The 114003-nt window shown below is 65.5% G+C and carries 106 protein-coding genes, 1 tRNA gene, 1 other RNA gene and 4 pseudogenes; 61 read left to right on the top strand and 51 right to left on the bottom strand.

From position 1 onward, the window contains the following. Positions 1 to 34: 34 nt before the first annotated feature. The gene (locus IAQ70_RS11900) at positions 35 to 754 is read right to left on the bottom strand and encodes a CoA transferase subunit A (RefSeq protein ID WP_190989525.1); all 720 of its coding nucleotides are present in this window, start codon (positions 752 to 754) and stop codon (positions 35 to 37) included. Between the two features lie 196 nt (positions 755 to 950). Between IAQ70_RS11900 and IAQ70_RS11895 the strand changes: the two genes are divergently transcribed. The 5 genes from IAQ70_RS11895 to IAQ70_RS11875 all read left to right on the top strand — a co-directional run bounded on the left by IAQ70_RS11895 (position 951) and on the right by IAQ70_RS11875 (position 6157). Next, a complete protein-coding gene (locus tag IAQ70_RS11895; RefSeq protein ID WP_190989524.1) occupies positions 951 to 1739 on the top strand; it encodes an IclR family transcriptional regulator in 789 nt (262 codons plus the stop codon). Between the two features lie 96 nt (positions 1740 to 1835). Beyond that, positions 1836 to 3335, top strand: a complete 1500-nt coding sequence (locus IAQ70_RS11890) for a CoA-acylating methylmalonate-semialdehyde dehydrogenase (RefSeq protein WP_190989523.1) — start codon at positions 1836 to 1838, stop codon at positions 3333 to 3335. After that, complete coding sequence (locus IAQ70_RS11885) at positions 3335 to 4408, top strand: enoyl-CoA hydratase/isomerase family protein (RefSeq protein WP_190989522.1); 1074 nt, start codon at positions 3335 to 3337, stop codon at positions 4406 to 4408. Before IAQ70_RS11890 ends, IAQ70_RS11885 begins: the two co-directional genes overlap by 1 nt. After that, complete coding sequence (gene mmsB, locus IAQ70_RS11880) at positions 4401 to 5324, top strand: 3-hydroxyisobutyrate dehydrogenase (RefSeq protein WP_190989521.1); 924 nt, start codon at positions 4401 to 4403, stop codon at positions 5322 to 5324. The genes IAQ70_RS11885 and mmsB overlap by 8 nt, the downstream gene beginning before the upstream one ends. 53 nt (positions 5325 to 5377) lie before the next feature. After that, the gene (locus IAQ70_RS11875) at positions 5378 to 6157 is read left to right on the top strand and encodes an enoyl-CoA hydratase (protein ID WP_190989520.1); all 780 of its coding nucleotides are present in this window, start codon (positions 5378 to 5380) and stop codon (positions 6155 to 6157) included. A gap of 99 nt (positions 6158 to 6256) precedes the next feature. Here IAQ70_RS11875 and IAQ70_RS11870 read toward each other — a convergent pair whose 3' ends face one another. The 3 genes from IAQ70_RS11870 to IAQ70_RS11860 form a co-directional block, all read right to left on the bottom strand. Beyond that, complete coding sequence (locus IAQ70_RS11870) at positions 6257 to 6763, bottom strand: MarR family winged helix-turn-helix transcriptional regulator (protein WP_190989519.1); 507 nt, start codon at positions 6761 to 6763, stop codon at positions 6257 to 6259. Positions 6764 to 6864: 101 nt separating this feature from the next. Continuing rightward, complete coding sequence (gene nadE / locus IAQ70_RS11865) at positions 6865 to 7686, bottom strand: ammonia-dependent NAD(+) synthetase (RefSeq protein ID WP_190989518.1); 822 nt, start codon at positions 7684 to 7686, stop codon at positions 6865 to 6867. A 96-nt stretch (positions 7687 to 7782) separates the two neighbouring features. Next, positions 7783 to 8799, bottom strand: a complete 1017-nt coding sequence (locus IAQ70_RS11860) for a LacI family DNA-binding transcriptional regulator (RefSeq protein ID WP_190989646.1) — start codon at positions 8797 to 8799, stop codon at positions 7783 to 7785. A gap of 218 nt (positions 8800 to 9017) precedes the next feature. On the opposite strand from IAQ70_RS11860, the gene IAQ70_RS11855 reads away from it, so the two are divergent. The 19 genes and pseudogenes from IAQ70_RS11855 (at position 9018) to IAQ70_RS11770 (ending at position 32791) form a co-directional block, all read left to right on the top strand. Next, complete coding sequence (locus IAQ70_RS11855) at positions 9018 to 9878, top strand: sugar phosphate isomerase/epimerase family protein (RefSeq protein WP_317983644.1); 861 nt, start codon at positions 9018 to 9020, stop codon at positions 9876 to 9878. Next, positions 9875 to 10888: a Gfo/Idh/MocA family protein gene (locus tag IAQ70_RS11850; protein WP_190989517.1), complete on the top strand. Its 1014-nt coding sequence runs from the start codon at positions 9875 to 9877 to the stop codon at positions 10886 to 10888. Before IAQ70_RS11855 ends, IAQ70_RS11850 begins: the two co-directional genes overlap by 4 nt. Before the next feature lie 219 nt (positions 10889 to 11107). Next, positions 11108 to 12634 (top strand): ABC transporter substrate-binding protein, encoded by a 1527-nt coding sequence (locus IAQ70_RS11845; protein ID WP_190989516.1) that lies wholly within the window; start codon positions 11108 to 11110, stop codon positions 12632 to 12634. A 100-nt stretch (positions 12635 to 12734) separates the two neighbouring features. Then, positions 12735 to 13676 (top strand): ABC transporter permease, encoded by a 942-nt coding sequence (locus IAQ70_RS11840; protein ID WP_190989515.1) that lies wholly within the window; start codon positions 12735 to 12737, stop codon positions 13674 to 13676. Next, on the top strand, positions 13673 to 15562 hold the full coding sequence (locus tag IAQ70_RS11835) for a dipeptide/oligopeptide/nickel ABC transporter permease/ATP-binding protein (protein WP_190989514.1): 1890 nt from the start codon (positions 13673 to 13675) through the stop codon (positions 15560 to 15562). Before IAQ70_RS11840 ends, IAQ70_RS11835 begins: the two co-directional genes overlap by 4 nt. Continuing rightward, complete coding sequence (locus tag IAQ70_RS11830; RefSeq protein ID WP_190989513.1) at positions 15559 to 16464, top strand: ATP-binding cassette domain-containing protein; 906 nt, start codon at positions 15559 to 15561, stop codon at positions 16462 to 16464. Before IAQ70_RS11835 ends, IAQ70_RS11830 begins: the two co-directional genes overlap by 4 nt. 47 nt (positions 16465 to 16511) lie before the next feature. Next, entirely contained in the window at positions 16512 to 17381 is an 870-nt protein-coding gene (locus tag IAQ70_RS11825) for a sugar phosphate isomerase/epimerase family protein (protein ID WP_223859970.1), read from the top strand. Between the two features lie 55 nt (positions 17382 to 17436). Continuing rightward, positions 17437 to 18603 (top strand): Gfo/Idh/MocA family protein, encoded by a 1167-nt coding sequence (locus IAQ70_RS11820; RefSeq protein WP_190989512.1) that lies wholly within the window; start codon positions 17437 to 17439, stop codon positions 18601 to 18603. Between the two features lie 108 nt (positions 18604 to 18711). Continuing rightward, positions 18712 to 19770, top strand: coding sequence for a LacI family DNA-binding transcriptional regulator (locus tag IAQ70_RS11815; protein WP_190989511.1), 1059 nt, complete (start codon positions 18712 to 18714; stop codon positions 19768 to 19770). An 82-nt stretch (positions 19771 to 19852) separates the two neighbouring features. Then, positions 19853 to 21259, top strand: a complete 1407-nt coding sequence (uxaC, locus tag IAQ70_RS11810; RefSeq protein ID WP_190989510.1) for a glucuronate isomerase — start codon at positions 19853 to 19855, stop codon at positions 21257 to 21259. 107 nt (positions 21260 to 21366) lie between these two features. Further along, entirely contained in the window at positions 21367 to 22740 is a 1374-nt protein-coding gene (locus tag IAQ70_RS11805) for a mannitol dehydrogenase family protein (protein WP_190989643.1), read from the top strand. A gap of 292 nt (positions 22741 to 23032) precedes the next feature. Further along, positions 23033 to 24523 (top strand): glucuronide transporter, encoded by a 1491-nt coding sequence (gene uidB / locus IAQ70_RS11800; RefSeq protein ID WP_190989509.1) that lies wholly within the window; start codon positions 23033 to 23035, stop codon positions 24521 to 24523. A gap of 39 nt (positions 24524 to 24562) precedes the next feature. Beyond that, positions 24563 to 25792, top strand: a complete 1230-nt coding sequence (gene manD / locus IAQ70_RS11795; protein WP_108600586.1) for a D-mannonate dehydratase ManD — start codon at positions 24563 to 24565, stop codon at positions 25790 to 25792. A 56-nt stretch (positions 25793 to 25848) separates the two neighbouring features. After that, entirely contained in the window at positions 25849 to 28164 is a 2316-nt protein-coding gene (locus IAQ70_RS11790; RefSeq protein WP_190989642.1) for a gluconokinase, GntK/IdnK-type, read from the top strand. Positions 28165 to 28240: 76 nt separating this feature from the next. Continuing rightward, positions 28241 to 29452 (top strand): annotated as a pseudogene (locus tag IAQ70_RS11785) (FAD-dependent oxidoreductase); the annotation flags it as partial. Between the two features lie 75 nt (positions 29453 to 29527). Then, the gene (gene pyrE, locus IAQ70_RS22755) at positions 29528 to 30100 is read left to right on the top strand and encodes an orotate phosphoribosyltransferase (RefSeq protein ID WP_223859992.1); all 573 of its coding nucleotides are present in this window, start codon (positions 29528 to 29530) and stop codon (positions 30098 to 30100) included. A gap of 88 nt (positions 30101 to 30188) precedes the next feature. Then, complete coding sequence (locus tag IAQ70_RS11780) at positions 30189 to 30947, top strand: GAF and ANTAR domain-containing protein (protein WP_190989507.1); 759 nt, start codon at positions 30189 to 30191, stop codon at positions 30945 to 30947. A 95-nt stretch (positions 30948 to 31042) separates the two neighbouring features. Beyond that, positions 31043 to 31669, top strand: a complete 627-nt coding sequence (locus IAQ70_RS11775) for a hypothetical protein (protein ID WP_190989506.1) — start codon at positions 31043 to 31045, stop codon at positions 31667 to 31669. A 72-nt stretch (positions 31670 to 31741) separates the two neighbouring features. Beyond that, entirely contained in the window at positions 31742 to 32791 is a 1050-nt protein-coding gene (locus tag IAQ70_RS11770; RefSeq protein ID WP_190989505.1) for an alpha/beta fold hydrolase, read from the top strand. On the opposite strand, the gene IAQ70_RS11765 is transcribed toward IAQ70_RS11770, so the two are convergent. Next, the gene (locus IAQ70_RS11765; RefSeq protein ID WP_317983643.1) at positions 32788 to 33618 is read right to left on the bottom strand and encodes an HAD-IIA family hydrolase; all 831 of its coding nucleotides are present in this window, start codon (positions 33616 to 33618) and stop codon (positions 32788 to 32790) included. The genes IAQ70_RS11770 and IAQ70_RS11765 overlap by 4 nt on opposite strands. 52 nt (positions 33619 to 33670) lie before the next feature. On the opposite strand from IAQ70_RS11765, the gene IAQ70_RS11760 reads away from it, so the two are divergent. The 3 genes from IAQ70_RS11760 to IAQ70_RS11750 all read left to right on the top strand — a co-directional run bounded on the left by IAQ70_RS11760 (position 33671) and on the right by IAQ70_RS11750 (position 36031). Then, positions 33671 to 34369, top strand: coding sequence for a TrmH family RNA methyltransferase (locus IAQ70_RS11760; RefSeq protein WP_407682581.1), 699 nt, complete (start codon positions 33671 to 33673; stop codon positions 34367 to 34369). Positions 34370 to 34586: 217 nt separating this feature from the next. After that, complete coding sequence (gene fbaA / locus IAQ70_RS11755; protein WP_164202582.1) at positions 34587 to 35606, top strand: class II fructose-bisphosphate aldolase; 1020 nt, start codon at positions 34587 to 34589, stop codon at positions 35604 to 35606. Positions 35607 to 35608: 2 nt separating this feature from the next. Beyond that, positions 35609 to 36031 (top strand): DUF3151 domain-containing protein, encoded by a 423-nt coding sequence (locus IAQ70_RS11750; RefSeq protein ID WP_190989503.1) that lies wholly within the window; start codon positions 35609 to 35611, stop codon positions 36029 to 36031. Between the two features lie 191 nt (positions 36032 to 36222). On the opposite strand, the gene IAQ70_RS11745 is transcribed toward IAQ70_RS11750, so the two are convergent. Continuing rightward, positions 36223 to 36858 (bottom strand): uracil-DNA glycosylase family protein, encoded by a 636-nt coding sequence (locus tag IAQ70_RS11745; RefSeq protein WP_190989502.1) that lies wholly within the window; start codon positions 36856 to 36858, stop codon positions 36223 to 36225. 410 nt (positions 36859 to 37268) lie between these two features. On the opposite strand from IAQ70_RS11745, the gene IAQ70_RS11740 reads away from it, so the two are divergent. The 4 genes from IAQ70_RS11740 to IAQ70_RS11725 all read left to right on the top strand — a co-directional run bounded on the left by IAQ70_RS11740 (position 37269) and on the right by IAQ70_RS11725 (position 40901). Continuing rightward, positions 37269 to 38558, top strand: coding sequence for an adenylosuccinate synthase (locus IAQ70_RS11740; RefSeq protein ID WP_190989501.1), 1290 nt, complete (start codon positions 37269 to 37271; stop codon positions 38556 to 38558). Positions 38559 to 38915: 357 nt separating this feature from the next. Next, entirely contained in the window at positions 38916 to 39257 is a 342-nt protein-coding gene (locus IAQ70_RS11735) for a YegP family protein (protein ID WP_190989500.1), read from the top strand. 211 nt (positions 39258 to 39468) lie between these two features. Beyond that, on the top strand, positions 39469 to 40020 hold the full coding sequence (locus tag IAQ70_RS11730; RefSeq protein WP_190989499.1) for an RNA polymerase sigma factor: 552 nt from the start codon (positions 39469 to 39471) through the stop codon (positions 40018 to 40020). After that, positions 40017 to 40901 carry a hypothetical protein gene (locus IAQ70_RS11725; RefSeq protein ID WP_190989498.1) on the top strand — a complete coding sequence of 295 codons (885 nt, stop codon included), beginning with the start codon at positions 40017 to 40019 and terminating at the stop codon, positions 40899 to 40901. Before IAQ70_RS11730 ends, IAQ70_RS11725 begins: the two co-directional genes overlap by 4 nt. Positions 40902 to 40966: 65 nt before the next feature. Here the strand turns inward: IAQ70_RS11725 and IAQ70_RS11720 are convergent, their stop codons facing one another. The 7 genes from IAQ70_RS11720 to IAQ70_RS11690 form a co-directional block, all read right to left on the bottom strand. After that, positions 40967 to 41461: a CoA-binding protein gene (locus IAQ70_RS11720; protein WP_190989497.1), complete on the bottom strand. Its 495-nt coding sequence runs from the start codon at positions 41459 to 41461 to the stop codon at positions 40967 to 40969. Beyond that, complete coding sequence (locus tag IAQ70_RS11715) at positions 41458 to 42819, bottom strand: O-acetylhomoserine aminocarboxypropyltransferase/cysteine synthase family protein (protein ID WP_190989496.1); 1362 nt, start codon at positions 42817 to 42819, stop codon at positions 41458 to 41460. Before IAQ70_RS11715 ends, IAQ70_RS11720 begins: the two co-directional genes overlap by 4 nt. Next, positions 42819 to 44015 (bottom strand): dimethylsulfone monooxygenase SfnG, encoded by a 1197-nt coding sequence (gene sfnG, locus IAQ70_RS11710; RefSeq protein ID WP_190989495.1) that lies wholly within the window; start codon positions 44013 to 44015, stop codon positions 42819 to 42821. The genes IAQ70_RS11715 and sfnG overlap by 1 nt, the downstream gene beginning before the upstream one ends. Next, positions 44012 to 46018 carry an acetate--CoA ligase gene (acs, locus tag IAQ70_RS11705; RefSeq protein ID WP_407682580.1) on the bottom strand — a complete coding sequence of 669 codons (2007 nt, stop codon included), beginning with the start codon at positions 46016 to 46018 and terminating at the stop codon, positions 44012 to 44014. The genes sfnG and acs overlap by 4 nt, the downstream gene beginning before the upstream one ends. Beyond that, complete coding sequence (locus tag IAQ70_RS11700; protein WP_190989494.1) at positions 45994 to 46896, bottom strand: ABC transporter permease; 903 nt, start codon at positions 46894 to 46896, stop codon at positions 45994 to 45996. The genes acs and IAQ70_RS11700 overlap by 25 nt, the downstream gene beginning before the upstream one ends. Then, positions 46896 to 47945 (bottom strand): aliphatic sulfonate ABC transporter substrate-binding protein, encoded by a 1050-nt coding sequence (locus tag IAQ70_RS11695; protein ID WP_190989493.1) that lies wholly within the window; start codon positions 47943 to 47945, stop codon positions 46896 to 46898. Before IAQ70_RS11695 ends, IAQ70_RS11700 begins: the two co-directional genes overlap by 1 nt. A gap of 141 nt (positions 47946 to 48086) precedes the next feature. Beyond that, entirely contained in the window at positions 48087 to 48902 is an 816-nt protein-coding gene (locus tag IAQ70_RS11690) for an ABC transporter ATP-binding protein (RefSeq protein WP_190989492.1), read from the bottom strand. A gap of 320 nt (positions 48903 to 49222) precedes the next feature. Here IAQ70_RS11690 and IAQ70_RS11685 point away from each other — a divergent pair, with 320 nt between their 5' ends. Continuing rightward, positions 49223 to 49648, top strand: a complete 426-nt coding sequence (locus IAQ70_RS11685) for a CoA-binding protein (RefSeq protein WP_190989491.1) — start codon at positions 49223 to 49225, stop codon at positions 49646 to 49648. 57 nt (positions 49649 to 49705) lie between these two features. On the opposite strand, the gene IAQ70_RS11680 is transcribed toward IAQ70_RS11685, so the two are convergent. After that, entirely contained in the window at positions 49706 to 50731 is a 1026-nt protein-coding gene (locus IAQ70_RS11680) for an isopenicillin N synthase family dioxygenase (RefSeq protein ID WP_190989490.1), read from the bottom strand. A 31-nt stretch (positions 50732 to 50762) separates the two neighbouring features. Here IAQ70_RS11680 and IAQ70_RS11675 point away from each other — a divergent pair. From IAQ70_RS11675 to IAQ70_RS11645, 7 genes and pseudogenes are all read left to right on the top strand, one after another. Beyond that, a pseudogene (locus IAQ70_RS11675) lies at positions 50763 to 51011 on the top strand (acyl-CoA dehydrogenase family protein); the annotation flags it as partial. Positions 51012 to 51058: 47 nt separating this feature from the next. Then, positions 51059 to 51478, top strand: coding sequence for an MmcQ/YjbR family DNA-binding protein (locus tag IAQ70_RS11670; protein ID WP_190989489.1), 420 nt, complete (start codon positions 51059 to 51061; stop codon positions 51476 to 51478). Beyond that, positions 51471 to 52019 carry a DUF1990 family protein gene (locus IAQ70_RS11665; RefSeq protein WP_190989488.1) on the top strand — a complete coding sequence of 183 codons (549 nt, stop codon included), beginning with the start codon at positions 51471 to 51473 and terminating at the stop codon, positions 52017 to 52019. The genes IAQ70_RS11670 and IAQ70_RS11665 overlap by 8 nt, the downstream gene beginning before the upstream one ends. 14 nt (positions 52020 to 52033) lie before the next feature. Then, positions 52034 to 52660, top strand: a complete 627-nt coding sequence (locus IAQ70_RS11660; protein ID WP_190989487.1) for a hypothetical protein — start codon at positions 52034 to 52036, stop codon at positions 52658 to 52660. A gap of 32 nt (positions 52661 to 52692) precedes the next feature. After that, a complete protein-coding gene (locus IAQ70_RS11655) occupies positions 52693 to 53010 on the top strand; it encodes a putative quinol monooxygenase (RefSeq protein WP_190989486.1) in 318 nt (105 codons plus the stop codon). 76 nt (positions 53011 to 53086) lie between these two features. Next, on the top strand, positions 53087 to 53380 hold the full coding sequence (locus IAQ70_RS11650) for a DUF503 domain-containing protein (RefSeq protein WP_190989485.1): 294 nt from the start codon (positions 53087 to 53089) through the stop codon (positions 53378 to 53380). A gap of 274 nt (positions 53381 to 53654) precedes the next feature. After that, the gene (locus IAQ70_RS11645; protein ID WP_223859969.1) at positions 53655 to 54467 is read left to right on the top strand and encodes a hypothetical protein; all 813 of its coding nucleotides are present in this window, start codon (positions 53655 to 53657) and stop codon (positions 54465 to 54467) included. A 48-nt stretch (positions 54468 to 54515) separates the two neighbouring features. On the opposite strand, the gene purL is transcribed toward IAQ70_RS11645, so the two are convergent. From purL to purS, 3 genes are read right to left on the bottom strand one after another with little or no spacing between them, the layout of a single operon-like run. Next, positions 54516 to 56825, bottom strand: a complete 2310-nt coding sequence (purL, locus tag IAQ70_RS11640; RefSeq protein WP_190989484.1) for a phosphoribosylformylglycinamidine synthase subunit PurL — start codon at positions 56823 to 56825, stop codon at positions 54516 to 54518. Next, positions 56822 to 57595, bottom strand: coding sequence for a phosphoribosylformylglycinamidine synthase subunit PurQ (gene purQ / locus IAQ70_RS11635; RefSeq protein ID WP_190989483.1), 774 nt, complete (start codon positions 57593 to 57595; stop codon positions 56822 to 56824). The genes purL and purQ overlap by 4 nt, the downstream gene beginning before the upstream one ends. A 1-nt stretch (position 57596) precedes the next feature. Continuing rightward, positions 57597 to 57848 carry a phosphoribosylformylglycinamidine synthase subunit PurS gene (gene purS, locus IAQ70_RS11630; RefSeq protein ID WP_066287204.1) on the bottom strand — a complete coding sequence of 84 codons (252 nt, stop codon included), beginning with the start codon at positions 57846 to 57848 and terminating at the stop codon, positions 57597 to 57599. A 286-nt stretch (positions 57849 to 58134) separates the two neighbouring features. On the opposite strand from purS, the gene IAQ70_RS11625 reads away from it, so the two are divergent. Both IAQ70_RS11625 and IAQ70_RS11620 read left to right on the top strand, forming a co-directional pair. Continuing rightward, positions 58135 to 58320, top strand: coding sequence for a hypothetical protein (locus IAQ70_RS11625; RefSeq protein WP_190989482.1), 186 nt, complete (start codon positions 58135 to 58137; stop codon positions 58318 to 58320). 239 nt (positions 58321 to 58559) lie between these two features. Continuing rightward, on the top strand, positions 58560 to 61517 hold the full coding sequence (locus tag IAQ70_RS11620) for an exo-alpha-sialidase (RefSeq protein ID WP_223859968.1): 2958 nt from the start codon (positions 58560 to 58562) through the stop codon (positions 61515 to 61517). 179 nt (positions 61518 to 61696) lie between these two features. Here IAQ70_RS11620 and IAQ70_RS11615 read toward each other — a convergent pair whose 3' ends face one another. The 7 genes from IAQ70_RS11615 to IAQ70_RS11585 all read right to left on the bottom strand — a co-directional run bounded on the left by IAQ70_RS11615 (position 61697) and on the right by IAQ70_RS11585 (position 66263). Next, positions 61697 to 62161 carry a hypothetical protein gene (locus tag IAQ70_RS11615; protein WP_317983642.1) on the bottom strand — a complete coding sequence of 155 codons (465 nt, stop codon included), beginning with the start codon at positions 62159 to 62161 and terminating at the stop codon, positions 61697 to 61699. 129 nt (positions 62162 to 62290) lie between these two features. Next, positions 62291 to 62545, bottom strand: a complete 255-nt coding sequence (locus IAQ70_RS23325) for a YegP family protein (RefSeq protein WP_190989480.1) — start codon at positions 62543 to 62545, stop codon at positions 62291 to 62293. Positions 62546 to 62677: 132 nt separating this feature from the next. Next, positions 62678 to 62842: a hypothetical protein gene (locus tag IAQ70_RS11605; protein ID WP_190989479.1), complete on the bottom strand. Its 165-nt coding sequence runs from the start codon at positions 62840 to 62842 to the stop codon at positions 62678 to 62680. A 71-nt stretch (positions 62843 to 62913) separates the two neighbouring features. Next, on the bottom strand, positions 62914 to 63234 hold the full coding sequence (locus IAQ70_RS11600) for a DUF3040 domain-containing protein (RefSeq protein WP_190989478.1): 321 nt from the start codon (positions 63232 to 63234) through the stop codon (positions 62914 to 62916). A 184-nt stretch (positions 63235 to 63418) separates the two neighbouring features. Then, positions 63419 to 63808, bottom strand: a complete 390-nt coding sequence (locus IAQ70_RS11595; RefSeq protein WP_190989477.1) for a DUF488 domain-containing protein — start codon at positions 63806 to 63808, stop codon at positions 63419 to 63421. Between the two features lie 98 nt (positions 63809 to 63906). Beyond that, complete coding sequence (locus IAQ70_RS11590; protein WP_190989476.1) at positions 63907 to 65790, bottom strand: glycoside hydrolase family 15 protein; 1884 nt, start codon at positions 65788 to 65790, stop codon at positions 63907 to 63909. Beyond that, positions 65787 to 66263 (bottom strand): hypothetical protein, encoded by a 477-nt coding sequence (locus IAQ70_RS11585; protein WP_190989475.1) that lies wholly within the window; start codon positions 66261 to 66263, stop codon positions 65787 to 65789. Before IAQ70_RS11585 ends, IAQ70_RS11590 begins: the two co-directional genes overlap by 4 nt. Before the next feature lie 817 nt (positions 66264 to 67080). On the opposite strand from IAQ70_RS11585, the pseudogene IAQ70_RS23320 reads away from it, so the two are divergent. From IAQ70_RS23320 to IAQ70_RS11555, 6 genes and pseudogenes are all read left to right on the top strand, one after another. Next, positions 67081 to 67266, top strand: a pseudogene (locus tag IAQ70_RS23320) (helix-turn-helix domain-containing protein); the annotation flags it as partial. 81 nt (positions 67267 to 67347) lie between these two features. Then, positions 67348 to 67746: a helix-turn-helix domain-containing protein gene (locus IAQ70_RS22745; protein ID WP_223860008.1), complete on the top strand. Its 399-nt coding sequence runs from the start codon at positions 67348 to 67350 to the stop codon at positions 67744 to 67746. A gap of 113 nt (positions 67747 to 67859) precedes the next feature. Next, positions 67860 to 68165: pseudogene (locus IAQ70_RS11570) on the top strand (amylo-alpha-1,6-glucosidase); the annotation flags it as partial. 336 nt (positions 68166 to 68501) lie between these two features. After that, positions 68502 to 68915 carry a VOC family protein gene (locus IAQ70_RS11565; RefSeq protein WP_190989472.1) on the top strand — a complete coding sequence of 138 codons (414 nt, stop codon included), beginning with the start codon at positions 68502 to 68504 and terminating at the stop codon, positions 68913 to 68915. A 638-nt stretch (positions 68916 to 69553) separates the two neighbouring features. Continuing rightward, positions 69554 to 69820, top strand: coding sequence for a substrate-binding domain-containing protein (locus IAQ70_RS11560; RefSeq protein WP_190989471.1), 267 nt, complete (start codon positions 69554 to 69556; stop codon positions 69818 to 69820). A gap of 433 nt (positions 69821 to 70253) precedes the next feature. Then, positions 70254 to 73295 (top strand): S8 family serine peptidase, encoded by a 3042-nt coding sequence (locus IAQ70_RS11555; RefSeq protein ID WP_190989637.1) that lies wholly within the window; start codon positions 70254 to 70256, stop codon positions 73293 to 73295. Between the two features lie 64 nt (positions 73296 to 73359). On the opposite strand, the gene IAQ70_RS11550 is transcribed toward IAQ70_RS11555, so the two are convergent. From IAQ70_RS11550 to IAQ70_RS11535, 4 genes are read right to left on the bottom strand one after another with little or no spacing between them, the layout of a single operon-like run. Beyond that, complete coding sequence (locus tag IAQ70_RS11550) at positions 73360 to 73764, bottom strand: serine protease inhibitor (RefSeq protein ID WP_190989470.1); 405 nt, start codon at positions 73762 to 73764, stop codon at positions 73360 to 73362. Then, on the bottom strand, positions 73761 to 74693 hold the full coding sequence (locus tag IAQ70_RS11545) for a 3-methyladenine DNA glycosylase (protein WP_190989469.1): 933 nt from the start codon (positions 74691 to 74693) through the stop codon (positions 73761 to 73763). Before IAQ70_RS11545 ends, IAQ70_RS11550 begins: the two co-directional genes overlap by 4 nt. Next, on the bottom strand, positions 74671 to 75234 hold the full coding sequence (locus IAQ70_RS11540) for an SSI family serine proteinase inhibitor (RefSeq protein ID WP_190989468.1): 564 nt from the start codon (positions 75232 to 75234) through the stop codon (positions 74671 to 74673). Before IAQ70_RS11540 ends, IAQ70_RS11545 begins: the two co-directional genes overlap by 23 nt. A gap of 24 nt (positions 75235 to 75258) precedes the next feature. Continuing rightward, positions 75259 to 75738 carry a MarR family winged helix-turn-helix transcriptional regulator gene (locus IAQ70_RS11535; protein ID WP_190989467.1) on the bottom strand — a complete coding sequence of 160 codons (480 nt, stop codon included), beginning with the start codon at positions 75736 to 75738 and terminating at the stop codon, positions 75259 to 75261. Positions 75739 to 75818: 80 nt separating this feature from the next. On the opposite strand from IAQ70_RS11535, the gene IAQ70_RS11530 reads away from it, so the two are divergent. Together IAQ70_RS11530 and IAQ70_RS11525 are read left to right on the top strand one after the other, a co-directional pair. Further along, a complete protein-coding gene (locus IAQ70_RS11530; RefSeq protein WP_190989466.1) occupies positions 75819 to 76061 on the top strand; it encodes a hypothetical protein in 243 nt (80 codons plus the stop codon). A 130-nt stretch (positions 76062 to 76191) separates the two neighbouring features. Further along, positions 76192 to 76407 (top strand): hypothetical protein, encoded by a 216-nt coding sequence (locus IAQ70_RS11525; RefSeq protein WP_190989465.1) that lies wholly within the window; start codon positions 76192 to 76194, stop codon positions 76405 to 76407. 95 nt (positions 76408 to 76502) lie between these two features. Here IAQ70_RS11525 and IAQ70_RS11520 read toward each other — a convergent pair whose 3' ends face one another. Beyond that, positions 76503 to 77861 carry an aspartate kinase gene (locus IAQ70_RS11520; protein WP_190989464.1) on the bottom strand — a complete coding sequence of 453 codons (1359 nt, stop codon included), beginning with the start codon at positions 77859 to 77861 and terminating at the stop codon, positions 76503 to 76505. Between the two features lie 239 nt (positions 77862 to 78100). Between IAQ70_RS11520 and IAQ70_RS11515 the strand changes: the two genes are divergently transcribed. Together IAQ70_RS11515 and IAQ70_RS11510 are read left to right on the top strand one after the other, a co-directional pair. Continuing rightward, on the top strand, positions 78101 to 79051 hold the full coding sequence (locus IAQ70_RS11515; protein WP_190989636.1) for an ABC transporter ATP-binding protein: 951 nt from the start codon (positions 78101 to 78103) through the stop codon (positions 79049 to 79051). After that, positions 79048 to 80199 carry an ABC transporter permease gene (locus IAQ70_RS11510; protein ID WP_190989463.1) on the top strand — a complete coding sequence of 384 codons (1152 nt, stop codon included), beginning with the start codon at positions 79048 to 79050 and terminating at the stop codon, positions 80197 to 80199. Before IAQ70_RS11515 ends, IAQ70_RS11510 begins: the two co-directional genes overlap by 4 nt. 6 nt (positions 80200 to 80205) lie before the next feature. On the opposite strand, the gene recR is transcribed toward IAQ70_RS11510, so the two are convergent. The 4 genes from recR to IAQ70_RS11490 all read right to left on the bottom strand — a co-directional run bounded on the left by recR (position 80206) and on the right by IAQ70_RS11490 (position 84922). Further along, the gene (recR, locus tag IAQ70_RS11505; protein ID WP_164202505.1) at positions 80206 to 80805 is read right to left on the bottom strand and encodes a recombination mediator RecR; all 600 of its coding nucleotides are present in this window, start codon (positions 80803 to 80805) and stop codon (positions 80206 to 80208) included. Positions 80806 to 80882: 77 nt separating this feature from the next. Continuing rightward, on the bottom strand, positions 80883 to 84368 hold the full coding sequence (locus tag IAQ70_RS11500; RefSeq protein WP_190989462.1) for a DNA polymerase III subunit gamma and tau: 3486 nt from the start codon (positions 84366 to 84368) through the stop codon (positions 80883 to 80885). Positions 84369 to 84418: 50 nt separating this feature from the next. Beyond that, an RNA gene (gene ffs, locus IAQ70_RS11495) (signal recognition particle sRNA small type) lies at positions 84419 to 84515 on the bottom strand. A gap of 80 nt (positions 84516 to 84595) precedes the next feature. Continuing rightward, positions 84596 to 84922: a hypothetical protein gene (locus tag IAQ70_RS11490; protein ID WP_190989461.1), complete on the bottom strand. Its 327-nt coding sequence runs from the start codon at positions 84920 to 84922 to the stop codon at positions 84596 to 84598. Positions 84923 to 85211: 289 nt separating this feature from the next. On the opposite strand from IAQ70_RS11490, the gene IAQ70_RS11485 reads away from it, so the two are divergent. After that, a tRNA-Ser gene (locus tag IAQ70_RS11485) sits at positions 85212 to 85299 on the top strand. Positions 85300 to 85355: 56 nt separating this feature from the next. On the opposite strand, the gene IAQ70_RS11480 is transcribed toward IAQ70_RS11485, so the two are convergent. Then, positions 85356 to 86273, bottom strand: coding sequence for an oxygenase MpaB family protein (locus IAQ70_RS11480; RefSeq protein ID WP_190989460.1), 918 nt, complete (start codon positions 86271 to 86273; stop codon positions 85356 to 85358). Positions 86274 to 86436: 163 nt separating this feature from the next. Between IAQ70_RS11480 and IAQ70_RS11475 the strand changes: the two genes are divergently transcribed. The 3 genes from IAQ70_RS11475 (at position 86437) to IAQ70_RS11465 (ending at position 89636) form a co-directional block, all read left to right on the top strand. Next, the gene (locus IAQ70_RS11475; protein ID WP_317983639.1) at positions 86437 to 87975 is read left to right on the top strand and encodes a peptidoglycan DD-metalloendopeptidase family protein; all 1539 of its coding nucleotides are present in this window, start codon (positions 86437 to 86439) and stop codon (positions 87973 to 87975) included. Positions 87976 to 88056: 81 nt separating this feature from the next. Beyond that, the gene (locus IAQ70_RS11470) at positions 88057 to 88584 is read left to right on the top strand and encodes a glutathione peroxidase (protein ID WP_190989458.1); all 528 of its coding nucleotides are present in this window, start codon (positions 88057 to 88059) and stop codon (positions 88582 to 88584) included. Positions 88585 to 88706: 122 nt separating this feature from the next. Continuing rightward, positions 88707 to 89636, top strand: a complete 930-nt coding sequence (locus IAQ70_RS11465) for a phosphodiesterase (protein WP_190989457.1) — start codon at positions 88707 to 88709, stop codon at positions 89634 to 89636. 73 nt (positions 89637 to 89709) lie between these two features. Here IAQ70_RS11465 and IAQ70_RS11460 read toward each other — a convergent pair whose 3' ends face one another. After that, entirely contained in the window at positions 89710 to 91320 is a 1611-nt protein-coding gene (locus tag IAQ70_RS11460; RefSeq protein ID WP_190989635.1) for a stealth family protein, read from the bottom strand. Positions 91321 to 91423: 103 nt separating this feature from the next. Then, on the bottom strand, positions 91424 to 92353 hold the full coding sequence (locus IAQ70_RS11455) for a Cof-type HAD-IIB family hydrolase (RefSeq protein ID WP_190989456.1): 930 nt from the start codon (positions 92351 to 92353) through the stop codon (positions 91424 to 91426). 162 nt (positions 92354 to 92515) lie between these two features. Here IAQ70_RS11455 and IAQ70_RS11450 point away from each other — a divergent pair, with 162 nt between their 5' ends. Together IAQ70_RS11450 and IAQ70_RS11445 are read left to right on the top strand one after the other, a co-directional pair. Then, a complete protein-coding gene (locus IAQ70_RS11450) occupies positions 92516 to 92815 on the top strand; it encodes a type II toxin-antitoxin system VapB family antitoxin (RefSeq protein ID WP_190989455.1) in 300 nt (99 codons plus the stop codon). After that, a complete protein-coding gene (locus tag IAQ70_RS11445) occupies positions 92808 to 93479 on the top strand; it encodes a LytR C-terminal domain-containing protein (protein ID WP_190989454.1) in 672 nt (223 codons plus the stop codon). Before IAQ70_RS11450 ends, IAQ70_RS11445 begins: the two co-directional genes overlap by 8 nt. Here IAQ70_RS11445 and IAQ70_RS11440 read toward each other — a convergent pair. Further along, positions 93476 to 94105, bottom strand: a complete 630-nt coding sequence (locus IAQ70_RS11440) for a TetR/AcrR family transcriptional regulator (RefSeq protein ID WP_190989453.1) — start codon at positions 94103 to 94105, stop codon at positions 93476 to 93478. The genes IAQ70_RS11445 and IAQ70_RS11440 overlap by 4 nt on opposite strands. A gap of 53 nt (positions 94106 to 94158) precedes the next feature. After that, a complete protein-coding gene (locus IAQ70_RS11435; protein WP_190989452.1) occupies positions 94159 to 94866 on the bottom strand; it encodes a DsbA family oxidoreductase in 708 nt (235 codons plus the stop codon). Between the two features lie 178 nt (positions 94867 to 95044). Between IAQ70_RS11435 and IAQ70_RS11430 the strand changes: the two genes are divergently transcribed. After that, entirely contained in the window at positions 95045 to 96163 is a 1119-nt protein-coding gene (locus IAQ70_RS11430; protein WP_190989451.1) for a glycosyltransferase family 4 protein, read from the top strand. Positions 96164 to 96178: 15 nt separating this feature from the next. After that, positions 96179 to 98326, top strand: a complete 2148-nt coding sequence (locus IAQ70_RS11425) for an amylo-alpha-1,6-glucosidase (RefSeq protein ID WP_190989450.1) — start codon at positions 96179 to 96181, stop codon at positions 98324 to 98326. A 9-nt stretch (positions 98327 to 98335) separates the two neighbouring features. Here IAQ70_RS11425 and IAQ70_RS11420 read toward each other — a convergent pair whose 3' ends face one another. From IAQ70_RS11420 to IAQ70_RS11365, 12 genes are all read right to left on the bottom strand, one after another. Further along, positions 98336 to 98872, bottom strand: coding sequence for a GNAT family N-acetyltransferase (locus IAQ70_RS11420; protein WP_190989449.1), 537 nt, complete (start codon positions 98870 to 98872; stop codon positions 98336 to 98338). A 30-nt stretch (positions 98873 to 98902) separates the two neighbouring features. Next, a complete protein-coding gene (locus IAQ70_RS11415) occupies positions 98903 to 99943 on the bottom strand; it encodes a Gfo/Idh/MocA family protein (RefSeq protein ID WP_190989448.1) in 1041 nt (346 codons plus the stop codon). A gap of 4 nt (positions 99944 to 99947) precedes the next feature. Further along, entirely contained in the window at positions 99948 to 100832 is an 885-nt protein-coding gene (locus IAQ70_RS11410) for a TolB family protein (protein ID WP_190989447.1), read from the bottom strand. Between the two features lie 11 nt (positions 100833 to 100843). Further along, the gene (locus tag IAQ70_RS11405) at positions 100844 to 101845 is read right to left on the bottom strand and encodes a sugar phosphate isomerase/epimerase family protein (RefSeq protein WP_190989446.1); all 1002 of its coding nucleotides are present in this window, start codon (positions 101843 to 101845) and stop codon (positions 100844 to 100846) included. Position 101846: 1 nt separating this feature from the next. Continuing rightward, positions 101847 to 103043, bottom strand: coding sequence for a Gfo/Idh/MocA family protein (locus IAQ70_RS11400; protein WP_190989445.1), 1197 nt, complete (start codon positions 103041 to 103043; stop codon positions 101847 to 101849). A 10-nt stretch (positions 103044 to 103053) separates the two neighbouring features. Then, a complete protein-coding gene (locus IAQ70_RS11395) occupies positions 103054 to 104175 on the bottom strand; it encodes a Gfo/Idh/MocA family protein (RefSeq protein ID WP_190989444.1) in 1122 nt (373 codons plus the stop codon). After that, positions 104172 to 104921: a sugar phosphate isomerase/epimerase family protein gene (locus tag IAQ70_RS11390; protein ID WP_190989443.1), complete on the bottom strand. Its 750-nt coding sequence runs from the start codon at positions 104919 to 104921 to the stop codon at positions 104172 to 104174. The genes IAQ70_RS11395 and IAQ70_RS11390 overlap by 4 nt, the downstream gene beginning before the upstream one ends. Positions 104922 to 104964: 43 nt before the next feature. Beyond that, a complete protein-coding gene (locus IAQ70_RS11385; protein WP_190989442.1) occupies positions 104965 to 105858 on the bottom strand; it encodes a carbohydrate ABC transporter permease in 894 nt (297 codons plus the stop codon). Next, positions 105858 to 106814 (bottom strand): carbohydrate ABC transporter permease, encoded by a 957-nt coding sequence (locus IAQ70_RS11380; protein ID WP_190989441.1) that lies wholly within the window; start codon positions 106812 to 106814, stop codon positions 105858 to 105860. The genes IAQ70_RS11385 and IAQ70_RS11380 overlap by 1 nt, the downstream gene beginning before the upstream one ends. Positions 106815 to 106826: 12 nt before the next feature. After that, a complete protein-coding gene (locus tag IAQ70_RS11375; RefSeq protein ID WP_190989440.1) occupies positions 106827 to 108152 on the bottom strand; it encodes an ABC transporter substrate-binding protein in 1326 nt (441 codons plus the stop codon). 100 nt (positions 108153 to 108252) lie between these two features. Beyond that, complete coding sequence (locus IAQ70_RS11370) at positions 108253 to 109062, bottom strand: hypothetical protein (RefSeq protein WP_190989439.1); 810 nt, start codon at positions 109060 to 109062, stop codon at positions 108253 to 108255. Beyond that, on the bottom strand, positions 109059 to 110174 hold the full coding sequence (locus IAQ70_RS11365) for a Gfo/Idh/MocA family protein (RefSeq protein ID WP_190989438.1): 1116 nt from the start codon (positions 110172 to 110174) through the stop codon (positions 109059 to 109061). Before IAQ70_RS11365 ends, IAQ70_RS11370 begins: the two co-directional genes overlap by 4 nt. A gap of 181 nt (positions 110175 to 110355) precedes the next feature. Between IAQ70_RS11365 and IAQ70_RS11360 the strand changes: the two genes are divergently transcribed. Next, the gene (locus tag IAQ70_RS11360) at positions 110356 to 111579 is read left to right on the top strand and encodes an ROK family transcriptional regulator (protein ID WP_223859963.1); all 1224 of its coding nucleotides are present in this window, start codon (positions 110356 to 110358) and stop codon (positions 111577 to 111579) included. A gap of 17 nt (positions 111580 to 111596) precedes the next feature. On the opposite strand, the gene IAQ70_RS11355 is transcribed toward IAQ70_RS11360, so the two are convergent. Further along, the gene (locus IAQ70_RS11355) at positions 111597 to 112559 is read right to left on the bottom strand and encodes a D-2-hydroxyacid dehydrogenase family protein (RefSeq protein WP_190989436.1); all 963 of its coding nucleotides are present in this window, start codon (positions 112557 to 112559) and stop codon (positions 111597 to 111599) included. 159 nt (positions 112560 to 112718) lie between these two features. On the opposite strand from IAQ70_RS11355, the gene IAQ70_RS11350 reads away from it, so the two are divergent. Further along, positions 112719 to 113915, top strand: coding sequence for an MFS transporter (locus IAQ70_RS11350; RefSeq protein ID WP_190989435.1), 1197 nt, complete (start codon positions 112719 to 112721; stop codon positions 113913 to 113915). The last annotated feature ends 88 nt before the right edge of the window (positions 113916 to 114003 follow it).

Genomic DNA, 114003 nt, shown 5'->3' with positions numbered 1-114003 from the left:
GTGGTGCGCGGATCGCGCGGTTCAGGCCGGAGTGTCAGGCGGGGACCGGGGCTGCGGCGCGGGGGCGGACGGTGCGCTGCTCGATGTCCTTGACCCGGTCGCTGGCTTGAACCAGGTGCTGGACGTAAACCCCGGGGGTGACGATGTGGTTGGGATCGAGTTGGCCCGGCGCGAGGATGACTTCGGCTTCGGCGATGGTGACGGCGCCCGCGGTGGCGACCACGGGGTTGAAGTTCCGGGCCGTGTAGCGGTAAATCAGGTTCCCATCCGTGTCAGCCGTGTGTGCGTGGACCAGTGCGACGTCGGCGCGGATGGCGCGCTCCTGGACGTACGTTTCGCCGTCGAACTCCGCCAGCGGCTTGCCTTCGGCCACGAGCGTGCCAACGCCGGTCTTGGTGTAGAACGCCGGGATGCCGGCGCCGCCGGCGCGGAGGCGTTCGGCCAGCGTGCCCTGGGGAGTGAACTCCACTTCAAGTTTTCCGGCGAGGTACTGCTCGGCGAAGAGCCTGTTCTCGCCGACGTAGGAAGCGATGACCTTGCGGACCTGGCCGGCCTCGATCAGGATCCCCAGGCCTTTGCCATCCACTCCCATGTTGTTGGAAACCACGGTGAGCTCGCGGACGCCGGAATCGCGGACAGCCTCGATCAGGTCGGCCGGGATGCCGCTCAGGCCGAAACCGCCCACAGCGAGCGTCATCCCGTCCTGGAGCAGATCCTGCAGGACAGCAGCGGCGTTGGATTTAAGTCTGGACATTCCATCTCCTCGTCATTGAGCGGTCAGAGCCTGCGTTATCCACGTTGTGGACAGTGGGCTTGATGAAGGAGCCTATGGCGGGCTGGGAAGCGGGTCAATGGGCCGAATGCTTCAACACCGCTGTTCTTTCATAGCGTGGACGCTAGCCTTAGAGGTGTCCACATTGTGGAGCAATTCTTTGAGAGCGGAGAACGGAATGGCAAATCCAGTCCAGGGGACGCAGGTGGTGGGGCGGGTGGCATCCCTGCTCCGCATGGTCGGCCGGAAGCCTGAGGGCAGCTCGCTCGCCGGCCTGGTCCGGGAATCCGGCCTGACCCGCCCCACCGTCCACCGGCTCCTGACGTCCCTCGCCGGCGAGGGGCTCCTGGACCACGACGCCCGGAGCGGCAACTGGATCCTGGGTCCGGAGATTTTCCTGCTGGGATCGGTGGCAGCTGCCCGCTTCCCGTTTGAGGAGATCGCCCGGCCCAGCCTGCGCCGGCTGGCCGAGGAGACGGGCGAGAGTGCGTTTTACTCCATCCGCCGGGGCCATGAGGCGGTCTGCGTCCTGCGAGAGGAAGGCAGCTTCCCGGTGCGCTCCTTCGTCCTGCATGAAGGAGTCCGCTTTCCGCTCGGGGTGGCCTCAGCAGGCACAGCCATCATGGCCTTCCTGCCAGGCGAGGAACAGGACGCCCTTATGTCCGGCTGGGAGCAGCATGCCGGAACCTTCGCGACGGGCCACCGCAAGGAAGTGGTCCGCGGCAACCTCAAGCGGACCCGGCTGCAGGGCTATGCCGTGAACCCGGGCCTGGTCCTCGAAGGCAGCTGGGGGATGGGAGCCGCCGTGTTCGACCGACAGGGCCGGCCGGTGGGCGCACTGTCGCTGACCGGAATCGAGCCCCGGTTCCGCCCGGAGCGGCAGGAGTTCCTGGGCAAACTGCTCATGGAGGAAGCCCACCGGATGAGCGCCAAGCTGCCCGCGGAGAGGGCTTCGCAGCCGGTCTGAGCCCCGGCATGCCAGCCCGGAGGCCCCCTAGAAATTAGTAGGAAGTCCGAGTAGATTCGGGTTCAGGGATGACACCCACATGCAAAGGAGCGTTCGATGGTGCACGAGCTTTCACACTACGTCGGCGGCCAGCGGGTCGACGGCACGTCCGGGCGGTTCAGCGATGTCTTTGACCCCTGCACCGGCCAGGTGCAGGCGAGGCTGCCGCTGGCAAGCAAGGAAGAGGTGGCCAACGCCATCGCGAACGCGGAGAAGGGCCAGCTCGAATGGGCGGCCATGAACCCGCAGCGCCGGGGCCGGATCCTGCTTAAGTTCGTGGACCTCGTCAACGAGAACATGGACGAACTCGCCACGCTGCTGTCCTCCGAGCACGGCAAAACGTTCCCGGACGCCAAGGGCGATATCCAGCGGGGCATCGAAGTGGTGGAATTTGCCGCGAACGCCCCGCACCTGCTGAAGGGCGAGTTCTCGGACAGCGCCGGGCAGGGCATCGATGTCCATTCCCTGCGCCAGCCGCTGGGCGTGGTCGCCGGCATTACGCCGTTCAACTTCCCCGCCATGATTCCGCTGTGGAAGTCCGGTCCGGCGCTCGCCGCCGGCAACGCCTTCATCCTCAAGCCGTCGGAGCGCGACCCCTCCGTGCCGCTGCGGCTCGCCGAACTGTACAGCGAAGCCGGCCTGCCGGATGGCGTGTTCAACGTGGTCAACGGGGACAAGGAAGCCGTTGATGCACTTCTTGAGGATCCGAGGGTGAAGGCCATCGGTTTTGTGGGCTCCACGCCGATCGCGCAGTACATTTACGCCACGGCGGCCGCACACGGAAAGCGCGCACAGTGCTTCGGCGGCGCGAAGAACCATATGGTGATCATGCCCGACGCCGATCTTGAGATGGCTGCCGACGCCCTGATCGGTGCCGGGTACGGTTCCGCCGGCGAACGCTGCATGGCCATCTCCGTTGCTGTGCCGGTGGGCCAGGAAACGGCCGATGCCCTGGTGGCCAAGCTGACTGAGCGCGTCAAGGGCCTCAAGGTGGGACACAGCCTGGACAAGGACTCGGACTTCGGCCCCGTGGTGGCCGCCTCCGCCAAGGACAGGATCGAAGGCTACATCCAGTCCGGCGTGGACGAAGGCGCAACACTGGTCACCGACGGGCGCGGCCTCACCGTGGACGGCTACGACGGCGGCTTCTGGGTGGGCCCCACGCTCTTCGACAACGTCACCAAGGACATGAAGATCTACAAGGAGGAAATCTTCGGCCCGGTCCTCAGCGTCCTCCGCGCGGCCGACTACGACGAGGCATTGAGGCTTTGCTCCGAGCACGAGTTCGGCAACGGCGTCGCGATCTTCACCCGCGACGGCGACGCCGCCCGCGACTTCGCCAGCCGCGTGGAGGTGGGCATGGTGGGCATCAACGTCCCCATCCCGGTTCCCATCGCGTATTACACCTTTGGTGGCTGGAAGGCCTCCGGCTTCGGGGACCTCAACCAGCACGGCGCGGACGCGTTCCGTTTCTACACCAAGACCAAGACGGTCACCACCCGTTGGCCCTCCGGCATCCGCCAGGGCGCCAGCTTCGTGATGCCGGCCGGCAGCTGATGAGTGGGTTCCCCGAAGCGGAGCACGCAGCCGAGGTCCTGTTTGAACGCCGCGGACACCTGGGCGTCATCACGCTGAACAGGCCCAAAGCAGTCAACGCGCTGAACGCCGGCATGGTCGAAGCCATGCTCGAACAACTCACGGCCTGGGCGGACGACGACGCCGTGGCAACCGTCCTGGTCCGGGGCGCGGGGGACCGCGGCCTGTGCGCCGGCGGTGACATCGTGGCCATTTACCGGGACATGCTGGCCGGCGGCGGCGCCACCGCCGACTTCTGGGCGACGGAATACCGGCTCAACGCACTCATTTCCCGCTACCCCAAGCCGTACGTGGCCTTGATGGACGGACTGGTACTCGGCGGCGGAGTGGGAATTTCGGCTCACGGTTCGGTCCGGGTGGTCACCGAGCGCACCCGCACCGGCATGCCTGAAACCACCATCGGCTTTGTACCCGACGTCGGCGGCACCCTCCTGCTGTCCCGCGCCCCGGGGGAGTCCGGCACGCACACGGCCCTCACCGGCGCCCACCTGAGCGGGGCTGACGCCCTGTTCCTCGGGCTCGCGGACCACTTCGTGCCGTCCGAAAACCTCCCGGCACTCGCGGAAGCGCTGGAAAGCACGACGGCGGATGCCGCCGTCGGGCGCTTTGTGCAGGAACCGCCGGCCTCGGCGCTGGCGGAACAGCGTGAGTGGATCGATGCCGCCTACGCCGCCGACGACGCCGAGGAGATTCTCCGGCGGCTGCAGGCAGCTGGCGGGGAGGCTGCGGATGCTGCCGCCACCATTGAGGCGAAGTCGCCCACCGCGGTAAAGCTCACGCTCGAATCCCTCCGGCGCGTGCGCGGGCTCTCATTGGAGGAAACACTGGCGCAGGAATACCGCGTGGGGGTGCGCTCCCTTGCGGGCCCGGACTTCCGTGAAGGCATCCGCGCCCAGGTGGTGGACAAGGACCGCAATCCACAGTGGAAGCCCGCGTCGCTCGCCGAAGTGTCACCGGCCGACGTCGAGCGCTACTTCGCGCCCCTGGGCGACCGTGAGCTCCATCTTCAGCCAAAGGAGTCCGACCATGTCTGAGAACGCAGCGTCCGGCACCATCGCCTTCCTGGGCCTCGGCCACATGGGCGGCCCCATGGCGGCCAACCTGATCAAGGCCGGGCACAGCGTGGTGGGCTATGACCCCGTGCCGGCGGCGGTAGAGGCAGCCAAAGCACACGGCGTGCCCATGGCCGGTTCCGCGGCGGAAGCGGTGGCCAGCGCCGCCGTTGTGCTCACCATGCTGCCCAGCGGACAACACGTCCTGGACCTCTACCGCGGCGTGGACGGGGCGGGCGGCCTGCTGTCGGTGGCGGCGCCGGACACCATGTTCCTGGACTGCTCCACCATCAATGTCGACGAGGCCCGCGAGGCTGCCGCGATCGCGCTGGAGGCCGGGCACCGCTCCGTGGACGCACCCGTTTCCGGCGGAGTGGTGGGCGCAGAAGCGGGCACGCTGACGTTTATGGTGGGGGCCCTGCCCGAAGACTTCGAAACCGTTAAGCCCATCCTGGAGCTGATGGGAAAACGCATCGTGCACTGCGGGGAGCACGGTGCCGGGCAGGCCGCGAAGGTCTGCAACAACATGATTTTGGGCGTGTCCATGATCGCCGTCAGTGAGGCGTTTGTCCTCGGCGAAAAGCTCGGCCTGACGCACCAGGCGCTGTTCGACGTCGCCGCCCACGCCTCCGGCCAGTGCTGGGCACTGACCACCAACTGTCCCGTTCCCGGCCCAGTCCCGACCAGCCCTGCCAACCGCGACTACCAGCCCGGATTCGCCGGCGCACTGATGGCCAAGGACCTTAGGCTCGCCGTGAATGCCCTGGAAAGCACGGGCGTTGCCGCCCAGATGGGTCCGTTGGCGTCGCAGATCTACGATGCCTTCGCAGCGGAAGGTGGCGCAGGCCGGGACTTCTCGGGCATCATTACCGACATCAGGGACAAGTCAGCCACGTAGCGTTGGTGACGGCATTTTTATCTTCCACGACCAACAGACCTAAGGGGCACGGCTTGGCGCAGCAGTACGAAAACATTCTGGTGGAACAACGTGGCCGGGTGGGCCTGGTGACCCTCAACCGGCCACAGGCACTCAACGCCCTCAACAAGGCCACCATGGAGGAGGTCGTAGCCGCCGTCACCGGCATGGACGCTGATCCGGCCGTGGGCGCCGTGGTGATCACCGGCTCGGAAAAGGCCTTCGCCGCGGGCGCGGACATCAAGGAGATGTCATCAAAGGGCTACATGGAGATGTATGCGGCGGACTGGTTCCGGGGATGGGAAAGCCTGACGCGGCTGCGGATCCCGGTTGTGGCGGCGGTTTCGGGCTTCGCGCTGGGCGGCGGCTGCGAGTTGGCGATGATGTGCGATGTTATTATTGCCGGCGACAACGCGAAGTTCGGCCAGCCCGAGATCAACCTCGGCGTCATCCCCGGCATGGGCGGATCGCAGCGGCTGACCCACGCAGTGGGCAAGGCCAAGGCCATGGACATGGTCCTCACCGGACGCATGATGGATGCGGCGGAGGCCGAACGTGCGGGACTCGTTTCACGCGTGGTGCCTGCCGCATCCGTGGTGGAGGAGGCCCTGAAGGCCGCCGAGGTGATTGCGTCCAAGTCCAAGCCGGCAGCCATGCTGGCCAAGGAAGCCGTAAACGCGGCTTTTGAGCTGGGACTCGCGCAGGGGGTGCTGTTCGAACGCCGGGTTTTCCACTCCCTGTTCGCCTCAGAGGATCAGAAGGAAGGCATGGCCGCGTTCAGCGAAAAGCGGCAGCCGGAATTCAAGCACCGCTGATCCCCACCATTGACCCCATCGGTTGCTCCGTAACTGCCGTTTTGATCCGCCAAAAGGGCAGTTACGGAGCAATCGACGGAGTTCTTGGGTCCCGGTGGACTAGTCGGTGAAGTCGCCGGCTGCCTTGCGGAAGTTGCCCAGGACCCGGAGCAGGTGCTCCACGTCGTCGTCCGCGAAACCGGACTTGCCGAACACCTCGGCGTTGAGTGCCGCCGTCGCGCGTTTTGCCATGGTGCGGCCCCCGGATGTGAGCTCGATCAGGGTGGTCCGTCCGTCCGTGGGGTGCGGGGAGCGGGCCACCAGGCCGGCCTGCTCCAACCGGTCGACGGCGTTGGTCACCGAGGTGGGATGTACCTGCAGCAGGGCGCTGGCTTTGTTCATGGGCAGCGCGCCGCTGCGGGCGAAGCTCAGCAAGGTCAAGAGTTCGTAGCGCGCAAAGGTCAGCCCGAACGGCTTGAGAACCGTCTCGATCCGGCCCAGCAGGATCTGCTGGGTCCGCATAATGGCCGTGATGGCGGCCATGGGTGCGGCCACATCGCCCCAGCCGTGGCGTTCCCAGTTCTGCCGGGCTTCGGCGATCGGGTCGCGGGGGAGCGGACTTCCCACGGTTCCTCCTGACATTGCCGGGGCCTATGGCGGTCATGCATGACCCACCTCACCAGCAATATACTAGGACTTCCAAGGGTATGGAAGGTGCTGCGGGCCGGCTACTTCCACCAGGTGTCGAAGATGGTCACCGGGACGGTGCGCTTGTGGCGGGTGCGCAGGTACTTCTGCTCGATCAGTTCGGCCGCGGCTTCCGGGATCTCCCGGCCCTCGAGGTAATCGTCAATCTGGTCATAGGTAATGCCAAGTTCGTCCTCGTCGGTGCGGCCCGGCTTGTCATCGAGGAGATCCGCGGTGGGCACCTTCTCCCAGACACGGGCGGGCGCGCCGAGCTCGGCCAGGAGTTCGCGGTTCTGGCGCTTATTCAGGCCAAACAGCGGGAGGATGTCCGCGCCGCCGTCGCCGAATTTGGTGAAGAACCCGGTGACTGACTCGGCACCGTGGTCCGTGCCGAGCACCAGGTAGTTGTGTTCGCCGGCGAGGGCGTACTGGGCGATCATCCGGGTGCGGGCCTTGGTGTTTCCCTTGTGGAAGTCCGAAATCCCGGCGCCCACGGTCTTCTCGAACTCGTCCTCGAAGCCATCCACGGCGGCGGAGATATTGAAGGTCCACTCCGTTTTCGGCTGGATAAAGTCGAGGGCGGCCTGCGCATCGTCTTCGTCGTGCTGGACGCCGTACGGCAGACGGACGGCAACGAAATTCGCTTCCACACCCTCGGCCTCAAGCTCCTCCACGGCCAGCTGCGCCAGGCGCCCTGCGAGGGAGGAATCCAACCCGCCCGAGATGCCCAGCACAAAGCCCTTGGTCCGGGTTGCGCGGAGGTACTCCTTGAGGAAACCCACGCGCTTGCGCACCTCCCCCGCAGGATCGATCCGGGGCTGCACGCCCATTTCTTCAATGATGGTGGCCTGGAGTTCGCGCATGTGATCCAGCCTAGCCAGCGGTGTCAACAACGCTCAATTATGTCCCCTGAAGATGCGCGGCGTGTCCCCGGCGCCGGCTTTACGGCGTCGCCGGCTTTACAAAGACTGCGGAGCCGGTCCGGTGGAACCGCGCACTGTGAGATGTGTGGGCATCAGGGAACGGCTGCGGCTGCCGCCGCCGGCCAGGGGGTTCAGCTGGGCCAGCAGCATGGACACGGACACACGGCCCGCCTGTTCGATCGGGGACGCCATGGTGGTCAGTGGGGGATTGCAGAAGTCCGCACCGAAGATGTCATCGCAGCCCACCACGCTCATGTCCTCCGGGACCCGGATGCCGCGTTCGCGCAGCCGCTGGAGCATGCCGATGGCGATGAGGTCGTTGAAGGCGATGCACGCCGTCACGCCCGAATGGACCGCGGCATCGGCGGCAGCTGCGCCCGACTGCGTCTTGGGGGCAAAGGGCCCGAGCCGGCGTACCTCCACCCCGCGGTCCTCGGCAGCGGCCGCCAGCGCATTCCAACGCAGGGTACTCGACTGTGACGTGAGGGGACCTGCCATGTAGGCAATGCGGGTGTGGCCGAGGGAAATGAGGTGGTCCAGGGCCTGGCTGGTGGCCGAGGGCGTATCTATCACCACCGCGGGTACCCCGGCCACGTCGCGGTTGATGGTGACAATGGGAATCTTCGCGGCCGCGGCCAGCAACGCCTCGTCGCTGAGCCTGGACGCCGTGACAATGATGCCGTCGGCGCTTTTGCGCAGCTGCTCCATGCTGCTGGCCTCCACCTCGTCCGACTCTTCCGTGTCCACGAGCAGCTGGGTGTAACCGGCCGCTTTGAGCTGCAGCTGGGTGCCCCTGATCAGGTCGAAGTAGAAGGGGTTGGTGATATCCGGTACCAGGACGCCAACTGCGCCCGTGCGTCCCGAGCTGAGGGCTTTCGCCTGGCTGTTCGGAGTGTAGTTAAGCTCTGCGGCTGCCGCTTCGATGCGTGCGCGCGTGCGGATGTTGACCCGGTCAGGGGTGGAAAGTGCGCGTGAAACGGTGGACGCGGCCACCCCGCACATTGCGGCGATGTCGTGGATGGTGGCAGGACGCTCTGTTCCGGCTGCTTGCATCGCCATGGCGTTCCTCTCTGAACGGGACAATACGGGCACTGTGACGATAGCCACAGCCCTGATGCTCCTAGATTGCCACAGGATGTCAACATTTGGCAATCGGTTGTCATCAATTGTGCGGGTGTCTAGACTTAGGGCAGAACTTTGTGAAGCAAGTCACCACCGCGCCGGAGCGGCACCCAGGCTGTCCGGCCGCGGCAAACCCTAAGGAGATCCCTGTGACCGCAACATCCAGCGCCACATCACCCACCGCCTGGCAGCTCTCCGGATTCGGCGACGAGGTAGATCCTGATCCGGCAGTCCAGGCCGCTGTCATGCTTGCCCTGGGCGCCAGCTACATCGAGGTCCGCAGCGCCTGGGGCGTCAACGTCTCCGAACTGACCCCACAGCAGGTGGCCGAGCTCAAGGAAATCCTCGACGCCAAGGGCCTGAAAGTCTCCGCGGTGGCAAGCCCCATCGGCAAGGTCGACGTCGGCCTGCCCGTGGAGCACGAGGTGGAGCGCCTGCGCCAGATCATCTCCGTGGCCAAGGGCCTGGATACCAAATACATCCGCATCTTCTCCTTCTACCGGAGTGAAGCCCAGACGCCGGAAGAAATCCGCGACGACGTCATCACCCGCATGCGGGCACTCGCGGCCGAAGCCGAAAGCGCCGGCGTCGTACTTCTGCACGAAAACGAAAAGGATATTTACGGCGATACGCCGCAGCGCGTCCTGGACATCATGGAATCGGTCAATTCCCCGGCCCTGCGTGTTGCGTGGGACAACGCCAACTTCGTCCAGGTAGGGGTCCGCCCATACACCGACGGTTACGCCATGCTCCGACCCTACCTCGAGTACCTTCAGGTCAAGGACGCCATCATGGCCACGGGTGAAGTTGTGCCCTCCGGCGAGGGCGACGGCGAACTGGACGCCACCATCGCAGCCCTCAAGGCGGACGGTTACGCGGGCTTCGCCTCCCTGGAGCCGCACCTGGCCATCCAGCATGAGCTGGGCGGCTTCTCCGGGCCGGTGGCCTTCGGTGTCGCCGCACGCGCCTTCGCTACCCTGGCGGCCAAGAACGGAATCGAACTTTCGTGACGGCGCTCAAGGCCGCGGTCATCGGCTGTGGTGACGTTTCGGCGGTCCATTTCGAAGCGATCGCAAAGCTCGACGGCGCCCGGCTTGCCGGAGTGTGCGACACGGACCCCGGCCGCCTCGCCGCTGCCGTGGCCGCCTACGGCGTTCCGGGGTTTTCGGACCACGGCAGCCTCATCGAGGCCGTCGGCCCGGACGTTGTGCACATCACCACGCCGCACAACACGCATGCCGCGATTGCCGCTGACTGCCTCGGCCGGGGCGTCAACGTGATTGTGGAGAAGCCGCTGGCACATACCCTCGAGGAGGGCCGCCGGTTGGTGGAAGCCGCCAAGGCAAGCGACGCCAAGATCGCCGTCTGCTTCCAGAACCGCTACAACGCCACCGCCCAGGCCATGCACTCGCTGCTGTCCTCCGGTGAGCTGGGTGCGGTGGTGGGTGCTTCGGCCACCGTGATGTGGCACCGCGACGCGGACTACTACCGCAGCCGGCCCTGGCGCGGCACCTGGGCGGGCGGCGGTGGCGGGCTCATGATGAACCAGGCCATCCACACCGTTGACCTGCTGCAGTGGCTGGTGGGCGATGTCGTTTCCCTGTCAGGCAATGCGGCCACCAGGTTCCTGGGCGAAACCATTGAGGTGGAGGACACCGCGGAGTTCGTGGCGGAGCACGCCAACGGTGTCCGCAGCGCCTTCTATGCCACTCTGGCCAACGCCGTGAACGCGCCCGTCACCTTGGACATCGTCACGGAGAAGGCCACGCTCAGCCTGCGCGGGGACCTGACCGTGACCTACGCGGACGGCCGGGTTGAGGTGGTGCCCGAGCGCGTGGTCGAATCCGGCGGGCGCGCCTACTGGGGAGTCTCGCACGAGCTGCTCATCAGCGACTTCTATGCCCGGCTAGGCGACGCCGGCCCCTTCTGGATAGACGCGGAAGAGGCGGAAAAGTCCTTGCGGATCGTGAAGGAGATCTACCGCCAAAGCTACCCGGATGCAGTGGAGAAGGTCTCCTAAGCCAGGCACTCTGCGCGGAATCCGCAACCCCGTAGCAACCGATTGTTGGCCGTTAGAACGTTTCACTCAAGCTCTAATAATCCAGATCCTGCAACATTTTTGACAATCGGTTGCCAAACCTGGCAATCATGCGTACTCTGAATCTCGCAAGGTCGGTGTGGCCCAGGCCACACCGACCGGATTCGTCTCTCTCACGTTCCACAGATTCAGGAGCCAACAATGAAGTTAGGTCCCAAGGCGGCAGCAGCCGCCATCACCGTCAGCGCAGCTTTGGCGCTGACAGCCTGCGGAGGCGGTGCCACCGGCGCCAACAACCCGGCCGCAGCCAAGACGACCACCCTCACGCTGGGCACCGTTCAGGAAATTCGTTCCTGGGACCCGGCACAGGCGCACGTCGGCCACATCCTCCAGCCTTACCAGGCAGCCTATGACTCCCTGCTCCTCCGGGAACCGGACGGCAAGCTCAGCCCCATGCTGGCCACCACGTGGAAGTACAACGACGCCAACACCAAGCTCACCGTGGACCTCCGCACCGACGTGACCTTCAGTGATGGCGCCAAGTTCGACGCTGAGGCCGCCAAGGCCAACCTGGACCACTTCAAGACGGCCAACGGCCCGCAGATGGCCCAACTGACGGCAGTCACCGACGTCGCGGTGGTTGATGCCGACACCATCGAGCTCAACCTCTCCACCCCGGATCCATCGCTGGAGTTCTATCTCAGCCAGGCAGCCGGCCTCATGGGCAGCCCCAAGGCACTCGGTACCGAAGCCATCAAGACGGAGCCCGTCGGTTCCGGCCCGTACGTCATGGACAAGGCCGCCACGGTCAAGGACTCCCAGTCCGTGTTCACCGCGCGCAAAGACTACTGGAACAATGGCCTCCAGAAGTTCCAGAAGGTCACCTTCAAAACCCTGACCGATCTGACCGCCCGGACCAACGCATTGGTGTCCGGACAGGTGGACGGCACGCTGCTGGATCCCAAGACCGGCAAGCAGGCTGAAGGTGCCAAGATGGCGCTGGTTACCAACCAGGTGGACTGGCAGGGACTGCTGCTCATGGACCGCGATGGCGCCACGAACCCGGCGCTGGGCAACCTCAAGGTCCGCCAGGCCATCAACTACGCCTTTGACCGCAAGACCATCCTGGATCAGGTTCTCCTGGGCCAGGGCACGCCGACCTCGCAGCCTTTTGGCAAAGCGAGCGGCGCCTGGACTGAAGAGCTCGAAAACTACTACTCCTACGATCCGGCCAAGGCCAAGCAGCTCCTGAAGGAGGCCGGCTACGAGACCGGCGTCACGCTGGATGTCCCCTCGGTTCCCGGCTTCGAAACCCAGCTCGCCGTCGTCAAGCAGCAGTTGGCCGACGTCGGGATCACGCTGAACGTCGGTTCCGCGATCACCAACACCTACACCTCGGACGTGGCAGCGAAGAAGTTCAGCAGCATCTACTTCACCCTGTTCCAGGGTGAGCCGTGGGTCGCCATCAACCAGATCGTGTCCACCAAGGCCCTGTACAACCCCTTCAAGAACGCCAGCCCCGAACTCCAGGCCAAGATCGACGCCGTGCAGAATGGCGCCAAGGACGCCCCCAAGCTGGCCCAGGAAGTCAACAAGTATGTGGTCGAGCAGGCCTGGTTCGCACCCCTGTTCCGCGTGAACCAGATGTATTACCACAACTCGAAGATCACCGTGACGCCGCAGATCCAGCAGGCCGTCCCGTCGATCTACAACTACTCGCCCGCCTAGCCCAGGGTTAGCAGCCACAAACCGGCGCAGGTCCGGCGGTCCGCTTCAGGCGGCCGCCGGACCGGGCACTCAACACCATGCCTGTCCAATGGAGCCAGCAATGATCCCTTTTATCCTCAAACGGCTCGGCAGCGGAATAGTAGTCCTGCTCGCCGTCTCGATCCTCACCTTCTCCCTGCTCTACGTGTCGAGCGGCAGCATCGCCCGGAACATCCTGGGCGACCAGGCAACACCCGAACAGCTGGCAGTCAAAGAAGCCGAATTGGGCCTTGACCAGCCCATCGTTACGCGTTACTTCAGCTGGCTCATGGACGCCCTGGGCGGCAACCTGGGCGCCTCGTGGTTCACGTCCGAACCCGTTGCCAACGCCCTGGCCACCCGCATCCCCGTGACCATGACCATGGTGGTGGTGGCCATGATCCTCATTTCCATCATCGCCACCCTGATTGGCGTGGCAGCAGCCGTCAAGCGCGGCTGGGTGGACCGCGTGGTCCAGATCGGGGCCATCATCGGCGACTCGATTCCCGGGTTCGTCATCGGCATCATCCTGGTCACCATCCTGGCCATCCAGATGGGCCTTTTCCCCGCCACCAGCACCATTGCCCCCGGCGTCGGTGCAGAAGCCTGGGTGCTGTCCCTGACCCTTCCGGTGATCGCCCTCCTGATCAACGGTGTCACCGGCGGCGCGCAGCAGATCCGCAGCGCCGTTATCAAGCAGCTCGAACGCGACTACGTCCGCACCCTCCGCAGCCGCGGCATTGGTGAACGGGAAGTCCTTTTCAAGCACGTCCTGCGCAGCGCGGCACCTGCCGGGCTCACCGTGCTCAGCCTCCAGCTGATCGGCATGCTCGGTGGCGTGGTCATCCTGGAGTCGATCTTTGCCCTGCCCGGCATGGGCCCCATGGCTGTCACCGCTACTATCCAGAGCGACCAGCCAGTGGTCATGGGCGTCGTTATGTACACCGTCGCTGTTGTGATCGTGGTCAACCTGATTGTCGACCTGCTCAACGGCTGGCTTAACCCGAAGGTGCGTGTCTCGTGACCGAGTCCGTCGAAACCGCAGCCCTGACTCCGGCCGCGGACAATCCCATTTCAGGAAGTTCCGGCCAAACCGGCACCGTTGTCCGGTCCTCAGCTTTCAAGCGGATCCTGAAGAACCCGTTGGGCCTTATTGCCCTCGTCATCCTGCTGGGCGTGGTCCTGCTCGCTGCCTTCGCGAATGTCCTGGCACCGTTCGACCAGAACTTCGCTAACATCTCCAAGACCCTGGCCGCGCCCGACTCCGTCAACATCCTCGGCACGGACAGTTCCGGGCGGGATGTCTGGAGCCGGCTGCTGTTCGGCGCGCAGCTGACGCTGCTCTCGGCGCTGCTTTGCGCCGCCGTCGCCATCGTGATCGGCCTTCCCGCCGGCCTGGTGGCCGGCTACTACGCCGGAAAGTTTGAAGCCGTGGCCAACTGGGTTGTTGGCATCCTGATGAGCCTCCCAGGCTTGATCGTGCTGATGACCATCCGTTCCGCCTTCGGCCCGTCGGTCTGGATTGCCATGATCGCGTTCGGCGTCCTGATCAGCCCGTCGTACTTCCGTCTGGTGCGTTCCGCCGTGCAGTCGGTCCGCAACGAGCTTTACGTGGATGCAGCCCGTGTCTCCGGCCTGTCCGACCTGAGGATCATCACCCGCCACATCTTCTCCGTGGTCCGCGCTCCGATCATCATCCAGACCGCAGCCATCACCGGCGTTGCCATCGCCATCCAATCCGCCCTCGAGTTCCTGGGCCTGGGCGATCCGGCCAAGGCAACCTGGGGTGTGATGCTGAGTGAAGGATTCAAGAACGTCTACCTCACGCCGTCTCTGCTTTTTTGGCCCGCCTTCGCTATGGCATTGACCATCGGTGCCCTGGTCCTGCTTGGAAACGCTGTCCGCGATGCCCTCGAAGACGGGGAAAAGATCAAGCACCGCAGGAAAAAAACACCTGCGGCGCAGGATGCGGCTGCCGCCAGCGCCGCCAAGGCAGCACGCACGACCGTTGCCGCCGTCGAAGCCGGAACCGAACACCACCTCGTCAAGGTGACCAACCTCGGTGTCGGTTACCCGCAGGCCGACGGTTCCATCAAAAAAGTTGTCGACGACGTTTCCTTCCACGTGGACCGTGGCGAGATCCTCGGCATCGTGGGCGAGTCCGGGTCGGGCAAGTCCCAGACTGCGTTCTCGATCCTCGGCCTGCTGCCGGACACTGCACGCATCGTGGCCGGCGCCATCCAGTTCGACGGCAACTACACCGTGGCGCCCGGCGAAGACAAAGTGAACCAGGGCCGGCTGTCCAAACTGCGCGGCAAGCGGATCTCCTACATCCCGCAGGAACCCATGAGCAACCTGGATCCGGCCTTCACCATCGGCTACCAACTGGTCACCCCCATGGTGCGGGTCCTCGGAATCTCGAAGGCAGAAGCCACAACCCGGGCCCTGAAGCTGCTCACCGACGTCGGAATCGTCAACCCCGGGAGGACCTTCAAGGCCTACCCACACGAGGTCTCGGGCGGCATGGCCCAGCGTGTGCTCATCGCCGGCGCCATCAGCTGCGAACCGGACCTCATCATTGCGGACGAGCCCACCACCGCCCTGGACGTGACCGTACAGGCCGACGTGCTGGACCTCATCCGCGACCTCCAGCGCCGCCTCGGCGTCGGCGTCATCCTGGTGACCCACAACTTCGGCGTGGTGGCTGACCTGTGCGACCGCGTTGTGGTCATGCAGAACGGACGGCTCGTGGAGGAAGGCCCCGTGCGGGAGATCCTGCGCGAACCGAAGGAACGCTATACCCAAACCCTGCTGGCTTCCATGCTCGAAGGCAAGGAACCCATGAGCATGCTGGTGCCAGCCGGTTCGCCGGCAACCGCGTCATCAATTGCGAAGGAGAACGCACTATGACCGAAACTGTAGCCCTGGATGCCGCGGAATCATCCCCGGCCCGCGACGGACTCCTGCGCGTGGAGAACCTCGTGGTGGACTACGCCGGCAAGGGTTTCCGGGCCAGGAAGTTCCGTGCCCTGACGGACATCAACATCCATATCGGCCAGGGCGAGACCCTGGGCCTGGTGGGGGAGTCCGGCTCGGGCAAGACCACCCTGGGCCGGGCAGTCCTGGGCCTGGCTCCGGTAAGCGGCGGCAAGATCACTTTCGAAGGCCAGGACATCAGCCATGCCACCCGGAAGCAGCGCCGCGTCCTGAGCCGGGACATGCAGGTGGTGTTCCAGGATCCCTACACCTCGCTGAACCCGGCCCTGGAGATCGGCGAAATTCTCGCGGAACCCCTGGGTGTGCAGGGCATGGAAGCCACAGCCGCCAAGATGCGTGTGAAGGAACTCCTGGACCAGGTTGGCCTGCCTTCGGACGCCATCCACCGCCTGCCGCGCGAGTTCAGCGGCGGCCAGCGCCAGCGCGTGGCAATCGCCCGGGCCCTGGCTCTGTCTCCCAAGCTCATCGTGTGCGACGAACCGGTCAGCGCCCTGGACCTTTCCACGCAGGCCCGCGTCCTGGATCTGTTCCTGCAGATCCAGAAGGACACCGGCGTTTCCTACCTCTTTGTCTCCCACGACCTTGACGTGGTCCGCCACATCAGCCACCGTGTGGCCGTGATGTACCGTGGAGAGATCGTGGAGCAGGGACCGGCAGAGGTTGTCACGCGCAACCCCGAGCACCCCTACACGCAGCGTTTGCTCCTCGCATCCCCGGTGCCGGATCCGGACCGCCAGGAACAGCGCCGCGCCGACCGCCACCGCTTGCTCGAAGAACAGCGGCAGCAGGCCGAACAGGCTGGCGTCCCCGCCTAGGGCTCGTGCCAGAACCAACTGAACCGTAACAACGATGGAGGGCTAACATGGCCAAATCAGCCAAAATTGGCGTACAGGCAATGATGCTGAGGGACAGCTTCGCCGAAGCCGGGGCATTCGAAACGCTCCGCAAAGTCAGCGAAATCGGCTACAACGCCGTCGAGATCTCCCAGATCCCGATGACACCGGAGAACGTGGCCGAACTGGACCGTTCCCGCGCTGAACTGGGCATGGACATCGCAGCACTCTCCGTGGCCATGGAGACCCCCAAGGGACGCCCCGGCGATTCGTTGGCGGAGCACTTCGACAAGATCGTTGATGACGCCAAGCGCCTGGACTCGAAGTTGCTCCGTATCGGCATGCTGCCGTTTACTGCCATGACTTCGATCGGGGCAGTTGTTGACTTCGCGAAGCAGGCCAACGACTACGCCGAGCGCCTCCAGGAGCAGGGCCTCAGCCTGTATTACCACAACCACCACATCGAGTTCGCGAAGTTCGACGGCAAGTACATGCTGGACATCATCGCGGAAAACTCGCCGGCCATGGGCATGGAAATCGACGTGCACTGGGTACAGCGCGGCGGCCTGGACCCGGTCCGCACGCTGGAAAAGTACGCCGGCCGCACCGCCATGGTCCACCTCAAGGACTACCGGATCGGCATGATGCCGGAGTCCTCCCTGGGGCTGCTGGATTCCGGGGACTTCGCCGGCTTCATGACCGAGTTCAAGAACGTTGTCCAGTTCGCCGAAGTGGGCGAAGGCAACCTGGACTTCGCCTCCATCATCCCGGCCGCGCAGGCTGCCGGCGCCGAGTACCTGCTGGTGGAACAGGACGAGCTCTACGGCCGCACCGTTTGGGAAGCGCTGCAGACCTCCTACGACAACCTCGTTGCGCTGGGACAGGCCGAGCTCTTCTAGCCACCCCCGGCCATACGGTTCCGACAAGCTCAACCAACGAAGAAGGAAGACCACTGTGAGCAAGAAAGTACGCCTTGGCATCATCGGCCTGGGCCAGCAGGGCGGCGCCTACGCCAAGTTCATCACGGACGGACTGGTCCCCAACATGGAGATCGGCGCCATCTGCGACATCGATCCGGCCAAGAAGGAACTGGCCTCTGCCACGTACCCGGACGCGCCGTTCTACGAGGACTACATCGCCATGCTGGAAAGCGGCGACGTTGACGCGGTAGTCACCTGCGTACCGCACTTCCTGCACCCTGAGATGGGCATCGAGACGCTCAAGCGGAACATCCACGCACTGGTGGAGAAGCCGGCCGGCGTTTACACCAAGCAGGTCAAGGAACTGAACGAGTTCGCTGCCGGCAAGCCCGAACTGACTTTCGGCATCATGTTCAACCAGCGCAACAACCCGCTCTACCAGAAGCTCAAAGAGATCGTGGAGGGCGGCGAGATCGGCAAGATCCGCCGGACCAACTGGATCATCACCACCTGGTGGCGGCCGCAGGGATACTACAACTCCAGCGAATGGCGTGCCACGTGGGGCGGCGAGGGCGGCGGCGTCCTGGTCAACCAGGCACCGCACCAGCTGGACCTGTGGCAGTGGATTTGCGGCGTCCCGAAGTCGGTCTACGCGAAGGTGGCGTTCGGCTTCAGGCGCGATATCGCCGTCGAAGACGAAGTGACGGCAGTGGTGGATTACGGCGACGGCGCCACCGGCGTCTTTGTTACCGCCACGCACGACCTGACCGGCACCGACCGCTTCGAAATCCTGGGCGACCAGGGCAAGATCGTCGTCGACGGCAGCAAGACCGCCACCGTGACCCGCCTGCACAAGCCCGAGCGCGAGCTCAGTGAAGGCATGGACATGGACGATGTCCGCAAGCTCTTTATGGGCGAGCTGAACCCGGAACAGTACTACACCACCGAGGTCATCGAGTTCGAGTCCGCCTGGGGTGCCCAGCACTCCGGCGTCCTGGAAAACTTTGCCGCCAACATCCTGGACGGCACGCCGCTGCTGGCCCCGGGCTCGGACGGCATCAACGGCGTGCGCCTGGCCAACGCCATCCACCTTTCCGCCTGGACCGGCAAGGAAGTTGGGCTGGACTTCGACGAGAACGAGTTCCTGGCAGAGCTCAACAAGCGCATCGCCGAAGAGGGCAAGTTCCCGCAGCGCACCTAACCACGCCGGGCACCCCAGCCCAACTGAGTCGCAGTTAATGCCGTTATGAGCGTTCAAAACGGCATTAGCTGCGACCTACTTGGGCAGTTTGCTCGTTAGGATGGGGCGGTGACTGAACCCAAGACGCCCGATGCCGCCACCCCTGCGGACCCGGCCAAAAAGCACGGCCGGGACGGAAAATCCAACGCAACGATTTACGACATCGCGAGGATTGCCGGCGTCAACGCGTCCACGGTTTCACGGGCGCTCAGCAAGCCCGGCCGGGTCAGTCCCAAAACGCAGAAGCTGATCGAGGACGCAGCCGCCGAGCTGAACTACCACGTAAACCCGTTCGCCCGCGCCCTACCCACCGGCAAGACAAACACCTTCGGCCTGATCGTCGCGGACATCACCAACCCCACCTTCTTCGACATCATCCGCGGCGCCGAAACCACCGCGACCGAACGCGACTACACCCTGGTCCTCGCCGAATCGGCCGAGTCCCCGGCAACGGAACTGACGGCCGCCCGCCGCCTGATGGCCACAGTGGACGGCCTGATCCTTGCAAGCCCCCGCATGGACGATGACAACATCCGTGCCTTGGCCCGGGACAAACCCGTGGTGGTCATCAACCGCGAAGTGGAGGGTGTGCCGTGCGTCGTTCCGGACGTGCACAAGGGCCTCAGCGAGGCGGTCCGCAGCCTGGCCGGTAACGGCCACCGGAGGATCGCCTACGTGGCGGGCCCGCCCCAATCCTGGATGTCCGAGCGCCGATGGGAGGGAGTGCAGGCAGCCTGCGAGTGGTCCCGGCTGGAGGCAGTCCGGCTTGAGTCCACCAAACCAACGGTCGACGGCGGCCGGCAGACTGCGCGTGATGTCCGCGCCAGCGGTGCCACTGCGGTGCTGACCTACAACGACCTCCTCGCCATCGGGCTGATGCAGGAGCTCCAGGCCGCCGGCATCACGGTGCCGGACCAGATCAGCATCGTGGGCTTCGATGACATTTTCGGTGCGGACTTCACGACGCCGCCACTCACCACCGTGCGTTCGCCGCTGGGGGAGTGCGGGGCGGGCGCTGCCACGCGGCTCTTGGATCTCCTGCATGGAACCGGCGAGCCGGCGGGCACCCTGAGCGTGGAGACGGAGCTGGTACTCCGCGGTTCCAGCGGACGGATTCTGTCCGCCTGACCAGCCGCGGGGCGGCACGGACCGGTTTGGCAATTTTTGGCAACCGGTTGACAAAAGCAGGGCCAAGCCGGATTATTGACCTATGTCACAGTCGATAGCTGCCAACCCAGACAGGCTCCTGCCCGCCGACCCAGGAACGCGCAGCATCGCGCGCGACCTGCTCCAGCGCGTCCAGGACCTCCCCATTATCTCCCCGCATGGCCACGTTGACGCTGCTGTCATCGAGAACAACACGCCCTTTCCTGATCCGGCGGCGCTGCTGGTCAGCCCGGACCACTACGTCACGCGACTGATCCACGCCAACGGCATTCCCCTGGACAAGCTGCGCGCGGGCGGCGCCACCACCCCCGAATCGAGGGACATCTGGCGCACCTTCGTGGAAGCCTGGCCGCTTTTCGAGGGCACGGCGTCCGGCTACTGGCTCCGCACCCAGTTCGACAGCGTCTTCAAACTGGGCGCAGACCTCGGCGAGATGTCCGCTGACGCCAGCTATGACGCCATTGCCGCCAAGCTCGTTGAGCCCGGCTTCCGTCCACGCCAGCTCTTCAAGGACTTCAACATCGAGGTCCTGGCCACCACGGACGATCCCCTGGACAACCTCGCCAGCCACAAGGCGATCGCCGAGGACCCGACATTCGACGGCCGAGTCCTGCCGACCTTCCGCCCGGATGCCTACCTGAACATCGCGCACCCCACGTGGAGTGCCAACGTGGACCGCCTGATCGACGCCGCCGGCGACGGCGCCACCGGCTACGCTGCCTACATCACGGCCCTGGAGAACCGCCGCCGCTACTTCGTGGAACACGGCGCAGTCTCCGCCGACCACGGCGTGGCCACCCCCGCAACCCTGAAGCTGGACCGTGCCGAGGCCGAGCGGATCTTTGAGCTCGCCCGGGCCGGCAAGGCCACGGCAGAGGACCGCAACACCTTCGAAGCCCACATGATGTACCAGATGGGCCGGATGTCGGTGGAGGACGGGCTGGTCATGACCATCCACCCGGGCTCCTTCCGCAACCACCACACGCCCACGTTCGAGGCCTTCGGCGCCGACACCGGCCACGACATTCCGTTCGCCGTGAACTACACCGAGGGCGTCCGCGCCCTGCTGCAGGACTTCGGCACCGCCAAGGACTTCCACCTGGTGCTCTTCACCATGGACGAGACCGTGTTCTCCCGGGAACTGGCGCCGCTGGCCGGGTTCTACCCGTCCGTCTACCTTGGCGCTCCCTGGTGGTTCCTGGACGCCCCGGATGCGATGCTGCGGTTCCGTTCCGCCGTGACCGAAACCACCGGCTTCTCCCGTTCCTCGGGCTTCATCGACGACACCCGCGCGTTCTGCTCCATCCCGGCCCGCCACGACGCGTCCCGCCGGATTGAAGCCGCTTTCCTGGCCCGCCTCGTGGCCGAGCACCGTGTCAGTGAGGAACGTGCCCACGAACTCATCGTGGATATCGTCGATTCGTCCCCGCGAAGGGTATTCAAACTGTGACCACCGAACAGGCAAGCCCCGAACAGAGCGGCCCCGAGCAGACCGGCACCGAGCAGGCCGGCGCCGAACAGACCGGCAAACCTGCCGGCCCCGGCGCCCTTCCCCAGCTGAACCGGACGCTGCACGCGGCCGCCAAGCCGCCGGTCCGGATCGTCCACCTCGGACTCGGCGCCTTCCACCGCTCGCACCAGGCCTGGTACACCAGCCAGGCCGGCGACGCCGCGGAGTGGGGCATCGCGGCCTTCACCGGCCGCCGCCCGGACGCCGCCGTGGCACTTGCCGGGCAGGACGGACTTTTCACGCTGGTGGAGCGCGGTGACAGCGGCGACTCGTTCGCCGTCGTCGGAAGCATTGTTGAAGCCGTGGACGGCGCGGACGTGCAGCGGCTCGCCGACCTCGTTGCAGCACCGGCCACCGCCATGGTCACGCTGACCGTCACCGAAGCCGCGTACCGGCTCGGTGCCGACGGACAGCTCGACACCACCGCGTCCGACGTCGCCTCGGACCTCGCGCTGCTGGCTTCAGGCAGCGGGAACCCGTCGACGCCGCTGGGCCGCTTGGTCTTTGCCCTCGCCGCCCGCCGGGCTGCCGGAACCGGGCCAATCGCCGTCGTCTGCTGCGACAACCTCGCCAACAATGGCACCGTTGCACGCAACGCCGTGACCGGCCTGGCCGCTGCCTGGGATGCGGACCTCGCCGCCTGGGTGGAGGCGAATGTCAGCTTTGTCAGCACGTCCGTGGACCGCATCACGCCGCGCACCACGGAAGCCGACATCGCCGCCGTCGAGGCCGCTTGCGGGTACCGTGACAGCTCCCCGGTTGTTGCCGAACCCTTTACGAACTGGGTGCTCAGCGGTGACTTCCCCGCCGGCCGCCCACGCTGGGAAGATGCCGGCGCGGTGTTCGTTGACCACATTGAACCCTTCGAGAACCGCAAGCTGTGGCTCCTGAACGGCGCGCATTCCCTGCTGGCGTACGCCGGCCAGCTCCGCAACCACACCACCGTGGCCGAAGCCCTGGCGGACCCGCAGTGCCGCAAGGCGGTGGAAAGCTTCTGGGACGAGGCCGAGGCCAACCTGTCCGGGGCGGCCGCCGGCGGCGCCGACCTCCAGATCCCGGCCTACCGCGATGCCCTGCTGGGACGCTTCAGCAACGCACGCATCGCCCATCACCTGGCCCAGATCGCCATGGACGGCAGTACCAAGCTGCGCATGCGGGCGGTACCGGTACTGCTCGCCGAACGCGCGCAGGGCAAATCCGGAGCTGCTGCGGCCCTGATGATTGCGGCCTGGATCGACTTCACCGCGGCAGCAGAGACGCTCCACGATCCGCTCGCGGCAGAGGTGGCGGAAGCCAACAGGCTGACCGGGACCGAGCGCGTGCGTGCACTGCTCGCACTGGTTGATCCGGCCCTCGCAGCCGACGACGCCGTGGTGGCGCTGGTTGCCGGCGTGCGCGGAACGTTCGCGGCAGGCTCCTAGCCGGACCTCCCGGTACAGCACTTGTCATAACAGCACTGCCTGGTCCGGAATCCCGGACCGGGCGGTGCTGTTTTCGTGACCCGCGCCTTCGTTAAGTTTCAACAGAAATTTATGGCAACCGCTTGCCATTTAATTGCCAAGTGATTAGGATTACAGCAACGAGTTACCAGCGGCGGCACTTCCCGTCGGATGTGGATTTTTCCGGTTCCAGGGGCGGCCCGCAGATTCACAGCTTCATAGCATTTCAATAGTTCGCCGGCTTCCAAAGCGGCAAGGGTAAAGGAGCCCAATCATGAAAAAGCTAAACAAGCTCAGCATCGTCGGCTACGGGGCCGGCGATGCCGCCAACAATCTCGCTTTTACCACCGCCACCATGTTCCTGCTGGTGTACTACACGGACGTCGCCGGTATCTCCGCAGCGGCCGCCGGAACACTGCTGCTCGTGGTCCGGCTGTTCGATGCCTTCGCTGACGTCTTTGCAGGCCGGATCGTTGACCGGACCTTCAGCAAGCGTTTCGGTAAATTCCGGCCCTTCATCATGTTCGGCTCCATCCCGTTGCTCCTGCTGAGCGTAGCGGTGTTCTCCGTTCCGCAAATCGGTGAGTCCGGCATGCTGCTGTACGCCTATGGGACCTACGCGGCCCTTGGCCTTGCTTACAGCCTCGTGAACATTCCGTACGGCTCGCTGGCCGGTGCCATGACGCAGGACCCGGGTGAGCGCGCCAAGCTCGGCTCGGCCCGCCTTGTCGGGGCCCTTACAGTGAGCTCCGCCCTGGGTATCTTCGTCGCCCCGCTGGTCAAGCCCGGCGCCGACCTCCAGTCGACGTTCACCACCATCACGCTCATCTTCGTGGTGATCGGCACGGCGCTGTATTTCTTCACGGCTTTGACGGCCAAGGAACGCGTGCACCGCGCAGTGCCCAACGTGACGTTGAAGCAAAGCCTGGAGACCCTGAAGACCAACAAGCCCCTCATGATGCTGTGCCTCAGCTCCTTCTTTTTCCTCACCGGCTACCTGGCACTGACGTCCGTCCAGTTGTACTACCTGCGCGACGTCCTCGGCCGGCTGGACCTCTACCCCGTGCTGTCCATCGTCCAGCTGGTCCTGACCTTCGTCCTGGCCGGGTTTATGCCCAAGCTGGTCCGGACCATCGGCAAGAAGAGCGTTTACGTCTATGCCTCCCTGATCACCGTGGTGGGTGGCGCGATCATCTTCTTCAGCCCCGCCAGCCAGGTCTGGATGGGTTTCTCCGGCCTGGTGGTCAGCCTCGTGGGTGTCCTCTCAGTCAACATCGTTGTGTGGGCCCTCGAAGCCGACACCGTTGAGTACGGCGAATGGAAGACCGGCGTCCGCACCGAAGGCATCACGTACGCACTGTTCTCCTTTACCCGCAAGTCCGGCCAGGCCGTGGGTGGCTCCCTCGCTGCGTACGCCCTCGCCCTGGGCGGCTACAAGTCCGGCGGAGTGGCGCAGACCGCGGACGCCGTGTACGGCATTCAGATCGCAGCGGGCGCGCTTCCGGCCGTCATGACTATCCTTGCGGTATTGGTAATGACCAAGTACACGCTGACCGATGCCAAGCACGCGGAAATCCTCAAGGAGATCCAGGCCCGCCGCACCAAGACGGCGCATGCCAGCAGCCCGGCTGACGCCAACCACGACGCCACCACCGCCGGCGGCACCACCCCCGCCGCCGGCACCAGCACCGCCGGCGGCACCAGCACCGCCGCCGGCACCAGTACGCCTGCTGACGCCAGCAAGCCCCCGCGCCAAAAGCTTTAAGTACCACCTCCTTACCTGTAGTCCTCGAAAGGATCTGCCGTGAAAATCATTGCCGCTGAAGTGTTCGTGACAAGCCCGTCCCGGAACTTTGTGACCCTGCGCATCACAACGGACGACGGCGTCACCGGCATCGGTGACGCCACGCTGAATGGCCGCGAACTGGCTGTCGCCGCATACCTCAAGGAGCATGTTGCACAGCTGCTGATCGGCAAGGATCCGCACAAGATCGAGGACACCTGGCAGTTCCTGTACCGCAGCTCGTACTGGCGCCGCGGCCCGGTCACGATGGCGGCCATCGCCGCCGTCGACATGGCCCTGTGGGACATCAAGGGCAAGATGGCCAACATGCCGGTCTACCAGCTGCTGGGCGGGGCGTCACGCAACGGCCTGCGTGCTTACGGCCACGCTTCCGGCGCGGACATCGAGTCGCTGTTCGATTCCGTCCGGGAGCACCTGGAACTGGGCTACAAGTCAGTCCGTATCCAGACAGCCGTCCCGGGCATCAAGGCCGTCTACGGTGTGGCCGCCCAGGCCCAGGCCTCGGGCGAGCGTTATGACTACGAGCCCGCCGGCCGCGGCGCGTTCCCCGTGGAAGAGGACTGGGACACCCGCGCCTACCTGCGCCACCTGCCCACCGTCTTCGAAGCCGTGCGCAACGAGTTCGGCCCGGAACTGCCGCTGCTGCACGACGGCCACCACCGCATGACCCCCATCCAGGCGGCCAAGCTTGGCAAGGCACTGGAACCGTACGACCTGTTCTGGCTCGAGGACTGCACGCCGGCCGAAAACCAGGAAGCACTGCGCCTGGTCCGCCAGCACACCACCACCCCGCTGGCCATCGGTGAAATCTTCAACACCGTGTACGACTACCAGACCATCATCAAGGAACAGCTGATCGACTACGTCCGCGCAGCCTCCACCCACTTCGGCGGCATCTCCCCGCTGAAGAAGGTCATGGACTTCGCCGCCCAGTACCAGATCAAATCCGGCTTCCACGGCCCCACCGACATCTCCCCGGTGGGCTTCGCCGCCCAGCTGCACGTGGGCCTGGCCATCCACAACTACGGCATCCAGGAATACATGCAGCACTCCGACAAGACCAACGAGGTCTTCGAGCAGTCCATGACGTTCGTGGACGGCTACCTGCACCCGGGCGACAAGCCCGGCATCGGCGTCGAATTCAACGAAGAGGCCGCGGCAGCGTATCCGTACCAGCAGGCCTACCTGCCGTACAACCGCCTGGTGGACGGAACGGTGCACGACTGGTGATCAACGCTACTTCGCCCTCCGCAGGAGGAGGGGCCACCGGTCCCCGCGTCATCGTCATGGGCGTCTCCGGCTGCGGCAAGACCACCATCGGTGACCTCGTGGCCCGTGAACTGAGTATTCCGTTCCTCGACGCCGACTCCCTCCACCCGGTGGACAACGTCGCCAAGATGGCAGCGGGCATCCCGCTGACCGACGAGGACCGCTGGCCGTGGCTCGCCACGGTGGGCTCGAAACTGGCAGCAGCAGGCGAGGGTGGCCTGGTCCTGGCCTGCTCGGCGCTCCGCCGCAGCTACCGGGACGCCATCCGCGCCCAGGCGCCGGAGACCGTATTCCTGCACCTGCACGGCAGCAAAGAGGTTCTTAGGGCACGGACCGAAGGGCGTTCCGGGCACTTCATGCCGCCGGCGCTGCTGGAATCGCAGCTGGCCACCCTTGAACCGCTGGAAGCGGACGAGGCAGGCGTCGTGGTGGACATCGCCGGCCCGGTGGCCCAGGTCATGGTTGACGCGCTGGCGGGAATCTCCGCCGCAGTGAAGGCCGCCGCCAAGGCAACCACAGCGCCCGACGGCGGAACTCCGGCAGGTGCCTCCGTGGGCGGCACCTCCGGTGCCGCCGGCACCCAGGGCCGCCAGTTCGCCGTCGACCTTCAGGCCGCGCCGTTCAACCTCGACGATGCGGCGGTGGACTGGGTGAATTCCACCCTGGAATCGATGACGCTTGAGGAAAAGATCGGCCAGCTGTTCATCAACCACAACAACGATTACTCCCCGGAGTACCTCGATGGTGTGCTGGAGGACTTCCACGTGGGCGGCATGCGCTACCGGCCGGGCCCCTCGGGCGCTGTCCAGGAGCACATCCGTTACGCGCAGTCCAAGTCCAAGGTGCCGCTGCTGGTGGCATCCAACCCGGAAATGGGAGGCGCCGGCAGCTGCGACGACGGCACGTTTGTGTCCACGCACCTGCAGGCCGGCTCGCACCCGGACAAGTCCATCGCCCGGAAGATGGGCCAGGTGGCCGGCGTTGAAACCGCGGCGCTGGGCTGCAACTGGGCTTTCGCGCCGATCGTGGACATCCACTACAACTGGCGGAACACGGTCATCTCCACCCGGTCCTTCGGCAACACGCCGGAGATCGTGGTGGAGCGCGCCAAGGAATACTTCGACGGCATCAGCGAGTCACCGACTGCCTGCGCCATGAAGCACTTCCCCGGTGACGGGGTGGACGAGCGCGACCAGCACGTGGTCACCTCGTACAACACTTTCGGCTACGACGAGTGGAACAAGACCTACGGGCACGTCTACCGCGAAATGATCGGCCACGGAGTGCAGTCGATCATGATCGGGCACATCGGGGCGCCGGAGTTGTCCCGGCACTTCCGTCCGGGCCTGGCCGACAAGGACATCAAGCCTGCCACGCTGGCGCCGGAACTGCTCCAGGACCTGCTCCGCGGCGAGCTCGGCTTCAACGGGCTGATCCTCACGGATGCTTCGCAGATGATCGGGCTCACCCAGGCCATGAAGCGCAAGGACCTGGTTCCTGCGACCATCGCCGCGGGCTGCGACATGTTCCTGTTCTTCCGCAACCCCGCCGAGGATTTCGGCTACATGCTCGATGGCTACAAGTCCGGCATCATCACCGAGCAGCGCCTGCACGACGCCCTGCGCCGCATCCTGGCACTCAAGGCCTCGCTGGGCCTGCACCGCAAGGAACGCGGCGAGCTGGTTCCGCCGGCGGAGGCGCTGGCCAAGATCGGCAGTGCGGAGCACCGTGCCGTTGCCGCCGAGGTAGCGGACAAGACCGTCACCCTGGTCAAGGACACCGCGAACAACCTGCCCATCACGCCGGAAACGCACAAACGGATCCGCCTGTACGGGATCTCCGGCGACTCGGACTTCACCCGGGCGGACCCGCTGGCCTACCTGGACAAGGTCAAGGACGAGCTGGAAAAAGCCGGCTTCGAGGTGCACCTGTTCAAGACGGCAGCCCAGCGTGAGGCTGCGGGGGAGACGGGCATCAACTTCATGTCCGTCATCTCCGAGGAAGCCACCGGCGACTACGCGGACAAGTATGACGCCGCGTTCGTGTTCGCCAACGTCAAGGGTTTCGCGCAGGAAGCGGCCATCCGCATCAAGTGGTCCACTCCCATGGCGGCCGAGATCCCGTGGTACGTCACCGAGGTGCCCACGGTGCTGGTGTCGCTGAACCAGCCCAACCACCTCATTGACGTGCCGATGGTCAAGACCGCCATCCACACGCACGCGGATTCCGTGGAGGCCATCCGGGCCACCATCGAAAAGATCATGGGCAAGTCCGACTTCCAGGGGACGTTCAATGAGAACGTCTTCTGCGACTCGTTCGACACCCGGCTCTAAGCGGTAACTGCACCGTACGAAGGCCGCACGCGATGTTACGCGTGCGGCCTTTGTGCGTCCGGCGTAGCGTTAGGGCATGGAGCGAACGGGGTGCGCTGTTGTAGGTGGAGGCCCGGCGGGCATGGTGCTGGGGCTGCTGCTGGCCCGGGCGGGCGTGAACGTCACCGTTCTTGAAAAGCATGGCGACTTCCTGCGTGATTTCCGCGGCGACACCGTGCATGCCTCCACGATCCGGCTGATTGACGAGCTTGGCCTCGGCGACGAATTCCGCAAACTTCCGCAGAGCCGGCTGAGCACCGTGGCCTTACCCGTCCCGGGCGCCGGCCTGGTCACCTTCGGCGATTTCGCGTCTTTGAAGCCTCCGTACAACTACATCGCCATGATGCCGCAGTGGGACTTCCTGAACTTCCTGGCCACCGAGGCCGCGCGCGAACCCACCTTCACGCTCCTGATGGAACATGAAGCCACGTCGTTAATGCTCGACGGCGGCCGCGTCACCGGCGTCCGCTACCGGACGCGTGATGGCAGGGAGGGAGGGCTCGGCGCGGACCTTGTGGTGGGTGCCGACGGGCGTCATTCCGTGCTGCGTCGTGGCGCCGGGTTGCAGCCGAAGGAGTACCCCGTACCCTTCGACACGTGGTGGTTCAGGCTTCCGCGACATGCCTCGGAAAAGGGCGCGGTGGCGGGGATCGTCCCCGCCTTCCGGCCCGGGGAGGCCATGATTGCACTGTTCCGTGACGACTATTACCAGATGGGGTACCTCGGCCCGAAGGGAATGGACGCGCGGCTCCGGGCTGAGGGGGTGGAACGGTTCAGGGAACGGGTTGCCGGGCTGCGGCCCGACCTGGCTGACCGGGTGGATGCCATCCGTTCGGTCGAGGACCTTCACTGGCTGGATGTGCGGCTGGACCGGCTGAAGCGGTGGTACGTTGACGGGCTGCTGTGCATCGGGGACGCCGCCCACGCCATGTCGCCGGCCGGAGGCGTGGGGATCAACCTGGCCATCCAGGATGCCGTCGCGGCCGCGGCCCGGCTGGCTCCTGCGCTTCTCCAGAGGCACGTGAGTGTAAAGGACCTCGCCGCGGTTCAACGGCGACGCAGGATGCCCACCGTTGTGGTCCAAACCGTCCAACGTGTCATGCACCGGGCAGTGTTCGTTCCGTTGTTCGCCGGGAAGAGGAGAGGGGTCCCGCCGTTCCTGCTTTTTGCGGCCCGGCGTGTTCCGGTGACGCGGTGGCTCCTGCCCCGGATGATCGCCTTCGGGCCCAGGCCCGAACACGCGCCGGCCTTTGCGCGCCGCGTTCAGTTGCGGGAGACCGGAGGGCGCGTCGTCACAAACCCGGAAACCACTAAACTGGAGACCATGACTTCCCCTCTTGATGCCGCCGCTGCACGTGCCCGCCTCCTGGAACTGATCAAGGAACTTGCCGTTGTCCGCGGCAAGGTGATCCTGTCCAGCGGTGCCGAGGCCGACTACTACATCGATCTGCGCCGCATCACGTTGCACCACGAGGCTTCCAAGCTTGTGGGTCAGGTCATGCTGGCATTGGCGGACGACGCCGGGATCGACTTTGAGTGTGCCGGTGGCCTGACCATGGGTGCTGACCCCGTGGGCACCGCGGTGATGCACGCGGCGGTTGATGCCGGCCGGCCCGTGGACGCTTTTGTGGTCCGCAAGGCCCAGAAGTCCTACGGCATGGGCCGCCAGGTTGAAGGGCCGTCGGTCGAGGGGCGCAAAGTCCTGGTGCTTGAGGATACGTCCACCACCGGCGGGTCCGCGCTGACCGCCGTCGAAGGTGTCCGCAAGGCCGGCGGCAACGTGGTGGCTGTGGCTGTCATCGTTGACCGGGACACCGGGGCCAAGGAAAAGATCGAGGCCGAGACCGGAGTGCCGTACCTGTTCGCCTTCGGCAAGGATGAGTTAGGACTTTCCTAGCGGTCAAGGCCTGGGAAGCCGGGCGCAGCAGCCAAAGGGCCGGTACAATTCTCTCAGGCCTTTTCGCACCAATTGGAGAACGCGCGCCATGCTCCCACCCGAATCACCGTTGAACACCGCCGAACAGGTCCAGAACCTCATCCTGGAGAGTGCGGATTTTGAGGAGTTCCTCAATGAGTTGGCCCGGTTTTCGGCGCACCAGATGGCAGGCGACGGCGACGACGCCCTGTGCGGAATCACCCTCCTCCGTGACCGCAAGGCGGCCACCATCGGCTGGAGCAGCGACGACGCCCGCGACGTGGACGAAATCCAATACTCGCTGTCTCAGGGCCCCTGCCTGACGGCGGCCGAGGAGCAACGCGAAGTCAGCGTGCCGGACCTGTTCGAGGAGGACCGGTGGGGGCCCGTGTACGCCGATGCCGTGGCCTCCCACGGTCTGCGCTCAGTACTTTCGCTGCCCTTCAACCTTCAGGGCGAGGCGCGGGCTGCGCTGAACCTCTATTCGAACGTCCCGCACAAATTCGACGAACGTGCCGCAGCCAAGGCCCGGGGCTTTACCAGGGAGATCTCCCAGGCCCTGCGGCTGGCGGTCAGGTTTGCACTGCACAGTGACAGCGCCACTAACCTGCGGGCCACCCTGGAGTCCCGCACCGTCATCGACATCGCGATTGGCGTGGTGATGGCACAGAACCGCTGCAGCCAGGACGCCGCGGTCCAGATCCTGACGGACGCGTCAAGCAACAGCAATACCAAGCTGCGCGATATTGCCAAGGCACTCGTGGACTCCGTGGGCGGAGTGGGCACCCGCACCCACTACCAGCAGCCGGGTAGGGCCCAGGTGGGTTGACGCCCACCGCGTGCGCTTGTGCCGGATCAATCCGGAGGTTACGCTTACGGAGGTTGAGCCGTCGGCCATAGACATCCCCTTTATTTGGAGTACCTATGGACCACGCCTCGGATGGCACTGCCGCCCTCAACGCCACCACCAACCGTGACGATCTGACAGACACCGTCCGGATTGACGTGCTCGGTAGCCTCGACGAGGCATCGCGCCCGGCCCTCGTCCATATGATTCAGAGGCTCCGCAGCCTGGGAGTCCAGTCCCACGTCAGCGTGGACCTGTCCCATGCCGCCCGGGTGGAATCAACTGCATTGGCGGGTCTTCGCGTGGACTTGAACGCGATGGAAGGCGCGCCCGGCACTCTCGGCGGCGGCGTCTCGTTGATGCTGACCGGCGTGGGGGCGGAACAGCCGGCTGACGACACCGTAGTCCCGCTACGGGAAATCACTGATGTGCTTGAGGCCGAACTTGCCGCCTCTGTCGAAACAGGCAGGCGAGGGGCCAGCGAGCCGACTTCGGTGCCGCTGGCCGTCCGCCCACTGGAGGAATACTCCGACGAGGAGCTCTTCGCCGCCAGCGATGAAGTCTTTTCGCTGCTTGACGACCCCGAGGCCCTGGGCGGTCCGGACCTGCTTGGCAGGTACAACGACATCGGCCAGGAAATTCTGCGGCGGACCCCGCTTAGTGAGATCCTGAACCCGGCAGCGGAGCGGCAAGCCGCAAGCTGACGCCTTTCCCCCCGCCCGGCGCGGGAGAAACCGGGTTGCGGGGGCGGCTTCTCCTGTGGCTACGGTAGAGGTGTGCCGTACAGGGAGGAAGCAGAACCGCTGGAACAGCCGGAGCAGCGAGGATCTCAACAAGCCCGGCTGCTTACCGATGCCGCTGCCCTCAAGAGGTTTTCGCGCCGCGGGTTCCTGGCAGGAGCGGGCGCCTCAACTGTGCTCGCGGCGGACATGCTCTTCACCCGCCGGGTCCAGGCGGAGCGGCGGGTCAACAGAATCCTGCAGGTCCCTGACGACTTCGCCGACGCCTACTATCCGAATGCCAGCTGGTTCCTGTTCCCGGGTTTCAAGACCAGCTGGGAAGAGGCGCAGTGGATCCTGAACGCCCTGCGGGGGTCGCTGAACAAGCGGGGCCAGCTCGCCGCCGTCGGCTATTCCAACCTGGGGCTGGATATCGACCAGGTGGTGATTGCGGTCATTGAACACGTCCGCGCCAGGAAGCTCACCAAGCTCTACTTCTACGGACACAGCTTCGGCGGCATGGTGGCCACCCAGGTGGCCGCGCGGCTTCGGGAACTCCACGGCGTGGAGGTGGAGTTCATCCTGCTGGACTCCACTCCCTTCAGCCGGAGCGATGTGCTGGACGAGAGCTGGTTCGACGGCGTTGTGTTCCTTTATGAGCGCGGCTTCCGGGTGCCCTCGGTGCTGAGGGGCAGCTACGAACTGGGGGAGCGCGTCATCCACAAGGACGAGCGGACCTGGCGGCAGATCTTTGACCAGAGCATGGAGCAGTTGTCCCCGATCGCGCCCTCCAGTGAGCTGATTCAGTCCGAGTCGGCGTACATCTACCACTTTGACGGAAACCGCTTCGTGGACCAGCTCGGCAGCGCGCGAATGGCGTATATCGGTAACACCAAGGACCGCACGGTCAGCTACCAGACGGCCAGGAACGCGTGGGCGGCCGCATTCGCGCCCCACATGGTGTCCATGGACCTGCAGACCGAGGGTGCCCTGCCGGCGCACGCGAGCCCGGGCTGGAGTCCGCTGGTCTACCGGCCCATCGTGGACAAGTTGATGGACCAGTTCTTCCCGCTGCCCCGCGGCGGCTCGAAAGTTAGCGTCTTCTAGATCTGGTTCTTCAGGTCCGCCACGGAATTCAGCACCTGGTTGGGCCGGAACGGGTAGGCGGCAATATCCCCGCGCTGGGTAATGCCGGTGAGCACCAGCACCGTGTGCAGCCCTGCCTCCATGCCGGCAATGATGTCGGTGTCCATCCGGTCCCCGATCATCGCGGTGGTTTCGGAGTGGGCATCGATCTGGTTCATCGCGGAACGGAACATCATGGGATTCGGCTTGCCAACGATGTACGGTTCCCGCCCGGTGGCCTTGGTGATCAGGGCGGCGATGGCACCGGTGGCGGGCATGGGTCCGTCCTTGGACGGGCCGGTGGCGTCAGGGTTGGTGGCAATAAAGCGGGCCCCGGCCAGGATCAGGCGGATGGCCATGGTGATCGCTTCGAAGGAGTACGTGCGGGTTTCGCCGAGCACCACGAAGTCCGGGTCCTGGTCGGTGAGGATGAAGCCTGCCTCATGCAGCGCCGTCGTCAGCCCTGCCTCCCCGATCGTGTAGGCACGGTTCCCCGAACCGGAACCACGCACCTGGTCCTTGAGGAACTGGGCGGTGGCCAGGGCGGACGTCCAGATGTTCTCCTCGGGAATCTCGAGACCGGAGGCACGGAGCCGGGCCGCCAGGTCGCGCGGCGTGAAGATGGAGTTGTTGGTCAGCACCAGGAAGCGCCTGGACGTGTCCACCCAGCGCTGGATCAGCTCCGCGGCGCCGGGGACTGCCTGGTTTTCGTGGACCAGGACGCCGTCCATGTCCGTCAGCCAGCATTCGATCTCCTGGCCGCTGCGGTAAACCGCCGGGTTTCCCACTACCTGGTCTGCTTCTGCCACGTCTACCTCCACCGGTGATGAATGCTCCAGTGGTCCAGTCTAGTGTTGAGGGGTGAATCAAACGCCCGGGAACCCAACCGAAGCCCAACCATTCGGGACCACACAGTCAGCAGAGGAGCCGGTGGAACTGGAACCCAGGGCGGAGGTTGGCGTCGGACCCTGGGAAGGTGAGCTGCCCGAGGGTGAGCATTGGGACCCTGAACTGCTGGCGGACGGGGACCGGCGCAACGTAGTGGACCAGTACCGGTACTGGAAGCACGACGCGATCGTGGCGGACCTCGATTCCAAGCGGCACAACTTCCACATCGCCATCGAAAACTGGCAGCACGATATGAATATCGGGACCGTGGTGCGCACCGCCAACGCGTTCCTCGCCAAGGAAGTCCACATCATCGGACGACGCCGGTGGAACCGGCGCGGGGCCATGGTCACCGACCGTTACCAGCATGTCCGCCACCACCCCACCGTTGAGGATTTCGTGGCATGGGCGCAGGGGGAGGGGCTGGCCATCATCGGCATCGACATTTTCCCCGACTCCGTGCCGTTGGAGACCTACGAGCTGCCCAAGGACTGCGTGCTGGTGTTCGGCCAGGAGGGCCCGGGGCTGACGCCGGAAGTCCACGACGCCGCACTGGCCACCCTGTCCATCGAGCAGTTCGGTTCGACCCGGTCGATCAACGCGGCCTCGGCTGCCGCGATCGCCATGCACGCCTGGATCCGCCGGCACGTGTTCAACCAGACGGTGTCCTAGCGTGTCCTCCCCCTCGGCGAGATGACATTTCGCGGCAGTCCCGGCCCGCAACATTGCCGCGAAGTGCCATCCCGGCGAGGCCGCAGACGTTAGTGTTACCGGCCCGCGTGACCCGAAACACTGCCCTCTGCAGAGAAATGGCTAGGATGGTGGCTAGCCGTAAGAGGTCTACTCCAGGGTCAGAACCCATAGACGAAAACTCAGCATAGGAGTCAGCATGCCCATTGCAACCCCAGAGATCTACTCCGAGATGATTGACCGTGCCAAGGCCGGTGGCTATGCGTTCCCGGCCGTCAACGTCACGTCCTCGCAGACGCTGAACGCCGCACTGCGCGGCTTCGCCGAGGCTGAGTCCGATGGCATTGTCCAGGTGTCCACCGGCGGCGCCGCCTACTGGTCCGGCGCAGCTACCAAGGACATGGTGGCCGGTTCGCTTGGTTTCGCCGCGTTCGCCCGCGAAGTGGCAAAGAACTACGGCGTCAACATCGCCCTGCACACGGACCACTGCCCCAAGGACAAGCTGGACGGCTTTGTCCTGCCGCTCCTCGCAGCGTCCGAAGCCGAGGTCAAGGCCGGCCGCAACCCCATCTTCAACTCGCACATGTGGGACGGGTCGCACGAGCCGCTGAACGAGAACCTGAGCACCGCGCGGGAACTGCTGGAGCGCACCGCGGCCGCGAAGATGATCCTCGAAGTGGAGATCGGCATCGTGGGCGGCGAGGAGGACGGGGTGGAAAACGCCATCAACGACAAGCTGTACACCACGGTCGAGGACGCCCTGGCCACCATCGAAGCCCTCGGCGCCGGCGAGAACGGCCGCTACATCACGGCCCTGACCTTCGGCAACGTGCACGGCGTGTACAAGCCCGGCGGTGTGAAGCTGCGCCCGGAGATCCTCAAGGACATCCAGGCCCAGGTGGGCGCGAAGCTGGGCAAGGACAGCCCGTTTGATCTGGTGTTCCACGGCGGTTCGGGCTCCTCGGACCAGGAGATCGCCGACGCCGTCTCGTACGGTGTTATCAAGATGAACATCGACACCGACACCCAGTACGCTTACACGCGTCCGGTGGTGGACCACATGTTCCGTAACTACGACGGTGTGCTGAAGGTCGACGGCGAAGTGGGCAACAAGAAGCTTTACGACCCGCGCGTCTGGGGCGCCTCCGCCGAAGCCGGCCTCTCCGCCCGAGTCGTCGAGGCAACGAAGCAGCTCGGTTCCGCCGGAAAGACGTTCTAAACATGTCCGACGAGTTCCGCAAGAACCTGATGGGCCCGGAGCCGACGCTCCTGCCTGCCGAGACGGACGTCTATCAGCAGTTGGAAGCCGGCCAGGAAGCCCTGGACCTGGTGGAGAAGCACCCCACCTCGTCGCTGTTGTGGGCCGTCCTGGCGGAGGAGGCCTGGGCCGAGGGCCGCACCATCGACTCCTACGCCTACTCCCGCGTGGGCTACCACCGCGGCCTGGACTCGCTGCGCCGCAACGGCTGGCGCGGCGTGGGCCCCATCCCCTGGGAGCACGAGCCCAACCGCGGGTTCCTGCGGGCGCTGTACTCGCTGGGCCGTGCGTCCGCGGCCATCGGTGAGGCCGAGGAGCCCGAGCGCATCGAGAAGTTCCTGAACGACTCCGACCCGGCCGCGAAGGCAGCCATCGAAGGCAAATAACTGCATGGTCCCACGCCCGCAGGGTTCCCTGGCCGTGGATCCGCGCCGGTGAGCCCCGGCCCGAGCTTGCGAGGGCAGGGAGCCGGTGTGGCCTTGCGAGGCGACGGAGCGGGTGGGGAACGACGGCGGGCGGTCACCTTCAGAAGAAAGGTGACCGCCCGCCGTCGTACGGGGTTAAGCGGTGGCGAATGTCAGCTGGCAGCCTTCGCCAGGCCGGTGCGGGCCATGGCGTCAGTGTAGGCGACGCGCATGTCCTCGAGGTACTGCTCCTGGCGGGCGGGGGTTCCGGCGAACGCGCGGCCGCTGAGGGAACGGACTTTGTAGGTCTTGAGGCCGCGGCGCCAGATCATGGGCACCTCGGTCTTCAGCAGCAGGTTGGCGAGGCGGTTGGCTTCGGTGCCGTGTGCCACGATCACCGAGGCGCGGGGGACCAGCGCCAGGAACTTAAGCAGCGGCTTGAGGCCGGAGGAGATCTGGTCCGGGGTGAACTTACCGTTGACCTCGCCGGGGGTGTGCCACGGGTGGACGTTCCACGGCATCACGAACTCCGGGCGCAGGCCCAGCTTCCACTGGATTCCGAGCATCCGGGTAGCGGCGTCATCGTCGCCCGCGGTGATGAACCCGGACGGGTCCGCACCACCGATGTTGGAGTAGAGGCTGATGATGCGGCACTCGTCAACGTCGTGCATGGGGTCGACGTAGGGAACTTCAGTGTGGGGCTTGACGCTCTGCAGGGAATCGCACAGCTCGTTGACGACGGCGACGTTGGGCTCGTAACGGCGGCTCATGAGCTGTTCACGGAAAGATTCGGGGGCCAGGGCTGTCATATAGTGCAAAGTCTCCTGCGGGGCTCGGTGCTGCGCCACCCCGGAAATGGGCGCAGTAGGGCGCGGAAAATCCGGGATGGTTTGAAATGTGGTGTGGACCGATTCCTAGTCGATCTACATCAGTCTATCAAGCCCAGCGAAACGAAACGCCGGTGGTCCTCCAATAACTTTTCGTGGAGGCCGGCCGGCAGGGTCTGAACCGGCCAGGATGCTCCGTGATCCCGCCGGATTCCTAGCCTGCGGGGCTTCTGGGCGGACAACGTCGGTGATCGGCTAAACTTGGGTGGTAAGGGCCCCGGAACTCTTGCGTTAGCGTCGCCTCCTGGCGGACAGCACCTGAAGATTCGGGGCATTCTCATGTACGGCGCTGAGCCATCGCGGCCTGGCCCGAAAGAATGGGGGAGGATCCCATGCCAGCAATCGTGATCGTAGGAGCCCAGTGGGGCGACGAAGGAAAAGGCAAGGCGACCGATCTTCTGGGCGGCCGCGTTGATTATGTCGTCAAGCCGAACGGCGGCAACAACGCGGGGCACACCGTCGTCGTAGGCGGTGAGAAGTATGAGCTTAAGCTCCTTCCGGCCGGCATCCTGAGCCCCAACGCGGTTCCGATCATCGGCAACGGCTGCGTGGTGAACCTCGAGGCCCTCTTCCAGGAAATTGACGGACTGGAGGCCCGGGGCGCGGACACGTCCAAGCTCCGCGTTTCCGCCAACGCCCACCTGGTTGCGCCCTACCATCAGGTGCTTGACAAGGTGACGGAGCGCTTCCTCGGCAGCCGTGCCATCGGTACCACCGGCCGTGGCATCGGCCCGGCCTACATGGACAAGGTGGCCCGCCTGGGCATCCGGGTCCAGGACGTTTTCGACGAGTCCATCCTCCGCCAGAAGGTGGAAGGCTCCCTGCGCCAGAAGAACGAACTCCTGGTCAAGGTCTATAACCGCCGCAGCGTTGTGGTGGAAGAGATCGTCAGCTACTTCCTCTCCTTCGCCGACCGCCTGCGCCCGCTGGTCATCGACAGCACACTGGTCCTCAACAACGCCCTGGACGAGGGCAAGGTGGTACTGATGGAAGGCGGCCAGGCAACATTCCTGGACGTGGACCACGGCACCTACCCCTTCGTCACCTCCTCCAACCCGACGGCCGGCGGCGCGTCCGTTGGCTCGGGGATCGGCCCCACCCGCATCTCGCGCTCCATCGGCATCATCAAGGCCTACACCACCCGCGTTGGCGCCGGCCCGTTCCCCACCGAACTCTTCGATGAGATGGGCCTGTACCTGCAGAAGACCGGCGGCGAGTTCGGCGTGAACACCGGACGGCCGCGCCGCTGCGGCTGGTACGACGCCGTGTTGGCCCGCCACGCTTCCCGCGTCAACGGCTTCACCGACTACTTCGTCACCAAGCTGGACGTCCTCACGGGTATTGAGCAGATCCCGGTCTGCGTCGCCTACGACGTGGACGGCGTCCGCCACGACGAAATGCCCATGACGCAGACCGAGTTCCACCACGCTGTGCCCATCTTCGAATACTTCGACGGCTGGACCGAGGACATCACCGGCGCCCGCACCCTGGAGGACCTCCCGGAGAATGCCCGGAACTACGTGCTGGCCCTCGAAAAGCTCTCCGGCACCCGCTTCTCGGCGATCGGCGTCGGCCCGGACCGCGACCAGACAATCGTGGTCCACGACCTCATCAACGACTGACATGTGGGCCCACGCCGGCTAGGAAGCGGGTGGGGACGTCCGACGGCGGCGGGTCACCCTTTGGGTGGTCCGCCGCCGTTTTCTGCCCGGACGGGCCGTTGTTTTGGCCGCTGACCCGCTGTTTTGTCCGGGTTGGCCGCCGCCGCCCGGAGTGGATGGACGCAATTTACGCAAGGTTAACGCCGCCGGTCTTGTGAGGCTGCATGGGCGCCCGCGAGACTTTTAACATAAGGTGAACGGATCAACAGATCGTTCGACCACACCCGCGGAATGATGGCGCAAAGACGCGTGCCCGGGCCTGCCAGGTGACAATGACGCCACCAGGATGGGCCCCCGCCGACCGGAAGGATTCTTGTTATGGCTGGGATATTTGAAGTTTTCCTCGACTCCGATTCGCTCTTCAGGTTCAGGCTCAAAGCACCCGACGGCACCGTAATGGCCGTCTCCGGGGCTTTCGAGGACAAGCACGCAGTCGCCGCAGCAATCGCCGCTGTCCGTGAATGCGCCGGAACCGGGCTGGTTACCGATCTTTCCGCCGCCGCCCATCGTGGCCAGCGCGCCGCCGCCTCCGTGCCCGTTCCGGCCCGGTCCGTGACGGCACCTTCCGCGGGGGCCGAGTCTGCATGTGACATACAGCAGGTGCCGGTCAGCCGGGTCCGCGCTTTTGCCCACTTCAATGCGGTGCGCAGCAGCGTATAAGGAGCTTTTCAAAGTTTTTTGTGACAGCGCGTAACCCTTGGCAGGCCCGGAACGATTACCCCTATGAAGCGCCGGTCTGAAACTTGTCCCCCATCAGGTTTCAGACTGGCTCTTTTGTTCCTCACAGGTGCTCGCATTGCTCCACGGCAGCGTGGTTACCGAAGGGTACAGTTAGCGGGAACACCTCCCCCCAACGAAGGCCCCTACGTCCGTGACCGATGCGCTGACAGACGATGTTTTGCGCGCGCGCGCCCGGGAACCGGAGCTCTTCAGCATTGTGTACCGAGCCTACGCGGCACAGGTCCTGGGCTACCTCACAGCCCGCGGGGTAGAAGATCCGGAGGCTGCTATGCAGGAAGTGTTCCTCGCCGTCCTGCCGCGGCTGGAGGCGGTCACCGGTGGCGTGGCCGGGCTACGGACCTTTGTCTTCTCGGTGGCCCACGCCCGGATCGTGGACGACCACCGGCGCCGGCGCCGCGCGCCCGTTGAGCTTCCGTTCGAACCCGACCTGGACGGGCGCGAAGGGTCATCAGCCGAAGATGAAGTCATGGAGCGCATCTCCCCGCTGGAGTTACAGGACCTCCTCAGCGTCCTCCCGGACGAGCAGCGCGAGGTCCTCACCCTGCGCCTGATAGCCGGCCTGACCATCGAGCAGTCCGCGGAGGTCATGGGAAAAAGCAGCGGTGCCGTGAAGCAACTGCAGCGGCGCGCTTTGATCCGGCTGCGGGAGCAGTCCGCGGTGAAGGAGTATGTGGCACCATGACCTCCAACACCAGCCCCCTGCTGAGCACCGTGGACGAAATGCTGCTCGACGCCGGCGAAACCGACGCGGCCCTTCGCGCAGCCCTGCTCTCCCTGGGCGCCTTCGCGTCCCTGCCGGTCCCTGAGCCCCGCCCTGAGCTGGCAGCTCTCCTCTCAGCGCAGACCGCCCAGCTTGGCCGCCATCGGCGGCGGCGCAGGCACCGGACTGCTGAAGTGGGCCTTGCCGTCATCGCAGGGATGGGGCTTGGGGTCTCAGGTGTGGCAGCCACGGCCTCCGGCCCGAAACTGCATGCCAGCCCTTCCATCCAGCAGATGTTGCAGGACTGGGTTCCTTCCTGGACCATCGCGGGGACTCCTCCCGCCGGCAGTGCCGGAAGCGACCTGCCCGGGGTATCCGCGGCGGGGCCTGCCGCCGAGGACGCGTCGGCGCCTGCCGCTCAGGAAAGTACGGATGCGGAACCTGCGGGACGCAGCCCTGCCGGGCAGGAATCGTCAGCGTCTGAATCCGATGCGCCCGGACGCCCTGAGCACGGTGCTGTCGGGCGGAGCAACAACCGGGATTCGGCGGACCGGGGTGCAGGTGACCCAGGTGCAGGTAACCCAGGTGCCGGTAGCTCAGCGGCCGACGGCGGCGCGTCACGGAACGCGGCAGGCGCCACCGGTCCTGGGATCCCGCAGGACAAGACCGCTCCGGAAGCTCCCCCACGTGGCGCGGCCGGTGCCCCTGCAGGCATGCTCGAAAAGACCGGGAAGCTCGTGACCGAAGCACCCGCCGTCGTCGGGAATCTGGCCTCAGCCATCCTGGACCCGGCAGCGAAAGAAAAAACCGGGGCCAGCGATGCCGGCCCCGGTTCCATCTGGCTGAAGAAGTTCAACCGCTAGTCAGCGGCGCTCCGGAAGATACTGCCCCGGGAAATCAGTGCTCTGGAAAAATCCAGGCACTCCCGTCAGGACAGGAGTTGCCGGCGGGAGGAGATCACGCCGGTGTCGAAGCCGGCCAGGTGCAGGCCGCCATGGAACCGGGCGTGTTCGATCTTCACGCAGCGGTCCATCACCACGTTGAGCCCGGCGGCCTCGGCGTCTGCGGCCACGGCTTCATGCCAGGAACCCAGCTGCAGCCAGAGAGTCTTGGCGCCGGCCGCAATGGCTTCGCCCAGGACACCGGGGAGGTCATCGTGCTTGCGGAAGACGTCCACGATGTCCGGATTTTCGGGCAGATCGGCGAGCGAGGCGTACGTGGGCTGGCCCAGGATCTCCTTGACCACGGGATTCACGAAGTACACGTTGTACCGTGTGGACGACTGCAGATAAGTGGCCACAAAATAGCTGGCGCGCGACGGCTTGTCCGAGGCGCCCACAATCGCAATCGACTTGGCTGAGCGCAGCAGGTTCAGGCGCTCCGGTGCGGAAGGGCCTTCCCAGGTACGGGTTTCGATGCTCATGCGCGGGCTCCGATCGTGCAGGAATCGGCTTCGAGGGTGAAGCCTTCAGTGGTTGCGTCACCTGAAGCCCCGGCTGCCGAGGCCTCGGTCAACGCCTGGTCCAGGTCCCACAGGATATCGTCAATGTCCTCCAGGCCCACCGAGATTCGCACCAGGTCCTCGGGAACCCCGGCGGACTGGAGCTGTTCCGGGCTGAGCTGCTGGTGGGTGGTGGAACCCGGGTGGATGACCAGGGTGCGGGAGTCGCCCACGTTGGCCAGGTGTGAGGCGAGCTGCAGGGATTCGATGAACTTCTGCCCCGCCGCGCGGCCGCCCTTCACGCCGAAGGAGAACACCGAGCCGGGGCCCAGCGGCAGGTACTTCTGTGCCCGCTCGAAGTGCGGGTGCGAGGGGAGCCCGGAGAAGTTCACGTAGGCCACCCGCGGATCGGCTTCGAGCCATTCGGCCACGGCCTGGGCGTTCTTCAGGTGCTCGTCCAGCCGCTGCGGCAGGGTTTCCACGCCCTGCAGCAGCTGGAACGCGGACAGCGGGGAGAGCGCCGGCCCGATGTCGCGCAGCTGCTCGCAGCGCAGCTTGGTCAGGAACCCGTACTCGCCGAAGTTGCCCCACCAGGAGACGTTGCCGTAGGAGGCCACAGGCTCGGTCATGGTGGGGAACTTGCCGTTGCCCCAGTTGAACCGGCCGCTTTCGACGATCACGCCGCCCAGGGTGGTGCCGTGCCCGCCGAGGAACTTGGTGGCGGAGTGGATCACAATGTCGGCGCCGTGCTCGATGGGCCGCACGAGGTACGGCGTGCTCAAGGTGGCGTCGACGACAAGGGGGATGCCGGCGTCGTGCGCCACCTTTGCCAGCCCCTCAAGGTCCTGGACTTCCGACGACGGGTTGGCCACCACCTCGACGAAGATCGCCTTGGTGTTTTCCTGGACCGCCGCGGCGTAGTCCGCGGGGTCGGTGCCGGGGACGAACGTGGTGTCCACGCCGAAGCGGCGCAGCGTCACATCCAGCTGGGTGACGGTGCCGCCGTACAGCTGGGAGGCGGCCACGATGTGGTCACCGGCCTGGGTCAGCGCGGCGAACGTGATGAACTCCGCAGCCATGCCGGACGATGTTGCCACCGCTCCGATGCCGCCCTCCAGTGAGGCGATGCGCTCTTCGAACGCGGCCACGGTGGGGTTGCCGATGCGCGAGTAGATGTTGCCGTACTTCTGCAGTGCGAACAGGTTGGCAGCGTCCTGGGTGTCCTTGAACACGAAGGACGTGGTCTGGTAGATGGGCACCGCGCGGGCGCCGTGCTCGGCGTCGGGGGTGCCGCCGGCGTGAAGGGCGCGGGTGCGGAAGCCAAATTTGCGGTCAGACATTAGACGGCCACCTTTTCAGAGACAACGGCCGGAATGCCGGAGAAGTCGAGTTCCGTGCCGTTCTTGCGGGCGAGGTCGGCTTCGAGTTCGCGGACGATCGGCAGGATGTCCTGGCCGAACGCCGCCACTTCCTCCTGGAAGTGCAGGTAGCCGGTGAGGAACAGGTTCACGCCGATCTTCTTGTATTCGACGATCCGTTCGGCGATCTGCTCCGGGGTGCCGATCAGCTGGGTTTTGAAGCCGTCGTTGTACTGGACCAGGTCCTCGAAGCTGGAGTCGGCCCACATGCCCTTGCCGTCCTTGGTGGACGCCCCGGCTTCCTGCACGGCGTCCCGGAAGCCCTGGACTGCCGGCTTGTGTGCCTTCGCCACGATCTCGCGGAGGGTGTCGCGGGCTTCCTTCTCGGAATCACGGGCGATGACGAAGCCGTTCAGGCCGAACCTGGGGGCGGGGAGGGCGCCGTCAGTGCCGCGGCGGGTTTCGCCGGCAGCGCCCACCACACCTGCGATGTTCTCCTTGAAGCCTTCCAGGTCCTTGCCGTTGGAGAAGTACCAGTCAGCAACCCGGCCGGCCGTGGCCTGGGCCGCGGTGGAGTTGCCGCCGAAGAAGATCTCCGGGTGCGCGCGGCCGGGAACGTCAACGGGGGCCGGGTTCAGGGTGAAATCGGTGATGTTGTAGTACTTGCCGGACTGGCTGTATTCCTGCTCGGTCCACAGCCCGCGCAGGACCCTGATGAACTCCTCGGTGCGGACGTAGCGTTCGTCGTGCTCCAGCCACTCCAGGCCGAAGTTGGTGAACTCGTTCTTGAGCCAGCCGGAGACGATATTGACGGCGGCGCGGCCGTTGGAGATGTGGTCCGCGGTGATGATGAATTTGGCCAGCACGCCGGGGTGCCACATACCCGGGTGGACGGCGGAGATGACCTTCAGCCGCTCGGTGGCTGCCAGGAGGGCGAGGCTGAACGAGGTTGCCTCGTGCTGCTTGTCCGCGCCGTAGGAGGCGGCGTAGCGGGTCTGCGTCAGGGCGTACTCGAAGCCGGAGTTCTCGGCGATCCGGGCCAGCTTCTTGTTGTAGGCAAAGTCCCAGCTGGTCCGCTGTTCGATGGTGGAAACCACCAGGCCACCGGAAACGTTCGGCACCCAGTAAGCGAACTTCAGCGGCTCGGAAAGACGGGCAACGTTGCTGATGTCATTCATGAATTTTCCTTTGCTAGGGTCCGCTCGCGCAGGACGTCCTGGATTCCGGCTATCGCCGGCTCGTTCTGGAGTGAGGTGGTGTCGCCCAGGGCGGTCCCCTCAAAGAGCTGGGTCAGCAGCCGGCGCATGATCTTGCCGCTGCGGGTTTTGGGGACATCGGGAACCACGACGACGTCGCGCGGCTTGGCGATCGGGCCGATCGCCTTCGCGACGTGGTTGCGAAGCTCCTCGGCGGTGGAACCGGTCGTCACCGTCGAAGACTTAAGGACAACAAACGCGACGATCGCGTGCCCCGTCTTGGCGTCAGCCACCGGACACACGCCGGCCTCCACCACGTCCGGGTGGGACACCAGCGCGGACTCGATCTCGATGGTGGACAGCAGGTGGCCCGACACATTGAGCGTGTCGTCCACGCGGCCCAGGATCCAGATGTCGCCGTCGGCGTCGTACTTGGCGCCGTCGCCGGCCAGGAACCAGCCCTGCTCGGCGTACTGCCGCCAGTATGAGTCCAGGTAGCGCTGGGGGTTGCCCCAGACGGTCCGCGCGATGGACGGCCCGAAGGCGTCAACCACAATGAATCCCTGGACGCCCGGCGGAACTGTCTTGCCGGCGTCGTCCACGATCCTGGTACTGACCCCGGGCAGCGGGCGGGCCGCGCACCCCGGCTTGAAGTCGGTGTCCGTGGGGGCGGGGGAGAGGATGGTGGCCCCGGTCTCGGACTGCCACCACGTGTCCACCACGGGGGCCGTGCCAGCGCCGACGTTGTGCCGCAGCCAGCGCCACGCCTCCGGATTGACGGCTTCGCCCACGGTCCCCAGCATGCGGATGGAGGAGAGGTTGTAGGTGTCCGGCACGCCGTCCGGGAACCAGCCCATCAGGGAGCGGACCAGGGTGGGGGCCGTGTAGTACTGCGTGACGCCGTAGCGTTCGATGATTTCGAAGTGCCGGCCCGGGTGCGGGGTGTTCGGGGTGCCTTCGAAAATCACCTGGGTGACGCCGTTGGACAGCGGTCCGTAGATCTCGTAGGTGTGCGCGGTGACCCAGGCCAGGTCCGCCGTGCACCAGTGCACATCCGCGTCGCGCAGGGCCGGATCCGGGTTGCTGAAGAGGTGCTCGTAGCTCCAGGACGCCTGGGTGAGGTAGCCGCCGGACGTGTGGACCAGGCCCTTGGGCTTCCCGGTGGTCCCGGAGGTGTACATGATGAACAGGGGCGTCTCGGCGTCGAACGCCTCGGGCTCGTGGACGTCCGGGGCGCTTCCGACGGCGTCGTGCCACCACACGTCGCGGCCTTCAGTCATGGGGACGGCAGCGAGTTCGTCCGCCGGGGTGGTGCGGTTGACCACCAGGACGTGCTCGATCGCGTTGTCCCCGCTGACGGCGGCGTCGGCGTTGTCCTTGACGGGAACGGCGAAGCCGCGGCGGAACTGGCCGTCGGTGGTGACCAGCAGCTTGGCCTGGGTGTCCTCGACGCGGAACTTCAGCGCCTCGGCGGAGAAGCCGCCGAACACCAGGGAGTGGATTGCGCCGATCCGCGCCACGGCGAGGGTGATGATGATGGTTTCGGGGATGACCGGCAGGTAGATGACCACGCGGTCGCCTTTGGTGATGCCGAGGTCCAGGAGGGCGTTGGCGGCCTTGGACACTTCCCGCTGGAGTTCGGCGTAGGTGATGGCGCGGCGGTCGCCCGGCTCGCCCTCGAAGTAGAGGGCCACCTTGTCGCCCCGGCCGGCCTCCACGTGGCGGTCCACGCAGTTGTAAGCCACGTTCAGGCGGCCGCCGGCAAACCATTCGATGCGCGGCACGGAGTACTCCGCGTCCTCGGCGGGAACGGCCGGGCCGCTCAGCCGCTGTGCCTTCTCAAAGGTGTGGGCTGTGTGCCAGGGTTCGGCCCACTCGAGGCGCCGGGCGGCGTCCTCCCAGAACACGATGCGCTCGGCCTCGGTGCCGGGGTGCGTGGCTTGCTTGGTTTCCGCGGTGCTCAGGCCCATCGTTTTACCGCCCATTTCTCTGCCAGGCCCAGGAGGGCGTCGGTCAGTTTTCCGATCACGGCCAGCAGCACGATGGCGAGGAAAAGCCTGTCGGTGCGGCCGTTGTTTTGTGAGTCGATCAGCAGGAAGCCAAGCCCCATGGAGGAGGCAATCAGTTCCGCCGCCACCAGGAACAGCCACGCCTGCGCCAGCGCCAGGCGCAGCCCGGAAAATACGGCGGGAACCACGGCGGGCAGCTGCACGGTGGTCAGCAGCCGGACCCCCTTGAGCCCGAAGGCGCGGGCGGCTTCCACGAGGTTGCGGTCCACGTGCCGCAGGGCCAGGGAAACGGTGGTGAACACCGGGAAGAAGGCGCCGATGATGATCAGCGTGACCTTGGAATCCTCACCGATCTTCAGCCAGAGGATCAGCAGCGGCACCCAGGCCAGCGAGGGGACCGCGCGCAGGGCGCCGATGGTCGGCGCGAGCAGGGCGTCGGCAATCTTCGAGAGGCCCACGGTGGCGCCCAGGATCAGGCCCAGCGCGGCGCCGATCAGGAACCCGATCACCACCCGCTGCGTGGAAATGGCGATGTGGGTGCCCAGTTCGCCCCGGCCCAGCAGTTCGCCCGCCGCGCCCAGCACCATTGCCGGGGGAGGAAGCTGGACCACACTGAACAGGCCGGTGGCGGAGGCCGCCTGCCAGGCCGCCAGCAGGATTGCCGGGATGATCAGGCCAAGGGGCAGACGCGCCCAGTTCCGTGAACGGACTCCGGCGGGAGACCATCCCGTTGCCGGAGCGGGTGCCGGAAGGGCGCCCGTCCGGGCAGCGTCTGCCGTTGCTGCGGTAGCGGCTGCAGCGCGCTCATCCGCAACACTGTTGCCGGTGAGGAAGGGATTTCCCGGATTGCTCATCAGGAACCCTTGATGGCTGACGGATCAGCCTTCTTCACCAGCGAGTCGTCGAGAAGGGAGGCCACGGCGTCGTCGATCTGCTTTTGGGTCTTGACGTCGCCGGTTTCCACGAAGGTGGGGCCGATCTTCTCCAGTACTTTGCGCTGCGCCTCACCGGGCGCGGCGTCTACGTCCAGGTTGCTGCGTTCCAGCACCACGGTCTTGGCCACGGCCAGGTCCAGCCCGGCGACATCCGCCAGGATCCGGGCCGTCTGGTCGGGGTTGGCGGCGGCCCAGGCGCGGGCCTTTTCGTAGGCGTTCACCACGGCCTGGGCCAGTTCGGGTTTGTCCTTGAGGAAGGACTCCGTGGCGTTGAGGAAGCCGTAGGTGTTGAAGTCCAGGTTCCGGTAAAAGAGCTTCGCGCCCTTCTGTTCGGCGCCGGCCATGATCGGGTCGAGGCCGGACCACGCCTGGACCGAGCCGTTCTCCAGTGCGGTGCGGCCATCGGCGTGCTGCAGGTTCTGGACGGTCACGTCGCCGGGCTTGAGGCCGGCCTGTTCGAGGGCCTGCAGGAGGAAGAAGTAGGGATCGGTGCCCTTGGTGGCAGCCACGGACTTGCCCTTGAGGTCGGCCACGGACGTGATGCCCGATCCGGCGGGGGCAACCATGGCCGCCCATTCCGGCTGGGAATAGATGCTGATGGTGCGGATCGGCGAACCGTTCGAACGGGCCAGGAGGGCTGCGGAACCTGCGGTTGACCCGACGTCGATGGCGCCTGACCGCAGTGCCTCATTGGCCTTGTTCGAACCCGCCGACTGGATCCAGTTGACGGTCACTCCCCGATCCTTGAGGGACGCTTCCAGCCAGCCCTGGTCCTTGATGACCAGGCTGAGCGGGTTGTACGTGGCGAAGTCGATGTTCAGCGTCCCGCCCGAGGTGCTGCCGGTGGCCGCCGCCTGGCCGGAGGAGCCCTCACCTGCAACGCAGCCGGTCAGCGCCATGGCCGAGACGGCTACTACGGCTGCTGCCCCGAGGAGGGAACGGCGGGTGAGGGGGCGTGCGTGCTGCATTGTTTTCCTTTGCGCTGGTGCTGCGGAGTAACGGAAGTCCGGCCGCAGCGGGTTAGTGCCCGACGGCGGAGCTTGCGTCAGTGGATTAACGGAGTTTGGTCTGTGGCCAGGACGACTCCTGCTGGCCTGCTGTGGCGGGCATCAGTGCCCGTCCACGCCCAGGCTGGCGAGGAGGGAGACGCGCAAGGCGGCGAGTTCTGCCGATGCCCGGTCCCGCGGCCGGGTGCCGGGGACGTCGACGGTCCGGACGATCGTGGCCCCCTGGCCGTCGTCGGCTGCACCCAGGACGATGATCCGGTCTGCCAGCTGCAGGGCCTCATCAACGTCATGGGTGACCAGGAGCACCGTGGTGGGCTCTGCCTGATGGACGTCAAGGAGCAGGTCCTGCATCTTGATGCGGGTCAGTGCATCCAGCGCGCCGAAGGGCTCGTCAAGCAGCAGGACGCCGGGGTTTCGTGCCAGGGCCCGCGCCAGGGAGGCCCGCTGGGCCATCCCGCCGGACACTTCGCGGGGGCGGTGCTTGGCGAAGCTGTCCAGTCCCACCAGCTCCAGCAGCCTGGAAACCTTGGCTTTGCCTTCCTTGGCGCTGCAGCCCGTGGGAAGGCCGATGGCCACGTTGGCCTGCAGCGTGTGCCACGGCAGCAGCCTTGGTTCCTGGAAGGCAAAGGCGCACCGGGGATCGATGCCGTGGACGGGGGTGTCCTGGATGACAACGGAACCGGCGCTGGGTGAATCCAGCCCGGCAGCAGCGCGCAGCAGCGTTGATTTGCCGCAGCCCGACGGCCCCAGGATGGCCAGCACCTCGCCTGCTGCAACGTCGAAGGTGACGTCCTGCAGCACGGTGTGGGCGGCGTTGCCGGTTCCAAAGGTCCGGCGCAGGCCCCGGAAGGACACGGGAAGTGCGGAGGACGTGCCGGCATGGTTGCCGGCACGCTCCGAAGACAGGACTGCAGTCATAGGATCACTCCATCGGTCCTGGCAGTAGCACCCTACGGAGTCCAGCCTCTTACCGGAGTGGTCAGTTCCGGGTACCCAAGGCTCTTTCCTTGCTGTCAGCGTGTGCCGTGGGGGCCCACACTGACCAGGGTTGCTGCGGCGTCATCGATCCAGGTCTCTCGGCCGCTCGGGATGGTCACTACCCACTAGACCTGATGTGAAGAAATCATCCAAATCTGCGACTCGCCGCGCGTAATGTTCGTTCACATGTCCACGGAAGGCTTCTCGCCCGGCCGAAATTCGGCATTCGGCTCTTTGGGAAAGCGGCGTAGGCTTGGGGCATGGGCCACACCAACGATCCTGCAGTCATAGAGCGCCTTATGCGAAACAAAGGACGGTGGGCCATCGTGGGCCTGACCACCAATGAGTGGCGCGCGGCGTATGACACGTCACTTTTCATCCGCGACAGGCTGGGGATGGAGATCATTCCCGTGAACCTGCCCGGGGACCCGGTGCACGGCGAAACCGGGTACCGCACCCTCCAGGACATTCCGGCGGAAAAGCAGCCCATCGACGTCGTCGACTGCTTTGTGAATTCGCAGAAGGTCGGTGCGGTGGTTGACCAGGCGATCGCCGCGGGCGCCAAGGCCGTGTGGCTGCAGCTGGGGGTCATTGACGAGGCCGCTGCCGAACGGGCGAAGGCCGCCGGACTTGATGTGGTGATGGACGTCTGCCCCGCCCAGCAGGCGTGGAAGTACAACCTCTGACCTGTCTCCTGGGCGCCTGAGACAGCAGGCGCCCCGCTGCTCACGGCGGCGGCGAAGTCAGCGTTGCAATAATTCCGGGTAGTGGCGCTCCGTGACATCAGGGTGCGCGCGCATCCTGCCCTTGAGCATGTTGAGGCCGAAAGAGGCGAGCATAGGGTTGGTCGGATCATCCGAGAGGCCCCGGGCCTGCGCCTTCAGCTCGGGAGGCAGCGGCACGGGGTCGATCACGGCGTCCAGCCGCGGGGACCAAAAAAACGGCACGGAATAGCGGTCCACGCCGGGCGGCGGAGCCTTGACCCGGTGGATGGTGGCGGCCAGGTAGCCTTCGGTGGCCACCTCCAGCATCTCGCCGAGGTTCACCACCAGCGCTCCGGGTAGCGGCTCGACGGTGGCCCATTCGGTGGTTCCGTGTGGCAGCACTTCCAGCCCGCCCACCTCGTCCTGGAGCAGGAGGGTGACAAAACCGTAGTCTGCATGGGATCCGACGCCCTGGTCGCCGGCAGCTTCCACCACGCCAACATAGTGCACCAGCTTGCCCATCCAGGCCGGTTCGTCGCCGAAGGGCTCGTCAAAGTGGTCCTCGGGCAGCCCCAGCGCCACTGCAATGCCGCGGAGCAACTCCATGCCGACCTCCGACATCAGCTCAGCCCAGGCCATGGCCGCGGGCTTGAGTTCCGGCATGGCGTCGTCCGGCCAGAGGTTGTGGCCCTGCAGCAGCCAGTACGGCTGGTCCGCCGGGTAGTCATGGACGGGTTCCCGTTCGGGCGAGTAGTCGATCTGCTCCCGGGCGTCAGCCTTGCCCTGGGTGACCTCAGTGCCCATCCGCGTGTAGCCGCGGAAGTGCGGTGACAGCCTGTTATCCAGCTTCATCCGCTCCTCGAGGGGCAGGTTGAAGAAGCGCTTGAGGAGTTCCAGCAGCTCCTCGGCCTGTCCGGGCGCCGCGCCGTAGCCGGTGACCTGGAAGAACCCCACGCTGTGCGCGGCGTCCCGCAGTTGATCGATAAATTCCGGGCTGAAGGAACCGTAGGGCTGGCGCGCGGTACTCAGGTCCAGAACTGGGATGGTCGCCCGTTCATGTGACATGTTCGCAGACTAGCACCGGCCGGCCGCCCGTGGGGAGCCCAGCATTGCCCAGCTGCTGGTTCCCGAGCTGGTGCAGTCCGCTGCCCAGCAGCTCTTCGACATCACCGGAGCCTCATCCACGTCCAAATCGAAGTCCCTGGACCGGCACTGGCGCAACGCCCGGACGGTGTCCACCCACAACCCGGCCGTGTTCAAGGCCAGGATAGTTGGCGACTATGAAGTCAACGGCACCACCCCGGAAGGACTGCACAGCATCGGAGATGTGCGCACGGCGGGCTGACGGTACGCGCCCAGCACATGAGGGACGTGGCCGGATAGGCTCGCTCCATGGACGCAGCGCAACTCAAGGCCTTCTGCCTGTCATTTCCGGGCGCCTATGAGGATTTTCCCTTCGGCCCGGAGACGTCGGTCTTCAAAGTTCGGGCGAGCGTGGCCGGTGGCGCCAGGCATGAGGCCAAGATGTTCGCCTCATCCGCGCTGGACGCCCGAAACCTTTCCGTGAGCCTGAAGTGTGAGCCTGCCCTGGCCGAGCACTTGCGCGCCGCACACCCCGAAATTACCGGTGCCTGGCACATGAACAAGACGCACTGGAACGGCGTGCGCCTGGACGGTGACCTCCCGGACGCCATGATCCGGGACATGGTGGAGGACTCATACGACCTGGTGGTGGCCACCCTCAGCCGGAAGCAGCAGGAGCAGCTGGGCTGGGCCCGGCTCACGGGATCCCGGGAGGGCACCGGTGGCTGAGAAACGCCTTGCCCGCGGCCGGCTCGACTACCCAGGGGTTGGCGCCACCGAAAACGGCCGCCCGCCCGCTGGCTACCCTTCCGTGGTGTCCCAGGTTTACCTGGGCGAGGGGACGGAACTGTATCGCCGCGTGGCGCAGGGGATCCTGACGTGGGAGCTGCAGCGGCGGTCGGGGCTGCGCGTCCGGGCGGAGTCCGACGTCGTCCGTCCCGGAACGCGGGTGGTGAGCGGTTTCGGCGTCGGGCCGCTCCGGGTGAACGCACCCTGCGAAGTGGTCTGGGTCCGGCGGCCCGTAGCAGGTGACGGACCCCAGTCGGCGGGATTTGGCTACGGGACGCTTCCCGGGCATCCGGCACGCGGCGAGGAGGCCTTTGAGGTGGAGATTGACGATACCGGCCGGGTGTTTTTGAAGATCACCGCCTTCAGCAGGCCAGCCAACTGGTTCTACCGGGCAGGTGGCGTGGTGACCCGGGCGGCGCAGAGGCACGTCACTTCGCGATACGTTGAAGGGGCACGCCAACTCGCCGCAGGTGAAAGCTGATCAGGAGAAGGTACATGCTGCACCAAGAGACCCTTGACCGCCTTTGGAATTTTGAGGATCCCGGACTGTCCGAACAGCGTTTCCGGGACGCCCTTGCCGATCCGACCTACAACACCGACGAAAAAGCCGAACTCGCCACGCAACTTGGCCGGGCCATTGGCCTGCAGGGCCGCTATGAGGAAGCCGATGCCCTGCTGGATACGATTGACGGCGAGGACGAACCCACCGTCGGAATCCGCGTCTTGCTCGAGCGCGGGCGAGTACTGAACTCCAGCGGCCATGCCGCGATGGCCGTACCCCTGTTCGAGCAGACGGCCGAGCTGGGGGACCACCTCGGTGACGAATTCCTCGCAGTGGACGCGCTGCACACGCTCGCCGCCGCGGACTCCGCCCATGCGGAATCCTGGACCAGGAGTGCGCTCGAATACGCCTCCACCGCCCACGATCCCCACACCCGGCGCTGGATGGCCGGGCTGCACAACAACTTGGGCTTGCTGCTGCACGGAACCGGCCGGCTCACCGAGGCCATGGTGGAATTTCAGCTTGCCGAGCAGTGGGCCGAGCAGGCCGGCACCCCGGCGCAGGGGCAGCGCGCCCGGGAGGCCATTCTGGCCTGTGAGCTAGCCATGACCGCCGGCTAAAGAAGCCAACAACCCCGAACGAAAGGAATCCCATGATCTTCATCGTGGTCAAGTTCAAGGTCAAGCCCGAGTGGTCCGAGCGCTGGCTCGGCCTCGTGGAGAACTTCACGAAGGCAACCAGGGAGGAGCCCGGCAACCTCTGGTTCGACTGGTCCCGCAGCGTGGATGATCCGAACGAGTTTGTGCTGGTGGAAGCGTTCAAGGACGATGCCGCCGGGGACCACGTCAACAGCGCGCACTTCAAGCAGGCCATGGCCGACATGCCGCAGGCCCTGGCCGAAACACCGCGGATCATCAGCCGCCAGCTCGACGGCGACGGCTGGGACCGGATGGGCGAACTCACCATCTGACCCCCATCGACTGCTCCGTAACGGCCCTTTTGACGGTTCAAAAGGGCCGTTACGGAGCAATGGATACGATAAACGCATGTGGGTTGGCTGGATTGAATTCGATATCCTCCTCGGTGATGTCCAGAGCCTGAAGGAGAAGCGCTCCGTCATCAGGCCGCTCCTGGCCGAGGTTAAGCGCCGCTTCGACGTGTCCGTCGCGGAGGTGGGGGACCACGACCAGTACCGGCGCTCGCAGGTGGGCGCCGGGCTGGTGGCGGCCGACCGGGCGCACCTCGTGGAGGTGCTCACCGCCGTCGAGCGTTTTGTGGCCGCGAGGCCTGAGATTGAACTGCTCAGCGTCCGGCAGCGGGAGCTCCACAGCGAAGACTGACTATCGATTGCTCCATACCGGTCGTTTTGAGCGCCCAAAACGACCGTTGCGGAGCAATCGATGAAGCCTGTGGATAACTTCTGCAGCGCCCGTCGCGTTCTGTTCTGATGAGTTCATGAAGACCCCTCGCCCGTTGCCGGCGGAACTCCATGACCACCCGTTCACAGTGGCTGAGGCGACGCGTGCGGGAGTGCCACCGAGGCGGCTGCGACACCGATCCCTGAAACGCCTCGGAAAGGGGATTCGGTCGGAAAGCCCGACGGCGGAGCTCCCCATGAGCGGCAGGGTCCGGCCTTTCATCGAAGTCAATGAGCGATGCGCCGCATCGCACCTCACCGCGGCGGAGCTCCTTGTCCTGCCGCGACGTCAGCAGAAGGGGACACCGGAGATGTTTCATGTCATCAGGCCTGAAGGTGAAGCCCATCTGAATCGGCCTCATGTGATCGTGCATCGAATGAAGCTGTTCAGCGACGAGGTCACCACAGTCGAGGGGATTCCAGTAACGACGCCGGAACGGACGTGGCTGGATATGGCGGAAACGCTGTCAGTGGACCAGCTTGTGGCCATGGGTGACAGCTGCGTTCGAATACCCCGGGCGGCGCTGGAGGGCAGGGACATGCCGCTGTGCAGCATGGCTGACCTTCAGCGGATGATTCACAGGCATAAAGGAAAGCGCGGGCTGCGCAAAGCCAAGGAGGCGATCAAACTCATCCGGGTGGGTTCGGACTCGCCGCAGGAGACACTGCTTCGCCTGGCGATCGTTAGGGCCGGGCTGCCGGAACCGGAGTTAAACGTGCCCATCATTTCGGAAGACGGCAGGAGGCACCACGAGCCGGATCTTTCGTATCGTAAGTACCGGATCGGGATTGAGTACGAGGGCGAACATCACGGTGAAGAGGGCCAGGTTGTCCGGGACATTGCGCGTTCCGAAGGTTACCAGGGGTTGGGCTGGACTGAGGTCCGCGTCTCGAAGCGGCACATGCTGAACGACGCCAAGCCTGCGGTGGCCAAAATCCGCATGGCTTTGATCGGGGCGGGCTGGCGAAAGGGCCAGCAAGCAACGATTGCTCCGCAACCGCCGTTTTGAGGGTTCAAAAGGGCCGTTACGGAGCAATCGATGGGGCGGCGGTGGGGATTAGCCGAAGTACTTCGGCAGCGTCCCTTCGTGGGCTTCGCGGAGGGCGTCGAGGGACAAGGTGTCCACGCCGTTGATCTCCAGCTGGTTGCTCGCGGCGTCCACCACACCGATCCGGACGTGGGCAAAGCCGCGCGCCGTGCACATGTCCTTGAATCGGACTTCCTCGGAGCGGGGCACGCCAACAATTGCACGGCCCTGGGACTCGGAGAACAGGGCGGTGAAGAGATCAACGCCGTCGCGGTCCAGGACATCCTGCAGGGCGATCCGGGCACCTACGCCGTAGCGCAGGGAGGACTCCACGAGGGCTGCCGCGAGGCCACCTTCGGAGAGGTCATGCGCGGAGTCAACCATGCCGTCGCGGGAGGCGTTGATCAGGATTTCACCCAGCGCGCGCTCGGCGGCGAGGTCAACCTTGGGCGGCAGTCCACCGAGGTGACCGCGCATGTTGGCCCATTCGGAACCGTCCAGTTCGGCCGCCGTTGTACCCAGCAGGTAGATGGCCATGCCATCCTCCCGCCAGCCCGACGGCGTGCGGCGGGCAACGTCGTCGAGCTTGCCCAGTACCGCCACCACGGGGGAGGGGTGGATGGGTGTGGTTCCCGTCTGGTTGTAGAGCGAGACGTTGCCGCCGGTGACCGGGATGCCCAGCTCCATGCAGGCGTCGGACAGGCCGCGGATGGCTTCGGCGAGCTGCCACATCACGTCCGGGTCCTCGGGGGAGCCGAAGTTCAGGCAGTCGCTGACGGCCATCGGCACGGCACCGGACGTGGCCACGTTGCGGTAGGCCTCGGCCAGGGCCAGCTGCGCGCCGTGGTACGGATCGAGGTAGGTGTAGCGGCCGTTGGCGTCGGTGGCCAGGGCAACGCCCAGGCCGGTTTCCTCGTCCACGCGGACCACGCCGGCATCGTCCGGGAACGCCATGGCGGTGTTGCCGCCGACGTACCGGTCGTACTGGTCGGTGATCCAGGCCTTGGAGCACATGTTCGGTGAGGCCACGAGCTCGGTGACGGCCGCAGCCAGTGCCGCGGGGGCGGAGGGGCGGCCGGCGTCCTGGACGGAGCCGGTGAAGGAATCGGCCTGGACCGAGTCCTGCCAGGAGGGGCGGGCATACGGGCGGTCGTAGACCGGGCCGTCGTGTGCCACGGTCCGCGGGTCAACGTCCACGATGACCACGCCGTCCCAGGTGATGATGAGGCGGCCGGTGTCGGTGACCTCGCCGAGCCAGGAGTATTCCACGGCCCACTTGTCCATCACGGCTTCGAAGGCTTCGATGTTCTCCGGGGTGACCACGGCCATCATGCGTTCCTGGGACTCGGACATCAGGATCTCGCCCGGAGTCAGCGTGGGGTCGCGCAGCAGCACGGAGGTCAGCTCAACCTGCATGCCGCCGTCGCCGTTGGAGGCGAGCTCGGACGTGGCGCAGGAGATGCCCGCGGCGCCCAGGTCCTGGATACCCTCAACCAGGGAGCCCTTGAACAGCTCCAGGCAGCACTCGATCAGGACCTTTTCGGCGAACGGGTCGCCCACCTGCACGGCGGGGCGCTTGGAGGGCTTGGTGTCGTCGAAGGACTCCGAAGCCAGCACCGAGGCGCCGCCAATGCCGTCGCCGCCGGTGCGGGCACCGAACAGGACCACCTTGTTGCCCTTGCCCGACGCGTTGGCGAGGCGGATGTCCTCGTGGCGCATCACGCCGACGGCCAGCGCGTTGACCAGCGGGTTGCCCTGGTAGATGGAGTCGAACACCATTTCACCGCCGATGTTCGGCAGGCCCAGCGAGTTGCCGTAGCCGCCGATGCCGGCAACGGCACCATGCATGACGCGCGCGGTGTCCGGGTGGTCGATGGCGCCGAAGCGCAGCGGATCCATCACGGCAACCGGGCGGGCGCCCATGGAGATGATGTCGCGGACAATGCCGCCGATGCCGGTGGCCGCACCCTGGTAGGGCTCAACGAACGACGGCGAGTTGTGGGATTCGATCTTGAAGGTCACGGCCCAGCCGTCCCCCAGGTTGGTGACGCCGGCGTTTTCGCCGATGCCCACCAGCATGTCCTTCTTCATCTCGTCGGTCACCTTGTCGCCGAACTGGCGCAGGTGGTTCTTCGAGGACTTGTAGGAGCAGTGCTCGCTCCACATGACGGAGTACATGGCCAGTTCGGCGCCGGTGGGGCGCCGGCCCAGGACCTTCACGACCTCGTCGAACTCGTTCTGCTTCAGGCCCAGTTCAGCCCAGGGCAGCTCGGTGTCCGGCGTCTTGGCAGCGTTCTCCACCGTGTCGATGTTGAACTTCTTGGTGATTTCAGTGGTCACTTGGCGCCTCCCACAATCTTGTTCAGTACGGAGGTGAAGAAACCGAGGCCGTCAGTGTCGGACCCGCCGATGCCATCGAGCGACTGTGGGCCGAAGCCAACCTCAGTGGCGTGCTCCGGGTGGGGCATAAGGCCCACCACGTTGCCGGCAGCGTTGGAGATGCCCGCGATGTCGCGGCGTGAGCCGTTTGGGTTGAAGCCCACGTAGCGGAAAGCCACGCGGCCTTCGGCCTCAAGCGCGTCCAGGGTTTTTTCGTCGGCGATGTACTGGCCGTCCTGGTTCTTCAGCGGCACCGTGATTTCCTGGCCGGCCTCGTAGTCGAGGGTCCAGGCGGTGTTGCTGTTTTCCACCCGCAGGACCTGGTCGCGGCACAGGAACTTCAGGTGGTCGTTCTTGATCATGGAGCCGGGCAGCAGGTGCGACTCGGTCAGGATCTGGAAGCCGTTGCAGATGCCCAGGACGGGCAGCTTGGCATCGGAGTTCGCGGCGTCAATAATTTTGGCCATCAACGGAGCGAACCGGGCGATGGCGCCGGCACGGAGGTAGTCTCCGTAGGAGAAACCACCGGGAATTACGACGGCGTCGACGTCGCCGAGGGCGGTGTCGGCGTGCCAGAGCGGCACTGCGGTGCCGCCGGCAAGCCGGACTGCGCGGGCGGCGTCACGGTCGTCAAGGGTGCCGGGGAAGGTGACGACGCCGATCTTGGCACCCGCGAGCCTGGGCTCGGCGGCGACGGCGATTGCCTCGCCGATCAGGGGAAGTTCAGTCATCTCAGGCCTCGACGACCTCGACGTTGACGACGTCCTCGATCACGGGGTTGGACAGCAGGGTCTCGGCGGCTTCGCGGGCCTGGGCCAGGATTGCGTCGGTCACCTCGCCGTCGACCGTCAGTTCAAAGCGCTTGCCCTGGCGGACAGAGCTAAAGCCGGTGAAGCCCAGGCGGGGCAGTGCACCCACGATGGCCTTCCCCTGCGGGTCCAGAATCTCGGGCTTGGGCATGACGTCAACAACGATCCGGGGCATCCGGCAACTCCTGTGCGTGAGCTTTGGGTAAGGGCGCAGCGGAGTGGTGCCGTCTTACGCCGTTCCAGAAGTGTTGGGACCTGCTGTTTTGAACAGTGTCTTTGAACAGTGTCTCGTACAGTGAGGACGGGCGCTCCGCGAGCTTGCTAGCCCATTCTACCGGCCGGAGGGCTGGACCCCGTATTCGGTGGGCTCCGTCACTGTCATCGCCCCGGGAGGTCCCTCCGGGAGCGGAATAACGACGGCGGCTCTGGCCCCGCGCAGGCAGCGTCACTAGGATGGCGGAATGGCTGAAAAATCGAAATCCGTACTGTTGCCGATGGTCGCCGTTGCCGTGTTCGCCGGGCTGGGCCGCATGGTCATGCAGAAGATCAAAGCAGACAGGGCGGCCCGGGAAAACCGGGTGGCCGGACCCGTGGACGAAAAAACCCGCCAGTGGATCAGCGACGTGGTGCGCACACCCAGGCAGTAGGCTAACCCTCACAGAACCAGACTATCGAAGCGGGCGCCCCTCAACGGGGCGCCCGCTTTTGCGTGTGCGCCGGCGCGCTCACCTGGGCATCTTTCAATAACCCCTAGCCATGTGACGCTCTACACATTATGGTCATAGGATGTCGTATGTGGCACGTAGTATCCCTGCAGGAAACACAGCCCGCACGGCAAATTCTCCCGATTCCGCCGCACTTTGCGGTGCCTTGAAAGGACATGGATTTGCGAATTTTCACCCCACGGAGCAGACGAAGGCAGGTTGCCCGCACGGCAGGAGCCGGCCTGGTAGCGCTGGCGCTGCTAGCGGGACCCGGGATTGCCGCGCAGGCCGCCCCGATCCCGCCGAGCAACCCGGCGGCAGCGCCCGGCGGCTTCACCGAGGCCAATATTGGTGCAGACCGCACCGCGGCCAACTTCTTCTACCGGATCCCCGCCCTGACCTACCTCGGCAACAACGTGGTCCTCGCGTCCTGGGACGGCCGCCCCGGCAGCGCGGCGGACGCCCCCAATGCCAACTCGATCGTGCAGCGCCGCAGTACTGACGGCGGCCAGACGTGGGGACCCGTGCAGGTGATCGCCGCCGGACACGTGGGCAACGCCACCACGCCGAAGTACGGTTACAGCGACCCCTCCTACATCTACGATTCCGAGGCCGGCAAGGTCTTCGCACTGTTTGTCTACTCCAAGGACCAGGGCTTCTTCGGCAGCCAGTTCGGCAACAACGACGCCGACCGCAGCGTGATCTCCTCGGCGGTCATCGAATCCTCCGACGGCGGGGTCACCTGGAGCGAGCCGCGGCTCATCACGAGCGTCACCAAGCCCGGCACGAGCAAAACCAGTCCGGCGGCGGGCGATATCCGCTCCAACTTCGCGTCCTCCGGCGAAGGCATCCAGCTCAAGTACGGCCAGTACAAGGGCCGCCTCATCCAGCAGTACGCCGGCGATGTCCGGCAGGCGGACGGCACCAACAAGATCCAGGCCTACAGCGTGTACTCGGACGATCACGGCGCGACCTGGCACAAGGGCGCCAATGTTGGCGACCGAATGGACGAGAACAAAACCGTTGAACTTTCCGACGGCCGCGTCCTGCTGAACTCCCGCGACAACGCCAACCAGGGCTACCGCAAGGTGGCCATCTCCACCGACGGCGGCGCCACCTACGGGCCCGTCACGCAGGACACCGAACTGCCGGACCCGGCCAACAACGGCGCCATCACCCGCATGTTCCCGGCCGCAGCGCAGGGCTCGGCGGACGCCAAGAAGCTCATCTTCACGAACTCCAACTCCAAAACCGGCCGCGAGAACGTCTCCGCCCGCGTCTCCTGCGACGACGGCGCCACCTGGCCCGGCGTGCGCACCATCCGCTCCGGTTTTTCCGCCTACTCCACCGTGTCCCGGCTCGAGGACGGCAAGTTCGGCGTGCTGTACGAGGGCAACTACACGGACAATATCCAGTTCGCGAAGTTCGACGACGCATGGCTGAACTACGCCTGTGCCCCGCTGTCCGTCCCCGCCGTCACCACCGCCCCGGGTGCCACCTCACAGGTAGCTGTCACCGTCACCAACCAGGAGGCAACCACCCTCTCCGGCGCGACTGCGACGGTCTACACCCCCACCGGCTGGACCGCCACCACGGTGCCGGTTCCAGACCTCGCCCCCGGCGCTTCGGCCACCGTCAACGTGGCACTGACCGCCCCCGCGAACGCCAGCGGCCCGCAAAACCTCAACGCAGCCTTTGCGACGGCGGATGGCCGGGTCTCGCAGTTCACTTTCACCGCCACCGTTCCGGCGGCCCCGCAGGTGGGCCTCACCATCACCGGAGCGCCTCCCGCCCGCGACGTCATCGCCAACCCGTACCAGGCCGGCGATGTCCTGACCTACGCGTTCACCGTCAAGAGCACCGCCAACGTGACGGCGAACTCCGTGCCGGTTTCCGGAACCTTCGATTCCGGCTTCCTGCCGCCGTCGGCCCCTAACTGCAGGTTCAGCAACCTGGCGGCAGGTGCCAGCTACAACTGCACCACTGCCAAGCACACGGTGACCGCGGCGGACATTGAGCGCGGCTACTTCGTGCCTGAGGCGAGCTTCAGCATCACAGCCACCGGGACGCCGTCGCTCACCAAGACGGTGCCGTTCACCGGCGCTGCCGTGGCCTTGCGTGACGGGCTGCTGGCCGTTGACATCAGCGGTGCGCGCGCCGACGTCGGGCGCGACCTGTCCACCCAGCCCTACGCCGCGGGCGAGCTTGTCCCGTACAGTTTCAGCGTCACCAACACGAGCCCGCTCCTGGAGAAGGTGGTCCCCACCGCAGGCAACTTCAGCCCGTTCGTCCCGGACGGTCCGGGGAACTGCCGCTACAGTGCCCTGCCGGCCGGACAGGACTACACCTGCGCCACGCCGCGCCACACCGTCACCGCGGAGGAAGCCGAGCAAGGCTTCTTCGTTCCGAAAACCACGTGGGAGGTCAGCGCCGCGGGCCAGACCACCAGAACGTACGCAATCGACGGCGGCGAAGTGAACCTCAAGGTCCGCGACGCCCAGCTTGCGGGCACTGTTGCCTCGGAGTGGAACGACCGCGACGGCGACCGCTTCGCCAGCGCGGGGGACACCGTCACTTACACGTACACCGTGGGCAATGCCGGCAACGTTGCACTGACCGGTCTCACCGCTCCGGACGCTTCCATCGGCCAGGACACCCTGGCTGTGGGCGGCACGGTAACGGCGACGCGTGAGTACGTCCTCACCGACGCCGACATCGCGGCAGGCAAGCTCGACGCCGTCTCCTTCGAAGCCAGTGCTTCCAACGGTGCCAGACCTGTCACGGCCACAGTGACCGGCGGCGAAGTGGTTCTGAACCTGAAGCCGGCGCAGCCCGGGACGGATCCGGTCCTGGCCGTCCAGGACCTCGACAAGCAGACAGCTCCCTTCGACCTGGGCACGCTGGACAAGTACCGCAACGGCCAGAAAGTCACCCTGAAGGGCCTCGACTACGGCCAGTGGTACTACGTGTACCTGAACAAAAAGAGCTACCGCATCGGCTGGCTCTTCCCCGCCACGGACAACACGGTCGAGTTCATCCTGCCATCCGATGTGCGGAACGGCCGCGACGACGTGGTGGTGCTGGACCAGGACGGCAAGCAGGTCTCCTTCGACCGGCTGCAGGTGACGCCCAAGGGCTGATATGTAGAAGCTGAACCGGGCCCCCGAGTGGGCCGGACCTGAAGAGTCCGGCCCACTCGGGGGTCTTTCTTGTCGTCGCTGGTTCTCCGGCATGTCGGTGGGGCGCTGACAGCCTTGGTCGTGGATGCATGGGGGTGTGCAGCCATCACAAGGTCAAAGGCTCTTTGGGCGGTGGGTTTTCAGTGCTGCGCCGTACTGCGCGCGTCCCTCCGGGGGTCGAACGCCCGTGCCAGCTGTGCGAGCGCCAGCGCGGCGACGAGCAGCCCGAAATCGCGCAGGGCGATGTCGTAGAAACCTGGGTATGTCAGCAGGTTGATTATGATGCCAGCGAGCCAGAACGCGACCACATAGGCCGCATAGCGCGGTTTAATGGCGATCAGGATGCCGGCGGCGATTTCCACTGCCCCGACGATGAGCATTGCGGTGTGACCGTTGAAGGGCAGCAGTCCGGCAACCCAGGGGGCCAGGTAGCCCTCCCAGTTCGTCAGGACGTTGGCGAATTTGTCCAGGCCGAAAACCACGGGAAGGAAAACGAAACCGACCCGCAAGATCGCGAATGCCGCATAGGCCGGTTCCGTCTGCACCCGGTGCAGGGTCCGGCTGATCCCGTTTTGGGCGGGCATGGGAATTGAGGTGGCAGCCACGGTATTTCTCCTTCTAAAACTCGTACTCGTTGGACCGGCGGCGTTTTTCATCGCCTGCCGGCAGGACCCGGAGGCTCCCGGTACGGGGGGCAAGTCCGGCTACGAACCTGGTTTCTTTTCCGTTCTGGTTCATCCGAACCATCGTGATGGGCCCTGTTGCGTCTGCCGTTTACCGGCCGATGGGGTCATGGTCAACGACGGCGGGGTGGTGCGGTCGTTGATGAGCGCCATTGCGGCGCATTCTTGTGCGTCGCGGATGCCTGCAACCGCTGCGTTCTTGTCTTTATATTTTCCGGACACGGCCAGTACCTTCCCGGTGCGGGAGAGCAATCTGAACTCAAAGTCCCCGCCGGTTGTTACCACAAGTTCGAATGTTCCTGTCATGGTCGAAATGATCCTTGAGTCGGGCGCTTCGTCTGTTCCCGCCCGGGCCATTCGGGCCATCACCTGAAGAAACGCAATCAATCGGTTTGAGTTAAGCAACGTTCTGGACCAATGATTTGGCCGCACTTGGGACTAGGTTTGCGGGGGACCTTCGGCCGCATCGGCTTCTTCCGGGGAGTCCGGACCTTCAGCGGGGTCCTGGGAGTGGGACCGGATCTCCGGAAACTCCCGCGTGGTGTCGCCTTCAGCCGGAGCCTCGCTGTGGATCCGGATCTCGCCTGTGGTTGAAATGCCCATTCCTCACACCTCTTTTGCTTACACCATCTGCGAACCGGAACGTATGCAGACGAATTAATTCAGCACTGATTTCAATGTTTTGCAGGTCCCAAATCGGGACGACGGTTTATCGGTGGTTGTGCAGTCCGATCGGGGCGGTCATCTACGAGACCGTAGGTTCCGGCTCCCATCAGCAGGATGCCCATAACGCCGACGGCGGTGACCTGGGAAGCAACGCCTGCGATAAGCAGCACGACGCCGATGAGGCACGCGAGGACAGCGAAGTATGTGGTTGCCCTGAACCTGTCCCCCATGAAACCTGATGACAGTTCCCGGGCCAGGCGCGGGTCCTGAGTGACCAGGTCCAGCTCCAGTTGATCGAGCAGTTTCTGCTCTCTATCTGACAACGGCATCTGAAGCCTCCTCTGATACCGCTGCTAGCCCTTTCCAAGGCCTTGCAGCTGACCGCTGAGCAGATGTGCGCTGTCGCGGTTTCTAAATCTAACATCTTTGATATTAGTATTCCGACCATAGGATCGTTCCTGATGGAAGTCAAGGAGAGCGGTCCGAGCAGGGGGTTTCCGGTCGGCGGTGCGGCTAGCTTTCGGGGCTTGACGGTTGCCGGCTTTCCTTGATCAGTGCGCACAGTACCGCTGCTTCGCTGATTATGGGTTCCTTTGTGGCGGTCAGCAGCGTAAGGGGTCCGCGGTCGGCCAGGCTGCGGAGTCGGCCAAGGGCCGCTGCGGCTTCGGGTGCTTCCAGTTCGGTTCGGTAGCGTCGGCTGAACTCTTCGAAGAGCTGAGGGTCGTGGTCGTACCACTTCCGCAGCTGAGGGGAGGGGGCTATGGCCTTGCACCAGTGGTCGATGCGGGCTTTTTCCTTGGTCAGGCCGCGTGGCCAGAGCCGGTCTACGAGGATGCGCATGCCATCTGTGGCGAGCGGGGCCTCGTAGATGCGTCGTACTTTCACAGCGTGTGGGCTGGCCATCGGGTTGTCTCTCCTTCATTCGGGCGTTTGTCGTGGCTCTGTTCCTTCACAGCTGAAACGGTGGTGAGGGTGGAAGCGGTGATACGGCACCGGCAGCCTCAGGGGTCAGTTCCGGCTGTCGTTTCGTTGCCGGCGGCGGTATCGCGGAGGGCGAGGGCGCCCTGGATCAGGGCGGCATGGGTCAGGGCCTGCGGGAAGTTGCCGAGGAGGGTTCCTGTGGCCGGGTCGATTTCTTCGCTGTAGAGTCCGAGCTTGTTGGCGTTCTTCAGGAGTGCTTGGAAAAGTTCCGTCGCTTCACTGCGCCGTCCCGTGTGCGCGAGGGCCTGGACCAGCCAGAAGGAGCAGGGCAGGAAGGCCCCCTCGGTTCCGGGCAGTCCGTCCTGGCCGGGCGGGTAACGGTAGAGGAACGGAAAACCGGCGGAGAGGTTGTCGCTGACTGCATCCACTGTTCCCTTGACGCGGTCCGAGCCGGTCTCTTCGAAGCCGATGACGGGCAGGACCAGCAGGGCGGCGTCCAGGTCAGTGGATCCGTAGGTGCGGGTGTAGGTGTTTCTGGCCGGGTCAAAGCCCTTTGACCTGATCTCGGCGGCGAGCTGGTGCCTAGCCTTTTGCCAGCGGTCCCGCTGCCGTGCGCGGAGGTGGTGGCTTTGTCCGATCCGCAGTGCCCTGTCAAGCGCCAGCCAGCCCATCATTTTGGAGTGCACATGGTGGGCGGCGTCGTCGCGGATTTCCCAGATTCCCGCGTCCGGGTCCTGCCAGCGCAAGGCCACCAGGTCCGCGAAACCGCGCATTGCCCGCCATGTCTCTGAGTACAGACGGTGCCCGCTCCGCACGAGGACCCAGGCGGCGTCCAGGACCCATCCGTAGCCGTCGAGCTGGTGTTGGCTTGCGGCGCCGTTGCCGGTCCGGACCGGTGTGCTCCCGGCAAATCCGGGCCAGTTGCGGAGCGTGCGCTCCGCCGGCACATGTCCTCCGGCGAGGGTCAGCAGTGCCGGCAGGCGCGGCCGTTCAAGCCGGCTGGCGTGCAGCAGCCAGCCGAGGAATTTTCTGGCTTCAGCGGTTTTTCCCACGGCGAGAAAGGAGCCGACCCCGATGCTGGCGTCCCGGGGCCAGGCGTACCGGTAGTCCCAGTTGCGGATCCCGCCGGGGTCCTCGGGCAGGGATGTGGTGGGGGCTGCCACCGGGGCGCCGGAAGGGGAGTACGTGAGCAGTTGGAGGGTCAGCAGGCTCCGCAGGACGGGTTCCCGGAAGGGGATGCCTTCGTCGACGTCCTCCGTCCAGGCCCGCCAGCGGGCTTCGTCCGTTTCGACGAGGTCCCAGGCTGTTGACGGTTCGACGTGGATGAGGGGTTCACCGTGGGCGATGGCGAGGACGAGGGTGACGGGGCGGCCAGGGTGGATGGTCAGATATGTCCGCTGGCCTGGTTCCAGCTCCAGTTTTTGGCTGCACCCCAGGGACAGTGCAAGAGGGCCCCAGTCGCAGACGAGGTCGCGTCCGCGGCGGGTAAACGGGCGGCGGTGCTGTTCGCCCAGACGGGGGTCGAAGCAGATGACCGCGGGCATGGGTGATCCCCTGGCACTGAGCCGTCTGATCAGGACCGTCGTGGGCAGCAGCTGGCCGGCGACTTCAGCGACCATGGCTTCGGTAAGGATGAGCTCGCCCTCGCCGGCTGACCAGACGGTTTCCAGCGTTGCGCTGTGGTGGCGGTATTGGCGTGTGACTTCTCGCGCCGGTAAGACCGGTCCGGCCAGGAATGTTCCGGCGACGGCTCCGCCCAGGAGCGCCCCGAAGACCGGCTCACCGTCAAATGCCGGGGCGCAGAGCCAGTCCACAGAGCCGCCCGCGGACACGAGGGCTGCCGTGCGGGTGTCACCGATCAGCCCATAGTCAGCAATGGGCGAGGGCTGCCACAGCCCGGTGTCGTGGCGGAGAGGTTCTGCCAGGTTCGATTCGTCGACCCCGTGCGGGTGCCGGGCTGTCATGATGCCTTCAGGAGCAGGCCGAGGACCGCGCCGTAAAGGATATGGGCGAGGACTGCGACGGCGGGTGTCTGGATGCCGTAGTTCAGGCCAAGCAGGCCTGGGGGTTCCAGCACGGACCTGCTGGCAGGTCCGGCCCTGGTCGATGCCATCCTGGGATGGACCCCTGGCAGCAGCGGGAGGATTACCGTCAGCGCTACCGCGACGTGGAGGAGCGCAAGCAGCGCGCCTGCCCACCAGGTTGCCGCGCCGAGGAGCGCGAAGGTAGCCGCGTAGCCCAAGGCGAAAACCTGCCCCGCGGCCAGATGGATGAAGAATCCCGCGACACGTGCCCGATCAGGGTCAGGGGTCAGGAGCGTGCCAAGCACTAGGGGAAGGTCCAGGCGCGTCCAGCCAGCCATCTGGGCTGAGATCATCACGACCGTCAGTGCGCCGGTGGCCAGCAGCCCGAACAGAGCCCATCCGTGCCAGTCCATCTCAACAGCCGCCGCGACGGTACCGCAGGGCCAATGAAAGCCACCGCTGCTTGGCAGGTGGTCCTGTCCGGCAGGTCGCCGAACCCTCAGCGTCGGCCGGCAGCCAAAGTCTGTGACGGGATGTGTGATTACCTGGGTCCGGAACCATCTCCTTGTCCTTTCCTGTGCTGTTGCCGTGGCCTGCCGGGGTGGGTTCCACGCCTGCGGCTGTCCCGGGGCGGGATGTTCTGTTCAGCCGCGGGTTGTCACTGACTGTTCATTCGGTGTCGTCGTGTGCTTGTCGGGTCAGGTAGCGGAGGAAAAGCATGTCCCCGCAGCGGAGCACGTGTGAAGATGCATTCTCTGTAGGTGCGGATTTTCCTGGGAGCTGGCAGGGATACGCATGCGGGTCCTCCTGCGAGCAAGGACTGACCGAGAGGCAGAGTTCATCGACGCGCCCGGCCTGCTGGAACGTTTCGAACGGGCGGGGTTGAACCACTCCGTGTTCGGAAAAGTGGTCCACGACGCGGATCGTGCAGTGAACATTTCAGCGAAGGCCTGGGCGACACGGCGGGGAGTCTCTGCCAAGCCCGGGTCCGAAAGGTCCATGCCCAGAGCGGTCACCAAGTCCGCTATGGCCGCGCGGACCCCCTCCAGGTCAATGCCGGGGGCAGCCTGCCCAAGACCCAGTCCGTCCAGTTCACCTAAGGGGCCAGAGTACTCGTCCTGCGGGGCGATGTACTGAGATAACATGGCACCCCCTCTAAAGTCAGTTCTCTTGAATTTAGAGCGTATAATTAAGTCCGTCAAGCCCTTCAGGAGGTGATTGAATTTCCCCATGAATTCCTCGCCGATTACAACGCGAAATCCCGACGCGGCCTCACTGGTCGATCCTGTACGGCGCGCTCTCTATAAGGCGCTGATACGCAGCCCGGTCCCGCTCACACGGGACGAGCTGGTTAAAAGGTTCAATCTGGCTCCAACTACTGCGTCGTTTCATCTCGAGAGGATGGTGCGGGACGGTCTGCTGGTTACCGAAAGCAGGAAGCTGGGTCCCCGAACCGGGCCGGGCTCCGGACGTCCCAGCAAGCTCTATAAACCGGCATTGGATGAAGTCCAGCTCTCCGTTCCGGCGCGTGAATACGAGCTGGCTGGCCGCATGTTGGCCTCCGCGATCGAAGCGTCCGCTGAAACCGGAGAAACGGTGGAGGAGGCTCTTGCCGCCGTCGCCTACGCTGAAGGCCAACGGCGCGGGCTGCTCGCTGGAAACCTCGAGAAGGCTCTGACCGACAACGGTTACGAACCCGAGACCGACGGACAGGGACTGGTGTTGTGTAACTGCCCGTTCCGCCGCCTCGCCACAGACCATACCCGCCTTGTCTGCGGACTCAGCGCCGCCCTCCTGCAGGGCACCCTTGACGGGTGCAATGACAAGCAACACCAGGTGGTGGCCGCCCCTGTCGGTTCAGCCTGCTGCGCACGGCTCACCGTGTCAACAACATAAAGAGCCCAGCGCAACCACAGCTGGCGGGAGGCGCAGCCCGGCTCATCATGGGATGTCCATGGATTGACACACCGGCACGGCTCCTCGCCGCCGCGGGCTTCCAGCTGCAGGCGTTCAACGAACAGCTCTGGCTGCTTGAGCGCGGCTATTTCGCGGTTGCGTTGGACAAGGACAAGAAACCCGTCGACGCGCTCGCCTCCAACACGGGCCATTGCCTTTGGACCGGGATCATCGACAACGACAAGGCCGCGCAGGTGGCCGAACACTTGGTGTCCCCTGACATGTTTACCGGTTGGGAGATCAGGACGCTGGCATCAGGCATGGGCGCCTATAACCCTGCCAGTTACCACAACGGATCCGTCTGGCCCCACGACAATGCCATCACCGCCGCCGGGCTGGACCGGTCAAGATACCCCGAACCAGTCCCGTACCGGCCTCATGTTCCCCGCAGGAAAATGGGCACAGATAAAGGGCCCGATGTCGATGACAAACGTTTCGCACAAAAGTCTCCTTGTCCGGCTAATGCTCGGGAGTCCTCGCTTGAGAAACCTCAGGTCTAGGGATTTCTATGTAGCGTCTCCGCACGAGTCCCACGAAGCAGCAGCGCAGCCATGAGGTGGCGGGAAGTCGCTGCCACACACTCGGCCCAGGGCGCGGGTTCATGGACCGCGCTAACGCACTGCGTTGCGAGGCTTGCCAGCTGACCTTGCCGGTTGTGGCTGGCCATATGGGTCTGCCGGGTCAACAATGGCTAAATGGGGCATTCAGCGAAGGTGGCATCGTCCGTTCTGTACGTATCCGAACTTGAGCGGTCCGTGACCTTTTACCGGGACCTGTTCGAATGTGAGGTAACCCTCCGCTCGGCGGAGTCTGCCCTCCTCCTGACCGCCGACGGCTTCCAGCTGTACGTCATAGAACGCGGCAAGCATGCTGAGCGCCACCCGAGCGGATTGGGCCACCACCTCCTGATGTGGGCCACCGACAGCGCCAAGGGCCTGGAATGTCTGAAGCAGGCACTGCAGGGCACCGGCAGTTACGTCGATACCCACACATCCGGCGGAGTCACGTTTGTAGAGGGCCGCGACCCTGACGGCCTTCGCGTTGTTATTGCCCACCCCGACCCGGCACAGCAGCCACGTTCGATTTTCGACAGCCACCTGTACGCCTGATTGGCAGTTGTCCGCGCTGAGACGCGCGGCCGCGAGTTGCGCGGTGAACCGCACGGCCAGCCTTTATTCAGCGGTCCCCGCCAGACGCTTCGTGAGATGTTCCGGAAAGTCCTCATAGCTGGCAATTAGGTCGCCCAGACCGATCATGAATGCAAAATCCATGACCGGCTGGTGAGCTGCCAGAAGCACCGAGCCTCTTTCACCACCCGCCGCTCGTCGGCACCCTCCAGACCCAGCTGCGCCAACACGCCTGGCTCGACCCTAATTCTCGACTCGATCACTTCGCCCTCAGCCCAGGCACGCACCAGGTACTCGTGTTCAAACAGCATCTCCACCTCAAAACATTGCTGCCGATCGAGATGGCCATCCAGAAGCCAACCTCGCATCCGTGATGTGCTCCTATCCGCACCTGAACGGCGTTTTGCCTGTGAGAACAAGGAACTGCTGACCGACTGGCTGCGGGTTGATCTCGGTTTCGAGGGTTACGTCATGTCTGATCGCGGCGCAACTCACAGCACCGCACCGGCGATTAAGGCGGGCCTCGACCTTGAGTTTGGCGTGCAGCCGAACACCTGCGGGGATCTGGGCCACCACACCATCGCCTACCTTGCAGGTCCCGAAGCGTCGTGGGCAGACGCATGCGCTGGCGTTCACTGCGTGAGGCAGCCTCGGAGTTGGAACGGGGGGTACGACGTCCGGGTCCAAGAGTACCTACTGGCCGTGGTGGCGGGGACGGGGCCCCGGAATGGCTGCAGAACCAGACCACCGCCGTGATCGCCTACAACGACCAGATGGCCATGGGCTTCATCCGCGCTCTCCAAAGGCGGGGCATCAACGTTCCGGAGGAGATCAGTGTGGTGGGCTTCGACACAGCTACGAGACAGGCCTCGTTGCTCCTGCACTGATGACCGTGGAAGCTCCGCTGTATGCACTCGGGTCAAGCGCAGTCACCAACCTGTTGGCATTTGCCCCGGGGCGCACAGCCCCAGTCGGGACAGCCGCTGGTCCTGCCAGCGCGCCTCATAGTCGGGGGATCGACGTCCGGTTTCGGCCGGTCTTCCGGCATCGGCTTGAAAGTTGGATGATTGACCCACAACGCGGATGTGTTCTATGTCATATTGAGCTCTCAGTCTGTACCGTTTGTAACGGCTGGTCACAGCATTACAAAACTTGTAATGCTGTGTGCCGTTCCAGCTGGTCCAGACCGGCACCGTGGCCGGCCGCTCCTCGTGAAAGGTGTAGTCGCTCGTGAAACCAACTGCAAAACGCCCCTTCCGGGGCAGGGGACTCCGGAAAGCGACGGCATTTGCCGTTGGCCTGCCGCTGCTCCTCACCTCGATGGCGATGAGCCCCGCTACCGCGGCGCCCGCCGGGCAGAATACGGCAATTACCGCAGAGAAAACTGCGGCGACTGAGTTCAAGGATGGCCGTTACATTGTGGTCCTCGCAGCCAAGGCCGCCGCCGCCTACGAAGGGGAGACCCCGGGCCTGCTGTCTACCAAGCCACAGAACGGCCGGAAGCTTGACGAGGACAGCCCTAACTACAAGGCCTACGACGCGCACCTCCGCAAGACCCAGCGGGACGTTGCCTCCCAACAGGGAGTGACGCCGTCGAAACAGTTCACGGCGGCATTGAACGGGTTCACGGCAGAACTGACGGCAGCGCAGGCAGACGAACTTTCCAAGGACGCCAGAGTGCTGGCGGTCGAGCCCGACGTCGAAAATGCCCCCGACTACACCGCCACTGACTTCCTGAAGCTCACCGGCGAGGAGGGCGCCTGGGAGACCCGATTCGGCGGCGAGGAGAACGCCGGCAAGGGGGTTGTGGTTGGTGTGATCGATTCGGGTTATGCCCCGGATAATCCGTTCCTGCAGGGTGAGCCGGTTAAGCCTCTCAGCGGCCCGGCGGAGATGGGCGTGCCCTACCGCGCCGCCGACGGCCGGATCGCCATGCTCAAGGCTGATGGCACCACATTCGAAGGCGAGTGCCAGAAGGGTGTGGGCACGGGTGCGGGGTTCGACGGGACACTGTGCAATTCGAAGGTTGTCAGCGCCCGCTACTTCGCGGACTCCTTCCTGCAAGTCGTGAAGCCGGAAAACCGCGCTCCCCAGGAACTGATCTCCCCGGTGGACGTAGGCAGCCACGGCACACATACGGCCACCACGGCCGCCGGCAACGCCAACATTGAGCAGGTTCTCGACGGCGTAAGTTTCGGCAAGGGTTCCGGCGTGGCACCCGCTGCCAAGGTTTCGGTCTACAAGATCTGCTGGGAAGATGATAACCCGGCTACCGGCGGCTGCTACACCTCATCATCCGTCGAAGCCATTGACGCCGCCATCAAGGACGGCGTTGATGTACTGAACTACTCCATCTCAGGCAACACGGACAGCACCACCGATCCCGTGGCGCTGGCCTTCCTTAATGCGGCCGCGGCCGGAGTGTTCATCGCCGCCTCCGCCGGCAACTCCGGGCCGGGCGCGTCCACCGTCAACCATGCGTCGCCGTGGCTGACCACGGTGGCGGCCTCCACTTTCCCCAGTGAACTGCTCGGGACGGTCAAGGTTTCGGACGGAACCCTGTACCGCGGTGCCTCCATCATGAAAACCGAAGTCACAGACAAGCCGGCGATTGTTGCTGCAGACGCTGCAGCCGCAGGTGCGGCCAACCCCGGCCTGTGCGGACCCGGCACCCTCGATGCGGCCAAGGTGGCCGGCAAGATCGTAGTCTGCGACCGCGGCGTGGTGGACCGGACGGCCAAGAGCCTTGAGGTCCAGAACAAGGGCGGTGTGGGCATGATCCTGGTCAACCTCACCAACAGCTCGGAAGACACCGACAACCACGTCGTCCCCACCGTCCACGTCAACGCCCCCAAAAGCCTGGAATTGAAGTCCAAGCTCGAGGGAAACACCGCCCTCACGGTCAGCCTCGTTAAGGGCGACCTCACCGGCGAACCGCTGCCTCCGGCCCCGCAGGTGGCCGGGTTCTCGTCCCGGGGCCCCACCCTGGCTTCCGGCGGGGACCTCCTCAAGCCGGACATTTCCGCCCCCGGCGTCAACGTCCTTGCCGGCGTTTCCACCATCGGCAACAAGGGCGCCCAGTTCGGGTTTATGTCCGGCACGTCCATGGCAGCACCGCACATCGCCGGCTTCGGCGCGCTGGTGCTCGGCAGGCAGCCACACTGGAGCCCAGCAACGGTCAAGTCTGCCATGATGACCACCGCCTACCCGCTGGTCGACGCTGCCGGCGAACCCAACCGGAATCCGTTCGAAGGCGGGGCCGGCCACATCGACTCCCTCCGTGTGCTCGATCCGGGCCTGGTCTATGACTCGGGCATCACTGACTGGCTCGCCTTCCTGAACGGCCAGGGGGTAGTGACGGGCGCTCCGCAGGCTGGGTCGGTTGCCGCCCAGGACCTGAACCTGCCCTCGATTGCCCTCGGCAGCCTCGTGGGTGAAGTGCAGGTCAAGCGCCGGCTGACAGCGCTCGTTCCGGGCATGTACCGGCCCAAGGCGGACCTGCCCGGCTTCAGTGTCCGGGTTGAACCCGAGGCGCTGAATTTCGCCAAAGCCGGCCAAACCCGGGAGGTGACCATCACCATCCGCAACGAGAGCGCCACCGTGGGTCAGTTCACCACCGGCACACTGACCTGGAAGGGTCCGCGGACCGTCACCTCACCCATCGCCGTGCGGCCCGTTGATGCGCGGATCGCGCCGTCCTTCTCCTTCAGTTCCGCCACCGGGACCGGCAGCGGAACCATGGACCTCGTGTCCGGCTCCGATGATCCCCTCGCCGTGGCGGTGGAGGGTCTTGCTCCGATGAGCCAGACCGCCATTTCCAAGACGCCGGGTGCGTACGCGGCAACCAATGATGAGCACAACGCACTTGTGAGCGTGACCGTTCCGGCGGGTGCCACTTTTGCCCGCCTCGGGGTGCAGGCGGAAAAGAACGACGTCGACTGGGACATGGTGGTTTACGCACCGAATGGTGCGGGCGGGCTGGTGCCCACACAGGTGGCGACGGCCTCGGCCAGTGAGTTCCTGGAGCTGGAGTCGCCGCAGGCCGGCACGTACTACATCGTGGCCAACCTCTACTCGACACCGGACAAGAGTGCCGCCAAGGCAACGGTCCAGGCGGCCTCCCTCTCGGGTGACGCCGGGAACCTGACGGTCACTCCGAATCCAATCGTGGCGCCCAACGGCACAGCCACGGCGGCAACGCTGAACTGGACGGGGCTCTCGGAGGGCTCCTACCTGTCCCGCCTCAAGCTGGGGGGAAACGGGATCAAAACCCTGGTCAACGTCCAGTTCGGAGCCGCTGCCGCAAAGGCCCCGGCAGGTGCTCCGCCCATGGCGCCCGCGGACAGGATCCCGGCCGGCTGAGGCGGGGGACAGGAAGCAATCGCACCATCAGGGCGTCCCGGTCAGCACTGCTGGCCGGGACGCTTCAGGTCCGGGACGATCCAGTTGTCCCGGACGTCCCGCCGGTTTCGGGTGTCCCGCCAAGCAGCGCGGACAGTGCGTTCCAGCGGGCGATCTCGCAGCCGTCCGTGCGCCGGAAAACCGCCCGCACCTGGCGTCCATGAAAGGTGCCGGTGACTTCGGCGACTTGGGGCCCGCCGTACTGCTGCGTGCACAGTTTGGGCGGTCCCGGTTTGGGGAAGAAGATGTCCTCGCCGAACCGCTCCACCGCCTCCAGCGCGGCATCGGGCGCCGGGAGGGTCGAGCCGTCCAGGGTCCTGCCGCCCGCTGCCACCAGGCGGAATACATACTCGCCGGCAGCAGGTTCCTCCCGGAGCCTGATGGCCAGGTCCACGCTGTCCGCGGGTTCAGGGACCGATGTGCCGGTCACGGCGTTGCCGTCGCCGTGAGCGGGGCCAGCGCATCTGCCAGGCGCCCGCGGAGAAGAGCGGCCTCCGCCGCGAAGGCCCGCTGGTGCTCCACATACGCAGCTTTGCCCTCGGGCGTTTCGATCGCGATCGGTGGGTATCCCCACTCTTCCAGGTCATAAGGCGAGGCCTGCATGTCCATGGTCCGGATCCGCCAGGACAGCTCGAAGCAGTCCATGACCAGTTCGCTGGGCAGTGCGGGCAGCAGCTTATAGGCCCACTTATAGAGGTCCATGTTGGCGTGCAGGCACCCGGGCTGTTCCAAGTGCCGCTGGTTCTCGCGGCTTGGTGACAGCTCGTTGAGCCCGCTGGCGTCAGGAGTGTAGAACCGGAAAGCATCGAAGTGCGAGCAGCGGATGCGGTTGTCCTCCACCACCTTGTCCGTGCCGGCCGAGCCCAGCCTCAGCTGCAGGTATTCGTGGCGCAGGTCGAATTTGTCCTGGCGGTAGACCATGGCCCATTCGTGCAGCCCGAAGCAGCCGAACTGGGCCGGCCGGGCCGCGGTTCCGCGCAGGATGATGTCCGCGAACGCCACTGCCTCACGCCGGTCAGCCAAAAAGGCGCCGCGGTCAAAGGTGACCGCCACGCAACCCGACGGCAGCCCGGCGGCGGTGAGTCCACCGTCGTCGAGCGTTCTGTAGTGCTTCCACCCGCCGCGGGCGGCCGCACCGGCACCGGTGAGTACGACGCCGGCGCCCGGGTGCCAGCGCAGCAGCTGGCCGGGTTTCTGGGTGTAGTAGGTGAAAAGGAAGTCCTCCACGGGGTGCTTCCGTCCCGCCGAACGGCGGGCAAGGTAAGGAGCGGAGTAACGGCGGACGCGTTGCTGGTGCGCTTCCTCGCGGGCACGCCAGGCATCGGCCGTGAGTAGGCTAAGTTGCTCCACCGGTGGCACCCAGGACGTCTTCGGCTGCTTTCCAGGCTCCAATTTCGCAGCCGTTGGTCCGGGCGAAAGCGGCTTCCACGGGGATGTCGTCCACAATGCCGGTCACCGTGGCGGTCTGCGGCCCGCCGTACTGCTCGGTGCAGACCCGGTTGGCGTCCTTTGGGGCGGGGCTGAGGAGGGCTGCGTTGTTCTTGAGGGCGGCGCAGGCAGCATCAGCGTTGGGGTGTTTGCTTTCCGCTGCGGGGACTCCGTCACGGCAGACGAGGGTGTAGTTGACGGCCGGTTCGGTAGCGGACGGCTTCACCATAATCGCAAGCTCGGCGTTGCCGGCACCGGGGCCCGCCGTCGGGGCCGGGAGTGCTGTCGGGGACGGCGCGGGAACGGTGGTCTCGGTGTCCGGGGACGGGGCGGGTGAGGCGCCCTGGGAGGCGGATGGACTGACCGTCGGGCTGCCGGATGATGGGGCGGGATTATCGGGCGTCGCCGTGCACGCGGCGAGTCCGGCCACGGCGAGAATCGCCAGGAACGGCCGTACTGTTCGCAAAGGCATGAACCCTCCTAGGTTGCTGCCATTTTACGCGCTGCCGGCGTCCGCGTGGTCCCCCGTAGCGGCAATGAGCGCCATCATCGAGCTGTGCAGCTCGCCTACCTGTTCCCGGGTCAGGCCCAGCCGGTTCATCATGGTGCCCGGGACCGCCAATGCCTGCTGCCGCAGCCCGGCGCCGGCGGGAGTCAGGCCCACGGCCAGGCTGCGTTCATTCCCGTCCACCCGCTGGCGCGTGACGAAGCCCGCTTCCTCAAGCCGCCGAAGAAGCGGCGAGATGGTTGCCGGTGCCTGGGCCAGGGCTTCGCTGATGTTCCGCAGTGTCCGCGGGGCCGACTCCCACAGGCAGAGCATTACGAGATATTGCGGGTGCGTCAGCCCCAGCTTGTCCAGGACCGGCTTGTAAGCGCCTACCACGCTCCTGGATGCCACGGTGAGCGCAAAGCAGAGCTGCTGCTCCAGCAGGAGATCGTTGTCCTGATGGCGTGCGGCGCCAGAAATGGCCGTCATCGCAATCCTCCTTTAGTTAGTGCACTAATTATTAGCGTACACTGGACTCAGAAATCGGTTCTATCGAAGGGTTCACTTCCATGGGTAAAGGCAACTCGGCGGACAACGCTAACGCGTCCCAGCGGTTCATGCGGGCCATGGGCAAGCTCCGGGTTGTTCTCGGGCCGGCGAACCGCAGTTCCCTGGTGCATGACATGACCGAAGAGAACAGGGCTCTCCTGGTTCAGCGTGAGCGCGAAACCCAGCAGTGGGAAACGGTCACCCGCCCCGATGGCAGCACCTATGTTGTGCCCCGGAATCCGGGCGACCAGTCCCTGCGCTGACCTCCATGGGCCACCCGTCCCGGGCCGGCACCTGCGGGTCCTTTTTTGGGCTCCGGGCGTAAAATAAGGGCACTGGCTCCAGAAGGCGCCAGTTGCTCTTCGCCCGCACAGTGGGAAGGGGGTGGAAACAATGGGACATGCTCTCACCGGTTTTATGAACACCACCGATCGGCTCCGTTTCTTCTTCGGCCCGGCAACACGCCTGGACTCTGATACGCCAGTAGTGCACAAGCATGATGACTTCGAGGAGGCATCCGAAGAGGACCTTGCCCACTTCGTGGTGGAAACCGATTCCGAGGGACACCACTACGCGGTGCGCCGCGAAGAACTCGACAAGCAAGGCTGAATCAAACCAGAAGCAACGCGGGGTCACTCCCGGCCCAATAAACGAAAGTTATTGGGCCGGGCGTGGGCCCCCGTTGCGTATGAGCCGGGATGCGGCTAGCGGCCGGTGCCGCCGTAGACGGTTGCCTCGTCTTCGCTGTCCAGGTCGAAGGCCTTGTGGATGGCGCGGACGGCGTCATCGAGAAGATCGGCGTGCGTGACCACGGAAATCCGGATCTCTGAAGTGGAGATCATGTTGATGTTGATCCCTGCGTCGGACAGAGCCTTGAAGAATGTTGCGGAGACGCCGGGGTGGGACCGCATGCCGGCTCCGATGAGCGACAGTTTGCCGATCTGTTCGTTGTACTCGATGTTTTCGAAGCCGATGCTCGGCTGGGCAGCCTTGAGCGCGGCCAAAGCTTCAGCGCCTTCAACGATGGGAAGGGTGAAGGAAATGTCCGTCTTGCCCGTGCCGTGCGTGGAAACGTTCTGCACGATCATGTCGATGTTCGAGTGGGCATCGGCGATGACCTGGAAGATGGCGGCGGCCTTGCCGGGGATGTCGGGCACGCCCACAACGGTGACCTTGGCTTCGGAACGGTCATGTGCGACGCCGGAGATGATTGGCTGCTCCAAGGCAACTCCCTCTTGAGTGGTGATCTTGTCTTCGGCGCTGGGGATGACCCAGGTGCCTTCGTTCTGGCTGAATGAGGACCTGACATGCAGGGGCACGCCGAACCGGCGCGCGTATTCGACGCAGCGCAGATGCAGGATCTTCGCGCCGGACGCGGCCAGCTCCAGCATTTCCTCGCTGGAGATTGTGTCGATCTTCCGGGCGGAATGAACCACCCGGGGGTCGGCGGTGTAGATGCCGTCCACGTCGGTGTAGATTTCGCAGACGTCTGCTTCCAGCGCGGCCGCCAAAGCCACGGCAGTGGTGTCCGAGCCGCCGCGGCCAAGAGTGGTGATTTCGTGGGTGGTCCGGCTCATGCCCTGGAACCCGGCCACGATGGCGATGTGGCCCTTGTCCAGGGACGTGCGGATGCGGTGCGGATCGACGTCGATAATGCGCGCCTTGCCGTGGATGCCGTCCGTGATCATGCCGGCCTGGGAACCGGTGAAGGACTGGGCGGAGGCGCCCAGCTTGTTGATGGCCATGGCCAGCAGGGCCATGGAGATGCGTTCGCCGGCGGAGAGGAGCATGTCCATCTCGCGGGCGGGGGCGGAGTCGGTGACCTGGCCGGCGAGGTCCAGCAGTTCGTCGGTGGTGTCACCCATCGCGGAGACGACCACGACCACTTCGTTGCCGGCACGCTGTGCGTCTACCACCCGCTTGGCGACGCGCTTGACGCCGTCGGCATCCGAAACGGACGAACCGCCGAACTTCTGCACGATCAGCTGTTTGGTGATGACAGTGCCTTCGGGCAGCGTCTGCTGCTGCGTGGCTGCGTGCACTTCGGAAGTGGGCGTACTCATGCGCGTACCTTCACTGGATCAATCGGAGTTCGGGAGGTCAGGCACGGCCATTTGCGGCTGGACGGCGTGACGTGTTCAGGCCAGTTTATCGCCGCCGGCCGCAGGCGGGGAATTGTGACCGAATCTCAGCCTTCCGGCGGATACTTCGCCGGCGCCCCCGCGCGTAGTCTCAGAATGTCAGTATGCATGCGACGGCTTGGGGGACAGGTGCTCGGAGAATGACAACAAATCAGGACAAAATGGGTTTACCGGCGCGGCCGGGGGGTCCTGGGGCCGATGGTATTACGGCGACGGCGGTGAGCCGCAGCTTCGGGCAGGTGCACGCCGTCGAGCATATGGATTTCCGTGCTCCGGCTGGAAAGGTTACCGCCCTGATCGGGCCCAACGGGGCCGGCAAAACGACGCTGTTGCTGATGCTTGCCTCACTGTTGGCGCCGGATTCCGGCACCATCACGGTGGAGGGGCTTGATCCTCGGCGCCACCGTGCCGAGGTGCGGAGGCGGATCGGTTGGATGCCGGACACGCTGGGCGTGTGGGAGTCCCTGACAGCCCGCGAAATCCTCACCCAGATTGCACGCTTCTACCAGCTGCCCAAGGCCGGGATGGCGCAACGGGTCGCGGAAATGCTGGACCGCGTCCGCCTGAGCGACCTCGCCGACCAGCCGGCCCGGGTCCTCTCCCGGGGGCAGCAGCAGCGCCTGAGCCTGGCCCGCGCCCTGATCCACGATCCGTCCGTCCTGCTCCTCGACGAGCCGGCGTCCGGGCTGGATCCGGGATCACGGGTGGAGCTGCGCGTGATGCTGCGGCAGCTTGCGGCGGAAGGAAAGGCCATCGTGGTTTCGTCCCACGTCCTTAGCGAGCTTGACGAAATTGCCGACGCCGCCGTGTTCGTTAACCGCGGACGGACCATCCGGCACCAAACCACCGACGAGGCGGCCGCCGCCGGCCGGCGCTACGCCATTTCGGCAACAGACGGGGCAGCGCTCGCCGCCAAGCTCACCGAACTGGGCCTGACGTTCCGGGTGGAGGACGGCCGCCGGGCGGCCGTCAGCCTGATGCTGATGAACGACGACGACGCCGCCCGCCTCCTGCGCGACCTGGTGCTCGCCGGCGTCCCGGTCAGGTCATTCGCGCCCGCTTCGGGTGCCTTGGAAGAGACTTACATGAACCTCGAGGGGGAGCGGCGATGAGCCAACGGACAGAAGCAACGCAGCGCCCACCTGCCCGCGGCCGCGGCGCCGGCTACCTCGGCGGTATTTGGGACGTGGTGGTCCTTGAACTCAAGCAGCGGCTCCGTTCACGCGGCTGGTACATCATGCTGGGTATCTGGTTCATCCTGACCGGGCTGGTGACCTGGCTGACCTGGGCCGCCTGGAATGCCCAGCGCGAAGCGCAGCGGTCCTATTCAACCTTCACGGCGCCGGAAACGGGGCCGGGGTCCATGATCTTCGAAGTGGTGCTGGCCTTCGTCCTCCTCTTCGCGTTGCTCGTGGCGCCTGCCCTGTCTGCCAATGCCGTCAACGGCGACCGCGCCGGCGGCACCCTTGCCATCCTGCAGGTGACCCTACTCCGGCCCGGGCAGATCCTGTGGGGCAAGTTCTTCGCCGCCTGGGCAGCCGCCCTGGCGTTCCTGGTGGCCAGCACGCCCTTCCTGATTATCGGCGTCGCCCTTGGCGGCATGACGCCCGGCCACGTTGTGGTGGCACTGCTGATGCTGGCGGTGGAAGTGGGCGTGGTGAGTGCCATCGGCGTCGGAATCTCCGCGCTCGCAGGGCGTCCGCTGTTCTCCATTGTGGTCACGTACCTTGCCGTGGCCGGACTGGTGTTCGGCTCCCTCATTGCTTTCGGGCTGGGAACCGGGCTCTCCCAGAGGACCATCATGGCCAACCAGGCGCAGTACCGCAGCTACTCGCCATATGAGCCGCTGGAGGAACAGCCGGCACCCATGGAACCCGAATACACGTGCTCCGGGCCTTTGCGGGAACAACCGGCCGTGCACACTGATCGGGTGGCGTGGATGCTGGCCATGAACCCCTACGTGGTGGTGGCAGATGCCATCCCGTACCCGGTCCGGACCTCGAATGCGTTCGGTATGTCATCACCGGTGGGGGCCATTGAGTCCATCAGCCAGGGTGCGCGCTACGCCATGGCAGGGCCTGACGGCACCTACCCCTGCGCCAACGGTGAAGCCAAGCCCCGGTACCTGGCGCAGTCCACGCCTTTGTGGCCGCTGGGGCTGGGCCTGCAGCTGCTGCTTGCCGGGCTGCTGATGTGGCTGGGGTGGCGCTCGCTGCGCACCCCCGCACGCCGGCTTGCGCGGGGAACCCGGATCGCCTGAGCCGGTCTAGGTCAGGGCGTTGCGGCGGCCCTCGAAGGCGCGGCCGAGGGTGACCTCGTCGGCGTACTCAAGGTCGCCGCCCACGGGCAGGCCGGAGGCGAGCCGGGTGACAGCGATGCCGATTGTCTTGAGCATGCGGGCAAGATACGTCGCCGTCGCCTCACCCTCCAGGTTGGGGTCGGTGGCGATGATGACTTCCTGGATGGCGCCGTCGTTCAGCCGCGTGAGGAGTTCGCGGATCCGCAACTGCTCGGGTCCCACCCCGGCGATGGGATTGATGGCCCCGCCCAGCACGTGATACCGGCCCCGGAAGGAGCGGGTGCGCTCGACCGCCAGGACGTCCTTGGATTCCTCCACCACACAGATGACGGACGGGTCACGCCGCGGATCACGGCAGATGTTGCACAGTTCCTGCTCCGTGACGTTCCCGCACACGGTGCAGAACTTCACGCGCTCCTTCACCGTGGTGATGGCCTCGACGAGGCGTTTCATATCCTGCGGGTCGGCTTCGAGGATGTGGAACGCCAGCCGTTGGGCTGACTTGGGACCTACCCCGGGAAGGCGGCCGAGCTCATCGATCAGCTCTTGGACTGCACCTTCGTACACGTTTTCCTCTTTTGGTTTGGCTTGGATGATGAATGGAGTGGAGTGCTCGGGCGGCGCCGGTGACTGGAAGCCAGCGACTAGAAACGGGGAACGATCGGGGTTCCGTCCGGGGAGCGCTCTTCGATCAGCTTCCCGCCCAGAATACGCTCGACGGCGGCACGCCCAAAGACGCCCGATTCCTCGATGGTTTCGTCATCCGCGCTCGGGATGTCCTGGACGTAGGTCGCGGCGGCCGCGCGGGCCGGAGCCTTGGCGCGGCCGGCCTCGGCCTCGGGGCTGTTGGATAACCGCTGGTAAAGACTTTGCCGTGCTTGGGCCACCGAAGCGGACGTCGCCGGGGCAGGCTGCAAGGGTGCCGGAGCCGCAGCCACGGCCACAGCTGGTGCCACGGCCGGAGCCGCCGACGCCATGGCGTACTCGCGGACCTCGGCCCGTTCCGGGACAGATGCCTCCCGGTCCGGCGCCGGAGACTGACTCCCCGGGCCGCCTGGCTCGGGTGCGGTATCCCCAAGGCCGGGGCGGTGGGACGCGTCCGCAGCCGTTGCGGGGGAATGAGCCGCAGGGAGGCTGGCCGGGGAAACGGGGCTCCCGGCTGCAGCTGCGTGCGCAGGAGCGACCCCGGCTGCACTGAGGTCGCCTGCATTGATACCGACCGCATTGATATCCGCGGCATTGATACCGACTGCATTGATGCCGGCTGCAGAGTGGTCCAAGGGACGGCTGGGCGGCGCCGACGGGAGGCCCCAGCTGGCGTCTGCCGCGGACTGCGTGCTGACCGAAGCCTGGGGGATCTGGGCGGTGGCCGGCTCGTAGGTAGGTGCAGGCGGGGCAGCGGGTTCGTCCGGCCTTAACGTTGCCGGGATCTTCCCAACGTTGGGCTCCGTGCCTATTACCCAAACGCCCGGCGCCTGCTCGACGGCGCGGCCCCACGGGTCGTGGGACGTGTCAGGTGAGGGCGCGGCTGCGCCAGCAACAGTGGGGGTGGACAGTGAATCGCCCGCGGCCGCCGTCCGGCTACCAGTGCGGGCCGGCCGTGTGCCGGACGGCGCCGCTGCAGGCCCCGGTTGCGACGGCGGGCGTCGCGGTTCGGCCGGGGCGGACGGGTCCCAATCCATGGGCGGTTCCTCCTCCAATGGAGGAGCGTCCTCATCCCGTGGGGGACCCCAGTCGTCGTCGGAGTAGGCGTAGGAACCCGCGTCGGGCTCGGTGGGACGCGGCTGATCCTGCCGGGCCGGCTCCGGCTCCCGGCGGGACTCTTCCGTTGCCGGCTCGACGGCGGAATTGTGTGCTGCGGCCGGTTCAACAGCCGTAGGGGCCATCCTCATCGCGGCCGGGGCGGCGGGCGCGGCTGAGTCCCGGGCGGCTTCGGCGGTCGTCGCGGGGGCGGCTTCAGTGGAAGGTGCAGGTGCAGGTGCAGGTACAGGAGCAGGAGCAGGACCTGCCGCAGGCGCGGACTCGTGGGCGGCGGCAGAGGCTGGGGCAGTGGCACCTAGGCCGGCCCGGACTGGCGGGGCAGCCGGGGAAGAATCAGGGGCCTGAGCCTGGACGGGCGGCGTGGCAACGCTGCCTGCAGGGGCCAGTCCCCAAGCGACGTCCGCCGAGCTTGGCGGGGTTTGCGGGCTAACGGGTGCTTTTGGGTTTGGCTCAGAGCTCGCTGGGCTGTTGGCGCCCCCGGCGACGGCCGTGATCTGACAGTCGATGCCCACTGTTTTGTGGATCGCCTGGCGGAGGTTCTCCGAGTGGTCAGCCCGGCCGAACGCGCCCGCCAAGCCAGTTGTGGTGAAGGCGAGTGTCAGGACCTGGCCATCGAAGGCGCCCACCTGGGCGTTCGGTTCCACCAGGGCCCAGGTGCTGCGCTTGATTTTGGACAGTGTCTGAAGGACTTCGGGCCAGGCGCGGCGCAGGACTTCAACGTCACCTGTGGTAGCCGGGCCAGCGGGAGCCGGAGGCGCGGCTGGGGCAGGCCGCTCCTGTGCCACTGCTCGCTCCTGTGCCGCTGCCGGGGGACGGGTTCCGGCGGGCTCGTCCACCGGCCAGTCGTTTGTGCTGACCCGCGGCGGGGTCAGCGGCGTCCGCGCATCGTCGGACGCAACTGCCTGCCGCCCAGCAGGGACGGGACTGGCAGGGGCTGCCGGTCCCGAAGGCTGCGCCGGGGAAACGGCGGCCCCGGGGGTTGGGGTCGCTTGAACCTGCGCCGCTGGCGCAGGTGCTGCTTGAACGGGCACCGCCGGCGCAGGTGCTGGTTGAACGGGCGCCGCTGGCGCAGGTGCAGGCTGAACCGGCGCAGCCTGAGCAGGAGGTGCTTGTGCCGGAGCCGAAGCCGGGACCGCCGGAGTGGGTGCTGCGGAAGCGGGCGCGACTGCCGTTGCGGCAGCCCCGGCGTCGTTCCCGGCATAGTTCAGCCGGCGCTCCACACGGTCGATCCGGGCAGCGATTCCGCGCTCTGTCTGTTCCGAACTTGGGAGCAGGATGCGCGCGCAGAGAAGCTCAAGGTGCAGCCGGGGCGAGGTGGCGCCGGTCATCTCGGTCAGCGCCGTGTTGGTGACGTCCGCGGCGCGGGAGAGTTCAGCGGCGCCGAGGTTGTGCGCCTGGTTCTGGAGCCGGGCGATCTGGTCCGCCGGCATGCCGCGCAGGATCACGTGGGCGCTTTCGGGCATGGCCTGGACGATGATGAGGTCGCGGAAGCGTTCCAGCAGATCCTCGACGAAACGGCGGGGATCGTGGCCGGTCTGGATGACGCGGTCCACCGCCTTGAAAACGGTGGCGGCGTCGGAGGCGGCCACGGCTTCCACCACGTCATCGAGCAGCGACGCGTGGGTGTAACCGAGCAGGGCAACTGCCAGTTCGTAGTCCAGGCCGTTGGCCCCGGCGCCGGCCATGAGCTGGTCCAGTACGGACAGGGAGTCCCGGACGGATCCGCCGCCGGCCCTGACTACCAGCGACAGCACGCCGGGGGCTACCGGCACATTCTCCTGGTTGCACAGCAGCTCCAGGTACGCCATCAGCGGCTCGGGCGGCACCAGCCGGAACGGGTAGTGGTGGGTGCGGGAGCGGATGGTGCCGATCACTTTGTCCGGCTCCGTGGTGGCGAAGATGAACTTGATGTGCTCCGGCGGCTCTTCGACGATCTTGAGGAGGGCGTTGAAGCCGGCCGGCGTGACCATGTGGGCCTCGTCGATGATGAAGATCTTGTAGCGGTCACGGACCGGGGCGTAGGTTGCGCGTTCACGAAGGTCGCGGGCGTCGTCCACGCCGCCGTGGCTGGCGGCATCGATCTCGATGACATCAAGGGAACCTGAACCGCCGCGGGCAAGTTCAACACAGCTGGGGCAGGTTCCGCAGGGCGTGTCCGTGGGGCCCTGGGCACAGTTCAGGCAGCGGGCCAGGATACGGGCGGAGGTGGTCTTGCCGCAGCCGCGCGGACCGGAGAAGAGGTAGGCGTGATTGACCCGGTTTTTACGCAGGGCCGTCATCAGCGGCTCCGTGACATGTTCCTGCCCGATAACGTCAGCGAAGGAGTCTGGACGGTATCTGCGGTACAGGGCGGCGGTTGTAACAGTCACGTGAAAACCCTACCAATCCGGGCCGACAGTCTGCCGCCCTGTGGGGGAATAGTAAAGACCCCCCATGCACCCGCCAGAGCCCGTTTACCCTTGCTACCTTCCGGTCCTGGGGGAGTTCAACAGGATGACGCCACATGAGGGGCCGCAGACAACTTTACCCGAACTTTCGGCTTGCCTCGAACCGGCGCCAGAGGGCAGGCTTTGCCGGTTCGCCCCGGGGGTGTGCCTCAACGTCGCCAGCCATTGACCGGCCAGGTCATAAACGCAGGTTCCTCGTAGGGGTGGGCGGCGCGCAGGGCCAGCACAACGGCGTCGAGCATCTCTTCCTCCACAACGCACTCGACCCGGAGTTCAGGCACCTGCTCGCCCGATCCCACGGTACCGAGGAAGGGCTCGGCGCCCGCAAGCGGGGTGAAGCGGCCGGTCCCTGGAGTCACAAACGAGCAATGCGAATAGTTTCCGATCCTGCCTGCGCCGGCCGCGCCGATTGCCTGGAGCAGTGCCTCTGCATGGGGCTCCGGAACATAAACCACCAAGGCGTGCAGCTGTGTCATGGCTTCAATCCTGCCAAGAGGCGGGCGGAAATAGGAGCAATTTCATTGCTTATCCGGCGGGCAGGGCCGATTATGGGTATGTACACCGATTGGGGCAATCTCAAGATTGTGAGCTGCGGGGCCTGGCTGGAGGGCCGGACCCGGCAGCTCAACGGTATTCCGTAGGAATGGGCGCATTGGGGGCGTCCATTTTGACGTTAACGGACGCTCTGGGAGGCCGGCTGGGCCCAATTGGGCGATGCTGGAAAGTTCAGGTAGTCTAGTATCTGCTTTTGATTCAGAAGCAGCTGGAGAATTCGCCTAGCGGCCTATGGCGCACGCCTGGAACGCGTGTTGGGTTAACGCCCTCGGGGGTTCAAATCCCCCATTCTCCGCCAGCTAAAAACCCGGTTCTGACCCTGTCAGGACCGGGTTTTTAGCTTTCCCCGGCCGGTCAGCCGCCTTCATAGCCGAGCCGGCGGAGCCGCGACCGGGCTGCCTGCTCGCTGGGTCCGGGGCCGCGCCCCAGGGCGAGATGTACGACGCCGAGAGTCACCTTCGTCGCCAGCCTTACCGGCAGCGGGAAGGGGCCCAGCCGCGGAACCTCCAGCCCCAGCATCTGGCGGTACTGCGGCTCCAGGCTGTAGACGGCGCCGGCGAAGATGATCCGGTAACCGGGCCGCAGCAGGGGGTGCAGTGGCGGGTTGCGGATGAACCCGACGGTCTCCGCAACCCGGCTGTCCGCCAGCAGTTCGCCGCTGCGATAGTAAGTGTCCAGCTGCAGCCTCATTTCAGCTTCGGTCAGCGGCGGATCCTCCACTCCCATCAGCCGACCGGCCTGGGCCCATTCGCGGACATACGCATCAGGGCCACCGGGGATCCTGCCGCCCCAGATCTTATGGGATGTGACGAAAGCGTCAACGAATGCGAGGTGCACCCAGTGGGCCAGTTCGGGATCGTTGGCCGAATAGGAATGCACCGAGCCGTGCCGGTCGCTGTAGCTGCCTTGGACAGGCACGTGCAGGCGCCGGACCCTGGCCGAAGCCTGTTCGGCGGCGGCTGTGGAGCCATAGGTGACCGTAAAGATCCATTGGATGGTCCGGGCCAGCCTCCTGAGCGGATCCGCCCGGAAGTCAGAGTGCTCATGGATGCCGGCCAGAGCAGCGGGGTGCAGCGACTGCATGAGGAGCGCCCGGATACCGGCGACGATGGGGGACATGGAACCGTGCACCGCCCAGACAGCTGAACCCGGAAGGTGGTAGCCGGCGTCGTTCCCGTCCGCCAGCCGGGGAACCCACTCAGGCAGGGCGTCCGCGCTTCCAGTGAAGACGCGCTTCAGTTCGCCTTGCCAATCCCTGAGGAAATTGCGCATATCACCATTCTTGCCGATGGCCGGGCGGGGGAGGGGTACCCGCAGATCCACAATTAGCCCTGCACCTACGGATATGGGGTTCACAAGCCCGGGGGCTTTGTGGTCCCATGGGATGGAAAGTCCGTCTGGATTGGGGTCTGACGGGCCAACCGGGAGTCAGCTAGTGGGAAATCATTGGGGTTCCGGCCGGGAAAAAGAGTCTCCGGGCGCCTGTGCGACTGCCCTGCGTGCCCTGGCCGCCGGCGCCGCCATCGTCGCGGCTTCTGTCGCTCTCGGACTGCCCGCCTTACCAGCGCTCCACCCCGGCAGCGCCGTGGCGGGTGCCGCCACCGGCCACGTGGGTGCCCAGGCCTTGACTCCCGCGATCCTGACGGACGGCAGGGCGCTCGTCCCCTTCGGCCGCACCATGGTCAGGACGGTCGCCAAGGACGGTAAGGCTCCGCTGAATGTGGCCTCGGCCCAGCTCCATCGCCCGCCGGAAGGCTCCCTGATGGCGCCCCTTGAAGTACTCACGGATAGCTCGCACTTCGGGTTCCGCATCAGTCCCATCACGGGGCAACTCGGGGACTTCCATCTGGGCCAGGATTTCGCAGCAAGCTGCGGCACCAGGGTCTATGCCGCCGACGCCGGCGTGGTCAGGGCTGCTGGCTGGCATCCCTGGGGCGGTGGAAACCGCGTGGAAATTGATCACGGCAACGGGCTGATCACCACCTACAACCACCTGGAGGCCATCGCCGTCCGGACGGGGGATGCTGTGCAGGTGGGCCAGGTCATCGCGCGGGTGGGTACCACCGGCTGGTCCACAGGGTGTCACCTGCACTTTGAGACCATCCTCCGCGGAGTACACACCGATCCGCTGGACTGGACGCTCCTGCCGATCCGCCAAGTGGACGTGCTGGCGGACATTGCCATGGTCAGTTACGAAGGCAAGGCCGCGGATGCGGCCACCGCCCTGCCGTGGGCCATCCCTGTTGCTGCAGACAACAGCCACACGGTCCTCCACGGTGAGGACGAACTGCCGGAACCGCCGGCCGTGGCGCGTACCGAGCCGACGACGGCGCCGAAGGACGCCACCACGTCAACGGAATCCCCGTCACCAACAGCCACAGCAACGCCGACGCCGTCCGGTACTGCAACGTCGTCGCCGTCGGGTACTGCAACGTCGTCGCCGTCGGGTACCGCGACGTCGTCGCCGTCGGGTACCGCGACATCGTCGCCGTCGGGTACGGCTACGCCGTCGGGTACGGCAACATCGTCGCCGTCCGGAACCGCAACGCAGTCGACTCCGTCTGGTACCGCAACCCCGTCCGGTACGGCAACGCCTGCGGAAACTTCAGCGCCTGCAGCGACTACGCCGCCGGCGCCGGAAACTTCAGCGCCTGCCGCGACCACACCGCCTGCAGCGACTACACCGCCTGCAGCGACTACACCGCCGCCCGCAGGGACTTCAGCGCCTGCAGCGACCACACCGCCGCCCGCAGGGACTTCGTCACCTGCGCCGACGACGGCACCGACGACGCCACCACCCGCCGGACCTGTCACGCAGTCGTCGCCGGCAGGGCGGGCTCCTTCGGAATCGGAGCAGCCGGCGGATGCACCAACCACCAGCTCGGCTGCTGCCGCACCGCCCGGCACAGCCGCAGCGTCGACCGAAACAACGGCCAAAACCGCAACTCCGGAGCCCGCCCCGACGAAACCCTGATAGGAAACTCCCAGCCCGCCCCCGTACTCTTGATGGTTGGCAACGAATCATGTGCATGACCAACCTTCCAAGGACGGCGCTGTGACCACTCTGTACCCCATCCCGCTCACGCTCAACGACGGCACCCGTACCGACTTCGGCCGGTTCAAGGGAAACGTGGTGATGGTGGTCAATGTGGCGTCGCAATGCGGACTGACACCGCAGTATGCCGGCCTCGAGACCCTGTACGAGAAATTCCGGGACCGGGGCTTCGAGATCCTCGGGGTGCCGTGCAACCAGTTCGCCGGCCAGGAGCCGGGTACCGACAGCGAGATCGCCGAGTTCTGCGAGCGGAACTTCGGTGTGTCCTTTCCCCTGACAGCCAAGGCCAATGTGCGCGGCAAGGACCAGCATCCGCTCTATGCCGAGCTGACCAAGTTCAAGACCAGTGCGCTGCCCGGCCTGGTGAAATGGAACTTTGAGAAGTTCCTGATTAACCGTGCGGGCGAGGTGGTGGCACGATTCGCCCCCACCGTCGTACCCGACTCAACAGAGGTCCTCGACGCCATCGAACAGGCCTTGGCCGAATTTGAAGGACCGGAAGCCGCCTCACGTCATTCGGTTGCGTAAATCTTTTTCTTTTTCCAACTTGCCCGCAGTAATTTACTCAAAATTTACCCAAAATCTGGTTTGATAATAGTTACTGAAGGGTAGAAGGGAAACGCCGTTTCCCACCGACCACAGAGGCAGCAATGAAGCACATCGAGGCCGAACACCCCCGGCCACGCCACTTCCTTCTCCACCTGAGCGACCCCCACCTGATGGGAGGTCCGGACCCCCTATACGGCGCAGTTGACAGCGAAGCCAAACTCATCCAGCTTTTCGACGAAGTCCGGGCTTCCGGCGCGCGGCCCGAGGCCGTGATCTTCACCGGTGACCTGGCTGACCAGGGCCACCCTGAAGCGTACGCAAAGCTGCGGGCCATCGTTGATCCCGCGTGCGAAGACCTGGGCGCGAAAGTCATCTGGGCGATGGGAAACCACGACAACCGGGCCAACTTCCGGACCGGCCTGCTGGATCAACCGGGCAGCGATTCACCGGTGGACCACAGCTACTTCATCAACGGCCTGCGCGTCATCACCCTGGACACGTCGGTCCCGGGCTACCACCACGGCGAGCTGAGCACGTCGCAGCTGGAGTGGCTGACCCGCGAGTTGGACACGCCTGCACCCGATGGCACCATCCTGGCGCTCCACCATCCACCGGTCCCATCCGTCCTGGACCTTTCCGTGCTGGTGGAGCTGCGGGACCAGGCAAGCCTGGCCGCCGTGGTCCGCAACTCGGACGTCCGGACCATCCTTGCCGGGCACCTGCACTACTCAACCACGGCGAGCTTTGCCGGGATTCCTGTCTCCGTGGCCTCGGCCACGTGCTACACCCAGGACCTCAATGTGGCGGTCGGCGGCACCCGCGGAAGGGACGGTGCGCAGGCCTTCAATCTGGTGCACGTCTACGAACACACCATCGTCCACTCCGTGGTTCCGCTGGGCAGCACCCCCACTGTGGGGGAACACGTCACGCCGCAAATGACGGCCGAGCGACTGGCCGCGGCCGGCATCAGCATCCCGGAGAAAGCAAAGGTCGGGTCTCCCGCCAAGGTTTCCCTGCCCTACGCTACCTAGCGGCAGCCCGGGGCAGGGGCGCGGCCGGCTGTTCCCGGCGTCGGCTGTCCCCAGACAGTCACAGTTTCCGGCTTCAGAGTTCCCAGGGCGCCTTGATGGGATAGTACTTCTCCAGGAAGTCGGTCACCAGCCCGGCCCGCTCATCCGCCGGGACCTCCGGGAAGCTGCCGTCGTTGAGGCAGAAGAAGTCCATGTTCCGCTTGGCCAGCAGTTTGGGCAGGTAGTTCAACCCGGCCCGCATGGTGGTGTCCACGTAGCGCACCTTGGCCGCGGTCTGGGTGACGGCACGGCCGGTGAGCAGGGCGTAGTAGTGGTAGAACGAATTGGTCACCGAGATGTTGTCCGCGGCGCGGAACCTGCTGGCCGCCGTCTTCTGGAACTCGTCCGGGAACTCGTGCTCCATGGTGGACACCACGCTGCGCCGCAGAGGCGCGGCAGTGTGCTCCAGGTGCCTCGTGGTGATGCGTCCGAAGCGGTCCCAGAGCAGCTTGCGGTTCACCCGTGCGGCGTTTTCGAAGCCGCTCCGCTCGGCGTCGTTATCGCCCAGTCCGATCCGGGTCTCGGCTTCGATGAATTTGGTGATGCCACCCGGCGTGAAGAACAGATCAGGGCCCACAGGCCGGCCGAAGAACATGTCGTCGTTGGAGTACAGGAAGTGCTCCGAGAGGCCCTCGATGTTGTGCAGCTGGCATTCCACCGCCTGCGAGTTGTGCGTGGGCAGCACGGACGGGTCCGAGAAGAACTCCTCACTGCGGACAATGGTCACGGACGGGTGCTCGGCGAGCCACTCCGGGGCGGGCGAGTCCGTGGCGATGAAGATGCGGCGGATCCAGGGTGCAAACATGTACACCGAGCGCAAGGCGTACTTGAGTTCGTTGATCTGCCGGAAACGTGCTTCGTGGTCGTCGCCTTCGCCGAGAACCACACCCTTCTGCTGGGCGCGGCGGGCTGCGATGTACTCAGGGGAACTGCCGTCCACCCAGGAGAACACCAGATCAATGTCGAAGCTGATGTCGCTTGCGTGGTCCGCGAACATGTTCTCGATGGTCGGCCAGGAGTGGCCGTACCGCTCCACGGTGCCGCGGACCGCATCCTGCGCGAGCATGGTTCGCCGGGTGAGGGAGTTCTCGATGGGCAGGGTGATCTCGTTGCCGTCGAAGCTCCAGAGCTCAATCTGGACGCCGGCGGAGGAACCGAACTCGAAGCCGCCGTCAGGCTCAACCCGGGGACGGTAGATCCGGAAGATGCGCGCCTGCCGGTTGCGGGAGAGCTCCCCGTCGGCGACGAGGACCGATGATTTCTTCTTCGCGTCAACCGTCATCGAGTAAACGGGCTCGTTGCGGCAGGCTTCCACGAGTGCGGCCCGCAGCTTCTTGCGGTTCTTCCAGTCCAGGGCGATGACTGGGCGGTCGTTGTTGCCACGGACCAGGAGGTAGTCCAGGCCGGCACCGGCCAGGACATTGCGCAGGAACAGCAGGTCCTCAACCATGGCCTGGTACGGGGTCCGGTTGTGGTTGATGAGGGCATACCGGCCTTTGTGCCGGACCACATCCTCACGGTGCTTGAGCCGCGCCTCGGCAGCCGGCGAGGTTACCTCGGCATGCGTGCGCGGTTCTACCGACGCCTGTCCGCCGTAATAGATCTCGTCCTGGACAGGTGCTTCTGTAACGGGTGCTTCTGTAATGGTTGTCTCCGTCGCGGTTAACTGGTATGCGTTCTTACCTGAATGATAGCGGTAGCCTCAAAACGCGCGCTGACAGCGGGGCCGAACGCCACCCGGCAGGGGCTCAGTTGCCCACGGCCTCCCGCCAGCTGCGCAGGAAAGCCGCGCCGGCGTCGTCGTGGATTACATGGCTGCCAAGGCCCAGGTCCCGTGCGGTGAGCACGTCATAGGGCTTGACCGGAACACCGTCCGCAGGCCGGACGTCAACGTGCTTCACGGGATGGTCGTTGTGATGCAGCCAGTCGGCCATCGCGTAGTCGGTGCGGGAATCGCCCATGGTCCGCCAGGCCTGCGGCGTGATGCTCTGTGCTGCCAGCATTTCCACGGCGCGGCTGGCTCCCAGATCCTTGCCCAGCCGCACCGACTCAATATCGGTGGAAATGATGGTGGGGTCAAAGCGGTAGTCCACAACGTCGTCGGAATTCGGTACGTGATGGTCGAGGCGGACCACACCCATGCCGTGGCGGCCCATCAGGTCCATGGCGTCCGAGTCGAAGAGCTGCTGCTCAGCGAGGTAATCGGCGGAGGGCACCTCGATGTGCTGCTCCACGGACACCATGGCCCGCTTCGTCTCGTCGAAGAACATGTGGGCCGAATAGTCCTCCGCCACAAGCCTGCGGACGTCATCGCCGTAGGCCTTGGGCACGGCCAGCTCGTGGTCAACGTGGATGGGGCCGGGGCCGGCAGCGGTGTAGCTGAACCAGACGGCGCCCTTTTCGCAGATGGCGTGGATGACGGTTCCGGCCGGCATGCCGGCGGCGATCATGGGTTCCATGACCTGTTCCCGGATAAAGGTATCGGAGCGGCCGGTGTTGAAAATGACAGGAATGCCCGCGCTGGCCAGCGCCACCATGTCGGCGATGATGCCGGGCTGCACGTCGCGGGTCACCGGGCTCGCCACGGGCCCGTCCACGTCCAGCAGAAGGGCCAGCGGCGGGGTGGACAGCAGGCGGACGCCGGGGGAGGAGCTGGCGGGGAAATCGGATGCAGTCATGGCTCCATTGTGTCAGCCGGGGGCCTGTGTCCAGGTGCACGCCTCCCGGTGCGCGGGCCGAAGCAGGCGGCCGTGTGACGGATGGTCACTGTTTGGCTACAACCTTGGAACGGCGCGGGCGGGGCTCTTCTCATGGGCCGCCAAGGTGCCTAGGGTTGCAGGGTGATCTTCAAAGCTGTGGGCGAGGGACGCCCGTACCCCGACCATGGTTACACCACGCCCAAACAGTGGGCGTCGCTGCCGCCGCGCCCCGTCCGCCTGGACGAACTGGTGACCACCAAACGGACCTTGGACCTTGAAGCGCTCCTGGCGGAGGACTCCACGTTTTTCGGCGACCTTTTTCCCCACGTGGTGCAGTACCAGGGAACCCTGTACCTGGAGGACGGCCTGCACCGCGCCGTCCGGACAGCGCTGCACCAGCGCACCGCCATCCACGCCCGCGTGCTGGTGATAGATGGCTAGGAAACCCAAGGATGCCCGGATCCTGCACGGTCACCGCGTTGTCACCGGTCCGGAGCTGCGGGCCACCTTTGAAGCCGCCGGCGATCCCGACGATCCGGTCCGCCTCCGCCGCAGGGTTGTGCACGGCGTGGTGCTGGTCCTGCTGCTGGGCCTGATCGCCGGCGCCATCATCACGGCGCTCGCCATCATCAACGGGCATGTGAAGCTTCCGTCGACGGCGGCCAGCGACGAGCCCCGGACCACGTGTCCCGCGGCCACGTTCGACTACACCCCGCCTGAACAGATCAACCTCAACGTCTTCAACTCCACCAGCCGGCCCGGCCTGGCCCGTGCCGTGGCGGACGAATTGCTGGCAAGGAAGTTTGTGGTGGGGAATGTCGCCAATACGGAGGCGGGCTACCGCGGGGTAGCCGCCGTCGTTTCGGGAGCGGCCGGCCAGTCCGCCGCGTTCACCGTCCAGCGGCATGTGCCGGGCTCTGACTACTTCCAGGACGGCCGGACCGACGCGAGCGTGGACGTGATCGTTGCCGGCGACTACAAAGAGCTGGCCGCTGCGGACCGGGTGGACCAGACTCCCGGTACGCTCAGCTGTCCGCGGGAGAGCCGCCGGATCGCCGACGACGCCAAGTGGCCCGTTATTCCGTCGGCGACTCCCACGCCCTAACGGACGCGAAGGGGCGCGCCGCCGTCGTCGAACCTGGCTCCGGCGCCCAACTGGATGAACCGCACCGTCCTGGCGATACGCGCTTCAAGCTCGGCGGGTTCATTGCTGCCGCGGGCGGCACTGGAGGACAGCGTCCCGTGGATCAGTTGTGCCTGCTGGCCGATGTCTGCCTCCGGCAGGTAGCCCTGCGCCATGCCGTCGCGCAGGATGCCCTGCAGCATGACGCTGAGCTCACCCACGTGGTCGGCGAGTTTGGCAAAGGACGACGGCGACAGCACCGCAGCCATGGCGGGTCCGGGCGGGAGGTGGCGGCGGCTGAGGTCCTCCACCTGGGTGCGAACGTAGAGCGCCAGCCGCTCGACGGGGTTGACCACCTCGGCAAGTGCGTCCCGCAGTTCGGCGAGGAACCGTTCGGTCTCGTCCAGGGCGTAGGAGATCAGCAGCTCTTCAATATCGGCGTAATAGTTGTAGACCGCTGTGCGCCCCACGCCGGCATGCCGAGCGACGTCCGTCATGGTCAGCCCGGGCAGGCCGTGGGTGAAGAGCAGTTCACCGAAGGCTGTCAGGATCCGGCGCTGCGTGTCGGCGCGTTGCGCGGCGTTGGTGGCCGCCGAAATCCTGGGCATGCAGACACTTTATCGCGATGTGTCAGTAAAGTCGGCCACCGCGCTGCCGGCGGTCAGACGGCGCAGCCGTCCGGGCCACAGGCCTCGCCATCCGCGGCGTTGACCAGTACCAGCGGGTTGGTCTCCTGCCAGGCCTGGTTGAGGGCGGCAGTGAACGTTTCGGCCGGCTGGGCGCCGGAGAGCCCGAACTTGCGGTCGATGACGAAGAACGGCACACCGGTGATCCCCAGGGCGCGGGCTTCCTCGAAGTCGAAGCGGACGGCGTCGGCGTACTTGTCCGTGGTGAAGAGCTCAGCTACTTCTGCGGCACTGATGCCCAGTGCCAGGCCCAGTTCCGTGAGGTACTCCTGGCTGCCGATGTCCCTGCCGTGCTCGAAGTGGTCACTCAGCAGGCGCTCTTTCGCGGCATCCTGTTGCCCGTGCCGGGCAGCAAGATGGATCAGGCGGTGGGCGGTGAAGCTGTTTGCCACCACCACCTGGTCGAAGCGGTAGGTGAGTCCCTCACCCTTAGCCTGGGTAGTGACGTGCTCGAACATCTGGGAGACCTGTTGCTGGGCCAGGCCCTTGATCCGGCTCAGGTACTCAAGTTCGGTGCCTTCGTAATGCTCCGGGAGGCTGGGATCCAACTGATAGCTGCGCCATGTCACGTCCACGGAGTCGCGGTGCGGGAACTCGGCCAAGGCGGCTTCGAACCGGCGTTTGCCGATGTAGCACCAGGGGCACGCTACGTCTGACCAGATCTCTATCTTCATGCTGGCCACAACCGCGCCCGGGCGGAAGGCATTCCCGGCACGAGGTGTTTGCTTTGTCACGTCGGGGGTTGAAATGGGACCCCGGGCGGGGTAATAGTCAGAACAGCAGGTTAAGCAATGGGCTTTTTTGAACTCACTTCACTCGCCATTTCTGGGGGCGTGGCATGTGATCCTCACGGAGGAAAGCATGCGGATAGGACTTATTGCAGCGCCCTGGATTCCCATTCCACCAGCCGGATACGGGGGTATCGAGCGGGTTGTTGACTCCCTTGCCCGGGGTTTCCTTGCGGCCGGGCACGATGTCATGCTCGCCGCAGCGTCGGACAGCTCCTGCCCGGCCCCTTTGGTACCAGGGATGCGGCCTTCCGAACCAGCGGAAATGGGTATGGCACTCTCCGAGCTGAGCCACGTCATCAGGGCCTATGACGGCTTGGGCGATGCGGACATCATCCATGACCACACCCTGGCCGGGCCGCTGGTTGGCCGGAGGGCATCGAGAGCCCCCGTTGTGACCACCATTCACGGCCCCCTCATTCCGGCGTCGGCGGATCTGTACCGTGCCATGGCCGGGGACACGGCCATCATCGCGATCTCGCGCGACCAGGCCTCCAAGGTCCCGGATGTGCCCATCACCCGGGTAATCCACCATGGCATGGACGTTTCCGCTGTGCCTGTCGGTTCCGGGGGCGGCGGCTACGTCTGCTTTGTCGGCAGGATCTGCCAGGACAAAGGCGTCGTTGAAGCCATCGAAATTGCGCGCAGGGCGGGCATCCCGCTGCGGATTGCAGCCAAGATGCGCGAGCCGGCGGAGCTCGATTACTTCCGCTCAGCAGTTGAGCCGCTCCTGGGCACCAACGAGGAGTTCCTCGGCGAGCTGTGCGACGCCGACAAGTACCGTCTGATGGGTGAAGCGATGGCGTTCCTCAATCCCATCCAATGGTCCGAACCCTTCGGGCTGGTGATGATTGAATCCCTTTCGACGGGCACTCCTGTGGTGGGCACGCCGATCGGATCAGCACCTGAAATCATCGATCACGGCAAAACGGGATACCTCGCGCCGACAGAGGAACTGCACAATTTCCTTCCGCTTGCTGCCGCGCTGGACAGGTCGCACTGCCGGGACAAAGCAATCAAGAAGTTCAGCACCGAGAGGATGGTACTTAACCACCTGGATCTGTACACACGTCTCGTGGAGAAGAGCCAGGGGGCAGGGGTTCCCGATGATTCTCATGTGCACCAGAATCGGTTCAGGGGAGCAGTTGCCCAGTCGCCGGAACCGGGCCCCATTTCTGGCCGGCGGCCCTGAGGAAGGAGCACAGCCATGACTGCTTGGAATGCCGACACGGAAGCAGATATCGGCGGGACCGACGCCGTAACCCTGGTGGAAGGGTCTTCCTTCTGCATCTCTTCCCACAGCGGTGACATGAGCTCCGAAGGAGGAACAAGCGGGGCCTTCTACCGGGACACCCGGGTGGTATCCCGGTGGATCCTGCGCATCAACGGCGCCCTCCGCGAGCCTCTGGTGGCGCACCGGCCGGACGCCTACGAGGCCACATTCGTGGGCCGCGCAAGGTGGCCGGACGGCCGCTTCGACAGTCCCCTCGTGGTCCGTCAGGAACGCCATATCGGACCCGGCCTCCAGGACGACATCACCCTGGAGAACTACTCCTCGGAAGATGTCGACTGCGACATCGAACTTCTCGTGGACGCGGACCAGGCCGATCTCTTCGACGTCAAGGGCGGCCGCCCGATCAAGGAGGACAGCCTGACCCGGACCGTCAAGGGCGCAGAACTCCTGGTCGAAGCCGTCCGCAACGGACAGCGTCGAGGTTCGACAATCCGAGCCGCGCAGGCCGAAGTCACCGTCGACGCCCTTCGGTTCCACGCCCACATCCCGGCGCGCGGCAAGTGGTCCACCAGCGTCATTGTGGTCCCCCTTATCAACGGTGCCGCCCCGAATGAACCCTTCACTGAAGGGGGCCTGCCGCGACACCGGACGGGCGTGCAGCGGCACCTGGCGTGGGAAGAAAACATACCCCGCCTTTCCCTCGCGGACAGCAGCATCGAGGCTACGCTGCAGCGGAGCCAGACCGACCTGGGGTTGTTGAGGATTTTCGACGCCGAGCATCCTGACCGTGCTGCCGTGGCGGCCGGTGCGCCCTGGTTTATGGCCCTCTTCGGCCGGGACTCGCTGCTCTCCTCCTACATGGCCCTGCTGGTGGACTCGACCTTGGCTGCCGGAACCCTCCAGACCCTGGCGGGACTCCAGGGTTCCAAAGTCGATAACGATTCCGAGGAAGAGCCCGGACGCATCCCGCACGAGGTGCGCCTTGGTGTGACGGCCGGCCTCTCCCTGGGGGGAACCGCATATTACGGCACTGCAGATGCCACCCCGCTGTTTGTCAGTGTGCTGGGTGAGCTCAGCAGGTGGGGGCTGTCCGATGACATCATCGATTCCCTGCTGCCGCATGCAGACCGGGCCCTTGAATGGATTGAAAAGTACGGGGACCGCGACGGGGACGGCTTTGTGGAATACCTCCGGCCCAACACGCACGGGCTCGTGAACCAAGGGTGGAAAGACTCCTGGGACGGCATCAATTTTGCCGACGGACGGATGGCGGAGGCTCCCATCGCGCTCTGCGAAGTCCAAGGCTACGTTTATGCCGCCTACGTCGCACGCGCGCTGCTGGCGGGCTCCGCGGGGGACGCTTCGACGGAACACCGTTGGGCTGAGCGCGCCGCGTCGCTGAAGAAAGCGTTCAATGAGAAATTCTGGCTGCCGGACAAGGGCTACTTCGCGGTGGCGCTGGACAAGGACAAGAACCCGGTGGATTCCTGTACCTCGAACATGGGCCACTGCCTGTGGGTTGGCATCGTGGACGAGGACAAAGCACCGCGGGTGGTGGAGCGGCTGATGTCGCCGAAGATGTTCACCGGCTGGGGCATCCGGACGCTGGCAACGGACATGGCCGCGTACAACCCGGTGAGCTACCACAACGGATCGGTGTGGCCGCACGACTCCGCCCTCGTAGCTACGGGGCTCATGCGCTACGGCTATGTGGCCGAGGCCAAGCGGGTGGCACGGGGGTTATTTGATGCCGCCGCCCATTTCGACGGTCAGCTGCCGGAACTGTTCTGCGGCTTCGACCGCAGCGAATACTCGGGACCTGTGCCCTATCCGACGGCGTGTTCCCCGCAGGCCTGGGCCGCGGCGGCGCCCATCCAGCTTGCCCGTATCCTGCTCCGCTTCGATCCCGACTTCACCCGCGGCGTTGTCCATCTGGCCCCCATCCTGGCCGAGGAAAAGGGCGAGTTCAGGGCCGACAACGTGCGGCTGGGTCATGCCAGGATTTCCATCCGCGCAAACCGGCAGGAAGGAAACATCGACGGGCTTCCGCCCGGACTTAAGCTCCTAAACGAGCCACGACCAGCCTTGGACGACGGGCTGGCCGGAAAGGCCGGCGATTAGAGCGGCCGCCTACTGAGGCAACGCGCGTTCCATGACGAAGTCGTGTTCCACGGTGGTCCCCAGCCGGAACGACTTGCTGCCCACTTTGCGGAAGCCCGACTTTTCGTAGAAGCGGACGGCCCGGGCGTTCTGGCTGTTGACGCCCAGCCAGACGCCGGCAGCGCCGGACACCGTGGCTGCCGTGAGGCTGGCGTGCATCAGTTCCGCCGCGGCGCCCAGCCCGTGGTGCTCAGGGTGGACGTAGCATTTGCTGAGCTCCATGGATGGGAGGAGCGTCAGGGCGGAAGCTACGTCCGGGTCCGCCGCCGGCCGGTTGACGAGCAGGCTGTAGCCGCGCAGGCTGCCGCCGGCGTCGATCACCAAAACGGTGATATCCGGGTCCGCAAGGTAACTGCGGAAGTGATCCTCACTCAGGGTGTTGGCCAGGTGCGCAGCGATATCCTCCGGTGACGACGACGGCGGGCACGCCAGCGGGAAGGTGACCGCAGCGAGTTCGGCGAGCGCGCCGGCGTCGTCCGTTGTAGCTTTTCGGATGGTGTGGGTCATGCAGGAAACTCTAGCCGCCGGCCAGGACTGTCACGTTTCACCAACCACGGCGTCAGCCTGGTAAGTCAGCCCTATCTGGCGCCGGATCTCGTCCATCGCCGCCATCACCGCCACGCTCTGCCCGGGCGGCAGAATGGTTCCGGCGGTGGAACCGGAGACGACCAGGCGTTCGAGTTCCGCTGCCTGGTATTGCATGCCCCGGCCGCTCACAGGCAGGTCGAACCGCTCGAGGACGTTGCCCTGCGCATCAAAAACGGTAAAGGGCGTGGGGTTGTACCAGGTGGCTTCGATGTCGATCCACCCGTCCGTCCCGATCACCACTGCACGGTTGGGGCCGGCCGCATCAAGTTCACAGTCGATGATGGCCTGCTGCCCTGGCGCATAGTCGAAGATCGCAGCGGTTTGGCGGTCTACGCCCGTTGCTGTCATGGAGGCACTGGCCCGGATGGTGTCCGGAGTTCCCAGGATGTCGATGGCCAGGGAGACAGGATAGACGCCGAGGTCAAGCAACGCACCGCCGCCCAGGGCAGGATCGTTGAGCCGGTGCGCGGGATCCTTGGGGAGATTTTGGTTGTGGCTGGCGATGATCTTCCGGACCTCGCCGATGGTCCCGTCAGCGATGACTTCACGCAGGCGGATCATGTGCGGGAGGAACCGGCTCCACATGGCTTCCAGTGCCACCAGTCCCCTGGAAGCGGCCAGGTCAAAGACTTCCTGCGCTTCGCGGGCATTCATGGTGAATGCCTTCTCCACCAGCACGTGCTTCCCGGCATTGAGGGCGAGCAGGGCGTTCGCATGGTGGAACGGGTGCGGGGTGGCGATGTAAACGACATCCACGGCGGGGTCTGCAACGAGTGACTCGTAGCTGCCGTGCGCGGCTGCCACGCCGTGCTGTCCGGCGAACGCCCCGGCCGATTCCAGTGAACGCGAGCCGACCGCCTGCACGGTGAACCCGTGCGCTTGCAGGTCCTGCGTTTGCAGCCCGGCGATGAATCCGGTGCCGAGGATTCCCCAGCGGATTTTTCCGTTTGACGTGCCGTTGCCGCCTGAGGTGCCGGTGCCGGGAATCATGTGCTTAGTCCTTTGATGGGTCGGTGAGCGGGTACGCCACAAACGCAAAGCGCGCGGAATCCGGGGACCAGCTGTTGACGTTGAGGGTACCTTGGCCGCCGGGGAGTGGCCACGTGTGAAGCGGTTGTGCCCAGTCGTCAGTGGAAACAAGGACGACGGCGACCGGCAGGTCTGCGGGGTGTCCTTCCGTTCCGCCGGGGAACCGGAGGTAGCAGGCGTGGCGGCCGTCGGGGGAGATGTGCGGGAACCAGTCGACGGTCCCGGATTCGAGGAGCCGTTCGAACCCGGTTCCGTCCACCTGCACGCGGGCGAGTTGGGCGTGGCCCGGGGCCGTGGTGAAGGACTCCGTATTCAGGTAGAGCCATTTGCCGTCCGGCGAATATTCCGGCCCGTCGCAGTGCCCGGCGCCGACGTCGATCCTGGCGGGAGCCCCGCCGCCGGAATTGGTGGTCATCAGCCGTCCTGGCTGCGTGAAGTCGCCTCCGGCTATATCCACGTACGCCACTTCCTGGCCGTCCGGGCTGACGCCGTGCAGGAAATGGTGGGACCCGTCGTCGGCCGTGATTCTCTCCGCTTGACCGCCGCCGAGCGGCGCACGGTAGATGTGGCCGTCGTTGGCCGACAGGAAAATGTGCCTGCCATCGGGTGCCAGGACGTGGTCGTTGTTGAGGCCGGGGATACCGTCCACGGGCACGCGTTCCAGTGAGCCGGCAGCGAGATCGACGCGCCACAGTTTGCCGTCTCCGTTGAGGATCAGCGCACCGCCGTCGGAGGTCCAGTTCGGCGCCTCCAGCAGCACGTCATCCGTGGAAAGGACCACTTCGGCCGCACCGTTGACAGTGGCAACCCATACGTCGCAGCGCTGGCCGGGCCGGAGGGTACGCATCACGTCGGTTGGTCCTAGTCTTTGCTGCTGAAGGCGGCGTCGAAGGAGGTATTCGACGGCGGGAAATCGAATTTCTTCAGCGCGGCGAGGGCTTCGGGGGCGCCGTGGAGACGGTCCATGCCGGCGTCTTCCCATTCGACGGAAATGGGGCCGTTGTAGCCGATCGCAGCCAGCGCCCGGAAGGAGGATTCCCACGGCACGTCGCCGCGGCCTGCCGAAACGAAGTCCCAGCCGCGGCGCGGATCGCCCCAGGGCAGGTGCGAGCCCATCACGGTGTTCCGGCCGGTCTGCCGGAGCTTGGTGTCCTTGCAGTCCACGTGGTAGATCCGGTCCTTGAAGTCCCAGATGAAGGAGACGGGATCGATGCCCTGCCACATCATGTGGGAGGGGTCCCAGTTCAGGCCGAAGGCTTCGCGGTGGCCGATCGCTTCGAGGGTGCGGACGGTGGTCCAGTAGTCGTAGGCGATTTCGGACGGGTGGACTTCGTGGGCGAAGCGGACGCCGCATTCGTCGAAGACGTCCAGGATGGGGTTCCAGCGGTCCGCGAAGTCCTGGTAGCCGGCCTCGATGACCTTCTCCGGGACGGGCGGGAACATGGCAACGTACTGCCAGATCGAGGATCCGGTGAACCCGACGACGGTGTCCACACCGAGTGCCTTGGCGAGCCGCGCGGTGTGTTTCATTTCCTCGGCCGCGCGCTGCCGGACGCCTTCGGGTTCGCCGTCGCCCCAGACCTTCGACCCGACGATGGCTTCGTGGCGGAAGTCGATGGGGTCATCGCAGACCGCCTGGCCCTTGAGGTGGTTGGAGATGGCCCAGACCTTCAGGTTGTACTTCTGAAGGACGGCGAGTTTGGATTCGACGTAGCCGGGTTCGTCCCAGCGCCAGGCGTCCAGGTGGTCCCCGGAGACGGCGATTTCGAGGCCGTCGTAGCCCCAGCCGGAGGCAAGCTTGGCGACTTCCTCGAACGGGAGGTCGGCCCACTGGCCGGTGAACAGGGTGTACGGGCGGGGCATGTCAGGCTCCTTCAATGGCGGGGACGGGTGCGGTGGTGAGCTGGATGATGGCGGATTTGGCGTTGGCGGATTCTTCGATCGCGGCCAGTACCCGCTGTACGGCCAGGCCCTCTTCGAACGACGGCGACGGCGGGGTACCGCCGTCGATTGCGGCCAGGAAGTCCCGGATTTCGTGGGTGAAGGTGTGTTCCCAGCCGATCACGTGGCCCTGGGGCCACCAGGCGTCCATGTAGGGATGCTCCGGCTCGTTCACCAGGATCCGCCGGAAACCCTGTTCCCGGACGGGCAGAGTGGCGTCCAAAAAGCCGAGTTCGTTGATGGCTTCAAGGTCGAACAGGAGGGAGCCCCTGTCTCCGTAGATCTCGAGTTTCAGGCTGTTCTTCTGGCCGGTGGCCACGCGCGAAACCTCGACGGAGGCGATGGTCCCGGAGTCCAGGGTCAGCGTGGCCCAGGCGGCGTCGTCCACCGTTACCTCTTCGGGGCCGTCCGGCCCGGGACGGCTGGCCACGAAGGTGTGCAGCCGGCCCGAGACTTCGGTGACGGAACCGCCCAGCAGGAACATGACCTGGTCGATCGCGTGGGAGGCGATGTCGCCCAGGGCGCCGGACCCGGCGGTTTCCTTGTTGAGCCGCCACGTCATGGGGGAGTCGGCGTCCACCAGCCAGTCCTGCAGGTACGCGGCCCGGACGTGCCGGACCGTTCCCAGCCGGCCTTCGGCGATGAGGTCCCGGGCCAGGGCCAGGGCCGGCACCCGCCGGTAGTTGAAGCCGATCATGGATTGGACGCCGCGTTCCCGGGCTGCCCGGGCGGCGTCAGCCATCGCCTCGGCCTCGGCCAAGGTGTTCGCAAGCGGCTTTTCCACGAGGACGTGCTTGCCGGCCTCGAGAGCGGCGATGGCGATTTCGGCGTGCATCCAGCCCGGGGCACAGATGTCCACGATCTGAATGTCGTCCCGCTCCAGGACCGAGCGCCAGTCCGTCGCGGATTCCGTCCAGCCGTACTTCGCTGCTGCTTCGGCCACCGCTGTGGCGTCCCGGCCCACGAGCACTTTCTGCTCGAAGGCCGGGACGTCGAAGAAGGACGCAACGTTCCGCCACGCGTTCGAATGGGCCTTGCCCATGAACGCATAGCCGATCATTGCCACGCCGAGGGGCGGGCCGTCCCGGTTGGTGCCTTTCTTGCTGTCAGGGGAGTTCATGGTGTGAGTCCTAGAGAGTGGCCGCTGTGGGGTCCCAGTCCTCGGGGAGGGCCGGGGACGCTGGGGCGGAGCTTTCGACGTCGACAAAGGTGCCCGATTCAACGGACTCGGATATCGACACCATGGTGTCCAGCACGTGATAGGCAAGGTTGCCCGTGGCGCGGTGTGGAACTCCTGCCCGGATGGCCCGCGCCATGTCCAACACGCCCATGCCGCGGCCGTTCGTGGGGCCGGTGGCGGGTATGACCGTCCACTCTTCGTCCCCCGCACGCCAGAGCCGCACGTCGCCGTCGAAATAGTTCGGATCCGGGAGTGAAATGGTGGCTTCGGTGCCGGTGATTTCCACGAAGCCCATCCGCTGCCGCGGGGACTCGAAGCTGAAGACGCTGTGCGAGGACGCGCCGTTCTCGAACTGGGCCATCGCGGACACATGGGTGGGCACATCGACCGTAAACTCCTCGCCCAGCTTGGGGCCGGAACCGATGACCCGGACTTCCTTGGCCTTGGAGCCCACTGCTGCCACGCGGCGCACGGAGCCGAACGTCTGGACCAGCGCTGTGAGGTAGTAGGGACCCATGTCGAACAAGGGGCCGGCGCCGTACTGGAAGAGGAAGGCCGGGTTGGGGTGCCACGACTCCGGCCCCGGCGTCTGGAACGTCGTCATCGCGGTCAGGGGGGTGCCGATGTCGCCGCGTTCGATCAGCCGGCGGGCGGTCTGCAGTCCCGCGCCGAGGAAGGTGTCCGGGGCGGTACCGAGCCGGATGCCTGCGGCGTCGGCGGCCTTGAGCAGCCCCAGCCCGGATTCGCGGTCCAGGGAGAACGGCTTCTCCGTCCAGACGTGCTTCCCGGCGTTGACGGCGGCCGTGGCCACCTCCACGTGGGCGGCGGGGATGGTGAGGTTGACGATGATTTCGACGTCGGGGTGGTTCAGCGCAAGCTCCGGCGGCCCCCACTCCGGGATGCCGTATTCCTTGGCGCGGGCCGCTGCGGCGTCTTCGAAGAGGTCGGCGATGACGTGGACTTTCAGGTCGGGGAAGACCGTGAGGTTGTCCAGGTACTGCTTGCTGATGTTCCCGGCGCCGATGACGCCGACGCCTACCGGGCCTTTGCCGGCTGCTGCCTCGCGGCTCATGCGTTTGCCCCTTCGGCCGTGTTTGCGGTCAGGTAGGCGAGGCTCTCGGCGATGCCTTCGAAGATGTCACCCGCGTAGTCGTCAAACTCCACGACGCCTACTTCGAGGGATTTGGCAGCAGCGATGACGTCCAGAACCGCTACCTTTCCCTTGCCTGCGGGCAGCTGCGCCTTGGTGTCCGTGTTCAGCGGGCCGTCCTTGATGTGGATGAACTTCACTTTGTCGCCTAGCCGGTCCAGCACCCCGACAGGGTCCTGGCCCCCCACGGCAACCCAGTAGGTGTCCACTTCAAGGACCACTTCGGGGTCCAGTAAATCGGCGAAGTACTCCAGTGCCGTGCGGCCCTCGATGAGGGACTCCAGTTCCCAGGCATGGTTGTGGTAGCCGACGCGGATGCCATGCTCGGCACCCTTCCTGGCTGCTTCGTTGAGCTTCGCCGCGGTGGCTTGGATGTCCTCGGCCTTCTGCCAGTGCTCGGCCGGCAGATACGGATCGATGACGGTGCTGATGCCCAGCCCTTTGGCCGCAGCGAAGATCTGGTCCTGGTCCTGGCTGAGCAGGGGTGCGTGGCCGGAGGGTGCTGTCAGGCCGTTTTCCTTCAGGGCCGCACCGAGTTCTGCTGCCGTGGCCACGAAGTTGTAGGGCTCGACCTGTGAGAAGCCGACCTCCGCGACCTTCCGGATGGTGCCGGTCAGGTCTTCCTGGATTGCGTGACGGAGGGTGTACAGCTGGAGGGAATATGACATTTTGTAATCCTTTGCGGGAGTGTTCAGAAAGGGGCGGGGGTGGCTAACGGCCGGCGAGGGATCCGCCGATGCCGCCGACGCTGAAGTATTTGTTCAGCGTGGCGAAGACGATGATGGGTGGGAGCATCATGACCACGGCGAGGGCCATGACGGAGGTCCAGTCGGTGGCGTTCTGCTGGAAGAAGGACTGCACGCCCATGGGCAGGGTGAAGATTTCATTCGAGCGCAGGAACACGATGGCCACCAGGTAGTCGTTCCACGCCAGCAGGAAGGCGAAAATGGCCGTGGAGAGGATGCCCGGAAGCGAGTTGCGCAGGACCACCTTCGTGAAGGAACCGAACACGGAACAGCCGTCAATCCAGGAAGCCTCTTCGAGGCTGATGGGGATTGAGTCGAAGTAGGCCGCCATCATCCAGGTGGCCACGGTCATTGTGGACCCCACATAGATGATGGTAATCCCGAGCAGGTTGTCCACCAGCCCCATACCGGCGAAGAGGATAAAGAGCGGCACTACCGAGGTGATGATCGGCAGGGACTGCATCACAAAAAGCAGCAGGGAGTAGCCCGACACCGCCTTGCTGCGGCCTCGGGAGAGTACGTAGCCGGCCGGGGCTGCCACCGCTACCGAGACCACCACGGTGGAAAGGGTGGTCACGAGGCTGTTCTGCAGCCAGGTGGCGGCGAGCGTGCCCGAGAAGACGTTGGCGAGGTTCTCGAATGTCAGGCCGGTTGCGGTGCTGTTGGGCCCCGGGGTGAACGCGAGTACCACGGTGACCATGATGGGAACCAGCACGATCGCGGTGATGACAAGGATGGCGGTGAAGCGCCACCAGCGGCCGCGATCGCCGGCTTCGGAGAGTGTACGGCGTTCCTTGCCGCCGTCAGCGACCCCCAGGACCGGGCCCGGTTGGGGATGGGCGTGGACTGCTGCGCTCATTATTCGACACTCGACTTTCGGATCTGGCGGTACAGGATGACGGAGATGACCACCAGGGTCATGGTCATGAGGAACGCGATGGCGACGCCGGGGCCGGTGGCGAAGTCCTGGAAGACCGTGCGGTAGGCCAGGACCACCAAGGAGGTGGTGGCACTGACCGGGCCGCCGCCGGTGAGCAGGTAGATGGTGGGGAAGTCGTTGACGCAGAAGATGGTCATCAGGATCCAGGAGATATACGTGGACCGGGCAATCAGGGGAAGCGTGATCTGGCTGAACTGCTGCCAGCGGGTGGCGCCGTCCATGCTCGCTGCTTCGTAGACGGTGGTGTCCACGGACGCGAGGGCTGCCGAGATCATCATCATCATGAACGGGAAGCTGACCCAGACTTTGAATACCATGACCGTGACGGCCGCGAGGTTGGGATCTGCCAGGAAGAGGGGAGTGCCCAGCCCCAGGTTGCGGAAAAGGGACGGAATCAGGCTGTCGGGAGTGGCCACGAGCCAGTTCCATGCGGTGGAGGACACCACGATGGGCACCACCCAGGGCAGCAGGAGGAGGACCTTGAAGGTGCCTCCGGCGGGGATCCTGGTGCGCAGCAACAGAGCCAGTCCGAGGCCCACAAGCCACGATCCGAAGACACCCACGATGGTGAACATCAGGGTGAACTGGGCCGCCTTCCAGAACGCGGGTGCGGTCAGGACGCTGGCGAAGTTCTCGCCGCCGATGAAATTTCCTGTTTGAAGCAGGTTTCCGTCGTGCGTGGCCTGGACAGCCGCGTAGATGAGGGGATAGCCGTGGATCAGGACGAGCAGGACCACGGACGGGAGCAGGAGCCAGAAGAACGTCCTGGTGGTTTGCGCGGACAGCTTGCTCTTGCGGTTGCCGCTCCCGCCCCCGCCTGGCGCGATTCCCTGCCGGGCCCGGCTAAGTCCGGACTGCGCTGTAGTCGTTGTCATGGCGTGGCCGCGTTACTTTTTCAGGACCGATTCGAGGGCGGACTGGAAGGTCTGCAGCGCCGTCTTGGCATCAGACTTGCCAGTAATGATTGTCTGGCTGAACTGGTTCAGGGCCTGGCCGCCGTCGAGGGCTGCAAGGTTGGCGTTCAGCGTGTTGCCCTGGGACGCGAAGGTCTTGGCGATGGGCTGCCAGTCCTTGACGATTTTGACGTTGTTGGGGTCGGACGCAAACTCGGGGATCTCAGTGATGGACTTGAACACCGGCAGGGCGGACATCAGCTTCTGGCGCCACAGTTCCTTGAGCTGGCCCAGGTAGTAAACCAGGAACTCCTCGGACGACTCCTGGGACGGGGTGTTGTTGTACATCATGATGTTGTTGGGGAAAACGATGGTTGCCTTGTCCCCGTGCGGGCCCGTGATGGGGTCCGCGACGAGCAGGTCACCGGAGGTGTCGCCAACGCGCTGAGGGACGTTGACCTGGAACAGGCCGTATCCTGCCTTGCCGTCCTTCCACTGGGCGGACATGTTGTCCGTGGTGTAGCTGACGGCCGCGGGATCGACGATTCCGTTGGACACCAGCTCCAGGACGAATTCCATGGCTTCGACGTTGCGGTCGTTCATCAGGTCAAGCTGGCCGTCCTTGGTGAAGACGCCGCCGCCGTTGTTGACCATCATCATGATCATGGAGTGGTTGGCGTAGTTGTTGCCTGACCCGGCACCGGTGGTGAAGCCGAAGGCGCCGACCTTCTTGAGTGCCTTGCCGGCTTCGAGGAGGGACGGCCAGTCGGTCGGAAGCGCCACGTTGGCCTTCTCGAACAGCGACTTGCGGTACCAGAACACGCGCATGTCCAGCTGCCACGGAACGGCTACGTAGCCCTTGTCAGTCTTGAACGGGTCCAGCACGCCCGGCAGGAAATCGTCGAACTGGCCATTGCTCTGGAGCTTATCGATGACCTTGTCGGCGTACGCGATCTGGCCCTGCTGTTCGAACTGGAAGGCCTGGAAGCCGCCGCCGGTGGACACCGCAGGACCGGTCTTGGACGCGATCGCCGAGGAAAACGTCTGGTAGAAATTGTTCCACTGAATGATCTGGTAACTCGCCTTGCTGTTGGCCCCGGAGAAGCCCTCGGCAAGCTTCTTTGCGGCGTCGTTATACGCCGGGGTGGCCCACGGCATGTCCCAGAACTTGATGGTCCCGCCCGCACCGCCGCCGCTGCCCTGTGACGCGGAGCCTCCGCCGCAGGCGGCCAGGAGGGGAACCGAGGCCGCTGCTGCGGTGAGGCCCAGGAATCCCCTCCGGGAGAGGGGGGACGATGCAATGGAGGATTTGGTAGACACGATGGTTTCCTTTCAGGGCCCGGAGCGGAATGAATGCCCGGGCCCCTCTCGACAATGAGCGGATACTGGCTTGCGGTACTGGAACTGCTGGCGGTGCGGTCTAGCGGTTAAGTTGGCTGAGAAGTGACAAGACGGTGGTGAACCGGGCCAGGTCGTCGGCCGCTGTCCGGGCAGCTATATGCGCGTGGGCCCTTGACCAGGTGGTTCGGTGGGACGATTCGTACAGTGTGGGAAGCATCGTCGCCCCTTCCGTGGTGACGGCGTGGACTTCGGCCGGCCACGCTGCTGCGGGATCCGGCAGCACGACGTCGGCACGGCCGGCTGATGTCAGGATCGTGAGGCTGGCGGTGGCGGGGAGGGCGGACGTGAGGATGGCCTGCAGGGCCACGGGGACGCCCCCCGCTATCACACCCGCCACTGTGTAGCCGTTCCCGTTGCACTGGACCATCCGCACGTTGCGGACCTCTATCTCGCATTGCACCAGGACGGCGAACTGATCCGCGAGGAGGTGCAGCGGATCAGTGCCCGGAGCGGCTATGGCCACCGAGTCGAGCAGGACGGCGTCACCGAGGGCGGCGCCAATGACGCCGTGCACTTTGTCATTGGCGGAGTCCAGTGCCACGTTCCCGGCCCACCGGCGGTCAAGCACCACAACTGCTTCTGCAGCCCCCGCGGCCGCGCTGAGCCCGGCGGCATCCTCAGCCAGCGGGCTGGACACCACCACGCCTTTGGCTCCGTTGAGGATCGCGTCGACGGCCCGGGTTGTCCAGCCGGCATGGCCGGAAACCGCGACGACGTCGGGTGCCTCCGCTGCCGGACCAAAGGAGACGGGAAGGGAAGCAATAACGGCGGACACCGCACCAGCCGTGTCGGCCTGGGGATCCGCGGCCACGGACAATTGCGTGTTCATGCGCTGATCTCCTGCTCTTCGTTGACCGGGCCCGAATCGTTCCGGCCTGTTTCGATGCTCCCTTTTTCGATGCGGCCTGCGGCCGCTTGGGCGATGGCCAGCGCGAACTCGAGGTCGTGGAGCAATGTCTCGGCGGACGGCGGCGTGCCCCTTCCGGAGGCCAGTTCGGCAAGTTTGCGCCACTCACCCTCGTAGCCGTTGTGGCCGAAGGGACCCAGGACGGTAGTCTTCCCCGCTGTCCTGATCCGGGCTGTTGCGGAGCCGGCGTGGACGTAGGACGGCGTGAAGTCGATTTTCAAGGCGGCGTCGTCGCCGATTGCCTCAAACTCCCAGGACGGTTCCCAGGTACCGTTCATCGCCGCGCGAAGTTCGATGGCGACGTTCCCGGCCCGCAGGGAGATCACATAGCCGAACGGAGCGACGATTTCGGCATGCAGGACCTCCACCGCCGCAAAGTCAGGAGTAAAACGGCGGACCAGGGGCAGGTCGTGGATGGCCAGCCCCATCACGCCGCCGGTCATCATTGCCTTCATGACCTCCGGGTCCGTGATGTCGCGGGCCTGCATTGGAACGCGGCCCACGATCTCGGTGGCGAAGTCTTCGAAGCGGGGGTTGGGCGGAAGCACGATGGACGACCGGACGGTGTGTACCTGCCCGGGCAGGTCGCCCCATGCTTCTTCTGCCCCGAGCCAGCCTGGATCGAAGGTGTGCATGGCGCCAACGATGATGGGAACACCGGTTTCGGCCGAAACCGCTGAGATGCCGGCGGCTTCCTCCCCGCTCATGGCGAAGGGCTTCTCACACAACACGGCTTTCTTCCCGGCCCGGCAACTGGCGATGACCTGTGCTGCGTGGAACTGGTGCGGGCTGCAGATGGCCACGACGTCCACTGCCGGGTCGGCAAGGAGTTCCTCCATGCTCGTGCTGAAATTCGCTCCCACCCGACTGGCCACTGCTTCTGCCACCAGAGGGTCGACGTCCATGATGTGGCGGACTTCCAGCAGGTGGCCCAAGCGTGCGAGGGAGGGCAGGTGGATAGCCTGGGTGACAGGTCCCGCGCCGAGAATTCCGACGCCGACCAGAGCCGGTGATCCATCTGCTTGGCTCGACAAGTTGCCTACCTCTTTGTAATAGCTGGAACGTGGTCCGCCGGTGCCTGGTTCAGTGACACCGCTCACAAACAAGGTAGAAGGACTTTTGACGGGCGTCAAGCAAAAGTTGAAAACCAGTCGACATTCTTTCGGCGGCGTGACACGCAGAAGACCTTCGTGCTATCACTGACTCATGAGTCCAATGTCCGGGAAAGAGACTGGCGTCGCCGCCGGCTCCGACGCCGCGTCCGACGGTGCCGGGAATCTTTCGCGTGCCGGCGACCTTTTCCAACTGCTCCGGGACGGCAAGGCCCGCACCCGCGCGGAACTGGCACTGACCACCGGGCTGGCGCGGTCCACTGTGGCTTCCCGCATTGACGCGCTGATCTCCTCCGGCCTCGTGAGCCCCGCAGGCGAGGCGAGCTCCAGCGGCGGCAGGCCGCCGTCGCGCTTTGCCTTCAACCCGGCCGCCCGCTCAGTTTTGGCGGTCGACGTCGGTGCGACGCACGTGATCGTTGCTGTCACCGACTTGGGCGGGAACGTCCTTTCCGAACGGCGGCTGGCGCAGGACGTGGCGGCCGGTCCGGAAACGGTGCTGGACACCGTTGCTGCCGAAGGACTGGCGGTCCTGGCCGAGGCAGGACGGAGCCTCAGGGACCTGGCCGGAGTGGGAATCGGGTTGCCGGGCCCTGTTGAGCACGCCACCGGGCGCCCCGTGAAGCCGCCCATCATGCCCGGGTGGGATGGGTTCGACGTCGTCCGCTACGTCCAGCGGTCCCTGCCCGTCCCGGTGCTCGTGGACAACGACGTGAACATCATGGCGCTCGGTGAGCGCACCGCGCACTGGCCCGATCACGAGAATTTCCTCTTTATCAAGGTTGCCACCGGCATCGGCGCCGGGATCATCAGCAACGGTGAGCTGCAGCGCGGCGCCAACGGCACCGCCGGCGACCTGGGCCACGTCCGTGTGCCCCGGGGCGACGACGTGCTGTGCCGGTGCGGGAACTACGGATGCCTGGAGGCGCTGGCATCCGGGCCGGCCGTGGCCGCGGAACTGGAACGCCACGGCGTACCGGCCCGCAAGGGCAGCGATGTCCTGAGGCTGGTCAGCGACGGCAATCTGCAGGCCATCCAAGCTCTGCGACAGGCCGGACGCGACGTAGGAGACGTCCTGGCCATGGCGGTGAACCTGCTCAATCCCTCAGTCATTGTCATCGGCGGCAGCCTGGGGCAGGCCGGGGAGCATCTGATGGCCGGCGTCCGCGAAGTGGTCTACCGGCGCTCGCTGCCTCTGGCAACCACCCACCTGCGCATTGCGCTGTCCGTGGCCGGGGACCAGGCAGCAATCTTCGGGGCGAGCCAGATGGTGACGCACTACGTGTTGTCCCCTGCGGCAATCGAGTCCACCATCCAGGCGGCCGGCTGAGCGGATTCAGCCGGGGCTCACGGTGCCGTGATCACCCGCACCGGTGAACCGTCAAGCCAGGCTTTGACGTCCTCAAAGGCGCCCCCGTAGAACTGCCGGTAACTTTCCTGCGTGACGTATCCGAGGTGCGGGGAGAGCACCGTGTTGGGGGTGCTGAGGAGTGGATGGGCCGGCTGGATGGGCTCAACGTCAAACACGTCCAGTGCTGCTCCGCGGATCCAGCCCTCGTTCAGGGCACGAACCAGGGCGTCCTGCTCGACCAGGGGACCGCGGGAGGTGTTCACCAGCAGCCCTTCGGGGCCAAGGAGCCGCAGTTCCCGCTCACCCACGGTCCCCTCGGAACGGGGAGAGAGCCGCAGATGGAGGGTGGCGACGTCGGAATTCCTGAAAAGGTCCTCCTTACTGACCTTCCGGGCTCCGACGTCGGCGGCAGTCTCCTCGGTCAAATTCTCGCTCCACGCAAGCACTTCCATGCCGAATGCCTGCCCGAAGGCAGCGATCCGGCGCCCGATGTTGCCCAAGCCCACCACGCCCAGGGTCTTGCCCGACAGTTCCATCCCGACGGACGTTTGCCATGTCCCGGCCCGCAGCGAGTGCTCCTCGGCCGGGAGGTTCCGGGCCAGTGCCAGCAGCAGCGCCCACGTCAGTTCGGGGGCGGCGGTGGGGGAGCCGGGCGTACCGCAGACGGTGATGCCGAGTTCGTCTGCCGCGGCAACGTCGATGGCCGCGTTGGCCATGCCGGTGGTCACCAGGAGTTTGAGGCCGGGAAGCCGCTCCAGCACCGAACGCGGGAAGGGGGTGCGTTCCCGCATGGCCACAACGATCTGGAAGCCGGCCAGCGCCGCCGCTAGGGCGTCCTCCGACTGGAACGGCTCCCGGAAGACGGACGTGGAGACGCCGGACTGTTGCAGGGAGGACCAGTCGGCGAAGCCGTGCGCCACGTCCTGGTAGTCGTCAAGGATGGCAAGCCGTTGCTGCATGTCTGTTCCTTCGTCCGGAGAAGCGGGCTGCGCGAGTTTTGTCCAGATAATGCCAGGTCCCGTCATTCTAGGGCGCATTATCTCGACAAAAACTCCCGGCTGGTGAGTCGTGATAGCAATGGGGGTGATGAAATCATTTTTATACCCTGAGGTCGCCTCGTGAGCGGACACTTCCTGGCCAAGGTTCCCAAGGGATGGATCCTGCTCGCCTGCATCGGCCTCCTGGCACTGAACCTGCGCGGACCTTTTGTGGCCGTCCCGCCGGTGGTGGACGTGATCCAGGCCGAACTCGGGTTCTCACCCGTCGTCCTGGGACTGCTGACCAGCATCCCGGTGCTGTGCTTCGCCGTGGCAGCTTCGCTGGCTTCCCTGACGGCCCGGAAATTCGGGGCGGAATTCGCAGTATCCCTCACCATCCTTGGCGTGCTGGCGGGCGTGATTGTCCGTTCAGCCGGCGGCGCGGCGCTGGTGATCACTGGAACTGTCATCATCGGCCTGGCCATCACTGTCGGTAACATCGCCGTGCCGCTGATCGTCCGCCGGGACTTCTCGCCAAGGCGGCAGGGCACAGCCATGGGCGTCTACACCGCCGCCTTGAACATCGGTTCGTTCCTGACATCGATGGTGACGGCGCCACTTGCCGAGCTGGCTGGCTGGCGGGTAGCCCTCGCGGCCGTTGGCATCCTGGCCGTGGTGGCGATTGTTTTCTGGACCCTGGCGGTGGGGCCCCGTGCGGCGTTTTTCCCCTCAGATGCAACGGTCAACGGCGGGGAAGTGCATCCGGCGGTCAAAGGGTCCGGCTGGATCACCGCCGGCCTGACCGCAGGGTTCACGGGGCAGGCGTTCTCCTACTACGCGGTGACAGCCTGGCTGCCGAGCTACCTCAACGATGAGCTGGACATGTCCGCCTCTGCCGCAGGAGCGGGATCCTCGCTGTTCCAGATCTTCGCCATCGTTGGCGGCCTGGGCGTTCCCTTCGCCGCCAAATACTTCAGTACGACGACGGTGGCGGTCACCTTGGGCCTCATGTGGACGGCGGTGCCCGCCGGGCTGATGCTGGCCCCGGACCTGTGGTGGCTGTGGTCCATTTCCGGTGGCGTTGCGCAGGGCGGCGGCATCACCCTTATCTTCATTGCGATCATCAAACTGGCCAAGGACCAGGCATCGGCCGGCCGCATGTCCGCCACGGTTCAGGGGCTTGGTTACTGCTTTGCTGCCGTGGCGCCGCCGCTTGTGGGATACGTCCACAACACAACGGGGTCGTGGACGCCGGCGCTGCTGCTGGTTCTGGGGTCCACGCTGATGTTCTTCGTTTGCACCACCGCCTCCGTGCGGCTGGTGCCGAAGGGGCGCTGACCGCCCCCGCCGCCGTCGTTCTTCCCCCCACCCTTCCCTTTCTTTCCCATCCCCCAAACGCTCTCTCACTTAATGCGGCTTAACGGCC

The organism is Pseudarthrobacter sulfonivorans, from assembly GCF_014712225.1.
Classification (GTDB): domain Bacteria; phylum Actinomycetota; class Actinomycetes; order Actinomycetales; family Micrococcaceae; genus Arthrobacter; species Arthrobacter sulfonivorans.
Note: the sequence above shows the minus strand (reverse complement) of the source record. Positions and strands in the feature narration are given on the sequence as shown.

Bases quoted from the DNA above. Each gene is read 5' to 3' on its own strand.
- IAQ70_RS11900 (WP_190989525.1), bottom strand. From the start codon at position 754: ATGTCCAGACTTAAATCCAACGCCGCTGCTGTCCTGCAGGATCTGCTC.
- IAQ70_RS11895 (WP_190989524.1), top strand. From the start codon at position 951: ATGGCAAATCCAGTCCAGGGGACGCAGGTGGTGGGGCGGGTGGCATCC.
- IAQ70_RS11890 (WP_190989523.1), top strand. From the start codon at position 1,836: ATGGTGCACGAGCTTTCACACTACGTCGGCGGCCAGCGGGTCGACGGC.
- IAQ70_RS11885 (WP_190989522.1), top strand. From the start codon at position 3,335: ATGAGTGGGTTCCCCGAAGCGGAGCACGCAGCCGAGGTCCTGTTTGAA.
- mmsB (WP_190989521.1), top strand. From the start codon at position 4,401: ATGTCTGAGAACGCAGCGTCCGGCACCATCGCCTTCCTGGGCCTCGGC.
- nadE (WP_190989518.1), bottom strand. From the start codon at position 7,686: ATGCGCGAACTCCAGGCCACCATCATTGAAGAAATGGGCGTGCAGCCC.
- IAQ70_RS11860 (WP_190989646.1), bottom strand. From the start codon at position 8,799: ATGCAAGCAGCCGGAACAGAGCGTCCTGCCACCATCCACGACATCGCC.
- IAQ70_RS11845 (WP_190989516.1), top strand. From the start codon at position 11,108: ATGAAGTTAGGTCCCAAGGCGGCAGCAGCCGCCATCACCGTCAGCGCA.
- IAQ70_RS11840 (WP_190989515.1), top strand. From the start codon at position 12,735: ATGATCCCTTTTATCCTCAAACGGCTCGGCAGCGGAATAGTAGTCCTG.
- IAQ70_RS11830 (WP_190989513.1), top strand. From the start codon at position 15,559: ATGACCGAAACTGTAGCCCTGGATGCCGCGGAATCATCCCCGGCCCGC.
- IAQ70_RS11825 (WP_223859970.1), top strand. From the start codon at position 16,512: ATGGCCAAATCAGCCAAAATTGGCGTACAGGCAATGATGCTGAGGGAC.
- uxaC (WP_190989510.1), top strand. From the start codon at position 19,853: ATGTCACAGTCGATAGCTGCCAACCCAGACAGGCTCCTGCCCGCCGAC.
- uidB (WP_190989509.1), top strand. From the start codon at position 23,033: ATGAAAAAGCTAAACAAGCTCAGCATCGTCGGCTACGGGGCCGGCGAT.
- IAQ70_RS11790 (WP_190989642.1), top strand. From the start codon at position 25,849: ATGGGCGTCTCCGGCTGCGGCAAGACCACCATCGGTGACCTCGTGGCC.
- pyrE (WP_223859992.1), top strand. From the start codon at position 29,528: ATGACTTCCCCTCTTGATGCCGCCGCTGCACGTGCCCGCCTCCTGGAA.
- IAQ70_RS11780 (WP_190989507.1), top strand. From the start codon at position 30,189: ATGCTCCCACCCGAATCACCGTTGAACACCGCCGAACAGGTCCAGAAC.
- IAQ70_RS11775 (WP_190989506.1), top strand. From the start codon at position 31,043: ATGGACCACGCCTCGGATGGCACTGCCGCCCTCAACGCCACCACCAAC.
- fbaA (WP_164202582.1), top strand. From the start codon at position 34,587: ATGCCCATTGCAACCCCAGAGATCTACTCCGAGATGATTGACCGTGCC.
- IAQ70_RS11750 (WP_190989503.1), top strand. From the start codon at position 35,609: ATGTCCGACGAGTTCCGCAAGAACCTGATGGGCCCGGAGCCGACGCTC.
- IAQ70_RS11745 (WP_190989502.1), bottom strand. From the start codon at position 36,858: ATGACAGCCCTGGCCCCCGAATCTTTCCGTGAACAGCTCATGAGCCGC.
- IAQ70_RS11740 (WP_190989501.1), top strand. From the start codon at position 37,269: ATGCCAGCAATCGTGATCGTAGGAGCCCAGTGGGGCGACGAAGGAAAA.
- IAQ70_RS11735 (WP_190989500.1), top strand. From the start codon at position 38,916: ATGGCTGGGATATTTGAAGTTTTCCTCGACTCCGATTCGCTCTTCAGG.
- IAQ70_RS11725 (WP_190989498.1), top strand. From the start codon at position 40,017: ATGACCTCCAACACCAGCCCCCTGCTGAGCACCGTGGACGAAATGCTG.
- IAQ70_RS11720 (WP_190989497.1), bottom strand. From the start codon at position 41,461: ATGAGCATCGAAACCCGTACCTGGGAAGGCCCTTCCGCACCGGAGCGC.
- IAQ70_RS11715 (WP_190989496.1), bottom strand. From the start codon at position 42,819: ATGTCTGACCGCAAATTTGGCTTCCGCACCCGCGCCCTTCACGCCGGC.
- sfnG (WP_190989495.1), bottom strand. From the start codon at position 44,015: ATGAATGACATCAGCAACGTTGCCCGTCTTTCCGAGCCGCTGAAGTTC.
- acs (WP_407682580.1), bottom strand. From the start codon at position 46,018: ATGGGCGGTAAAACGATGGGCCTGAGCACCGCGGAAACCAAGCAAGCC.
- IAQ70_RS11700 (WP_190989494.1), bottom strand. From the start codon at position 46,896: ATGAGCAATCCGGGAAATCCCTTCCTCACCGGCAACAGTGTTGCGGAT.
- IAQ70_RS11695 (WP_190989493.1), bottom strand. From the start codon at position 47,945: ATGCAGCACGCACGCCCCCTCACCCGCCGTTCCCTCCTCGGGGCAGCA.
- IAQ70_RS11690 (WP_190989492.1), bottom strand. From the start codon at position 48,902: ATGACTGCAGTCCTGTCTTCGGAGCGTGCCGGCAACCATGCCGGCACG.
- IAQ70_RS11685 (WP_190989491.1), top strand. From the start codon at position 49,223: ATGGGCCACACCAACGATCCTGCAGTCATAGAGCGCCTTATGCGAAAC.
- IAQ70_RS11680 (WP_190989490.1), bottom strand. From the start codon at position 50,731: ATGTCACATGAACGGGCGACCATCCCAGTTCTGGACCTGAGTACCGCG.
- IAQ70_RS11670 (WP_190989489.1), top strand. From the start codon at position 51,059: ATGGACGCAGCGCAACTCAAGGCCTTCTGCCTGTCATTTCCGGGCGCC.
- IAQ70_RS11660 (WP_190989487.1), top strand. From the start codon at position 52,034: ATGCTGCACCAAGAGACCCTTGACCGCCTTTGGAATTTTGAGGATCCC.
- IAQ70_RS11655 (WP_190989486.1), top strand. From the start codon at position 52,693: ATGATCTTCATCGTGGTCAAGTTCAAGGTCAAGCCCGAGTGGTCCGAG.
- IAQ70_RS11650 (WP_190989485.1), top strand. From the start codon at position 53,087: ATGTGGGTTGGCTGGATTGAATTCGATATCCTCCTCGGTGATGTCCAG.
- IAQ70_RS11645 (WP_223859969.1), top strand. From the start codon at position 53,655: ATGAGCGGCAGGGTCCGGCCTTTCATCGAAGTCAATGAGCGATGCGCC.
- purQ (WP_190989483.1), bottom strand. From the start codon at position 57,595: ATGACTGAACTTCCCCTGATCGGCGAGGCAATCGCCGTCGCCGCCGAG.
- purS (WP_066287204.1), bottom strand. From the start codon at position 57,848: ATGCCCCGGATCGTTGTTGACGTCATGCCCAAGCCCGAGATTCTGGAC.
- IAQ70_RS11625 (WP_190989482.1), top strand. From the start codon at position 58,135: ATGGCTGAAAAATCGAAATCCGTACTGTTGCCGATGGTCGCCGTTGCC.
- IAQ70_RS23325 (WP_190989480.1), bottom strand. From the start codon at position 62,545: ATGACAGGAACATTCGAACTTGTGGTAACAACCGGCGGGGACTTTGAG.
- IAQ70_RS11605 (WP_190989479.1), bottom strand. From the start codon at position 62,842: ATGGGCATTTCAACCACAGGCGAGATCCGGATCCACAGCGAGGCTCCG.
- IAQ70_RS11600 (WP_190989478.1), bottom strand. From the start codon at position 63,234: ATGCCGTTGTCAGATAGAGAGCAGAAACTGCTCGATCAACTGGAGCTG.
- IAQ70_RS11595 (WP_190989477.1), bottom strand. From the start codon at position 63,808: ATGGCCAGCCCACACGCTGTGAAAGTACGACGCATCTACGAGGCCCCG.
- IAQ70_RS11590 (WP_190989476.1), bottom strand. From the start codon at position 65,790: ATGACAGCCCGGCACCCGCACGGGGTCGACGAATCGAACCTGGCAGAA.
- IAQ70_RS11585 (WP_190989475.1), bottom strand. From the start codon at position 66,263: ATGGACTGGCACGGATGGGCTCTGTTCGGGCTGCTGGCCACCGGCGCA.
- IAQ70_RS11565 (WP_190989472.1), top strand. From the start codon at position 68,502: ATGGGGCATTCAGCGAAGGTGGCATCGTCCGTTCTGTACGTATCCGAA.
- IAQ70_RS11560 (WP_190989471.1), top strand. From the start codon at position 69,554: ATGCGCTGGCGTTCACTGCGTGAGGCAGCCTCGGAGTTGGAACGGGGG.
- IAQ70_RS11555 (WP_190989637.1), top strand. From the start codon at position 70,254: ATGGCGATGAGCCCCGCTACCGCGGCGCCCGCCGGGCAGAATACGGCA.
- IAQ70_RS11540 (WP_190989468.1), bottom strand. From the start codon at position 75,234: ATGCCTTTGCGAACAGTACGGCCGTTCCTGGCGATTCTCGCCGTGGCC.
- IAQ70_RS11535 (WP_190989467.1), bottom strand. From the start codon at position 75,738: ATGACGGCCATTTCTGGCGCCGCACGCCATCAGGACAACGATCTCCTG.
- IAQ70_RS11530 (WP_190989466.1), top strand. From the start codon at position 75,819: ATGGGTAAAGGCAACTCGGCGGACAACGCTAACGCGTCCCAGCGGTTC.
- IAQ70_RS11525 (WP_190989465.1), top strand. From the start codon at position 76,192: ATGGGACATGCTCTCACCGGTTTTATGAACACCACCGATCGGCTCCGT.
- IAQ70_RS11520 (WP_190989464.1), bottom strand. From the start codon at position 77,861: ATGAGTACGCCCACTTCCGAAGTGCACGCAGCCACGCAGCAGCAGACG.
- IAQ70_RS11515 (WP_190989636.1), top strand. From the start codon at position 78,101: ATGGGTTTACCGGCGCGGCCGGGGGGTCCTGGGGCCGATGGTATTACG.
- IAQ70_RS11510 (WP_190989463.1), top strand. From the start codon at position 79,048: ATGAGCCAACGGACAGAAGCAACGCAGCGCCCACCTGCCCGCGGCCGC.
- IAQ70_RS11490 (WP_190989461.1), bottom strand. From the start codon at position 84,922: ATGACACAGCTGCACGCCTTGGTGGTTTATGTTCCGGAGCCCCATGCA.
- IAQ70_RS11480 (WP_190989460.1), bottom strand. From the start codon at position 86,273: ATGCGCAATTTCCTCAGGGATTGGCAAGGCGAACTGAAGCGCGTCTTC.
- IAQ70_RS11465 (WP_190989457.1), top strand. From the start codon at position 88,707: ATGAAGCACATCGAGGCCGAACACCCCCGGCCACGCCACTTCCTTCTC.
- IAQ70_RS11455 (WP_190989456.1), bottom strand. From the start codon at position 92,353: ATGACTGCATCCGATTTCCCCGCCAGCTCCTCCCCCGGCGTCCGCCTG.
- IAQ70_RS11445 (WP_190989454.1), top strand. From the start codon at position 92,808: ATGGCTAGGAAACCCAAGGATGCCCGGATCCTGCACGGTCACCGCGTT.
- IAQ70_RS11440 (WP_190989453.1), bottom strand. From the start codon at position 94,105: ATGCCCAGGATTTCGGCGGCCACCAACGCCGCGCAACGCGCCGACACG.
- IAQ70_RS11430 (WP_190989451.1), top strand. From the start codon at position 95,045: ATGCGGATAGGACTTATTGCAGCGCCCTGGATTCCCATTCCACCAGCC.
- IAQ70_RS11425 (WP_190989450.1), top strand. From the start codon at position 96,179: ATGACTGCTTGGAATGCCGACACGGAAGCAGATATCGGCGGGACCGAC.
- IAQ70_RS11420 (WP_190989449.1), bottom strand. From the start codon at position 98,872: ATGACCCACACCATCCGAAAAGCTACAACGGACGACGCCGGCGCGCTC.
- IAQ70_RS11415 (WP_190989448.1), bottom strand. From the start codon at position 99,943: ATGATTCCCGGCACCGGCACCTCAGGCGGCAACGGCACGTCAAACGGA.
- IAQ70_RS11405 (WP_190989446.1), bottom strand. From the start codon at position 101,845: ATGCCCCGCCCGTACACCCTGTTCACCGGCCAGTGGGCCGACCTCCCG.
- IAQ70_RS11400 (WP_190989445.1), bottom strand. From the start codon at position 103,043: ATGAACTCCCCTGACAGCAAGAAAGGCACCAACCGGGACGGCCCGCCC.
- IAQ70_RS11395 (WP_190989444.1), bottom strand. From the start codon at position 104,175: ATGAGCCGCGAGGCAGCAGCCGGCAAAGGCCCGGTAGGCGTCGGCGTC.
- IAQ70_RS11390 (WP_190989443.1), bottom strand. From the start codon at position 104,921: ATGTCATATTCCCTCCAGCTGTACACCCTCCGTCACGCAATCCAGGAA.
- IAQ70_RS11385 (WP_190989442.1), bottom strand. From the start codon at position 105,858: ATGAGCGCAGCAGTCCACGCCCATCCCCAACCGGGCCCGGTCCTGGGG.
- IAQ70_RS11380 (WP_190989441.1), bottom strand. From the start codon at position 106,814: ATGACAACGACTACAGCGCAGTCCGGACTTAGCCGGGCCCGGCAGGGA.
- IAQ70_RS11370 (WP_190989439.1), bottom strand. From the start codon at position 109,062: ATGAACACGCAATTGTCCGTGGCCGCGGATCCCCAGGCCGACACGGCT.
- IAQ70_RS11360 (WP_223859963.1), top strand. From the start codon at position 110,356: ATGTCCGGGAAAGAGACTGGCGTCGCCGCCGGCTCCGACGCCGCGTCC.
- IAQ70_RS11355 (WP_190989436.1), bottom strand. From the start codon at position 112,559: ATGCAGCAACGGCTTGCCATCCTTGACGACTACCAGGACGTGGCGCAC.